At 71.8% G+C, this 113,787-nt stretch carries 100 protein-coding genes, 5 tRNA genes and 2 pseudogenes (2 of these 107 running past the window's edge); 35 read left to right on the plus strand and 72 right to left on the minus strand.

Features of this window, described 5'->3' with window-relative positions; translation table 11 throughout:
* Window positions 1-1,417, plus strand: the 3' end of a protein-coding gene (locus tag ACFPZJ_RS33915) for a tetratricopeptide repeat protein (RefSeq protein ID WP_381029814.1). It extends 1,556 nt beyond the left edge of the window; the window shows 1,417 of its 2,973 coding nt (coding positions 1,557-2,973); its start codon lies beyond the left edge, outside the window; its stop codon occupies window positions 1,415-1,417.
* A gap of 492 nt (window positions 1,418-1,909) precedes the next feature.
* Here the strand turns inward: ACFPZJ_RS33915 and ACFPZJ_RS33920 are convergent, their stop codons facing one another.
* Window positions 1,910-3,838 (minus strand): DAK2 domain-containing protein, encoded by a 1,929-nt coding sequence (locus tag ACFPZJ_RS33920; RefSeq protein WP_381029817.1) that lies wholly within the window; start codon window positions 3,836-3,838, stop codon window positions 1,910-1,912.
* Window positions 3,839-4,108: 270 nt separating this feature from the next.
* Between ACFPZJ_RS33920 and rpmB the strand changes: the two genes are divergently transcribed.
* Together rpmB and ACFPZJ_RS33930 are read left to right on the plus strand one after the other, a co-directional pair.
* Window positions 4,109-4,294 carry a 50S ribosomal protein L28 gene (gene rpmB, locus ACFPZJ_RS33925; RefSeq protein ID WP_003993230.1) on the plus strand — a complete coding sequence of 62 codons (186 nt, stop codon included), beginning with the start codon at window positions 4,109-4,111 and terminating at the stop codon, window positions 4,292-4,294.
* A gap of 353 nt (window positions 4,295-4,647) precedes the next feature.
* A complete protein-coding gene (locus tag ACFPZJ_RS33930) occupies window positions 4,648-4,905 on the plus strand; it encodes a hypothetical protein (RefSeq protein ID WP_381029820.1) in 258 nt (85 codons plus the stop codon).
* A gap of 56 nt (window positions 4,906-4,961) precedes the next feature.
* On the opposite strand, the gene thiD is transcribed toward ACFPZJ_RS33930, so the two are convergent.
* Window positions 4,962-5,780: a bifunctional hydroxymethylpyrimidine kinase/phosphomethylpyrimidine kinase gene (thiD, locus tag ACFPZJ_RS33935; RefSeq protein ID WP_381029822.1), complete on the minus strand. Its 819-nt coding sequence runs from the start codon at window positions 5,778-5,780 to the stop codon at window positions 4,962-4,964.
* On the minus strand, window positions 5,777-6,742 hold the full coding sequence (locus ACFPZJ_RS33940) for a thiamine-phosphate kinase (RefSeq protein ID WP_381029824.1): 966 nt from the start codon (window positions 6,740-6,742) through the stop codon (window positions 5,777-5,779). The genes thiD and ACFPZJ_RS33940 overlap by 4 nt, the downstream gene beginning before the upstream one ends.
* A 206-nt stretch (window positions 6,743-6,948) precedes the next feature.
* On the opposite strand from ACFPZJ_RS33940, the gene ACFPZJ_RS33945 reads away from it, so the two are divergent.
* Both ACFPZJ_RS33945 and ACFPZJ_RS33950 read left to right on the plus strand, forming a co-directional pair.
* A complete protein-coding gene (locus ACFPZJ_RS33945) occupies window positions 6,949-7,182 on the plus strand; it encodes an Lrp/AsnC family transcriptional regulator (RefSeq protein ID WP_003997603.1) in 234 nt (77 codons plus the stop codon).
* Window positions 7,183-7,202: 20 nt separating this feature from the next.
* Window positions 7,203-7,694 (plus strand): DUF3515 domain-containing protein, encoded by a 492-nt coding sequence (locus tag ACFPZJ_RS33950; protein ID WP_381029827.1) that lies wholly within the window; start codon window positions 7,203-7,205, stop codon window positions 7,692-7,694.
* Between the two features lie 75 nt (window positions 7,695-7,769).
* On the opposite strand, the gene ACFPZJ_RS33955 is transcribed toward ACFPZJ_RS33950, so the two are convergent.
* From ACFPZJ_RS33955 to ACFPZJ_RS33965, 3 genes are read right to left on the minus strand one after another with little or no spacing between them, the layout of a single operon-like run.
* Entirely contained in the window at window positions 7,770-8,927 is a 1,158-nt protein-coding gene (locus ACFPZJ_RS33955; protein ID WP_381029829.1) for a D-alanine--D-alanine ligase family protein, read from the minus strand.
* A gap of 59 nt (window positions 8,928-8,986) precedes the next feature.
* Window positions 8,987-9,997, minus strand: coding sequence for an NAD(P)H-dependent glycerol-3-phosphate dehydrogenase (locus tag ACFPZJ_RS33960; RefSeq protein ID WP_381029831.1), 1,011 nt, complete (start codon window positions 9,995-9,997; stop codon window positions 8,987-8,989).
* The gene (locus ACFPZJ_RS33965) at window positions 9,994-10,773 is read right to left on the minus strand and encodes a lysophospholipid acyltransferase family protein (RefSeq protein ID WP_381029833.1); all 780 of its coding nucleotides are present in this window, start codon (window positions 10,771-10,773) and stop codon (window positions 9,994-9,996) included. Before ACFPZJ_RS33965 ends, ACFPZJ_RS33960 begins: the two co-directional genes overlap by 4 nt.
* Window positions 10,774-10,931: 158 nt before the next feature.
* On the opposite strand from ACFPZJ_RS33965, the gene cofC reads away from it, so the two are divergent.
* Both cofC and ACFPZJ_RS33975 read left to right on the plus strand, forming a co-directional pair.
* Window positions 10,932-11,570 (plus strand): 2-phospho-L-lactate guanylyltransferase, encoded by a 639-nt coding sequence (cofC, locus tag ACFPZJ_RS33970; protein ID WP_381029836.1) that lies wholly within the window; start codon window positions 10,932-10,934, stop codon window positions 11,568-11,570.
* Window positions 11,571-11,580: 10 nt separating this feature from the next.
* Complete coding sequence (locus ACFPZJ_RS33975; protein WP_381029839.1) at window positions 11,581-11,784, plus strand: hypothetical protein; 204 nt, start codon at window positions 11,581-11,583, stop codon at window positions 11,782-11,784.
* A gap of 130 nt (window positions 11,785-11,914) precedes the next feature.
* Here the strand turns inward: ACFPZJ_RS33975 and ACFPZJ_RS33980 are convergent, their stop codons facing one another.
* The 4 genes from ACFPZJ_RS33980 to leuC form a co-directional block, all read right to left on the minus strand.
* A complete protein-coding gene (locus ACFPZJ_RS33980; protein WP_381029841.1) occupies window positions 11,915-12,562 on the minus strand; it encodes an HU family DNA-binding protein in 648 nt (215 codons plus the stop codon).
* Window positions 12,563-12,698: 136 nt separating this feature from the next.
* Complete coding sequence (locus ACFPZJ_RS33985; RefSeq protein WP_381029844.1) at window positions 12,699-12,929, minus strand: SCO5555 family protein; 231 nt, start codon at window positions 12,927-12,929, stop codon at window positions 12,699-12,701.
* Between the two features lie 265 nt (window positions 12,930-13,194).
* On the minus strand, window positions 13,195-13,788 hold the full coding sequence (gene leuD / locus ACFPZJ_RS33990; RefSeq protein ID WP_381029846.1) for a 3-isopropylmalate dehydratase small subunit: 594 nt from the start codon (window positions 13,786-13,788) through the stop codon (window positions 13,195-13,197).
* A 6-nt stretch (window positions 13,789-13,794) separates the two neighbouring features.
* Entirely contained in the window at window positions 13,795-15,225 is a 1,431-nt protein-coding gene (gene leuC, locus ACFPZJ_RS33995) for a 3-isopropylmalate dehydratase large subunit (protein ID WP_381029849.1), read from the minus strand.
* A 199-nt stretch (window positions 15,226-15,424) separates the two neighbouring features.
* Between leuC and ndgR the strand changes: the two genes are divergently transcribed.
* Entirely contained in the window at window positions 15,425-16,141 is a 717-nt protein-coding gene (ndgR, locus tag ACFPZJ_RS34000; RefSeq protein ID WP_189290238.1) for an IclR family transcriptional regulator NdgR, read from the plus strand.
* A gap of 164 nt (window positions 16,142-16,305) precedes the next feature.
* Here ndgR and ACFPZJ_RS34005 read toward each other — a convergent pair.
* From ACFPZJ_RS34005 to ACFPZJ_RS34045, 9 genes are all read right to left on the minus strand, one after another.
* A tRNA-Glu gene (locus tag ACFPZJ_RS34005) sits at window positions 16,306-16,378 on the minus strand.
* Window positions 16,379-16,406: 28 nt separating this feature from the next.
* Window positions 16,407-16,478: transfer RNA gene (locus ACFPZJ_RS34010), tRNA-Gln, on the minus strand.
* Between the two features lie 21 nt (window positions 16,479-16,499).
* Window positions 16,500-16,572 (minus strand) — tRNA-Glu (locus ACFPZJ_RS34015).
* A 40-nt stretch (window positions 16,573-16,612) separates the two neighbouring features.
* A tRNA-Glu gene (locus ACFPZJ_RS34020) sits at window positions 16,613-16,685 on the minus strand.
* A 40-nt stretch (window positions 16,686-16,725) separates the two neighbouring features.
* Window positions 16,726-16,797: transfer RNA gene (locus ACFPZJ_RS34025), tRNA-Gln, on the minus strand.
* 93 nt (window positions 16,798-16,890) lie between these two features.
* On the minus strand, window positions 16,891-17,622 hold the full coding sequence (locus ACFPZJ_RS34030) for an HAD family hydrolase (RefSeq protein ID WP_381029852.1): 732 nt from the start codon (window positions 17,620-17,622) through the stop codon (window positions 16,891-16,893).
* 97 nt (window positions 17,623-17,719) lie between these two features.
* On the minus strand, window positions 17,720-19,204 hold the full coding sequence (gene gltX, locus ACFPZJ_RS34035; protein WP_381029855.1) for a glutamate--tRNA ligase: 1,485 nt from the start codon (window positions 19,202-19,204) through the stop codon (window positions 17,720-17,722).
* Entirely contained in the window at window positions 19,197-19,973 is a 777-nt protein-coding gene (locus ACFPZJ_RS34040; RefSeq protein WP_381029858.1) for a fumarylacetoacetate hydrolase family protein, read from the minus strand. Before ACFPZJ_RS34040 ends, gltX begins: the two co-directional genes overlap by 8 nt.
* 172 nt (window positions 19,974-20,145) lie before the next feature.
* Window positions 20,146-20,334 (minus strand): hypothetical protein, encoded by a 189-nt coding sequence (locus ACFPZJ_RS34045; RefSeq protein ID WP_381030099.1) that lies wholly within the window; start codon window positions 20,332-20,334, stop codon window positions 20,146-20,148.
* Between the two features lie 604 nt (window positions 20,335-20,938).
* Between ACFPZJ_RS34045 and ACFPZJ_RS34050 the strand changes: the two genes are divergently transcribed.
* From ACFPZJ_RS34050 to ACFPZJ_RS34085, 8 genes are all read left to right on the plus strand, one after another.
* Window positions 20,939-24,589, plus strand: coding sequence for a nitrate- and nitrite sensing domain-containing protein (locus ACFPZJ_RS34050; RefSeq protein ID WP_381029861.1), 3,651 nt, complete (start codon window positions 20,939-20,941; stop codon window positions 24,587-24,589).
* Between the two features lie 9 nt (window positions 24,590-24,598).
* On the plus strand, window positions 24,599-25,012 hold the full coding sequence (locus tag ACFPZJ_RS34055; protein ID WP_023546525.1) for a roadblock/LC7 domain-containing protein: 414 nt from the start codon (window positions 24,599-24,601) through the stop codon (window positions 25,010-25,012).
* A 111-nt stretch (window positions 25,013-25,123) separates the two neighbouring features.
* Window positions 25,124-25,519, plus strand: coding sequence for a DUF742 domain-containing protein (locus tag ACFPZJ_RS34060; protein WP_159535968.1), 396 nt, complete (start codon window positions 25,124-25,126; stop codon window positions 25,517-25,519).
* Window positions 25,500-26,075, plus strand: a complete 576-nt coding sequence (locus ACFPZJ_RS34065; RefSeq protein ID WP_381029864.1) for a GTP-binding protein — start codon at window positions 25,500-25,502, stop codon at window positions 26,073-26,075. Before ACFPZJ_RS34060 ends, ACFPZJ_RS34065 begins: the two co-directional genes overlap by 20 nt.
* A 387-nt stretch (window positions 26,076-26,462) precedes the next feature.
* Window positions 26,463-29,741 carry a sensor histidine kinase gene (locus ACFPZJ_RS34070; protein WP_381029866.1) on the plus strand — a complete coding sequence of 1,093 codons (3,279 nt, stop codon included), beginning with the start codon at window positions 26,463-26,465 and terminating at the stop codon, window positions 29,739-29,741.
* 10 nt (window positions 29,742-29,751) lie between these two features.
* Window positions 29,752-30,165 carry a roadblock/LC7 domain-containing protein gene (locus tag ACFPZJ_RS34075; RefSeq protein ID WP_004983065.1) on the plus strand — a complete coding sequence of 138 codons (414 nt, stop codon included), beginning with the start codon at window positions 29,752-29,754 and terminating at the stop codon, window positions 30,163-30,165.
* A 93-nt stretch (window positions 30,166-30,258) separates the two neighbouring features.
* Complete coding sequence (locus tag ACFPZJ_RS34080) at window positions 30,259-30,831, plus strand: DUF742 domain-containing protein (RefSeq protein ID WP_381029867.1); 573 nt, start codon at window positions 30,259-30,261, stop codon at window positions 30,829-30,831.
* Window positions 30,812-31,393 carry a GTP-binding protein gene (locus ACFPZJ_RS34085; protein ID WP_044384251.1) on the plus strand — a complete coding sequence of 194 codons (582 nt, stop codon included), beginning with the start codon at window positions 30,812-30,814 and terminating at the stop codon, window positions 31,391-31,393. The genes ACFPZJ_RS34080 and ACFPZJ_RS34085 overlap by 20 nt, the downstream gene beginning before the upstream one ends.
* Before the next feature lie 206 nt (window positions 31,394-31,599).
* On the opposite strand, the gene ACFPZJ_RS34090 is transcribed toward ACFPZJ_RS34085, so the two are convergent.
* From ACFPZJ_RS34090 to ACFPZJ_RS34100, 3 genes and pseudogenes are all read right to left on the minus strand, one after another.
* Window positions 31,600-31,794, minus strand: a complete 195-nt coding sequence (locus tag ACFPZJ_RS34090; RefSeq protein WP_381029870.1) for an acyl-CoA carboxylase subunit epsilon — start codon at window positions 31,792-31,794, stop codon at window positions 31,600-31,602.
* A 57-nt stretch (window positions 31,795-31,851) separates the two neighbouring features.
* The gene (locus tag ACFPZJ_RS34095) at window positions 31,852-33,459 is read right to left on the minus strand and encodes an acyl-CoA carboxylase subunit beta (RefSeq protein ID WP_381029872.1); all 1,608 of its coding nucleotides are present in this window, start codon (window positions 33,457-33,459) and stop codon (window positions 31,852-31,854) included.
* Window positions 33,460-33,613: 154 nt separating this feature from the next.
* Window positions 33,614-34,009, minus strand: a pseudogene (locus ACFPZJ_RS34100) (polysaccharide lyase beta-sandwich domain-containing protein); the annotation flags it as partial.
* Between the two features lie 383 nt (window positions 34,010-34,392).
* Between ACFPZJ_RS34100 and ACFPZJ_RS34105 the strand changes: the two are divergent.
* Entirely contained in the window at window positions 34,393-34,950 is a 558-nt protein-coding gene (locus ACFPZJ_RS34105; RefSeq protein ID WP_381029874.1) for a YceI family protein, read from the plus strand.
* 233 nt (window positions 34,951-35,183) lie between these two features.
* On the opposite strand, the gene ACFPZJ_RS34110 is transcribed toward ACFPZJ_RS34105, so the two are convergent.
* From ACFPZJ_RS34110 to ureA, 7 genes are all read right to left on the minus strand, one after another.
* Window positions 35,184-36,539, minus strand: a complete 1,356-nt coding sequence (locus tag ACFPZJ_RS34110) for a hypothetical protein (RefSeq protein ID WP_381029877.1) — start codon at window positions 36,537-36,539, stop codon at window positions 35,184-35,186.
* A gap of 121 nt (window positions 36,540-36,660) precedes the next feature.
* Window positions 36,661-38,265, minus strand: coding sequence for a citramalate synthase (gene cimA, locus ACFPZJ_RS34115; RefSeq protein ID WP_381029879.1), 1,605 nt, complete (start codon window positions 38,263-38,265; stop codon window positions 36,661-36,663).
* A 356-nt stretch (window positions 38,266-38,621) separates the two neighbouring features.
* The gene (locus tag ACFPZJ_RS34120) at window positions 38,622-39,167 is read right to left on the minus strand and encodes a TetR/AcrR family transcriptional regulator (protein ID WP_381030083.1); all 546 of its coding nucleotides are present in this window, start codon (window positions 39,165-39,167) and stop codon (window positions 38,622-38,624) included.
* Between the two features lie 50 nt (window positions 39,168-39,217).
* Window positions 39,218-39,874 (minus strand): hypothetical protein, encoded by a 657-nt coding sequence (locus ACFPZJ_RS34125; protein ID WP_381029882.1) that lies wholly within the window; start codon window positions 39,872-39,874, stop codon window positions 39,218-39,220.
* A gap of 9 nt (window positions 39,875-39,883) precedes the next feature.
* Window positions 39,884-40,933, minus strand: a complete 1,050-nt coding sequence (locus tag ACFPZJ_RS34130) for an agmatine deiminase family protein (protein WP_381029883.1) — start codon at window positions 40,931-40,933, stop codon at window positions 39,884-39,886.
* A gap of 48 nt (window positions 40,934-40,981) precedes the next feature.
* The gene (locus ACFPZJ_RS34135; RefSeq protein WP_381029884.1) at window positions 40,982-42,652 is read right to left on the minus strand and encodes an urease subunit alpha; all 1,671 of its coding nucleotides are present in this window, start codon (window positions 42,650-42,652) and stop codon (window positions 40,982-40,984) included.
* A 1-nt stretch (window position 42,653) separates the two neighbouring features.
* A complete protein-coding gene (gene ureA, locus ACFPZJ_RS34140; protein ID WP_381029887.1) occupies window positions 42,654-43,328 on the minus strand; it encodes an urease subunit gamma in 675 nt (224 codons plus the stop codon).
* A 142-nt stretch (window positions 43,329-43,470) separates the two neighbouring features.
* On the opposite strand from ureA, the gene ACFPZJ_RS34145 reads away from it, so the two are divergent.
* Window positions 43,471-44,922: a cytosine permease gene (locus ACFPZJ_RS34145; RefSeq protein WP_381029889.1), complete on the plus strand. Its 1,452-nt coding sequence runs from the start codon at window positions 43,471-43,473 to the stop codon at window positions 44,920-44,922.
* 551 nt (window positions 44,923-45,473) lie between these two features.
* Here ACFPZJ_RS34145 and ACFPZJ_RS34150 read toward each other — a convergent pair.
* Together ACFPZJ_RS34150 and ACFPZJ_RS34155 are read right to left on the minus strand one after the other, a co-directional pair.
* Window positions 45,474-46,562: a branched-chain amino acid aminotransferase gene (locus ACFPZJ_RS34150; RefSeq protein ID WP_381029891.1), complete on the minus strand. Its 1,089-nt coding sequence runs from the start codon at window positions 46,560-46,562 to the stop codon at window positions 45,474-45,476.
* Window positions 46,563-46,812: 250 nt separating this feature from the next.
* Entirely contained in the window at window positions 46,813-47,856 is a 1,044-nt protein-coding gene (locus tag ACFPZJ_RS34155; RefSeq protein WP_381029893.1) for a 3-isopropylmalate dehydrogenase, read from the minus strand.
* A gap of 132 nt (window positions 47,857-47,988) precedes the next feature.
* Between ACFPZJ_RS34155 and ACFPZJ_RS34160 the strand changes: the two genes are divergently transcribed.
* Window positions 47,989-49,551, plus strand: a complete 1,563-nt coding sequence (locus ACFPZJ_RS34160) for a purple acid phosphatase family protein (RefSeq protein ID WP_381029895.1) — start codon at window positions 47,989-47,991, stop codon at window positions 49,549-49,551.
* A 52-nt stretch (window positions 49,552-49,603) separates the two neighbouring features.
* On the opposite strand, the gene ACFPZJ_RS34165 is transcribed toward ACFPZJ_RS34160, so the two are convergent.
* Window positions 49,604-49,735, minus strand: a complete 132-nt coding sequence (locus tag ACFPZJ_RS34165) for a hypothetical protein (RefSeq protein WP_010048656.1) — start codon at window positions 49,733-49,735, stop codon at window positions 49,604-49,606.
* Between the two features lie 250 nt (window positions 49,736-49,985).
* Window positions 49,986-50,543, minus strand: coding sequence for a GNAT family N-acetyltransferase (locus ACFPZJ_RS34170; RefSeq protein WP_381029898.1), 558 nt, complete (start codon window positions 50,541-50,543; stop codon window positions 49,986-49,988).
* A 52-nt stretch (window positions 50,544-50,595) separates the two neighbouring features.
* Between ACFPZJ_RS34170 and ACFPZJ_RS34175 the strand changes: the two genes are divergently transcribed.
* Both ACFPZJ_RS34175 and ACFPZJ_RS34180 read left to right on the plus strand, forming a co-directional pair.
* Window positions 50,596-51,543, plus strand: coding sequence for an NADP-dependent oxidoreductase (locus ACFPZJ_RS34175; protein ID WP_381029900.1), 948 nt, complete (start codon window positions 50,596-50,598; stop codon window positions 51,541-51,543).
* Window positions 51,544-51,637: 94 nt separating this feature from the next.
* Window positions 51,638-52,504 (plus strand): alpha/beta fold hydrolase, encoded by an 867-nt coding sequence (locus ACFPZJ_RS34180; protein WP_381029903.1) that lies wholly within the window; start codon window positions 51,638-51,640, stop codon window positions 52,502-52,504.
* Window positions 52,505-52,582: 78 nt separating this feature from the next.
* On the opposite strand, the gene pruA is transcribed toward ACFPZJ_RS34180, so the two are convergent.
* Both pruA and ACFPZJ_RS34190 read right to left on the minus strand, forming a co-directional pair.
* Complete coding sequence (gene pruA / locus ACFPZJ_RS34185) at window positions 52,583-54,214, minus strand: L-glutamate gamma-semialdehyde dehydrogenase (RefSeq protein WP_381029906.1); 1,632 nt, start codon at window positions 54,212-54,214, stop codon at window positions 52,583-52,585.
* A 48-nt stretch (window positions 54,215-54,262) separates the two neighbouring features.
* The gene (locus ACFPZJ_RS34190; protein ID WP_381029908.1) at window positions 54,263-55,189 is read right to left on the minus strand and encodes a proline dehydrogenase family protein; all 927 of its coding nucleotides are present in this window, start codon (window positions 55,187-55,189) and stop codon (window positions 54,263-54,265) included.
* A gap of 189 nt (window positions 55,190-55,378) precedes the next feature.
* Here ACFPZJ_RS34190 and ACFPZJ_RS34195 point away from each other — a divergent pair, with 189 nt between their 5' ends.
* From ACFPZJ_RS34195 to ACFPZJ_RS34215, 5 genes and pseudogenes are all read left to right on the plus strand, one after another.
* A complete protein-coding gene (locus tag ACFPZJ_RS34195; protein WP_381029911.1) occupies window positions 55,379-56,734 on the plus strand; it encodes a PucR family transcriptional regulator in 1,356 nt (451 codons plus the stop codon).
* A gap of 129 nt (window positions 56,735-56,863) precedes the next feature.
* Entirely contained in the window at window positions 56,864-58,360 is a 1,497-nt protein-coding gene (locus ACFPZJ_RS34200) for an ABC transporter substrate-binding protein (RefSeq protein WP_381029913.1), read from the plus strand.
* Window positions 58,357-60,106 (plus strand): annotated as a pseudogene (locus tag ACFPZJ_RS34205) (ABC transporter permease subunit). Before ACFPZJ_RS34200 ends, ACFPZJ_RS34205 begins: the two are co-directional and overlap by 4 nt.
* The gene (locus ACFPZJ_RS34210) at window positions 60,096-61,064 is read left to right on the plus strand and encodes an ABC transporter ATP-binding protein (RefSeq protein WP_381029916.1); all 969 of its coding nucleotides are present in this window, start codon (window positions 60,096-60,098) and stop codon (window positions 61,062-61,064) included. The pseudogene ACFPZJ_RS34205 and the gene ACFPZJ_RS34210 overlap by 11 nt, the downstream one beginning before the upstream one ends.
* Window positions 61,061-61,774 carry an ATP-binding cassette domain-containing protein gene (locus tag ACFPZJ_RS34215; RefSeq protein ID WP_381029917.1) on the plus strand — a complete coding sequence of 238 codons (714 nt, stop codon included), beginning with the start codon at window positions 61,061-61,063 and terminating at the stop codon, window positions 61,772-61,774. Before ACFPZJ_RS34210 ends, ACFPZJ_RS34215 begins: the two co-directional genes overlap by 4 nt.
* On the opposite strand, the gene ACFPZJ_RS34220 is transcribed toward ACFPZJ_RS34215, so the two are convergent.
* Window positions 61,728-62,306, minus strand: a complete 579-nt coding sequence (locus ACFPZJ_RS34220) for a TetR/AcrR family transcriptional regulator (RefSeq protein ID WP_381029920.1) — start codon at window positions 62,304-62,306, stop codon at window positions 61,728-61,730. The two genes, ACFPZJ_RS34215 and ACFPZJ_RS34220, sit on opposite strands and share 47 nt — an antisense overlap.
* A 96-nt stretch (window positions 62,307-62,402) precedes the next feature.
* On the opposite strand from ACFPZJ_RS34220, the gene ACFPZJ_RS34225 reads away from it, so the two are divergent.
* Window positions 62,403-63,950: an MFS transporter gene (locus ACFPZJ_RS34225; RefSeq protein WP_381029922.1), complete on the plus strand. Its 1,548-nt coding sequence runs from the start codon at window positions 62,403-62,405 to the stop codon at window positions 63,948-63,950.
* Window positions 63,951-64,004: 54 nt separating this feature from the next.
* Here the strand turns inward: ACFPZJ_RS34225 and serA are convergent, their stop codons facing one another.
* The 6 genes from serA to ACFPZJ_RS34255 form a co-directional block, all read right to left on the minus strand.
* Window positions 64,005-65,606: a phosphoglycerate dehydrogenase gene (gene serA / locus ACFPZJ_RS34230; protein WP_381029925.1), complete on the minus strand. Its 1,602-nt coding sequence runs from the start codon at window positions 65,604-65,606 to the stop codon at window positions 64,005-64,007.
* A 267-nt stretch (window positions 65,607-65,873) separates the two neighbouring features.
* Complete coding sequence (gene ilvC / locus ACFPZJ_RS34235; protein ID WP_289940041.1) at window positions 65,874-66,872, minus strand: ketol-acid reductoisomerase; 999 nt, start codon at window positions 66,870-66,872, stop codon at window positions 65,874-65,876.
* 121 nt (window positions 66,873-66,993) lie between these two features.
* Window positions 66,994-67,518 carry an acetolactate synthase small subunit gene (gene ilvN, locus ACFPZJ_RS34240; RefSeq protein ID WP_289940040.1) on the minus strand — a complete coding sequence of 175 codons (525 nt, stop codon included), beginning with the start codon at window positions 67,516-67,518 and terminating at the stop codon, window positions 66,994-66,996.
* 25 nt (window positions 67,519-67,543) lie between these two features.
* Window positions 67,544-69,391: an acetolactate synthase large subunit gene (locus ACFPZJ_RS34245; protein WP_381029927.1), complete on the minus strand. Its 1,848-nt coding sequence runs from the start codon at window positions 69,389-69,391 to the stop codon at window positions 67,544-67,546.
* A 218-nt stretch (window positions 69,392-69,609) separates the two neighbouring features.
* Entirely contained in the window at window positions 69,610-72,630 is a 3,021-nt protein-coding gene (locus ACFPZJ_RS34250) for a putative bifunctional diguanylate cyclase/phosphodiesterase (protein ID WP_381029929.1), read from the minus strand.
* 412 nt (window positions 72,631-73,042) lie between these two features.
* Window positions 73,043-73,993: a 2-hydroxyacid dehydrogenase gene (locus ACFPZJ_RS34255; protein ID WP_381029931.1), complete on the minus strand. Its 951-nt coding sequence runs from the start codon at window positions 73,991-73,993 to the stop codon at window positions 73,043-73,045.
* 76 nt (window positions 73,994-74,069) lie between these two features.
* Here ACFPZJ_RS34255 and ACFPZJ_RS34260 point away from each other — a divergent pair, with 76 nt between their 5' ends.
* Both ACFPZJ_RS34260 and ACFPZJ_RS34265 read left to right on the plus strand, forming a co-directional pair.
* Complete coding sequence (locus tag ACFPZJ_RS34260) at window positions 74,070-75,068, plus strand: aldo/keto reductase (protein WP_381029933.1); 999 nt, start codon at window positions 74,070-74,072, stop codon at window positions 75,066-75,068.
* A 118-nt stretch (window positions 75,069-75,186) separates the two neighbouring features.
* Window positions 75,187-76,335 (plus strand): PQQ-dependent sugar dehydrogenase, encoded by a 1,149-nt coding sequence (locus ACFPZJ_RS34265; protein WP_381029935.1) that lies wholly within the window; start codon window positions 75,187-75,189, stop codon window positions 76,333-76,335.
* An 8-nt stretch (window positions 76,336-76,343) separates the two neighbouring features.
* Here the strand turns inward: ACFPZJ_RS34265 and ACFPZJ_RS34270 are convergent, their stop codons facing one another.
* From ACFPZJ_RS34270 to ACFPZJ_RS34350, 17 genes are all read right to left on the minus strand, one after another.
* On the minus strand, window positions 76,344-76,589 hold the full coding sequence (locus ACFPZJ_RS34270; protein ID WP_381029938.1) for a DUF6191 domain-containing protein: 246 nt from the start codon (window positions 76,587-76,589) through the stop codon (window positions 76,344-76,346).
* A gap of 27 nt (window positions 76,590-76,616) precedes the next feature.
* The gene (locus ACFPZJ_RS34275; RefSeq protein ID WP_381030086.1) at window positions 76,617-79,748 is read right to left on the minus strand and encodes a helix-turn-helix transcriptional regulator; all 3,132 of its coding nucleotides are present in this window, start codon (window positions 79,746-79,748) and stop codon (window positions 76,617-76,619) included.
* A gap of 134 nt (window positions 79,749-79,882) precedes the next feature.
* Window positions 79,883-80,068, minus strand: a complete 186-nt coding sequence (locus ACFPZJ_RS34280) for a hypothetical protein (RefSeq protein ID WP_381029941.1) — start codon at window positions 80,066-80,068, stop codon at window positions 79,883-79,885.
* 196 nt (window positions 80,069-80,264) lie between these two features.
* Window positions 80,265-80,846, minus strand: coding sequence for a hypothetical protein (locus ACFPZJ_RS34285; RefSeq protein ID WP_381029944.1), 582 nt, complete (start codon window positions 80,844-80,846; stop codon window positions 80,265-80,267).
* 45 nt (window positions 80,847-80,891) lie between these two features.
* Window positions 80,892-81,467 (minus strand): GNAT family N-acetyltransferase, encoded by a 576-nt coding sequence (locus ACFPZJ_RS34290; RefSeq protein WP_381029947.1) that lies wholly within the window; start codon window positions 81,465-81,467, stop codon window positions 80,892-80,894.
* The gene (locus ACFPZJ_RS34295; protein ID WP_381029949.1) at window positions 81,445-83,694 is read right to left on the minus strand and encodes an MMPL family transporter; all 2,250 of its coding nucleotides are present in this window, start codon (window positions 83,692-83,694) and stop codon (window positions 81,445-81,447) included. Before ACFPZJ_RS34295 ends, ACFPZJ_RS34290 begins: the two co-directional genes overlap by 23 nt.
* A 192-nt stretch (window positions 83,695-83,886) precedes the next feature.
* Window positions 83,887-84,315 carry a hypothetical protein gene (locus ACFPZJ_RS34300; RefSeq protein ID WP_381029952.1) on the minus strand — a complete coding sequence of 143 codons (429 nt, stop codon included), beginning with the start codon at window positions 84,313-84,315 and terminating at the stop codon, window positions 83,887-83,889.
* Window positions 84,316-84,424: 109 nt separating this feature from the next.
* Window positions 84,425-85,939: an Asp-tRNA(Asn)/Glu-tRNA(Gln) amidotransferase subunit GatB gene (gene gatB, locus ACFPZJ_RS34305; RefSeq protein WP_381029955.1), complete on the minus strand. Its 1,515-nt coding sequence runs from the start codon at window positions 85,937-85,939 to the stop codon at window positions 84,425-84,427.
* A 16-nt stretch (window positions 85,940-85,955) separates the two neighbouring features.
* Window positions 85,956-86,195, minus strand: a complete 240-nt coding sequence (locus tag ACFPZJ_RS34310) for a hypothetical protein (RefSeq protein WP_381029957.1) — start codon at window positions 86,193-86,195, stop codon at window positions 85,956-85,958.
* Window positions 86,192-87,685, minus strand: coding sequence for an Asp-tRNA(Asn)/Glu-tRNA(Gln) amidotransferase subunit GatA (gene gatA, locus ACFPZJ_RS34315; protein ID WP_381029960.1), 1,494 nt, complete (start codon window positions 87,683-87,685; stop codon window positions 86,192-86,194). The genes ACFPZJ_RS34310 and gatA overlap by 4 nt, the downstream gene beginning before the upstream one ends.
* A gap of 5 nt (window positions 87,686-87,690) precedes the next feature.
* Window positions 87,691-87,987 (minus strand): Asp-tRNA(Asn)/Glu-tRNA(Gln) amidotransferase subunit GatC, encoded by a 297-nt coding sequence (gene gatC, locus ACFPZJ_RS34320; protein ID WP_006130840.1) that lies wholly within the window; start codon window positions 87,985-87,987, stop codon window positions 87,691-87,693.
* A gap of 642 nt (window positions 87,988-88,629) precedes the next feature.
* On the minus strand, window positions 88,630-90,927 hold the full coding sequence (locus tag ACFPZJ_RS34325; protein ID WP_381029962.1) for a putative bifunctional diguanylate cyclase/phosphodiesterase: 2,298 nt from the start codon (window positions 90,925-90,927) through the stop codon (window positions 88,630-88,632).
* A 259-nt stretch (window positions 90,928-91,186) separates the two neighbouring features.
* On the minus strand, window positions 91,187-93,382 hold the full coding sequence (gene ligA, locus ACFPZJ_RS34330; RefSeq protein ID WP_381029964.1) for an NAD-dependent DNA ligase LigA: 2,196 nt from the start codon (window positions 93,380-93,382) through the stop codon (window positions 91,187-91,189).
* Between the two features lie 15 nt (window positions 93,383-93,397).
* Window positions 93,398-94,405: a methionine synthase gene (locus ACFPZJ_RS34335; protein WP_381029966.1), complete on the minus strand. Its 1,008-nt coding sequence runs from the start codon at window positions 94,403-94,405 to the stop codon at window positions 93,398-93,400.
* A 31-nt stretch (window positions 94,406-94,436) separates the two neighbouring features.
* On the minus strand, window positions 94,437-95,135 hold the full coding sequence (locus ACFPZJ_RS34340) for an SDR family oxidoreductase (protein ID WP_381029968.1): 699 nt from the start codon (window positions 95,133-95,135) through the stop codon (window positions 94,437-94,439).
* 18 nt (window positions 95,136-95,153) lie between these two features.
* On the minus strand, window positions 95,154-95,693 hold the full coding sequence (locus ACFPZJ_RS34345; protein WP_381029970.1) for an LOG family protein: 540 nt from the start codon (window positions 95,691-95,693) through the stop codon (window positions 95,154-95,156).
* Entirely contained in the window at window positions 95,690-96,493 is an 804-nt protein-coding gene (locus tag ACFPZJ_RS34350) for a class I SAM-dependent methyltransferase (protein ID WP_381029973.1), read from the minus strand. Before ACFPZJ_RS34350 ends, ACFPZJ_RS34345 begins: the two co-directional genes overlap by 4 nt.
* Before the next feature lie 80 nt (window positions 96,494-96,573).
* Here ACFPZJ_RS34350 and ACFPZJ_RS34355 point away from each other — a divergent pair, with 80 nt between their 5' ends.
* Both ACFPZJ_RS34355 and ACFPZJ_RS34360 read left to right on the plus strand, forming a co-directional pair.
* A complete protein-coding gene (locus ACFPZJ_RS34355; protein WP_381029975.1) occupies window positions 96,574-96,897 on the plus strand; it encodes a DUF427 domain-containing protein in 324 nt (107 codons plus the stop codon).
* Between the two features lie 52 nt (window positions 96,898-96,949).
* Window positions 96,950-97,729: an alpha/beta fold hydrolase gene (locus tag ACFPZJ_RS34360; RefSeq protein ID WP_381029977.1), complete on the plus strand. Its 780-nt coding sequence runs from the start codon at window positions 96,950-96,952 to the stop codon at window positions 97,727-97,729.
* 135 nt (window positions 97,730-97,864) lie between these two features.
* On the opposite strand, the gene mnmA is transcribed toward ACFPZJ_RS34360, so the two are convergent.
* On the minus strand, window positions 97,865-98,998 hold the full coding sequence (gene mnmA, locus ACFPZJ_RS34365) for a tRNA 2-thiouridine(34) synthase MnmA (protein WP_381029978.1): 1,134 nt from the start codon (window positions 98,996-98,998) through the stop codon (window positions 97,865-97,867).
* Window positions 98,999-99,057: 59 nt separating this feature from the next.
* Here mnmA and ACFPZJ_RS34370 point away from each other — a divergent pair, with 59 nt between their 5' ends.
* Window positions 99,058-99,738 carry an N-acetylmuramoyl-L-alanine amidase gene (locus tag ACFPZJ_RS34370; protein WP_381029980.1) on the plus strand — a complete coding sequence of 227 codons (681 nt, stop codon included), beginning with the start codon at window positions 99,058-99,060 and terminating at the stop codon, window positions 99,736-99,738.
* A gap of 288 nt (window positions 99,739-100,026) precedes the next feature.
* Here ACFPZJ_RS34370 and ACFPZJ_RS34375 read toward each other — a convergent pair whose 3' ends face one another.
* The 3 genes from ACFPZJ_RS34375 to ACFPZJ_RS34385 all read right to left on the minus strand — a co-directional run bounded on the left by ACFPZJ_RS34375 (window position 100,027) and on the right by ACFPZJ_RS34385 (window position 101,763).
* Complete coding sequence (locus tag ACFPZJ_RS34375; RefSeq protein ID WP_381029982.1) at window positions 100,027-101,190, minus strand: cysteine desulfurase family protein; 1,164 nt, start codon at window positions 101,188-101,190, stop codon at window positions 100,027-100,029.
* A 98-nt stretch (window positions 101,191-101,288) separates the two neighbouring features.
* The gene (locus ACFPZJ_RS34380; protein WP_381029984.1) at window positions 101,289-101,555 is read right to left on the minus strand and encodes a DUF4190 domain-containing protein; all 267 of its coding nucleotides are present in this window, start codon (window positions 101,553-101,555) and stop codon (window positions 101,289-101,291) included.
* A gap of 40 nt (window positions 101,556-101,595) precedes the next feature.
* Window positions 101,596-101,763 (minus strand): hypothetical protein, encoded by a 168-nt coding sequence (locus ACFPZJ_RS34385; RefSeq protein ID WP_381029987.1) that lies wholly within the window; start codon window positions 101,761-101,763, stop codon window positions 101,596-101,598.
* A gap of 117 nt (window positions 101,764-101,880) precedes the next feature.
* Here ACFPZJ_RS34385 and ACFPZJ_RS34390 point away from each other — a divergent pair, with 117 nt between their 5' ends.
* Window positions 101,881-102,516 carry a TetR family transcriptional regulator gene (locus ACFPZJ_RS34390; RefSeq protein WP_381029989.1) on the plus strand — a complete coding sequence of 212 codons (636 nt, stop codon included), beginning with the start codon at window positions 101,881-101,883 and terminating at the stop codon, window positions 102,514-102,516.
* A 38-nt stretch (window positions 102,517-102,554) separates the two neighbouring features.
* Here the strand turns inward: ACFPZJ_RS34390 and ACFPZJ_RS34395 are convergent, their stop codons facing one another.
* A complete protein-coding gene (locus ACFPZJ_RS34395; RefSeq protein ID WP_381029991.1) occupies window positions 102,555-103,532 on the minus strand; it encodes a helix-turn-helix transcriptional regulator in 978 nt (325 codons plus the stop codon).
* Between the two features lie 101 nt (window positions 103,533-103,633).
* On the opposite strand from ACFPZJ_RS34395, the gene ACFPZJ_RS34400 reads away from it, so the two are divergent.
* Window positions 103,634-104,221 (plus strand): TIGR03086 family metal-binding protein, encoded by a 588-nt coding sequence (locus ACFPZJ_RS34400; protein ID WP_381029993.1) that lies wholly within the window; start codon window positions 103,634-103,636, stop codon window positions 104,219-104,221.
* Here the strand turns inward: ACFPZJ_RS34400 and ACFPZJ_RS34405 are convergent.
* Complete coding sequence (locus ACFPZJ_RS34405; RefSeq protein ID WP_381029995.1) at window positions 104,208-105,068, minus strand: thioesterase family protein; 861 nt, start codon at window positions 105,066-105,068, stop codon at window positions 104,208-104,210. The genes ACFPZJ_RS34400 and ACFPZJ_RS34405 overlap by 14 nt on opposite strands.
* 146 nt (window positions 105,069-105,214) lie before the next feature.
* Here ACFPZJ_RS34405 and ACFPZJ_RS34410 point away from each other — a divergent pair, with 146 nt between their 5' ends.
* Window positions 105,215-106,444, plus strand: a complete 1,230-nt coding sequence (locus tag ACFPZJ_RS34410) for an alpha/beta hydrolase (protein WP_381029996.1) — start codon at window positions 105,215-105,217, stop codon at window positions 106,442-106,444.
* On the opposite strand, the gene ACFPZJ_RS34415 is transcribed toward ACFPZJ_RS34410, so the two are convergent.
* The 7 genes from ACFPZJ_RS34415 to ACFPZJ_RS34445 all read right to left on the minus strand — a co-directional run.
* Window positions 106,353-107,009, minus strand: coding sequence for a trimeric intracellular cation channel family protein (locus ACFPZJ_RS34415; RefSeq protein ID WP_381029998.1), 657 nt, complete (start codon window positions 107,007-107,009; stop codon window positions 106,353-106,355). The genes ACFPZJ_RS34410 and ACFPZJ_RS34415 overlap by 92 nt on opposite strands.
* A 74-nt stretch (window positions 107,010-107,083) precedes the next feature.
* On the minus strand, window positions 107,084-108,196 hold the full coding sequence (locus ACFPZJ_RS34420; protein WP_381030000.1) for an ABC transporter ATP-binding protein: 1,113 nt from the start codon (window positions 108,194-108,196) through the stop codon (window positions 107,084-107,086).
* A gap of 14 nt (window positions 108,197-108,210) precedes the next feature.
* Entirely contained in the window at window positions 108,211-109,296 is a 1,086-nt protein-coding gene (locus ACFPZJ_RS34425; protein WP_381030003.1) for an ABC transporter ATP-binding protein, read from the minus strand.
* Window positions 109,293-110,303 carry an ABC transporter permease gene (locus ACFPZJ_RS34430; protein ID WP_381030005.1) on the minus strand — a complete coding sequence of 337 codons (1,011 nt, stop codon included), beginning with the start codon at window positions 110,301-110,303 and terminating at the stop codon, window positions 109,293-109,295. Before ACFPZJ_RS34430 ends, ACFPZJ_RS34425 begins: the two co-directional genes overlap by 4 nt.
* A 92-nt stretch (window positions 110,304-110,395) precedes the next feature.
* Complete coding sequence (locus tag ACFPZJ_RS34435) at window positions 110,396-112,165, minus strand: ABC transporter substrate-binding protein (RefSeq protein ID WP_381030007.1); 1,770 nt, start codon at window positions 112,163-112,165, stop codon at window positions 110,396-110,398.
* An 8-nt stretch (window positions 112,166-112,173) separates the two neighbouring features.
* Complete coding sequence (locus ACFPZJ_RS34440; protein ID WP_381030009.1) at window positions 112,174-113,172, minus strand: ABC transporter permease; 999 nt, start codon at window positions 113,170-113,172, stop codon at window positions 112,174-112,176.
* A 324-nt stretch (window positions 113,173-113,496) separates the two neighbouring features.
* A protein-coding gene (locus tag ACFPZJ_RS34445) for an enhanced serine sensitivity protein SseB C-terminal domain-containing protein (protein ID WP_381030089.1) crosses the window boundary here: on the minus strand, window positions 113,497-113,787 show its 3' end. Its footprint extends 468 nt past the window's final position; the window shows 291 of its 759 coding nt (coding positions 469-759); its start codon lies beyond the right edge, outside the window; its stop codon occupies window positions 113,497-113,499.

Raw genomic sequence — 113,787 nt, forward strand, 5'->3', positions numbered from 1 at the left:
GATGGCACGGGCGCGGATCCTGATGCGGCGGGTGCACGAGGCGGAGGGACCCGGGCAGGACCAGACCCAGGGCGCCGCCGAGGCCGCCGCACGGGAGGTCCTCGCGCTCGTCGAGGGCCGGACCGGACAGGACGTACGGCTCGCCGCACGGGCCGCGGAGGCGCAGGGCATGCTCGCGGAGCTGGCGGGGCGAGCCGGGGACCTGGAGACGGCCGCGGAGCTGTTCCGGCGGGCCGCGGCGGATCACGTCGCGGCGGGACTGCCGTGGTTCGCGGTGGAGTACGAGGCCCGGCTGGCCTCCCTCGCCCACCACCTCGGTGACACGGCCGAGGCCGAGCGGGCGCTGCGGGCGGCCCTGGAGCACGGCGGGCCGCACGTGGAGCCGACCGGCCGGGCACAGCTGCACCTCCAGCTCGCCGAGGTGCTCGGCGGACGGGGCGAGGCCGAGGAGGCCGCCGGGCACGCCCTGGAGGCGGCGCACTGGGCCGACGAGGCCGGGGAGAGCGCCACACTGGGCGCCTGGGCGCGGCACCAGCTCGGCGGGCTCCTGCTGCGGCAGGGGCGGTGGGCCGAGGCCGCGGAGATACTGGAGTCGGTGCTTCCCGACCTGACGGCCGAGACGCACGGCGACGGCGCGCTCGTCCAGACGCAGTGGTGGCTCGGCGACTGCCTGAGCGAGCTCGGCGAGCACCGGGCGGCCGCCGAGCGGCGTCTGCAGGCCGCCGAGATCGCCCGGCACTGGCCCGAGCAGCAGGACCACGCGACCCTCGCCCACCTCGCCGGGGAGTCCCTGGGCCAGGCGGGCCTGCCTGAGGAGGCGGAGCGGGCCTACGCGCGCGCGGGCGGCCTGTGGCACGAGCTCGGCGATGTCCACGGCCTGGTCCGCTCCCTGCGGGCCCGGGCGTGGCTGATGCTGCGCACGGAGGACGGAGGGCCCCGGGCACGCGAGCTGATGGCGGACGCCGTGCGCGCGTGCGAGGCGGCGCTGGAGACGGCGTCCGACGAGGAGCCCCGGCGCCGGCTCGTCGCCGACCTCGGCCACACCCACCGGCAGTTCGGTGACCTGCTCACCCGGTCCGTCGCCGAGAACGCCGAGGAGGCCCCGGACACGGCCGTGTACGAGGAGGCCCTGACGCAGCTGGTGCGGGCGGTCGAGCTGTTCTCCTCCCTCGGGGACGCCGCCCTGCACAGCCGCACCGGCGCCGAACTCGCCGCCGGCTGGCTGGAGGCCGATCTGGGCCGCCCGGCCCAGGCACGGGCACGCGCGCGTGCGGTACTGGCGGCGTACGAGACGCACCGGACGGACGCGACAGACGAGGCCGGGGCGGACGACGGTGCCGGCGTCGAGGAGGCGGTACGGGCGCGGCGCGCGGAGGCCGAGCAGATGCTCCGGCTCGTGGCGGAGCAGGAAGGCTGACGGAAGCGGATCCCGTCGGAGGATGCCTGGGCCGGGGGGCGGGGCGGAGGCCACAGCCGGCCTGGGGGCCGGAGCTGGGTCGACGCCGGACAGGAACCAGGGGCCGAGGCCCCAACTGGCGTCGAAGCCGGGCAGGGCCGGGGCCGAGGCCGAAAACTGGGGTGGAAACCAGGCAGGGACCAGGGCCGAGGCCGAAGCTGGGCCGCAGCCGGACCGGGCCACGGCCGGGTTGGGGCGTGGCTTGGCCGAGGCCGGAGCCGGGGTCGAAGCCGGGCAGGGACCGGGGAGGCGGGGCTGGGGGCTGGCCGCCGAAGCCGGGGCGGAACCGGGGCGAAGGCCGCAGCTGGGTCGGGCCGGGACCGGGCCACGACCGGGGCAGGGGGCAGGGGGCTGGGCTTGGGCCGGGACCGGGCCACGACCGGGCCCCGACCCGCGCCGAGGCCGCAGCTGGGTCGCTCCGGGGCCGGAACACCGCCAGGGCTGGACGAGGTCCTACTCGACCCCGATGAGCAGCAGCGTCCCCTGCCGTCCGCCCCGGTAGACCACCGTGTCGACGGCGAGGTATCCCTCACGCACCCGGGCCTCCAGGCGTTCGGCGACGGCCTCGGGCGCCTCGTCGCCCAGGACCAGCGTGACCATTTCGCCGCCCGCCGCGAGCATGCGGTCCAGGACCGTCTCAGCGGTGGCGATCACGTCGGAGCCGATGACGGCCACGTCGCCGTCGATGAGGCCGAGGACGTCGCCGGCCTGGCAAATGCCGGCCATGGTCCAGGACTGCCGCTCCGCGACGGTGACCTCGGCGTACCGGGTCGCGCCGGCCGCCGAGGTCATCGCCACCACGTCCTCGTCGAAGCGGCGCTCGGGCTCGTGCACGGCGAGCGCCGCGATGCCCTGCACCGCCGAGCGGGTCGGGATGAGAGCCACCCGGATGCCCTCCGCGCGGGCCTGCTCGGCCGCCGCGGCGGCGGTGTGGCGCAGCTCGGCATCGTTGGGCAGCAGCACGACCTCGCGCGCGTGAGCCCGTCGTACGGCCTGGACGAGCTCGCCGCTGGCGGGCGGCTCCCCGGGGCGGGCGAGCACGGTCGTCGCCCCGGCCTCGGTGTAGAGGCCGGCCAGGCCCTCACCGGGCACGACGGCCACGACGGCTCGCTGGGCGCGCTCCCTGGAGGGCTCGGCGCCGGTGGTGTGCACGTCACCGGCGCCGAAGTGCGTGATCCTGATCCGGTGGGGCCGGCCGGCCTCGACGCCCGCCTCCACGGCGGCGCCCGCGTCGTCGACGTGCACATGGACGTTCCACAGCCCGTCGCCGCCGACCACGACCAGCGAGTCGCCGAGGGCGTCGAGCCGCTCCCGCAGCCGGGCCACCGCCGCGTCCTCGGCCTCCAGGAGGTAGATCACCTCGAAGGCGGGGCCGCCCGGGTCGATCGCTGCCGGGGCGTCGGCGCATTCGCCGAGGTGCCCGAGCGCCGCCTCCGTGCCCGTGACGGACGCCACGCGCTTGTGCGCCACCGCCGGTGCATGGGCCCGCGCACCCGTACGTCCCTCCGTGCCTTCCCCACCCTGCCAGGGCGCCCCCGTCGCCCCCGCCTCCGTGTGTCCCACACGCGCGTGCGGCACGGTGGCGGCCGACTCGACCGCCCGGGGCCTCTCCCCCGTGAACGTCTCCACCAGCGCCGCGAGCACCGTCACCAGTCCCCGTCCGCCGGCGTCGACCACCCCGGCGCGCTTCAGCACCGCCAGCTGGCCCGGGGTCGCGGCGAGCGCCGCGCGCGCCCCGTCGTAGGCCGCCCGCGCCACCGTCCCGCAGTCGCCCTCGGCACCGCCGGCCGCGTCGGCGGCGGCCGTGGCGACCGTGAGGACCGTGCCCTCCACCGGATGGGCGACGGCCTGGCGGGCGGAGTCCGCCGCGTGGCGCAGGGCGAGCCGCAGCCCCTGGCCGTCGGCGCGGGCGGTCTTCTCGTCGGCCGCGAGCACCTGGGCCATGCCGCGCAGCAGCTGCGCCAGGATCGTTCCGGAGTTCCCGCGCGCGCCGATGAGCGCGCCGTGGGCCATCGCCCGCGCGGCGTCGGCGAGGGTCGGGCCTGCGCCCTCAGCCCCTTCGGCCCCTTCGAGCCCGGGTGCCCCGTCGAGCCCTCCGCCGCCCTCGGTCCCCGATCCTGCCCCGGCTCCCGAAGCGCCCGGGTCTCCCCGCTTCACCCCAGCCCCTCCGGCACCCGCCTCGTGCCCGGCGAACACCGCCTCGACGGCGGCGACCGCCGACTCCACCGTCAGATACAGGTTCGTGCCGGTGTCCCCGTCGGCCACGGGGTAGACGTTGATCGCGTCGATCTCCTCACGGGCCCGGCCCAGGGCCTGGAGGGCCAGCCCGCACCAGGTGCGCACCGCGGGAGCATCGAAGAACGTCTGCGGCACCTGCGCCACCTGCGCCTCCCTGAGCTGCTGGACGTGGCACGCAGCGTAGACCCCGGGTGGGTGCCGACCGGAAGAGGGCCGGGGGCGGGGCCCTGAGCTGCCATGGTAGTTTCGCCGTACGGGTGCAGCCGTTGTATGCTGCTCCGGTTGCCCGATCCTGATCGGGCCTTTCCCCCTGGCAGCGCCACTCAGATCTCGGACGGCTCCTGGAGCCTGAGGATCTCGATCCCGGCATGCCGGGATTAACCGTAAGTGCATCTGAAGTCTTTGGAGTGACCCGTGGCTGCCAACTGCGACGTCTGCGGCAAGGGGCCGGGCTTCGGCAACAACATCTCGCACTCGCACCGCCGTACGTCCCGTCGCTGGAACCCGAACATCCAGCGTGTGCGTACCGTGGTGGGCGGGACGCCGAAGCGCGTGAACGCTTGCACCTCGTGCATCAAGGCCGGCAAGGTCTCGCGCTGACGCTCAGCTAGCGCGCGGCCACCGCTTGGTTCGCTGCACTGAGCCGGTCCACCTCCTGGTGGGCCGGCTTTTTGCCGTGCCCCGCGGCACCCGAGCCGGCCAAGTGCCACCGCATACGCTTCGGCGTCCCGGGCCCCCGGACCTGCGCAACCCCGACGGCACTCCCGTCGACCCGGGCGGCCCCCACCCCCGCGCCCTGCTCACCCTCCTGCTCCTCGATGCGGGCCGTGCCGTGCCGGCGCAGCGGCTGATCGACGGCCTCCACGGCGCCGAGCCGCCCGCAGGAGCCGCGAACGGCCTCCAGTCGCGCATCCTGGCCCGCACAGGCGCCTGGCGCCGCACACGGCGGCCGCGTGGTGCTGCTGGGCGACGCGGCGTACGGCGCCACGAGGGGCGGCACGGGCGCCGGAGTGACGAGCGTCGGCGCGTACGTCCTGGCCGGGGAGCTCGCGCTGGCGGGCGGCGACCACCGCACCGCGTTCGCGAAGCACGAGACGCGGTTAGGGAGCCTCGCCGAAGGCTGCCGGCGCACTTCCGGCGACGCGGGCCCGTTCTTCGCCCTGCCGACCGGGCGGCGCGTCCGCGGCCCCGACCCATGTTCCGCCTGCTGACCCCCGCCCGATGGCCGGCTTCCTGAAGCGGCCGACCGGGAAGGCGGCCACCGGCGTCAAGCTCGGCGAGTTCCCCTGGTGAGGGCCCAGCCGTGGTCCACGGGCCCGATGCCCGCGCCGAGGGCGAACCCGGCCGCGATCGCGCCGGTGACGTACGCCTTGGCGGCGGCCACCGCCTCCGGCACGGTCCGCCCCCGCGCGAGACCGCAGGCGATGGCCGACGCGAGGGTGCACCCCGTGCCGTGGGTGTGCCGGTTGTCGTGCCGGGGCGCGCGCAGCCAGTGCTCCTCGGAGCCGTCGGTGAGCAGGTCGACGGCCTCCCCGGAGAGGTGGCCGCCCTTGATCACGACCCATCGCGGCCCGTACGCCAGCACGGCCTCGGCGGCGCGGCGCATCCCGGACTCCGACTCGACGCGTACACCCGTCAGTTGGGCCACCTCGTCGAGGTTCGGGGTGGCGACCGTCGCGACCGGCAGCAGGCGGGTGCGTACGGAGTCCAGGGCGGAGGCCGCGAGCAGCGGGTCGCCGTGCTTGGAGACGCCGACCGGGTCGACGACCGCCGGGGCGTCCGTGTCCGCGAGCAACTCCGCGACCACCTCCACCAGTTCGGCGGAGGCCAGCATCCCGGTCTTGACGGCCTGGACGCCGATGTCGTCGACGACGCTGCGGTACTGGGCCCGCACCCCCTCCACGGGAAGCTCCCAAGCCCCTTGCACGCCCAGGGAGTTCTGCGCGGTCACCGCCGTGACCACGCTCATGCCGTGCACGCCGAGGGCGAGCATCGTCTTCAGGTCGGCCTGGATCCCGGCCCCGCCCCCGGAATCGGAGCCCGCGACGGTCAGCACCCGTGGCGGCGGCGCGCTCACGACGCTCATGACTCGATGTCCCCGAAGTGGTCCCAGCCGCCCTGGCTCGTCCACGGCGCCCCGTCGACCGTCACCTGCGGCAGCGCCGAGGGGTTGAGGACCTCGCCGATGACCTTCCAGCGGGCGGGCAGCTTCACGTCCGGCGGGAAGGTCGCCACGATCGCGTGGTCCTCTCCCCCGGTCAGCACCCACTGCATCGGGTCGACACCGACGGCCTGCCCGATGTCGTTCATCTGGGACGGGATGTCGATCGCCCCGGAGCGGATGTCGATGCGCACCTTGCTGGCCTCGGCGATGTGCCCGAGGTCGGCGATCAGCCCGTCGCTCACGTCGCACATCGCGGTCGCCCCGAGCGCGGCGGCGGCCGGGCCCGCGTGGTACGGCGGCTCGGGCCGGCGGTGGGCCTCGACGAAGGCGCGCGGCGAGCGGAAGCCGCGCGAGAGCACCGCGTAGCCGGCCGCGGACCAGCCCAGCCAGCCCGTCACGGCGACGAGGTCGCCCGGCTGGGCGCCGGCCCGCGTCACGGGCTCCTGGTTGCGCAGGTCGCCGAGCGCGGTGATGGACACCGTGATGACGTCGCCGCGCACCACGTCCCCGCCCACCACGGCGGCACCGGCGACCTGGCACTCGTCGCGCAGGCCGTCCATCAGCTCGGTCGGCCAGGTCACCGGCAGTTCGGCGGGGACCACCAGGCCGAGCAGCAGCGCGGTCGGCACGGCGCCCATGGCGGCGATGTCGGCCAGGTTCTGCGCGGCCGCCTTGCGCCCCACGTCGTAGGCCGTGGACCAGTCGCGGCGGAAGTGCCGGCCCTCCACCAGGATGTCGGTGCTGGCCACCACCCTGCGGTCGGGCGCGGCGACCACCGCGGCGTCGTCGCCGGGGCCGACCCGGACCGCCGGGGTGGTGGTGAGACGGGAGGTGAGCTCCCTGATGAGCCCGAACTCCCCGAGCTCACCAACAGTGCCCTTCATTGCCCTTTCTCCCCTTCTGTCCCTGTCCATGCCCGGTCACGAGTCATCTCAGTCCTCGCTACGGTCGAAGTGACCGTCAACTTCTGTCCTGCCTGCACCCCGGCGCGCGACCGCCGGCCCCCACGGGTCTCCCCGTGGCGAGCGGCAACGCGATACCGTGGCGTTCCTTTTCCCCACATGATCCTCGTGGCCGCCCTGGAGGTTCCGTGGTACAGGCGTACATCCTGATCCAGACGGAGGTCGGCAAGGCGTCGACCGTCGCCGAGACGATCAGCAAGATCCCTGGAGTCATCCAGGCCGAGGACGTGACGGGACCGTACGACGTGATCGTCCGGGCCCAGGCCGACACCGTCGACGACCTGGGCCGCATGGTGGTCGCCAAGGTCCAGCAGGTGGACGGCATCACCCGCACCCTGACCTGCCCGGTCGTCCATCTGTAGCCCCCGTCTACCCTGTGCCGGTGAACTCTTTGCGTCACCGGCACCGCCCTGTCGCCGGCCTGCCCGCACTCGCCCTGCTGATCGCCGCCGCGGGCTGCTCCTCAGCAGACGACAGCGCGTCGGCGGCGGTTCCCAGCCCGGACGCGCGGGCCGCGGGACTGTGCCGGAACCTGGACAAGGTACTGCCGGCGAAGGTGGACGGTGAACGCCGTGTGGACCCCGAGCCCGCCTCCGCGCTGACCGCGGGCTGGGGCAGCCCGGCGATCATACTTCGCTGTGGTGTGCCGCGGCCCGCGGAGATGGACGATCCCGAGGCCGACGGCACCGAGGTGAACGGGGTGGGGTGGCTGCTGCAGAAGCGGGACGACGGTTCGTTCGTCTTCACGACGACGCTGCGGAATGCGTACGTGGAGGTGACCATCCCGAAGGACCGCACGGCCAGCGGCATGGCGCCGCTGGTCGACCTGGCCCCGGCCGTCAAGAAGGCGATCCCCGAGGGGATCGCCGACTGAGGGTGACCAGGGGCTGAGGGTGCGGCCGGCGGATGCGCGGGACCGGCGGGTGCGACGCACCGACGGGAACGACGGTCAGCGCAGGCCCGTCGACCGCCGCAGCGCCGCCTGCACCAGCCGGTCCACCAGCTCCGGGTAGCCGACGCCGCTCGCCTGCCACATCTGCGGGTACATCGAGATCGGCGTCATGCCGGGCATGGTGTTGATCTCGTTGATCACGAACTCGCCGTCCTCGGTGAGGAAGAAGTCCGCGCGGACCAGCCCCTCGCAGGAGGCCGCCTCGAACGCCTCGACCGCGAGCCGCTGCACCTCGGCGGTCTCCTCCTCGGTCAGCGGCGCGGGCACGATGCCGGGCGTGGAGTCGATGTACTTGGCCTCGAAGTCGTAGTACGCGTGCGTCTCGGCCGACGGGATCTCCGAGGGCACGGAGGCCCGCGGCCCGTCCTCGAACTCCAACACGCCGCACTCGATCTCGCGGCCCCGCAGCGCCGCCTCCACCAGGATCTTCGGGTCGTGCCGCCGGGCCTCGGCGATCGCCTCGTCGAGTCCGGAGAGGTCGTCGACCTTGGTGATGCCGATCGACGAGCCGGCGCGCGCGGGCTTCACGAACAGCGGCCAGCCGTGCTCCCCCGCGAAGTCGACGATCTTCTTACGGGCGGCGGACTCGTCGCGCTCCCACTCACGCGGCCGGATCACGACGTACGGGCCGACCTTGAGCCCGAACGAGGTGAACACGCGCTTCATGTACTCCTTGTCCTGGCCGACGGCCGAGGCGAGCACACCCGCGCCCACGTACGGCACGCCGGAGAGCTCCAGGAGGCCCTGGAGGGTGCCGTCCTCGCCGTACGGGCCGTGCAGCACCGGAAAGACCACGTCGACCTCGCCGAGCGCCTTGGGCACCGATCCCGGCTCGCTGTAGACGACTTCACGGGTCGAGGGGTCGACGGGGAGCACCACGCCGCCCTCCGCCGACTCGGCCAGCTCCTCGACACTGGGCTGCCTGCGGTCCACGATCGCCATGCGCTCCGGCTCGTCGGCGGTCAGCGCCCACCGGCCGTCCCGGGTGATGCCGATCGGCAGGACGTCGTACTTCGTCCGGTCGATGGCCCTGAGGACGGCGCCGGCGGTGACGACGGAGATCCCGTGTTCGGAGCTGCGGCCGCCGAACACGACGGCCACACGCGGCTTGCGAGGCGGCTGCCCGGGGCTCTGGGGGAGGTTCTCGGTGCTCATATCGCGATGAGAGTACCCGTTGGTAGAACGCCGAGACAGCGTCCGGGGGCGGGCGTGGCTCAGCGTCGCTCGGGTTTCGCGCTGCGCGACATCAGCTCCTTCAGCGCCACGACCGGCGGCTTGCCCTCGTGCACGATGCCGACGACCGTCTCCGTCAGGGGCATGTCGACGCCGTGCCGGCGGGCCAGATCCAGGACCGACTCGCAGGACTTGACGCCCTCGGCGGTCTGCCTGGTGACCGCGATGGTCTCCTCCAGGGTCATGCCCTTGCCGAGGTTGGTGCCGAAGGTGTGGTTGCGCGACAGCGGCGAGGAGCAGGTCGCGACCAGGTCGCCCAGGCCGGCGAGTCCGGCGAAGGTCAGCGGGTCGGCGCCCAGGGCGACCCCGAGCCGGGTGGTCTCGGCGAGGCCGCGGGTGATGAGCGAGCCCTTGGCATTGTCGCCGAGCCCCATGCCGTCCGCGATGCCGACGGCCAGCCCGATGACGTTCTTGACCGCTCCGCCGAGTTCGCAGCCCACCACGTCGGTGTTGGTGTACGGCCGGAAGTACGGCGTGTGGCAGGCGGCCTGGAGGCGCTGGGCGACGGCCTCGTCGGTGCAGGCGACCACGGCGGCGGCCGGCATGCGCGCGGCGATCTCCCGGGCCAGGTTGGGCCCGGTGACCACGGCGATCCGGTTCTGGCCGACCTTGGCGACGTCGTCCACGACCTCGCTCATCCGCATCGCGGAGCCGAGTTCGATGCCCTTCATCAGCGACACCAGGACCGTGTCGGGGGCGAGCAGCGGCGCCCAGTCGGCGAGGTTGCCGCGCAGGGTCTGCGAGGGGATCGCGAGGACGGTGAAGTCGGCGCCGGCCGCGGCCTCGGCGGCGTCCGTGGTGGCCCGCACGCTCTCCGGCAGTTCGACGCCGGGCAGGTAGTCCGGGTTGGTGCGGGTGGAGTTGACCGCCTCGGCGAGCTCCGGGCGCCGCCCCCACAGCACGACCTCGCAGCCCGCGTCGGCGAGGACCATGGCGAAGGCCGTGCCCCACGACCCGGTCCCGAAGACCGCCGCCTTGACCGGTTTGCTCACTTGCCCAGCCCCTCTTCCACGCGCCTGCCCTGCGTCTGCGTCTGCGCCTGGGTCCTGCGGCGCTGCTCGATCCGCTCCCGGCGCGGGTCGTACGGCGTCTCGGGCGCCTTCTCACCGCGGATCTGCTCCAGCTGGCGGGTGATGGCCGCCATGATGACCTCGGTCGCCTCCTTGAGCAGCTCCGGAGTCATCTCCTTGTCGTAGAAGCGCGCGAGGTCCACCGGCGGGCCCGCCAGGACGCGGTGGGTCTTGCGCGGGACGAGGTGCGGCTTCTTGGCGTACGGCGGCAGCAGTTCGTTGGCGCCCCACTGGGCGACGGGAATCACCGGGCACTTGGTCTGCAGGGCGACCCGGGCGGCACCGGTCTTGCCGGTCATGGGCCAGCCGTTGGGGTCGCGGGTGAGGGTGCCCTCCGGGTAGAAGGCGACGCACTCGCCGCGCTGCACCGCGTCGATCGCGGCGCGGAAGGCACTGAGCGCGTCCGTGCTCTCGCGGTAGACGGGGATCTGCCCGGTGCCGCGCATGGCGGCGCCGACGAATCCCTTTTTGAAAAGACCGCTCTTCGCGAGGAATCGCGGGACGCGCCCGGTGTTGTACTGAAAGTGCGCGTAGGCGAAGGGATCGATGTGGGAATTGTGGTTCACCACGGTGATAAATCCACCCTCGGCCGGAATGTGCTCCATTCCGCGCCAGTCCCGCTTGAGCAGAACCACCAGCGGCGGTTTGCAGATCACCGCGGCGAAGCGGTACCAGAAGCCGATTCTGCGGCGGGGCACGCGGACACCTTCCTCTAGGGCCTGGAACGGGGGGCCAGGGGGGCCGCACAAGTGTCGCCCCAGGCCGCCGGTCTGTCGAGAACACCGTACGCCCCGACACGCGGGCCACCAGATGCCCCGGGTGACAATGACCGCGACAAGAGAGGGACGGAACGCCTGTGCTGTGGACCCTGGTCGTACCCCTGAAGCCCCTGGAGCGGGCCAAGAGCCGACTCGCGGACACCGCGGACGACGGGCTGCGGCCGGGCCTGGCGCTCGCGTTCGCGCAGGACACGGTGGCCGCGGCGCTGGCGTGCCCGGCGGTGAAGGATGTGGCGGTCGTCACGGACGACGCGCTGGCCGGCCGGGAGCTGGCCGCGCTGGGCGCGCGGATCGTCCTGGACGAACCGGCCGCCGGCCTCAACGCCGCCCTCGCGCACGCGGCGGCGGTCGTACGGGCCACCCGCCCGGAAAGCCCGGTGGCGGCCCTGAACGCGGATCTTCCGGCCCTGCGTCCGCTGGATTTGTCCCGGGTCCTGGACACCGCCGCCGAATTCCCCCGCGCTTTTCTCCCGGACGCGGCCGCCGTCGGCACGACCCTGCTGGCCGCGACCCCGGGCCGGGAATTGCGCCCGGCTTTCGGCGTGGATTCCCGGGCCCGCCACCGCGCCTCGGGCGCCGAGGAACTGCTCCTGACCGGCGTGGACTCCGTACGGCAGGACGTGGACACCGGTGACGATCTGCGCGCCGCGCTCGCCCTGGGCGTGGGCCCCCACACGGCCGCGGCCGCCGCGCGCCTGCTGATTCCCGGGCAGTAGGCTGCCTGGCATGCAGGCGACCGCGTACACCTACGACCCCCACAGCCGCAGCGGGCAGGTGCTGCTGGACGACGGCACGCCGGTGCCCTTCGACGCGGCGGCCTTCGACGCGGGGGGTCTGCGCCTGTTGCGCCCGGGACAGCGGGTGCGCATCGAGACGGAGGGTGACGGCGAGGCGCGCCGCATCACCCTGGTGACGCTCCAGACCTTCTGATCCGCCCCGGACGGCGCCTTCCGACCAACTCCCCGGCCACTGCGGACACCCCCGACCCACCGGACACACCGCGGGCCGGACTCCGTCGTGGAGTCCGGCCCGGCGTGTGAGGTGCCCCTGCGGCCTGCCCTTACTTCTTGCGGGCGGTGGTGGCCTTCTTGGCGGTGGTCTTGCGCGCCGTCGACTTCTTGGCGGGCGCCTTCTTGGCCGTCGCCTTCTTCGCGGGGGCCTTCTTGGCGGTGGTCTTCTTCGCGGCGGTGGTCTTGGCGGTCGCCGTGGTCTTCTTGGCGGGCGCCTTCTTCGCCGTGGTCTTCTTGGCGGCCGCCGTGGTCTTGGCGGGCGCCTTCTTCGCCGTCGTCTTCTTCGCGGTGGTCTTCTTCGCGGCGGCCGTCTTGGTGGTGGCCTTCTTCGCGGCGGCCTTCTTCACCGTCGCGGAGGCACCGCCGGTCAGGCTGCCCTTGGGGGCCTTCTTGACGGCGACCTCGCCGCCCTTCGGCAGCTTCTTGGAGCCGCTCACCAGGTCCTTGAAGCCCTGACCTGCGCGGAAGCGCGGAACAGCGGTCTTCTTGACCCGAACCCGCTCGCCCGTCTGGGGGTTGCGGGCGTAGCGGGCCGGGCGGTCGACCTTCTCGAACGAACCGAAGCCGGTGACCGAGACCCGCTCCCCCGCGACGACCGCGCGGACGATGGCGTCCAGTACATGGTCGACAGCATCGGCGGCCTGCTGGCGGCCACCCATCTTGTCGGCAATCGCTTCTACGAGCTGCGCCTTGTTCACGTCTTCCCCTTCGGAGACATCGCCAGAACGAAAGTGTTCAAGCTTTTTCGCACGTTAGGCAGATATATACCGCAAATCAAACACGAAACGGGCTAATCACCCGTGCGCCGCAACGAACTCGACGGTCTCGACTGGTTCAGCGTTCCTCGTCGGGGAAACGTCCCTCGTCGAGGTCCGCCGTGAACCGCTCCAGACGCCTTGCCGCATCGGCGAGATCGTGCTTGGCCACGGCCGTAATGACCAGCAGCTTCCGGGCCAGCGCCATCCGTACGCCCTCCGGGACTTGCAGTGCGCGCACCCTGGCGTGCGCTTCCTTGAGCCGGACCGCGACCGCCGCATAGAGCTCGAGTTGGCCGTCGTGTTCCATGCACAGATTGTGCCATCTGGGGCGAGTTGTCGCCTGCGCAGGGTGCAACTGGCGCCTCGGACAGCGTTCCGGGCACCGGCGCGGGCCGGGGCCGTACACCTCGCGTACCCCCGCAACCACCTGCTTAACGTGGGAAGTTGGCGTCCCCCACCGCTCCGCGCACGGCCGCCCGGGCCCGGACATGGCTGTACCCCCGATCGGGCTGATCAGGGGTACAGAGGGGGTGCTGAAGTGGCCGAAACTCGCCTTGCCTACGCCCTGTGGATCACACCTGGAGGGTCTGCGGCTTGAACGACGGACGGCGCGCCTCGTAGGTGGCGATGTCCTCCTCGTTCCGCAGGGTGATCGAGATGTCGTCGAGACCGTTCAGCAGCCGCCAGCGGGAGTTCTCGTCCAGCTCGAAGGAGGCGGTGATGCCCTCGGCGCGCACCTCGCGGGCGACCAGGTCGACGGTGATCTCCGCCTGCGGGTCCCGCTCGGTGAGCTCCCACAGCGCGTCCACGATCTTCTGCTCCAGCACGACCGTGAGCAGGCCGTTCTTGAGCGAGTTGCCGCGGAAGATGTCGGCGAAGCGGGAGGAGATCACGGTCTTGAAGCCGTAGTTCTGCAGGGCCCAGACGGCGTGCTCGCGCGAGGAGCCGGTGCCGAAGTCGGGCCCGGCGACCAGGACGGTCGCCCCCTGCCGCTCGGGCCGGTTGAGCACGAACTCCGGGTCCTTGCGCCAGGCCTCGAACAGCCCGTCCTCGAACCCGTCGCGCGTGACCTTCTTGAGCCAGTGGGCCGGGATGATCTGGTCGGTGTCGACGTTGCTGCGGCGCAGCGGGACGGCCCGGCCGGTATGCGTGGTGAATGCTTCCATGACTGATCAGACTCCAGCGGGCGTGCGAACGTCGGCGTCGGACAGGTCGGCCGGGGAGGCCAGGTGGCCCAGCACGGCGGTGGCCGCCGCGACCTGCGGCGACACCAGGTGGGTGCGGCCCCCCTTGCCCTGCCGGCCCTCGAAGTTGCGGTTGGAGGTGGACGCGGAGCGCTCGCCCGGGGCCAGCTGGTCGGGGTTCATGCCCAGGCACATGGAGCAGCCCGCGTGCCGCCACTCGGCGCCGGCCTCCTTGAAGACCACGTCCAGGCCCTCGGAGACGGCCTGCAGCCCCACGCGCGCCGAGCCCGGGACCACCAGCATCCGTACGCCGTCGGCGACTTTGCGGCCCTTGAGGAGCTCGGCGGCGGCGCGCAGGTCCTCGATGCGGCCGTTGGTGCAGGAGCCTACGAAGACGGTGTCCACCTTGATGGAGCGCAGCGGCTGCCCGGCCTCCAACCCCATGTACTCCAGGGCCTTTTCGGCGGCGAGGCGCTCCGAAGCGTCTTCGTACGAAGCCGGGTCGGGGACCGAGGAGGAAAGCGGCGCGCCCTGGCCGGGGTTGGTGCCCCAGGTGACGAACGGGGACAGCTCGGCGGCCTCGATGACGACCTCGGCGTCGAACTCGGCGTCGTCGTCGGTCTTCAGCGTCTTCCAGTACGCGACCGCGGCGTCCCAGTCGGCGCCCTCGGGGGCGTGCGGGCGGCCCTTGAGGTACGCGAAGGTGGTCTCGTCGGGGGCGATCATGCCCGCGCGGGCGCCGGCCTCGATCGACATGTTGCAGATGGTCATCCGGGCCTCCATCGAGAGCTTTTCGATGGCCTCGCCGCGGTACTCCAGGACGTAGCCCTGGCCGCCACCCGTACCGATCTTCGCGATGATCGCCAGGATCAGGTCCTTGGCCGTGACGTCCTCGGGCAGTTCGCCGTTGACGGTGATCGCCATGGTCTTCGGGCGGGCCATCGGCAGCGTCTGGGTGGCCAGCACGTGCTCGACCTGGGAGGTGCCGATGCCGAAGGCCAGCGCGCCGAACGCGCCGTGCGTGGAGGTGTGCGAGTCGCCGCAGACGACGGTCATGCCGGGCTGGGTCAGACCCAGCTGCGGGCCGACGACGTGGACGACGCCCTGCTCGACGTCGCCCAGCGGGTGCAGCCGGACGCCGAACTCGGCGCAGTTCTTGCGCAGCGTCTCCAGCTGGGCCCGGGAGACCGGGTCGGCGATGGGCTTGTCGATGTCGAGGGTGGGGGTGTTGTGGTCCTCGGTGGCGATGGTCAGGTCGAGGCGGCGGACCTTCCGGCCGCTCTTGCGGAGGCCGTCGAAGGCCTGCGGGCTGGTCACCTCGTGCAGCAGGTGCAGATCGATGAAGAGGAGGTCGGGCTCGCCCTCGGCGCGCCGGACGACGTGGTCGTCCCAGACCTTCTCCGCGAGTGTCCTACCCATCGCTTTCCCTCCGGCCGGCGAAGACGTGCGCCGACCCAACTAGAGATCTTGAGGAGGCGGTGCCCGCGCCCCTTGTTCCCGGGCACCCCGCCGCCAGGCCCTTACGTCACGGGCCGCTGTGACTTCGTGCCATCCAGGGTGGCGCGTTCCACGGAAAATTGAACTTGCGTTTCACAGAGTGAGACGCAAGTATCGTTGCATGGACAACAGTAGCGGCGTCGGCGTTCTGGACAAGGCGGCCCTCGTCCTGAGCGCTCTGGAGTCCGGTCCGGCCACCCTCGCGGGCCTGGTCGGCGCCACCGGACTGGCACGACCCACGGCCCACCGCCTGGCCGTGGCCCTGGAACACCACCGCATGGTGGCGCGCGACATGCAGGGCCGGTTCATTCTCGGCCCCCGCCTGGCAGAACTGGCCGCGGCCGCGGGTGAGGACCGCCTCCTCGCCACCGCGGGCCCGGTGCTCACCCACCTCCGGGACGTCACGGGCGAGAGCGCGCAGCTCTACCGCAGGCAGGGCGACATGCGCATCTGCGTCGCCGCGGCGGAGCGCCTGTCCGGCCTGCGGGACACCGTCCCGGTCGGCTCGACGCTCACGATGAAGGCCGGCTCCTCGGCGCAGATCCTGCTGGCCTGGGAGGAGCCGGAGCGGCTGCACCGGGGTCTGCAGGGCGCCCGCTTCACGGCGACGGCCCTGTCGGGCGTCCGGCGCCGGGGCTGGGCCCAGTCCATCGGCGAGCGCGAGCCGGGCGTCGCCTCCGTCTCGGCGCCCGTGCGCGGCCCCTCCAACCGTGTGGTGGCCGCCGTCTCGGTCTCCGGCCCCATCGAGCGCCTGACCCGCCACCCGGGCCGTATGCACGCCCAGGCGGTCATCGACGCCGCCGCCCGCCTGTCGGAGGCCCTGCGCCGCACCGGCTGACCTCGGCCGTACGCCCCCGGGACGGGCCCGCCTCAACGCCGCGGCAGGCCCGCCCGCCGGACCGGAGGGGAAGTGATGTCACTCCGCACCCACTTGGCCACGGCAACGGCAGCACCCCCACATGCGAAGGGCCCTCCACCGAGGTGGAGGGCCCTTCTGTCGCGTACCCCCGACCGGATTCGAACCGGCGCTACCGCCTTGAGAGGGCGGCGTGCTAGGCCGCTACACAACGGGGGCGTGGACCATGCGTTTCCGCAGGTCCGAGCTGGTCTACCTGGACTCGAACCAAGACTAACTGAACCAGAATCAGTCGTGCTGCCAATTACACCATAGACCAAAGGTGGTTTAGACCTCTGAGTACCCCCGACCGGATTCGAACCGGCGCTACCGCCTTGAGAGGGCGGCGTGCTAGGCCGCTACACAACGGGGGCCCTTGCAGCCCCGAAAAGATCGTCGATCTTCCGGAACCAGTACCCCCGACCGGATTCGAACCGGCGCTACTGCCTTGAGAGGGCAGCGTGCTAGGCCGCTACACAACGGGGGCTTGCGGATGGGATCCGCGGGTTGCAGATGAGCTCTGCGAGCTGGCCTACCTGGACTCGAACCAAGACTAACTGAACCAGAATCAGTCGTGCTGCCAATTACACCATAGGCCACTGGAACGCAAGCCCCGGAGGGGATCTTGTTCTAGTTCTGCGCCTGAGGGGCTCCGACCTTCCGGCCCGCTCCCCGGCGGCGCAGGAAGAACATTACCCGAAGGTGGACGCGGCTCCAAAACGAGTATCCGAGCCGAGCAGGGAGGGCAGTTCGGCCAGGGACACGATCCGATGCCGGCCGACGGGCGGCTCACCGTCGATGTGCACACCCGCGCGGTCGATCCAGACCGACAGCAGTCCCGCGTCGGCGGCGCCGCGGCCGTCGATCTCCGGATGGTCGCCGACGTACGCGACCTCGTGCGGCGGCAGTTCCAGGGCCTCGCAGGCCGCCAGGAACGCCCCGGCCTCCGGTTTGGAGACGCCGAGCTCGGCCGCGCACAGGATGGCCTCGAAACGGTCGTGCACGCCCAGGGCGCGCAGCTTGCGGTCCTGGACGTGGATGCTGGAGTTGGACAGCACCGCGTGGCGGTGGCTGGCCGCGAGGGCGTCCAGGACGGGCAGGACGTCCGGGAAGAGGGCCCAGACGGCCTCGTAGTGCGCGACGTACCGCTCGAACCAGGCGTCGGCCTCGGCGTCGGTGAGCTCCTCGCCCAGGAACGCCCGTACGCGCTCGCGCCGCTGGTCCTGGAAGGAGATCTCCCCGGCCGAGAAGCGGGCCCACTGCCGGGCGGTGGCCTGCCGCCAGTGCGCGATGGCCTGCTCGACGCTGTCGTACCCGTCCAGCAGGCCCTCGGCCACCAGGTGGGCCCGCATGCCGAGACGGTCCGCGGTGGTGTAGTCGAAGAGGGTGTCGTCCACGTCCCAGACAACGGCTCTGATCGCCATGACACCGACGGTAACGCCCGGGCCGGGGCCGCGTACGGGGAACGGCGAAGGGGCGGCACCCGATGTCCCGGTGCCGCCCCTCACACGCGCGTGTGCGTCACGCCGCCAGCTTCGCCAGCGCCGCGTCGATGCGGGCCAGGGTCTTCTCCTTGCCGAGGATCTCCAGGGACTCGAAGAGCGGCAGGCCGACCGTGCGGCCGGTGACGGCGACGCGGACCGGGGCCTGGGCCTTGCCGAGCTTGAGGCCGTGGGCCTCGCCGGCGGCCAGGACGGCCTCCTTCAGGGACTCGGCGGAGGTCCAGTCGGCCGCCTCGAGCTTCTCCCGCGCGGTGCGCAGCAGGGCGTCCGAGCCCTCCTTCATCGCCTTGTTCCAGGACGGCTCGTCGAAGACCGGCTCCGGCAGGAACAGGAAGTCGACGTTGTCCGTGATCTCCGACAGCACCTTCAGACGGGTCTGGGCGTGCGGGGCGATCGCCTGCCACTTCGCCTCGTCGAAGGCCTCCGGGGCCCACGGGGCGAACGGGGCCCGCAGCCACGGGCGGCAGCGCTCCGTGAAGTCCTTCACGTCCAGCAGGCGGATGTGGTCGGCGTTGATCGCCTCGCACTTCTTCAGGTCGAAGCGGGCCGGGTTGGGGTTCACGTCCGCGATGTCGAAGGCGGCGACCATCTCGTCCATCGTGAAGACGTCCTGGTCGGCCGAGAGCGACCAGCCGAGCAGGGACAGGTAGTTGAGCAGGCCCTCGGGCAGGAAGCCGCGCTCGCGGTAGAGGTTGAGCGAAGACTGCGGGTCGCGCTTGGAGAGCTTCTTGTTGCCCTCGCCCATGACGTAGGGCAGGTGGCCGAACTCCGGGATCCGCTGGGCGATGCCGAGCTCCATCAGCGCCTTGTACAGGGCGATCTGACGGGGCGTCGAGGACAGCAGGTCCTCGCCGCGCAGGACGTGGGTGATCTCCATCAGGGCGTCGTCGACCGGGTTCACCAGCGTGTACAGCGGGGCGCCGTTGGCGCGGACGATGCCGTAGTCCGGGACGTTCTCCGGCGTGAAGGTCAGCTCGCCGCGGACCAGGTCCGTGAAGGTGATCGTCTCGTCGGGCATGCGGAAGCGGACGATCGGCTCACGGCCCTCGGCCCGGTACCGCTCGACCTGCTCGGCGCTCAGGTCGCGGCAGTGGCCGTCGTAGCCGGAGGGCTTCCCGGCGGCGCGGGCGGCCTCACGGCGGGTGTCCAGCTCCTCCTGGGAGCAGTAGCAGTGGTAGGCCCAGCCGCCGTCGAGGAGCCTGGCCGCGACGTCCTTGTAGAGGTCCATGCGCTGCGACTGGCGGTACGGCGCGTGCGGGCCGCCGATCTCGGGGCCCTCGTCCCAGTCGAAGCCCAGCCAGCGCATCGAGTCGAGCAGCTGCTGGTACGACTCCTCCGAGTCGCGCGCCGCGTCGGTGTCCTCGATGCGGAAGACCAGGGTGCCCTGGTGGTGCCGGGCGAACGCCCAGTTGAACAGGGCGGTGCGGACCAGGCCCACATGGGGGTTGCCGGTCGGCGAGGGACAGAAACGGACGCGTACGGGAGTGCCTGGTGCGCTAGCCACGCTTGACAACCTTGTTGGTGAGAGTGCCGATGCCTTCGATGGTGACGGCGACCTCGTCGCCGACGTTGAGGGGGCCGACCCCCGCCGGGGTGCCCGTGAGGATCACGTCCCCGGGGAGCAGCGTCATGGCCTCGGAGATGTTGACGATCAGGTCCTCGATGGAGTGGATCATCTCCGTGGTGCGGCCCAGCTGGCGCTGCTGGCCGTTGACCGTGAGCTGGATGGTGAGGTCCGAGGGGTCCAGCTCCGTCTCCACCCAGGGGCCGAGCGGGCAGGAGGTGTCGAAGCCCTTGGCCCTCGCCCACTGCTTCTCGCGCTTCTGGACGTCACGGGCGGTGATGTCGTTGGCGCAGGTGTAGCCGAAGATCACGTCCTTGACGCGCTCGCGCGGGACCTCGCGGCACATCCGGCCGATGACCACGGCCAGCTCGGCCTCGTGGTGCAGGTCCTGGGAGAAGGACGGGTACTGGATCTCGTCGCCGGGGCCGATCACGGAGGTGGCGGGCTTGAAGAAGGCGAACGGGGCGTCGGGCACCTCGTTGCCCAGCTCCTTGGCGTGCTCGGCGTAGTTGCGGCCGAAGGCGACGACCTTGTTCGGGAGCACCGGCGGCAGCAGCCTCACCTTGCTCACCGGCACCTTCGTACCGGAGAGCTCGAAGTCCGCGAACGGGATGCCCTTGATGATGTCCAGGACGAGCTCGTCCTGCTTGTCGCCCTCGACCGCGCCGAAGGCTACGTTCCCGTCGATGGAGAACCTGGCGATGCGCACGGGATGCTTGGCCCCTTGACTGAGCTGGCTGGAGTCTGACGCTCCAGGCTAACGCGGGAAAGGGGACGTATCTCGCGCATAATGAGGGGCGCCCCGCCGCCGGGTGCGCCCCTCGCAGTCCGTGTGCGGCCGGCTTGAGCGTTCGGCGGCCGCCGTGCGTACTCCCCCGTGACTACTGCGCGGCGGAGGCCGCGACGGGGACCTCCTGGAGGACGGTGCGCTTGGGGTTGGCGGTCTGGGCGGGGAGCTCGACGGCGTGCTCCGGCTGCTCCGGCGTCTGCAGTTCGTCGGCGTCCTTCAGGTGCGCCAGCGTCGTGCGCCGCGGGTTGGCGATCTTGTGGAACATCGTCGTCGTCTTCACGGTTGTACGAGACCCTGTCGTGTCCGGGCGCCTGGAGGGTCCGCAGACCCCCGCACAGCGCGGGTTGGCAGAAGCATCCTTTTTGTAAAGCGTCAGGCTAAACATGCGATTCCCCGTCAACAGGCGGGAGAGACCATGATCAGCGTGTGAGTTTGCTCACGAGGCAGCGGGCAATTCGGCCAATCCGGACTCCCACTCCACCCCAACGAAACGGACATTGGGCCCCTGAAGCCACCATTCCGCTCCTGATCATGGCGACTGGGACACCTCCCGCGTGCGGGCGACTCGCGGCCATACGTCCGATATGGACGGGATCACTTTCTACGCCTCGTGACTCACCCCTCACGAGGTGTCACGTATGTCACGGCCTGGCGTACGGGCCTTGTTGGAGATCCTGTGCTGTGCTGGAATTCCACGGACCGCCGCAGGATCGAGCCGGCGCACAGGGGGCGCACAAGAGCGCCGAGTGGCGGCGAGAAGGGGGAACCAGCGCCGGTCACCCACGACCAACACCACGGGGGCGTATTCAGGGCGCCCCTATGACGCCGACACCGTGCCCCACCGTTCACGCGGAGGGGTGCCTGGTCCAGAGGTTGCGACGCTAGTGCAGGGACGTTTCAAGAGGGATGGCAGCGCTTCGGCGGAGCCGGAGCCGCACGGCGGGACCGACCGAGGTCCCTCACCCCAGCACGCCCAGAACCCGGGCCCGGCGGCCGCCGGCGACGGCGGTGACCGCTCCGGACGCCCCGGCACGTCGGCCCCCACCGGCTCCGCGACCCCGGTACCGCCCGTCAAGCCGCCGAAGGGCCCCTCCGGCCCCGGCTCGCGAATAGCCCTGCGCAACTGGCGTATCTCCACCCGTCTGGTCTCGCTGCTCGCGCTCCCGGTGGTCGCGGCCACCTCGCTGGGCGCGCTGCGCATCAACCAGTCCATGGACGACATCCAGCAGCTCGACAACATGAAGCTGCTGACGGACATGACCAAGCAGGCCACCGAACTGGCCGCCGCGCTCCAGGAGGAGCGCGACCAGTCGGCCGGTCCGCTGGCGCACGGCTCCAAGGGGACCAACTTCACGGTCAAGGGCTACCGGGAGAAGACCGACCGGGCCCTGGACAACTTCCGCGACGCCTCCGAAGAGGTCGACGACGCGGCCAAGGACGGCAACCTCCGCGGCGTCCGGGACAGCATCGTCGGTCTGATGCGGGACCTGAACGACCTGAACGAGATCCGCAGCGACGCCTACGAGTCCAAGGACAACTCGACCCAGTCGGTCGAGGCCTACCACCGCCTGATCACCAACCTGCTGGACCTCTCGCAGGACATGGCCGAGGCCACCAGCAACCCGGACATGATCCAGCGCACGCGCGCCCTGGCGGCCTTCTCCGCCGCCAAGGAGTACGCGTCGGTCCAGCGCGCGGTCCTGGCGGCGGCGCTGCCCGCCAACAACACCACCTCCGGAGCGCTCTCCGAGAACGACCGGCTCTACGCCGAGTCCGCCCTGGAGAGCCAGAAGTCCGAGATCAACAGCTTCACCAGCATCTACGGCGACGGCTCCGAGGAACTCCTCAAGCCCATCCGGCAGGGCAACCCGATCATCGAGGCGACCGACAAGTACGCCACCCGCGTGCTCGCCAAGCAGGGCGCCCTGCAGGACCTGCAGAAGATCTCGTACCAGGACTGGCTGGACGACAGCTCCACCAAGATCCAGCAGATGAAGAACATCGAGCTGAGGCTGCTGGAGGACATGGAGCAGCAGGCCCGTGAGCTGCGCAGCGCCACCGAGCGCGACGCGATCATCTCCGGTGCGCTGATCCTGCTCGTGCTCGGTGTCTCGCTGGTGGGCGCCTTCGTCGTGGCCCGCTCCATGATCCGCTCGCTGCGCCGCCTGGAGGAGACCGCGACCAAGGTCGCCTCCGACCGGCTGCCCGAGCTGGTCAAGCAGCTGTCGGAGTCGGACCCGCAGGACGTCGACACCTCCGTCGAGTCGGTCGGTGTGCACTCCCGGGACGAGATCGGCCGGGTGGCCGCGGCCTTCGACGACGTGCACCGCGAGGCGGTCCGCCTCGCCGCCGAGCAGGCCCTGCTGCGGGGCAACGTCAACGCGATGTTCACCAACCTCTCGCGCCGCTCCCAGGGTCTGATCCAGCGCCAGCTGTCGCTGATCTCCGAGCTGGAGTCCCGCGAGGCCGACCCGGACCAGCTGTCCTCGCTGTTCAAGCTGGACCACCTGGCGACGCGTATGCGCCGTAACGGTGAGAACCTGCTGGTTCTCGCGGGTGAGGAGCCCGGCCGCCGGTGGACCCGCCCGGTCCCGCTGGTCGACGTCCTGCGTGCCGCCGCCTCCGAGGTGGAGCAGTACGAGCGCATCGAGCTGGCCGCCGTACCGACGACCGAGGTCGCCGGCCGGGTCGTCAACGACCTCGTGCACCTGCTCGCCGAGCTGCTGGAGAACGCGACCTCGTTCTCCTCGCCGCAGACCAAGGTCAAGGTCACCGGTCACGCGCTGCCCGACGGCCGTGTGCTGATCGAGATCCACGACACCGGTATCGGTCTGTCGCCGGAGGACCTGGCGGCGATCAACGAGCGGCTCGCCTCGCCGCCTACCGTCGACGTCTCGGTCTCCCGCCGCATGGGTCTGTTCGTGGTCGGCCGTCTGTCGCAGCGCCACGGCATCCGCATCCAGCTGCGCCCGTCCGACTCCGGTGGTACGACCGCGCTGGTCATGCTGCCCGTCGATGTCGCCCAGGGCGGCAAGAAGCCCCAGCCCAAGCCCGGTCAGGGACCGGTCGCGGGCGGCGGTCCGGCCGCCGCGCAGGCCGCTGCCGGTGCCGCCGCGGCCCGCCGTCAGGCCCAGGCCGGTGGCGGCCCTGCGGGCGGCGGCGCGCTCGGCGCCGATGCGACCGGTGGTGGCCGGCTCGGCGCCGGCCAGGGTCCGCGGGCCGCGCTGCCCGGTACGGGCGGTCGTCCGGGTGCGCCGGGTGGTGCGCGCGGGCCGCAGGGTCCGTCGGGCCCGCCGTCCCCGTCGTTCGATCAGGGCGCGCCCGCCGGGCCGCCGCAGGGCCGTACGGCTCCGGCCGGCCCGGGTGCCGGCTTCGGTCAGGCGCCGGGTGCCCCGCAGGGTCTGCAGGCCGCGAACCCCAACGTGCCGGAGGGCCAGGACGCCTTCGGCGGTGGCCGTGGCAACGCCGAGCAGGGTCGCCGTCCGCGGCAGCCGCAGCTGCCGCCGCGCGATGGTCCGCGGGCCGAGCTGCCGGGCGGCAACCAGCAGCCGCGTGTGCCCAGCTGGAGCGACGAGAACGCCCAGCCGCCGGTGCCGCGCCCCTCGCTGCCCGACGCCCCACGCGGTCACGAGGAGCCGGACGTCTCCCAGACGGCCCCGATGCCGCGGATCGACGAGCGCCAGGGTCCCGCAGACTTCGGTGCCCCGCAGAACACGGGCCAGTACGGCCATCCCGGCGCGAACAGCGCCCAGGGCACCGGCCAGTTCGTCCGCCCGGACGTCTTCGGCGCCCCGGCCGGCCAGAACGACAACGCCGCGACGGGCCAGTTCCCGGCCCCGTCGGCGTACGACAACGGCTCCACGGGCCAGTTCCCGGCGCCGGGCCAGGACAGCGGCTCCACGGGCCGGCACTCCCTGCCCAGCCGTCCGGAGCCGGCCGACCCGGCCGTCCCCGGCCAGTTCGACCGTCAGCAGGTCAACGGCGCGCGCGGCGGGGGCGACTTCGGCGCCCCGCGTCCGCCCGCTCCGCGGCAGCGGCCCGCCCGCCAGGAGCCGGAGGCCCTGCCGCCGGCCTCCGGGCCCGGTGACGGCCGCACCCCGCTGTACGACACGCTGGAGACCAACTGGTTCCACGGCGAGGGACGGCAGGGTGGTCAGGACCGGCAGCAGGGCAACGGCGCGTCCGCCGCGGCCCCCCAGCAGCCGCAGGCCCCCACCGGCCCGCAGCGGTCCGCCTCTTCCTCCCCCTGGCGCAGCTCGCCCAACGACGAGCTCGTCCGGCAGGCCGAGCGCGTCCGGCAGCCGGCCGCGGGCGGCGTCACCACCTCCGGCCTGCCGCGCCGGGTGCCGCGGGCGAACCTCGTCCCGGGCACGGCTCAGCAGCAAACCCACCAGAGCGGTCCTCAGGTCTCGCGCGCGCCCGACGACGTGCGCGGCCGGCTGACCAATCTCCGTCGGGGTATCGCACAGGGTCGTCAGGCCGGGTCCACCCAGACCGGCAGCTTCCCGCGGCCCACTCACCAGCAGGAGCGTTAGTTGAGCCCGATGAGCCAGGCGGCACAGAACCTCAACTGGTTGATCACCAACTTCGTGGACAACACCCCCGGGGTGTCCCACACCGTCGTCGTGTCCGCCGACGGACTCCTTCTGGCGATGTCCGAAGGCTTCCCCCGCGACCGCGCCGACCAGCTCGCCGCCGTCGCGTCGGGGCTGACCTCGCTGACGGCCGGGGCCTCCCGGATCTTCGAGGGCGGCACGGTGGCGCAGACGGTCGTCGAGATGGAGCGCGGATTCCTCTTCCTGATGTCCGTCTCGGACGGCTCGTCGCTGGCCGTCCTGGCACACCCCGAGTGCGACATCGGCCTCGTCGGCTACGAGATGGCGCTCCTGGTCGACCGCGCGGGCGCGGTGCTCACGCCCGACCTGCGCGCCGAGCTCCAGGGCAGTCTGCTTCACTGAGCGTTCCCGGCACCACCCGTCTCACCAAATCACCGTCCGGCCGCCACAATCCCCCCACCGGCCTCGTCAGACGGCTTGACTGACCGACTTGCTGTCCCGCCCGGAGGATTCATGACCCCGCCCACCGCCTCTCATGATCCGTACGCGGAGCCGTACGAGGACGAGGGCGACCAGCCGCTGGTACGGCCGTACGCGATGACGGGCGGCCGGACGAGGCCGCGTTATCAGCTGGCCATCGAGGCACTGATCAGTACGACGGCAGACCCCGCAGCGCTCATGGGGCTGCTCCCGGAGCACCAGCGCATCTGCCACCTGTGCCGCGAGGTGAAGTCGGTGGCCGAGGTGTCGGCGCTGCTCAACATGCCGCTGGGCGTGGCCCGGATCCTGGTCGCGGACCTCGCGGAGGCCGGCCTGGTCGCCATCCACCAGCCGGGCGGCGACGAAACCACCGGTGCGCCGGACGTGACACTGCTCGAGAGGGTGCTCAGTGGACTTCGCAAGCTCTGAAGCGGGCCGCGCCACCACGTCCGCGAAGATCGTGGTGGCGGGTGGCTTCGGCGTGGGCAAGACGACGTTCGTCGGTGCCGTCTCGGAGATCAACCCGCTCCGTACCGAGGCCGTGATGACGTCCGCCAGCGCGGGCATCGACGACCTCACCCACACCGGGGACAAGACCACCACCACGGTGGCCATGGACTTCGGCCGCATCACGCTCGACCAGGACCTGATCCTGTATCTGTTCGGTACGCCCGGCCAGGACCGCTTCTGGTTCATGTGGGACGACCTGGTGCGTGGCGCCATCGGCGCGGTGGTCCTGGTGGACACCCGTCGTCTCGCCGACTGCTTCCCGGCCGTCGACTACTTCGAGAACAGCGGCCTGCCCTTCGTGGTCGCCCTCAACGGCTTCGACGGCCAGCAGCCCTACGCTCCCGAAGAGGTGCGCGAGGCGCTGCAGATCGGACCGGACACCCCGATCATCACCACCGACGCCCGGCACCGGTCCGAGGCCAAGAGTGCGCTGATCACGCTGGTCGAGCACGCCCTGATGGCACGGCTGAGATAGCACCCAAATCAGAAGCGCCATACGGCAGTTGTCGTAGATGCACCGGAGCCGGCTGTGTCCTTTGACACGGTCGGCCGCGGCGTTCATAACGTTTCGGCAGAGGAATCGGGTGGTACGGCCACGCGTCGCGGTCGGCCGGTCTCGCTGCGCGCACAAACGCCCCGCCTTTTGGCGGGGCTCGCTCTTTATGACCGTTTTATCTGGGGCTTACAAGTGCGTGCTTCGGAGGTTTCCACTGTTTGGAAGAGCGCAGGTCGACATGCTGGAATGCCTGAACTGCCCCATAGTCAAAGACGTACTCAGCAGTAGCGCGTACTCGATGACGACATGGGCTCTGAGACACTGCGGCACAACGTTGGTGCCGACCGCCGAGAGGTTGTTGGTCGAGTGAGGCGAAGCAAGAACAGTCCCGAGCCGTCGGCCCGGGGCAACTTCACCCCGCCGCCGCGCACAGCGGCGCCCGCCCCCGTGCCCGGTTCGGAGCCAACGGCCGCGCCCGCCCCGAGCGGCGGCCGTCTCTCCCCGCGCAACTGGCGGGTGGCGACCAGACTCAACGCGATCCTCCTCATACCCGTGGTGGTCGGCCTCGTCATGGGCGGCTTCCAGGTGAAGAGCTCGATCGACACCTGGCAGGAGGCCGAGGACGCCGAGAACACCGCGCGTCTGGTGCGGGCCTCCTTGCTGTACGCCAACGCCCTCTACAACGAGCGCGACGTCACCGCGGCCCCCCTGCTGAAGGGCAGCGCCCAGACGGCGCAGGACAAGGCGACCGTCACCGAGGCCCGCAAGGCCACCGACGAGGCCGCCGACGCCTTCGACGAGGCGGCCCAGAGCATGCCGGGCAAACCCGGCCTGGAGCGCCGCCTGAAGCTGTTCCGCAAGGCCGAGCCGACACTGACGCAGCTGCGCGAGGACGCCTACACCCCCAACCTCAAGGGCGTGGAGACCGAAGAGGGCTACGTCGAGGTCGCCCATCCCCTGACGGAGTTCGCCAACGAGCTCGGCCTGGGCACCGGCAACATCACCAGCTACGGCCGGACCGTGTACGCCATCGAGCTCACCAAGGCGGCCCTGTCGCTCCAGCGCTCGATCGGCATGCACATGCTGATCAAGCCCGGTCCGGAGAGCCAGGACCTGGCCAGGCAGCGCGTCGCCCTCTCCTCGTACGCGTACCTCGAGGGCATCGCCATCGAGGAGTACAAGGGCGGCGGAACCGAGCAGGACGCCGCCAAGCTGGTGACGGCCGAGGCGCAGATCAGGGCGGAAGGCGCCAAGATGGCCGCGGAGGCCAGGGCCAAGAACCCGGACTACGTCCCGCCGCCGTCCAAGCCGACCGCGATGGTCTCCGCCCTCGCGACTCTGCGGAGCACGGACCCGAGCGAGCGCCTCGCGCTGGCCCAGAAGGGCATCACCCCCGAGAACTGGTGGGCCGTCAACACCCTCAGGTTCAACGCGTACCAGAAGATCGAGTCGGAGATGGCCGACAAGGCGGTGAACGAGGCCTCCCAGATCGCCGACGACGCCCAGCGCGACGCCTACATCACCGGTGCCGCCGTCGTGGTCGCCCTGCTCGCCGCGTTCATCCTGGCCGGCATGGTGGCCCGCCAGATGAGCCGCTCCATGCGCCAGCTGCGCAACGCCGCCTTCGGCATCGCCGAGCAGCGCCTGCCGATGCTGGTCGACCAGCTCTCCCGCACCGACCCCGGCCGTGTCGACACCCGCGTCGCCCCGATCCCGATCAACACCACCGACGAGATCGGCGAGGTCGCCCGCGCCTTCGACCAGGTCCACCGCGAGGCCGTCCGGCTCGCCTCCGAGCAGGCCCTGCTGCGGGGCAACATCAACGCGATCTTCACCAACCTCTCGCGCCGCAACCAGTCGCTGATCGAGGGCCAGCTGACCCTGATCACCGACCTGGAGAACAACGAGGCCGACCCGGACCAGCTGGAGAACCTCTTCAAGCTGGACCACCTGGCGACCCGTATGCGCCGCAACGGCGAGAACCTCCTCGTCCTCGCGGGCGAGGAGCCCGGCCGCCGCTGGGACCAGCCGGTGCCGCTGATCGACGTGCTGCGCGCCGCCTCCTCCGAGGTGGAACAGTACGAGCGCATCGAGCTGCAGGGCGTCCCGGAGGCCGAGATCCACGGCCGGGCCGTGACCGACCTCGTGCACCTGCTCGCCGAGCTGCTGGAGAACGCCACCACGTTCTCCTCCCCGCAGACCAAGGTCCGCGTCACCGCCACCCGTCTCCCCGACGGCCGCGTGATGATCGAGATCCACGACAAGGGCATCGGTCTCACGGCCGAGGACTTCGCGGACATCAACCACAAGCTGGCCAACCCGCCGACCGTGGACGCCGCGATCTCCCAGCGCATGGGCCTGTTCGTGGTCGGTCGCCTGTCCGACCGGCACGGCATCCGCGTCCAGCTGCGCCCCTCGGGCGAGCAGGCCGGCACCACCTCGCTGGTCATGCTGCCGGACGCCATCACGCACGGCGGCGGCGGCGAGCAGCACGTCGACCGCGACGAGTTCACCGTCTCGCAGATCATCCCCGAGCAGAACTTCGGCGGGGAGAACTTCGACCAGCCGATGCGCACCGCCGCCGAGCTCGGCTTCGACGACAGCCGCTACGCGGACGTCCCGGACGACATACGCGAGCTCGACCCCGTCGGCCGCTCCCTGATGCGCGAGGAGCGCCGCGCGGCCCTGGAGGCCCAGACGCAGGGCCAGCAGCCGCAGCAGCACCCGCAGGAGTCCGTCGAGGCGCCCGACTACGGCGACCAGTTCGCCGGCGGGCAGGGTTACGGCGACGGCCGGAACGGCTACGACAACGGCCAGGGCGGCTACCAGGAGCAGTCCTCCTCCTACGACGGCCGGCCGGCGTACGAGGAGCAGCAGACGTCGTACGACGCACCGCAGGGGACGTCGTACGAGGATCAGTACTACGCGCCGGGCGGCGGGCTGCCGCAGAACGACCCCTTCTCCTCCAACGGCGGTTACCCCGAGCCCTCCTATGCGGAGCCGGCTCAGGAGGAGCACGCGTCGGCGGGCAGCGCGACCCAGGAGACCTTCCCGGCCTTCGAGCAGCGCCGCCACCAGGACGACTGGCCTCAGCAGGACGGCTACCGCAACGGCTACCCGGCCCAGTACCCTGCGGATGCTCCGGAAACGGAATCCGCGCAGGCCGCTGACGCGAGTGAGCAGGACCGCGTAGGCTTCGACCGTCCGGGACCGGCTCCCTCCGCAGGCCACGCGTTGACCGACGCCGGGCTGCCCCGCCGCGGATCCACCGCGAGCGGCGTGAACGGCACGGGCGGCGCGCGGCACGGGCGCCAGGAGCCGCCGGCCTCCACGCCGGAGAGCAACGGCGACAGCGGCTGGCGTTCGGCGAACGACGAGCGCTGGCAGCAGGCCGCGCAGCTCCGGAAGCCCAAGGCGGGCGGGGTCACCTCCTCCGGCCTGCCGCGGCGGGTGCCCAAGGCCAACCTGATCGAGGGCGCCGCCGAGAGCACCCCCCAGGGAGGCCCACAGGTCTCCCGCGCCCCGGAGGACGTCCGGGGCAGGCTGAGCAACCTGCGGCGCGGCGTCCAGCGAGGCCGCAACGCAGGCAGTGAAACGAACGGCCAGGGCTTCGGTCCTGACAGCACCTACAACCAGGAGCGTTAGTGTGAGCCCGATGAGCCAGGCGGCACAGAACCTGAACTGGTTGATCACCAACTTCGTGGACAACACCCCGGGGGTGTCCCACACGGTGGTGGTCTCCGCCGACGGACTCCTTCTGGCGATGTCCGAAGGCTTCCCCCGCGACCGCGCCGACCAGCTCGCGGCCGTCGCCTCCGGTCTGACGTCTCTGACGGCAGGCGCCTCCCGGATCTTCGAGGGCGGGAGCGTCAATCAGACGGTTGTGGAGATGGAGCGGGGCTTCCTCTTCATCATGTCCATCTCCGACGGTTCCTCGCTCGCGGTTCTCGCACATCCGGAGGCCGACATCGGTCTCATCGGGTACGAGATGGCGCTTCTCGTGGACCGAGCCGGTACGGTCCTGACGCCGGACCTTCGTGCGGAGCTCCAAGGGAGCCTTCTCAACTAACGGGCGTACGGTGCGTTTTGGCGTCCCGGCACCGTAAGGTTTCGGGACGCGGCTCCACATGATGGGCGCCAGGCACAGTCGGAGGAGGAGAAAGTGGCAACACCCCCAGGCGGTTCGTCCTCGGGCAACTGGTCGTACGGCCCTGCCCAGGGCCCGAACGACGGTTCCCAGAACCGGTACAACTTCCCCTCCACACCGAGCCACCGGCAGCCGTACGCGCCGCAGGGCCCCGGCCCGTCGCCGTACGACCAGCCGCCGGCACCGCGCATCCAGCCCGTGCAGCCGCAGCGCCGCACCCCCGAGCCGGCGCCCGCCGGGGCGTCGAACAACCCCCTGGTGCGCCCGTACGCCATGACGGGCGGTCGTACCAGGCCGCGCTACCAGCTCGCCATCGAGGCACTGGTGCACACCACCGCGCAGCCGCACCAGATGCAGGGCCAGTTGCCCGAGCATCAGCGGATCTGCAACCTCTGCCGTGAGATCAAGTCGGTGGCCGAGATCTCGGCTCTCCTGACGATCCCTCTCGGCGTGGCCAGGATCCTCGTCGCCGACTTGGCGGAGGCGGGACTGGTCGCCATCCATCAGCCCGGCGGCGACGAGAACGCCGGTGGCCAGCCAGACGTGACACTGCTCGAAAGGGTGCTCAGTGGACTTCGCAAGCTCTAGCGGCGGTCCTTCCCGCTCCACCACCTCCGCGAAGATCGTGGTGGCGGGCGGCTTCGGCGTGGGCAAGACCACGTTCGTCGGCGCCGTCTCGGAGATCAACCCGCTGCGCACGGAGGCCGTCATGACGTCTGCTTCGGCGGGCATCGACGACCTCACCCACACCGGGGACAAGACGACCACGACGGTCGCCATGGACTTCGGCCGTATCACCCTGGACCAGGACCTGATCCTGTACCTGTTCGGTACGCCCGGCCAGGACCGCTTCTGGTTCATGTGGGACGACCTGGTGCGCGGCGCCATCGGCGCGGTGGTCCTGGTCGACACGAGGAGGCTCGCCGACTGCTTCCCCGCCGTCGACTACTTCGAGAACAGCGGCCTGCCGTTCGTCATCGCCCTGAACGGCTTTGACGGCCAGCAGCCGTACTCGCCGGACGAGGTGCGGGAAGCGCTGCAGATCGGACCGGACACGCCCATCATCACGACGGACGCGCGGCATCGGGCCGACGCGAAGTCGACGCTGATCACGCTGGTGGAGCATGCGTTGATGGCGCGGCTGCGGTAGGCGTTCTCCGGGTGCTGCGGGACAGCCCCTGGCGGCCACTGGCCTGCCGGGGGCTGTCGCGTTGCCGGGTGCGGCCGGTGGGTGGTCGCTCGTGCCCACGCGGCGGAGCCGCAGCGGTACGGCCCCACGCCCGTTGAGGCACTGCCCTCGGGCAGACGAAAAGGCCCCTCCACTGTGGGAGGGGCCTTTCCTCGTGTCGCTGTGGGTCAGCGCCAGCTGTGCGGGGCGCGGAAGCCCGGCTCGCGCTCCAGCCGGCGCCAGCCGGCGCGGCGGCGGCCACGGTGGGCCGGGGGGGTGTCGGCGGGGCGGGCTGCCGCGCGGGCCAGGAGGATGGCCGTGATCGCGGCGACTTCCTCCGGCTCTGCGTGGCCCTTCTCGACGCGAATGTCTGGGGTGTCCATGGGTGTCAGTCTCCGTGAGAGAGAGGTCCGCGGGGTTGCCGCGATGGGTCCACCGGGTTACTGGGGCGGGTTGCCGTGCTTGCGGGAGGGCAGGTCGGCGTGCTTGGTCTGCAGCATGGCGAGGGACCTGATGAGGACCTCGCGGGTCTCGGCCGGGTCGATGACGTCGTCCACGAGGCCGCGCTCGGCCGCGTAGTACGGGTGCATCAGCTCGGACTTGTACTCCTTGACCATCCGCGCCCGCATCGCGTCGGGGTCCTCGGCCTCGGCGATCTGGCGGCGGAAGATGACGTTGGCCGCGCCCTCCGCGCCCATGACGGCGATCTCGTTGGTGGGCCAGGCGTAGGTGAGGTCGGCGCCGATGGACTGGCTGTCCATGACGATGTAGGCGCCGCCGTAGGCCTTGCGCAGGATCAGCGAGATCCGCGGCACGGTCGCGTTGCAGTAGGCGTACAGCAGCTTCGCTCCGTGGCGGATGATGCCGCCGTGCTCCTGGTCGACGCCCGGGAGGAAGCCGGGGACGTCCAGGAACGTGACGATCGGGATGTTGAAGGCGTCGCACATCTGGACGAAGCGTGCGGCCTTCTCGGACGCCTCGATGTCCAGCACGCCGGCCAGCACCTGCGGCTGGTTGGCGACGATGCCGACGACCTGTCCGTCCATCCGGGCCAGTGCGCAGATGATGTTGCGCGCCCAGCGCTCGTGGACCTCCAGGTACTCGCCGTCGTCGACGAGCTCCTCGATGACCTTGGCCATGTCGTACGGACGGTTGCCGTCCGCCGGAACCAGGTCCAGCAGGGTGTCCGAGCGGCGGTCCACGGGGTCGGTGGACTCCACCCGCGGCGGGTTCTCGCGGTTGTTCTGCGGGAGGAGGGAGAGGAGGTAGCGGACCTCCGCGATGCAGGTCTCCTCGTCGTCGTAGGCGAAGTGGCAGACGCCCGAGGTCTCGGCGTGCACGTCCGCGCCACCCAGGCCGTTCTGGGTGATCTCCTCACCCGTCACCGCCTTGACCACGTCGGGGCCGGTGATGAACATCTGGGAGGTCTCGCGGACCATGAAGACGAAGTCCGTCAGGGCGGGGCTGTACGCCGCGCCGCCCGCGCACGGGCCGAGCATCACCGAGATCTGCGGGATCACCCCGGAGGCCTTGGTGTTGCGCTGGAAGATGCCGCCGTAGCCGGCGAGGGCGACGACGCCCTCCTGGATGCGGGCGCCCGCGCCGTCGTTCAGCGACACGAGCGGGGCACCGGCCGCGATGGCCATGTCCATGATCTTGTGGATCTTCTTGGCGTGGGCCTCGCCCAGCGCGCCGCCGAAGATCCGGAAGTCGTGGGCGTAGACGAAGACCGTGCGGCCCTCCACGGTGCCCCAGCCGGTGATCACACCGTCGGTGTACGGCTTCTTGGCCTCCAGGCCGAAGCCGCTGGCCCGGTGCCGGCGCAGCTGCTCGACCTCCCGGAAGGAGTCCGGGTCGAGGAGGAGCTCGATGCGCTCCCGCGCGGTCAGCTTGCCCTTGGCGTGCTGCGCCTGGGTCGCCTTCTCGCTCGGGCCGGCCAGTGCCTGCGCACGGATCTCGTGCAGTTCGGCCACACGTCCGCGCGCGTCGGTCGGCTCGCCCGGGGCCTCGCCCTGTGCCTCACCCGGCGCCTCATCCAAAACGGTCATGTAGCGACCTTACGAAGCCCGGCAAGGAATGCGAGCCGTCGACTCCTCACAGTCTCCGGCGTGTTTTCCTGGTACACCTGAACAGAACCTGGGCCGCATGCAGCCGTTCCGACTGCTCAGGGGGGCTTTGCCTTGTAGGGGTCACACAAAGGCGTCAGCTGAGAGTCACCTCACATCGGTGGGTGGCACATACCTCCCCCGGAGTGACACGCACGCGCAGCCGGGCGCCTGTCGCCAGGACCTCGACCGTCCCGTCGGCCCGGACGAAGGCCCGGACGGGGCAGCCCTAAGTGATCTCCAGCGGTTCGCCCGTTCGGGGTGGTTCGCTCACGCAGAGGGTAGCGGTACGGCCCCGGCGGCGGATCAGCACGCTCGCCGCGGCGGACGCGGCCAGCGGGCCGGCCGTACCCGGTCGCCAGAAGCCGGCGGCCGTCAGACCGAGGGAGGGGACGGCGACCGCCTGGCGTGCGCTGTCGTTGGCGAGCACCGACAGCCCAGCGCGGTCGGCGGCACGGCGGGCAACCGCTGCGAGGGAGGCGCCCGGCATGAGGCGGGGCCGGCGCCGCCGGTCGCTGCCAGGGCCGTCGCGGCGAGCAGGAGGGCGCGGCGGGGCAGGCTCCGGGCCCGGCGCCGGGAGGTCACGCCCTGCCTCTGCCAGGAGCGCGGGCGCCTGTCAGCCGGAAGGGTCCAGCAGCCGCCGGAACGGCCGAGGGGGATTCCGCGGGGGCCCGGCAGGGTGAGCCAGCCGGGCACGTCCGCGACGTCCCGGGTGTGCCGTACGGCGTCCCGGACCGCGCAGGCGACTGGGCGGGGGCATGAGGTGATCCATGCGCGCCACACCCGCAAGAACTGTTGAACATTGAACGGAATAGGACTACGGTGGGTCGTGTTGAAGTAGTTGAAACTTAAACGGACCATCAGGAGGAGGACACCATGAGCACCAACGCCAACCTCGCCACGCTGACCGGCGACTACACGATCGACCCCGCACACACCACGATCGGCTTCACGGCCCGCCACGCCATGGTCACCAACGTCAAGGGCAAGTTCCTCGACTTCGCCGGATCGCTGCACCTGGACGGCACCGATCCGTCCCTGTCCAGCGCGTCCATCGACGTCAAGATGGACAGCATCGACACCGGCAACGCCGACCGCGACGGGCACCTGAAGAGCGCGGACTTCTTCAGGACGGACGAGTTCCCGACGATGACCTTCCGCTCCACCAAGGCGGAGGCCCTCGGCGGCGACGACTACCGCATCACCGGCGACCTGTCCATCCTCGGCGTCACCCGGCCGGTCACGATCGACCTCGAGTTCAACGGCGCCGCGAAGGACCCCTTCGGCAACGAGCGCGTCGGCTTCGAGGGCAAGGCCACGATCCTGCGCTCCGAGTGGGGCCTGACCTGGAACGCCGCACTGGAGACGGGCGGCTTCCTGGTATCCGACAAGATCAAGCTGAACTTCGACATCTCGGCGATCAGGAACGCGTGACGGCGCCGCGCCCGAGCACGTGACGCCGCCGCGCCCGGTCCCCACCGCGAATACGCCCGCCTTCCACTCCCCGCGCCGGAGGGCGGGCGTTCGCCTGTCCGCTGGGGCGGTGGCCAACCGGTCCGCGGGGGCGGCGGCTCACCTGTCCGCGAGAGCGGCGGACCCATTCGCGCGGGGCCGCCGAGCTGCGCCGGGACCAGCCTTCGGGTCGGGCCGTGAGGGCGGTGATCCGCTCAGAATCCGCCGCCGAAGTCACCGCCCCCGCCGAAGTCACCGCCCCCGAAGTCGCCACCGCCGAAGCCGCCCGAGAAGTCGTCGGTGTTGAAGTCGGCTCCGGACAGGTCACCGCCCTCGTAGCCGCCGAAGTCGCCGTAACCGGCGCCGTAGTCGGCGGCGTAGGACGGCGTGGCCATCATGCTGCCGAGCATCGTGCCGATGAGGAGGCCGGGCAGGATGCCGCCGCCGAAGTAACCGCCGGCCCAGGGGCCGTAGGCCGGGCCCGCGTCCCAGTAGGGGCGGCGGCCGTACTCGGTGTCCACCTCTCGGATGACCGGGTCGCGGCCGTCGGCGAGGCGGGTGGCGTCGGCGGCGCACACCGGCACCTCGCGCGTCGCGCCGCCCGGCGGGGTCCAGGTGGCGTCGACGACCGAGGGTCCGTGACGCGGGTCGAAGAAGCAGGGCGGGCGGCGCTCGGGCAGCGGGCGGCCCTCGCGGCGGGCGGCGAGGGTGGCCAGGGCGAAGCGGCCGTCCTCGACGGCCTGGGTGACGGCCCGGACGTCCTCGGGTTTCGTGGCGGCCGCCATCAGCGACTTCGCCTGCTCGTAGGCGTCGAGGGCGTGCTCGTAGTCCGCGCGCATCGCGTCGTCGGCGCCGGGTTCGCCGGGATGGAAGTCGAGGCGGTCGAGCTCCTCGCCGAAGGCGGTGATGTCCTCGTCGACCACCACCCGCAGCCTCTCCAGGGCCGCGCGCTGCTCCTCGGCGTGGCGCCGCCGGTTGCGCCGTGCGAGGGCGTACGCGCCCGCGCCGCCGGCCGCCAGCACGGCGCCGGTGGTGATCAGCGCAGCGGTGGGCACGCCGTCGCCGCCGGAACCGTCGGTCCAGGTGCTCGGCGCCGAACCGCCGACGTTGCGCAGCGCGTCGTCGACGAAGTCGTTCAGCTGGGCCTTGGCGTCACCCGCGCCCCGCACGGCCGTGACCAGGTTGTCCACCGCCTGGCGGCTCAGCACGCTGCTGTCGGCGCGCGCGTCGAACTCGTCGCCGAGCCGGATGCCGTACAGGCCGGTGACGCCGGTCTCGGTGCGCAGGTTCTGGAAGAGGTTCTCGGTCGGGTAGTCCGCCGGGAGGACCGCCACGAAGACGGGTTTGTCAGCGTCCTCGATCTTGTCGGCGAGCGCTTCCGCGTCCGCCTCGGACAGCTGCGCGGTGGCCTCCGGGTCCACATACACGGGACTCTCGCGCAGCGCTTCGGCGACTCGGGAGAGGTCCGTGGCCGCGTGCGCCCCGGGCGCACCGACCATCAGCGCCGCCAGTACGGCGGCGACCGGCACGATCAACAGGCGTACGAGGGTACGCACCAGCGCGGCCTTCATATGTTCGAAGCTACCCGAATCGGCAAAGAAACGGCATAGAAAAGCAGATCGGTCCTGGTGGGGCTTTTCCCACCAGGACCGACACCACGGACGGACCCCCTCGGGAACGCGCCCGCGCGCCTCATTCCGCCGGCGTCACCCCGGCGCGCAGCAGCCCGTACGTGTACGCGTCCTCCAGCGCCTGCCACGACGCGGCGATGACGTTTTCGGCGACACCCACCGTGGACCACTCCCCCGCGCCGTCGGTGGTGGAGATCAGGACACGGGTCGTGGACTGGGTGCCGTGCACGCCCTCCAGGATGCGGACCTTGTAGTCGACGAGGTCGAGCTTGGCGAGCTGCGGGTAGATCTTCTCCAGCGCCACGCGCAGGGCGCGGTCGAGGGCGTTGACCGGGCCGTTGCCCTCGGCGGTGGCGACGATGCGCTCGCCCTTGGCCCACAGCTTGACGGTGGCCTCGTTGGCGTGGCTGCCGTCGGGGCGGTCCTCGACGATGGCGCGCCAGGACTCGACCTCGAAGTAGCGCAGCGGCCTGCCCTGCACCTCGGTGCGCAGCAGCAGCTCGAAGGAGGCGTCGGCGGCCTCGTAGGTGTAACCCTTCAGCTCGCGTTCCTTCACGCGCTCCACCACGCGGCCGACCAGCTCCCGGTCGCCGCCGAGGTCGATGCCGAGCTCCTTGCCCTTGAGTTCGACCGAGGCGCGGCCCGCCATGTCGGAGACCAGCATCCGCATGGTGTTGCCGACCAGCTCGGGGTCGATGTGCTGGTAGAGGTCCGGGTCGACCTTGATCGCGGAGGCGTGCAGGCCGGCCTTGTGCGCGAAGGCGGAGACGCCGACGTAGGGCTGGTGGGTGGAGGGGGTGAGGTTGACGACCTCGGCGATGGCGTGCGAGATGCGGGTCATCTCGCGCAGGTGGCCCTCGGGCAGGACCTTCTTGCCGTACTTCAGCTCCAGGGCGGCGACGACGGGGAACAGGTTGGCGTTGCCGACGCGCTCGCCGTAGCCGTTGGCGGTGCATTGCACATGGGTGGCGCCCGCGTCGACGGCGGCGAGGGTGTTGGCGACCGCGCAGCCGGTGTCGTCCTGGGCGTGGATGCCGAGGCGGGCGCCTGTGTCGGCCAGGACGGTCGAGACCACGGCGTGGACCTGGGCCGGGAGCATGCCGCCGTTGGTGTCGCACAGGATCACCACGTCGGCGCCGGCCTCGGCCGCCGTGCGCACCACGGACTTGGCGTACTCGGGGTTGGCGCGGTAGCCGTCGAAGAAGTGCTCGCAGTCGACGAACACGCGGCGCCCCTGGGAACGCAGGTGGGAGACGGTGTCGCGGACCATCTCCAGGTTCTCGTCGAGGGTGGTGCGCAGGGCCAGTTCGACATGGCGGTCGTGGGACTTGGCGACCAGGGTGACGACCGGGGCGCCCGAGTCGAGCAGAGCCTTGACCTGCGGGTCCTCCGCCGCCTTCGCGCCCGCCCGGCGTGTGGCGCCGAACGCCACCAGCTGCGCGTGCCGGAACTCGATCTCCTTCTGGGCGCGGGCGAAGAACTCGGTGTCCCGGGGGTTGGCGCCCGGCCAGCCCCCCTCGATGAAGCCCACGCCGAAGTCGTCCAGGTGCCGTGCGATGGCCAGCTTGTCCGCGACCGTGAGGTTGATGCCCTCGCGCTGGGCGCCGTCGCGCAGGGTGGTGTCGAAGACGTGGAACGAGTCGTCGAGCTCGCTGGTTTCCGTCATGGTCTGAAGGCTCCTGTATTGGATCTCGGTCTACCGGAATGACCGGTTCCACCGTCCCCCCATGGTCCCTCGCGCTCGCCTCCCGGCTGTGGGTGGGCCAGGAAACAGAAAAACCCCTCGCGGGTGCGAGAGGTCTGCGCGCGGGTCGAGGACGACGGTGTCCGCCCGTACGTGGTCGTTACTGGGCGGTCACTGCGGACCGGCGCGCCTGCTGCCAATAATCGTGGCGAACGAGAGCACGGAGGCAGTTTGGCACACCCCACCCCCGTGCTCACCCTCCGTCTCAGGATGCGAGCAGTTGCGTGATCACCGCAGGCGGCGGACGAAGCCGTCGGTGACCTCGTCGGTGTTGGCGCTCAGGAGTCCGCGAGGAGGCCGTCCGCCACGAACTCCCGTACGTGGCGCAGGACTTGGGCTCGGTCCGTGCCGCGCAGCCCGATGGCGACGTGGATGGAGAAGCCGTCCAGCAGGGCGCGCAGGCGGGCCGCGAACCGGTCGGGGTCCACGGGCCGGAACTCGCCCCGGGAGATGCCCTCGGCCAGCAGGGCGACCAGGTCGCGGTGCCAGGCGCCCTCGATGGCGGCCTGCCGGTCGCGGGCGTCGCCGTCGGCGCCCTTCGAGCGGTTCCAGACCTCCAGCCACAGCGTCCAGTGCGGGTCTCCGTGCCCGTCGGGCACGTACAGGTCCACGTAGGCGTCCAGGCGTTCGCGGGCCGGTGCGGGGCGGGTGAGGAGCCGGCCGCGTGCGGCGCCGAGGCGGCCCTCGCTCCACTCCAGGGTGCGCAGCAGCAGTTCGTCCTTGGAGCGGAAGTAGTAGAGGAGGTGACCGCTGCTCATACCGACCTCACGGCCCAGCGCCGCCATGGTGAGCTGCTCCAGCCCGCGCTCGGCGATCATCGCCATGGCGGCGGCGAGCACGTCCTCGCGCGGCGGGGCGGGGGTACGGCGTCGGGTCACCGGCCGGCCTCCGGGGACCTGGCGGCCGGGGCGGTCCCCGTGGCCCGTACGGGGTGTGCCGTGGGCGTGGCCGGTACGTCCGGCGCGGCTGGCGGGGTCGGCTCGGCCGGCGGGGTCGGCTCGGCCGGCGGGGTCGGCTCGGCCGGCGCGCCCTGCGCGCCCTGCGCGGCCACCACCCGCACGGCCCCCGCGACGAGGCGGGTCTCGTAGCCGCTCGTGCAGTCGGCGGCGACGATCGCGACCTCCGCCCCGCAGCCGCACACGTGGCTGACCCCCTGCGTGCCGTCCGGGCCGCAGCACCCGATGAGGCGGGAGCCGTCGGCGTGCGGTTCGACGCCGACGACGCCGAGCGGGTGCAGGACGTACGTGCCGCGCGGCCCCGCGGAGACCAGCGGGCCGCGCTCGTCGGACCGCCACCCCCCGCCCGGGACCACCCCGTCGTACTCGTCGAGGGGTCCCTCGAACGGCACGTACGGCGCTCCGTGCGGCAGCGGATCGACGACGTACGTGCCGCGCGGGACGCTCGCCGGAGGGCGTCGCCGGCCGTCGGGGCCGGGCAGTCCGTCCCAGCCCGGGTGCCGGGGCGGCGCGTCGAGGAGCCGGACGGGCTCGGTCAGGCCGCGACCGCAGGCCGCGCAGAGCAGTACGTTCACCCGTACGTTCTACCTGACGCCGGCCCTCGGCTGCTGCTGGGTGATGCAGTGGATGCCGCCCCCGCCGGCGAAGATCGGGCGGGCGTCCACCAGGGTCACGGTCCGCTCGGGGAACAGGCGGCGGAAGACGCCGGCCGCGAGTTCGTCGCGCGGGTCGTCGAAACCGCACAGCACCACTCCGCCGTTGCAGACGTAGTGGTTGATGTAGGAGTAGTCGGCCCAGTGGCCGTCGGCCTCCAGCACGGTCGGGGCGGGCACCTCCACGACCTCCAGGCGGCGGCCCCGCGCGTCCGTCTGCGCCCTGAGCAGGCCGATGACCTCCTTGGTCACCTCGTGATCGGGGTGCGCCGGGTCGGGCTGGGAGTGCGCCACCACGACGCCCGGGCGGGCGAAGGCGGCGACGATGTCGACGTGGCCGAGGGTGCCGAAGCCGTACGGGGGGTAGTCGCCGGTCAGACCGCGCGGCAGCCAGATCGCCTTGCGGGTGCCGAGGTGGCCGTGGATCTCCGCCTCGACCTGCTCCTTCGTCCAGCCGGGGTTGCGCTCCGGGCCGAGCTGCACGGTCTCGGTGAGCAGGACGGTTCCCTCGCCGTCGACGTGGATGCCGCCGCCCTCGTTGACGAGCCTGGAGGTGTACGTGCGTGCGCCCGCGAGGTCCGAGACGTACGCGGCGATCTTCGCGTCGTGCTCCCAGCTGGCCCAGTCCTGGGCGCCCCAGCCGTTGAACGTCCAGTCCACGGCGGCCAGTTCGCCGGTGCCGCTGGTGAGGAAGGTGGGTCCGATGTCGCGCATCCAGGCGTCGTCGAGGTCGCGTTCCACCGTCTCGACGCCCTCCCCCAGCAGGGCCCGGGCCTCGGCCGACCCGCCGGGCCCGCACACCACCGTCACCGGCTCGAAACGGCGCACCGCCCGGGCGACCGCGGCCCAGGCGATCCGGGCGGCGGCCAGTTCCTCGGCATCGTCGAACGTCGCGTTGGCTCCCGGCCACGCCATCCAGGTGCGCTCGTGCGGGGCCCACTCGGCGGGCATGCGGAAGCCGTCGGCGGCAGGCGTGTTCATGGAGGCGGTCCTTAGCGGAATCGGAACTGAGCGGAAGGGGAGTGGAGGTCAGAGGAAGTAGAGCCGGTTGAGGGAGACCGAGTCGGCGGGCTCGGAGTGCAGGGGTTCGCCGTCGAGGGTGACCAGGCCGGTGCGCTGGTCCACGTCGACGGAACCGGTACGGGAGTTGCGGCGCAGGTCGGCCGGGCCGATGCCGCGCGTGCCGCGCACCGCGACCCTGCGCCGCCGGGTCGGCATCGTGTCGTTGCCCTGGTCGAGGGCCGCCCGCGCGACGAAGGCGACGGAGATGTCGGCCGGGGTCGCGCCGTGTGCGCCGAACAGCGGCCCCAGAACGAGGGGTTCGCAGGTGTCGGTGGCCGCGTTGGGATCGCCGACGACACCGTACGCCGGAAAGCCGGCCTTGAGGACGAGCTGCGGCTTGGCGCCGAAGTACTCCGGGCGCCACAGCACGATGTCGGCGAGCTTGCCGACCTCGATCGAGCCGACCTCGTGGGACAGACCGTGCGCGAGGGCGGGGTTGATGGTGAGCTTGGCGATGTAGCGCAGGACGCGTTCGTTGTCGTGGTCGTCGGGCGCGCCGAGTTCGGCCTTCATCTTCCCGGCCATGGCGAACGTACGGCGGACCGTCTCGCCGGCCCGGCCCATGCCCTGCGCGTCCGACGAGGTGATGCCGATCGCGCCCAGGTCGTGCAGTACGTCCTCGGCGCCCATGGTTCCGGCGCGGATCCGGTCGCGGGCCAGGGCGGCGTCGCCGGGCAGGTCGGTCTTCAGGTCATGGACGGAGACGATCATGCCGTGGTGCTCGGCGACGGCGTCCCGGCCGAAGGGCAGGGTGGGGTTGGTGGACGAGCCGATGACGTTCGCGACGCCCGCCATCTTCAGGACGTTGGGCACGTGCCCGCCGCCGCAGCCCTCGATGTGGAAGGCGTGGATCGTGCGGCCCTCCAGCACCCGCAGGGTGTCCTCGACGGACAGGCACTCGTTCAGCCCGTCGCTGTGCAGGGCGACCTGGACGTCGTGCTCCTCGGCGACCCGCAGCGCCGTGTCCAGGGCGCGGGTGTGCGCCCCCATGTCCTCGTGGACCTTGAAGCCGGACGCGCCGCCCTCGGCCAGCGCCTCGATCAGGGGTGCCGCATGAGACGACGAACCCCGGCCCAGGAAGCCGATGTTGACCGGCCAGGCGTCGAACGCGCCGAACGCGTGCCGCAGCGCCCAGGGCGAGTTGACGCCGACGCCCCACACGGGACCGAACTCCTGCCCGATGATCGTGGTCACGCCGGAGGCGAGCGAGGCCTCCATGATCCGCGGTGACAGCAGGTGGACGTGGGTGTCGACGGCCCCGGCGGTGGCGATGAGGCCCTCGCCGGACACGATCGAGGTGCCCGTGCCGACCACGACGTCGACGCCGTCGAGCGTGTCGGGGTTCCCGGCCCGCCCGATCCCGCTGATGCGGCCCTCCCGGATGCCGATGGACACCTTCCGCACGCCCTGCACGGCGTCGATCACGACGACGTTGCTGACGACGACGTCACAGGTCTCCCGGACGGCCGCCGCCTTCAGGTGCAGCCCGTCGCGGGCGGTCTTGCCGAACCCGGCGAGGAACTCGTCGCCGTGGCGCTGGGCGTCGGACTCGACGCGGATCACCAGTCCCGAGTCGCCGAGCCGGACGCGGTCACCGGCCCGGGGGCCGTGCACCGAGGCGTACGCGTAGGGGTTCATCTCACGCTCCCAGATATCCGCAGGCCGCGGCCCTGCGCAGGGCCTCCTCCTTCGCCCCCGGCGCGTCCAGCGGCCCGTCGACGAGCCCGGCGAAGCCGATGGCGATCCGGTCACCTCCGATCGGGACGAGCCCGACCTCTACGCACTCGCCGGGCCCGAAGCGCACGGACGACCCGGCGGGCACGGCCGGCCGCATCCCGTAGGCCGCCGAGCGGTCGAAGTCGAGCCGCGGGTTGGCCTCGAAGAAGTGGAAGTGGGAGGTGACGGAGACGGGCACGGTGGCGGTGTTGGTGACCGTCAGCCGCACCGTCGCCTCGGGGTCGGCGTGCTCGGGCCCCGGCAGCAGCGCGCCCGGGGCCCGGTCTCCGAGCCCGCCCCCGATCGGGTCGGAGACGACCGCGAGCCGGGAACCGTCGTCGAAGACCGCCTCGACGTGCACCTCGGTGACCACGTCCGCGACGCCCGGCAGCACGTCGTCGGGGCCGAGCACCGACCGGGCGCGCTCGATCGCCCCGGCGAGCCGGGCGCCGTCGCGGGCCGCCTCGCACACGGCGTCGGCGATCAGCGCGGTCGCCTCCGGCACATTGAGCCTCAGTCCGCGCGCCCGGCGGGCCCGGGCCAGCTCGGCCGCCGAGAACAGCAGCAGCCGGTCACGCTCCGTGGGCGTCAGTCTCACGTCCCGGCACCTCCTTGCTTCCAGATTTTAGAGCAGCACTCTAAACGCGAGATTCTCGGATGCCAACCATTGACGGAACAGCACATCCACGACACATTGAGCGCCATTCAAACACCAGCGCGGCCGTCTGAGGAGACCAGCCATGCCGACAGAACAGCGCGGAGTCGACACCATCCCGGAAGAGGAGCGCACCAGCGGGCCGCGCGATCTCGTCTCGATCCTGCTCGGCTCCAACCTCTGCCTGGGCGTGATCGTCTTCGGCTGGCTGCCGCCGTCCTTCGGCCTGGACTGGTGGGCGTCGGTCAGCTCCGTCGTGGTCGGCACGCTCGTCGGCACGGCCCTCACGGCGCCGCTGGCCCTGATCTCGCTGCGCACGGCGACCAACCTGTCCACGCCCTCCGGCGCCCACTTCGGGGTGCGCGGCCGGCTCGTCGGCTCGGTGGTCGGCCTGCTGCTCGCCCTCGGCTACACCACGCTGACCGTGTGGATCGGCGGGGACGTGACGGCGAGCGTGCTCGGGCGCCTGACCGGGCTGCCCGCGAACGACGTGTCGTACGGCGTCGTCTACGGTCTGCTCGCCGCGGCGACGGTCGTCGGCGCCGTGTACGGCTACCGGGTGCTGCTCGCGATGTCCCGCGTGCTGGCCTTGGGGATGACGGCCCTGCTGGTGCTGGGGTTGGTCGCCTACGCCCCGACGTTCACGACGTCCGCCCTGCCCGAGGCGGGCGGCTACCTCCTCGGCGGTTTCTGGCCCACCTGGCTCCTGGCGACGGTGGCCGCCGGCCTGTCGGGCCCGATCGCCTTCATCACCCTCCTCGGGGACTACACCCGCTACATCTCCCCCGCCCGCCACTCCTGCCGCCGCGTCCTGCACGCGACCTGGCTGGGCCTGGGGCTGGGCCTGCTGGTGCCCCAGCTGTTCGGCACGTTCACGGCGTACGCGGCCCGTGCCGCCCTCGACTACGCGGGCCCGCTGGTCGACGCCGCCCCCGTCTGGTACCTGGTCCCGCTTATGCTCACCGCCTCCGCGGGCTCGGTCGGCAACGCGGGGCTGATGCTGTACTCGATGGGCCTGGACCTGGACGCCATCCTGCCCCGCGCCTCGCGCGCCACGGCCACCTGCACGGTCGCGGTGATCGCCACGGCCTGCGTCTTCGCCGGCCACTACGCTTCGACCGCGCAGGACGCGATGACGTCCTTCGTCCTGCTCCTGACCGCGATCGGCACGCCGTGGGCGGTCATCACCCTCATCGGCTTCGCCCGCTGCCGCGGGGTGTACGACGCGGACGCCCTGCAGGTCTTCAACCGCCGTTCCCGGGGCGGCGTCTACTGGTACACGGCGGGCTGGAACCTCCCGGCCACCGTGTCCTGGGCGCTGGGCGCCGTGGTGGGCCTGCTGTCGGTGTCGCTGCCGCAGTACGAGGGACCGCTGCTGTCCCTCACGGGCGGGGTGGACTGCAGCTTCCTGCTGTCGGGGCTGGTCGGCGGTGCCGTCCATCTCGGACTGACCGCGCTGGGCACGCCCCCGGCCGCGGCGCCGGCCGCCGACCCGGCCCGGACGACGGCCTCGGCCGCCGAGCCCGCCGAGCGCTGACCCCCGTTCCCGCACAAGCCGCCCGGGCCGGACGGGGACGGCCGTCCGGCCCGGGCTTCGCCCCGACCGGGGCCGGGTGGGCTGCGGTGGGTGACGGCGACGAGGTCGCTGCGTGGTCGGCGGCCCGGTACCCCTCGCCCGGCACGGCACCGGCGGCGCGCCACGGCCCGGCGGCGCATGGGCGGCGCACCACCCCGCGGTCACGGCGGCGCACCCGCCGCGCTCCTCCGACCGGGCCGCCGGCGTCGGGCGCGACAGGGCCGTGCCGACGCGGGCGGGCGGCTCCGCGGGACCGACAGGAGCCGGTAGCCGCCGAGGCCCACGCGCGCGGCCGTCGTCCGCCGCGAGACGGCCCGCGCTCCGGGCGAGGTCGGCGTGCACAGACAGGGAGGTCAGGGAACAGGCCGTCCTCGCGTGCACCGCGAGACGCCCGCCGGCAGATCGGTGCGCTCGGCACGGTCGTCAGCACGCCGCCCTCGCCCGTGAACGCCATGCAGCGCCGCCCCCGCCGGAAGACCGGCGGGGGCGGACTCGCGAAGGGCGGGGCCGGTTCAGCCGAGACGGTGCATCCAGCCGTGCTTGTCCTCGGCGGTGCCGCGCTGGATGTCGAGGAGGGCCTGGCGGAGGCGGAGGGTGACCTCGCCGGGCTCGCCGCCCGACTGCTGCCACTCGGCGCCGGCCCGCTTGACCGTGCCGACCGGCGTGATGACGGCCGCCGTGCCGCAGGCGAAGACCTCGGTGAGGGTGCCGTTCTCCGAGTCGCGCTGCCACTGGTCGGCGGAGACACGGCCCTCCTCGGCCTCGTAGCCGAGGTCGCGGGCGACGGTCAGCAGCGAGTCACGCGTGACCCCCTCCAGGATGGAGCCGGTCAACGAGGGCGTGACGATCCTGTCGCCGTACACGAAGTACAGGTTCATGCCGCCGAGCTCCTCGACCCAGGTGTGCTCCACGGCGTCGAGGTAGCAGACCTGGTCGCAGCCCTTGGTGGCGGCCTCGGCCTGGGCGAGCAGGGAGGCCGCGTAGTTGCCGCCCGTCTTGGCGTCGCCCATGCCGCCGGGGACGGCGCGGACGCGGTCCTCGGAGACCCAGATGGAGACCGGCTTGACGCCGCCGGGGAAGTAGGCGCCGGCCGGGGAGGCGATGACCAGGAACAGGTACTCGTTGGCGGGCTTCACGCCCAGGCCGACCTCGGTGGCGATCATGAACGGGCGCAGGTAGAGGGACTCCTCACCGCCGTGCGCGGGCACCCACGCCTTGTCCTGCTTCACCAGGGCGTCGCACGCCTCGATGAACGTCTCGACCGGCAGCTCGGGCATGGCGAGGCGGCGGGCGGAGCGCTGGAAGCGCTCGGCGTTCTTCTCGGGGCGGAAGGTGGCCACCGAGCCGTCGGGCTGGCGGTAGGCCTTCAGGCCCTCGAAGATCTCCTGGGCGTAGTGCAGGACCGTGGTGGCCGGGTCGAGGGAGATCGGCGCGTACGGGACGAGCTGGCCGTCGTGCCAGCCCCGGCCTTCCGTCCACTTGATCGTCACCATGTGGTCGGTGAAGTGGCGGCCGAACCCGGGGTTGGTCAGGATCGCCTCGCGCTCGGCGTCGGCGAGGGGGCTGGCGGAGGGCTTGAGCTCGATCGTGGGCGTCGTCATGGGTTGTTGTCCTTCACCGTTGTGTGTGACGGGCCGCGCTCACGCCCGTACTGCCAGTGGCCAGTGCTAGGACGTCCGAGCATTCCCTCATTCGGCGGCTCCGCGTTCGATTATCGCAAGCGGAGTCCGCGGAAGAAATCGGCGTGAATGCGGTCCGGATGGTAGATGGTGACACCCGGCGGGGACATGGGGAAGCCGCCGGGCGCTCGATGACCCGGCGGCTTCGTGTGTGTCGAGGAGCGCGGCGGGGTCAGCCGGCTACGCGTACGGCCAGCGCGTCGCCGATCTCCGACGTGCTGCGGGCGGGCTTGCCGGTGCGCTCGGCGAGGTCGGCGGAGACCGCGTCCTCGATACGGGCGGCCTCGGCCTCGTAGCCGAGGTGGCGCAGCAGCAGGGCGACGGACAGCACCGTGGCGGTGGGGTCGGCCTTGCCCTGGCCGGCGATGTCGGGCGCGGAGCCGTGCACGGGCTCGAACATCGAGGGGAACTCGCCGGAGGGGTTGATGTTGCCGCTCGCGGCGACGCCGATGCCGCCGGAGACGGCCGCGGCGAGGTCGGTGATGATGTCGCCGAAGAGGTTGTCGGTGACGATCACGTCGAAGCGCTCGGGCTGCGTGACGAGGTAGATCGTCGCCGCGTCCACGTGCATGTACTCGGTGGTGACCTCGGGGTACTCCTCGGCCACCCTGTTGAAGACGTCCGTCCACAGGTGACCGGCGAAGGTCAGCACGTTGTTCTTGTGGATCAGCGCCAGCTTCTTGCGCGGGCGGGCCTGGGCGCGGGCGAAGGCGTCGCGGACCACGCGCTCGACACCGAAGGCCGTGTTGACGGAGACCTCGGTGGCGACCTCGTGCGGCGTGCCCTTGCGGATGGTGCCGCCGTTGCCGGTGTACGGGCCCTCGGTGCCCTCGCGGACCACGACGAAGTCGATCTGCGGCTCGCCGGCCAGCGGCGTGGCCACGCCCGGCAGCAGCTTGCTCGGGCGCAGGTTGACGTGGTGGTCGAAGGCGAAGCGGAGCTTGAGCAGGAAGCCGCGCTCCAGGACGCCGGACGGCACCGACGGGTCGCCGATCGCGCCGAGCAGGATGGCGTCGTGCCGCTTGAGGGCGTCGAGGTCGGCGTCGGTGAGGGTCTCACCGGTGGCGTGGTAGCGCCGGGCGCCGAAGTCGTACTCCTTGGTCTCCAGCTTCACATCCTGCGGGAGGACGGCGGAGAGGACCTTGAGGCCTTCGGCCACGACTTCCTGGCCGATGCCGTCACCGGGGATCACTGCGAGATTGATGCTGCGAGACATGCGGGCACCCTACTCCTCGTCCCATGGGATGACACGCGCTGTCCGCGATACGGACATGCCGCGCCAGGGTGTCGGCTGCCGTTCACCCGCATGTGGGGCGGGCGTTGGCGTTCGCTGGGAAGTTCTCCAGCCATGGAGATCCCCGACTTCGGTGTCCCGCCCCGGCTCGCGGGCCGGATGAGCATGGCGGAACAGCACGAGTACCTGCGCACCCGGCTGTCCCGGCGCCGCACGCTGGCGACGGCCGGCGCGGTGGCGGGCGGACTGCTGACCGGCTGTTCGAGCCCGGGAAGCGGTGCGGCGACCAGGAGCCCGTCCCCGGCCACCTCCAGGGCCCCGGGCTCCTACGTCACGCCCTTCGGCCGCCATCTCGCCTTCGGGGCCGACCCGAGGACGCAGATGCGGATCTCCTGGCAGGTGCCGCTCGCGGTGCGCAAGCCGTACGTCAGGGTGGGCCTGCGCCCCGACGAGCTGGGCGACAAGGTCGAGGCGGAGCTGCGCGACCTGCGCACCCCGGAACTGAGGGGCGTACGGCCGGCGGTGGAGCAGTACTACCTGCACACGGCCCTGGACGGTCTGCGGCCGGGCACGACGTACTACTACGGCGTCGGCCACGAGGGCTTCGACCCGGCCTCGCCGCCGCACCGGTCGACCATCCACTCCTTCCGCACGGCACCGGCGCGTCCGCCGGAGCGGTTCGTGTTCACCGCCTTCGGCGACCAGGGCGTCGGCAGGGACGCCGCGGCCAACAACCCCCTTCTGCTGCGTCAGAACCCGGCCTTCCACCTGCACGCCGGGGACATCTGCTACGCCGACCCGACGGGCAAGGGCAAGGAGTCGGACGTCTTCGACGCCACGCGGTGGGACCTGTTCCTGAAGCAGACCGAGCCGGTGGCGCGGTCCGTGCCGTGGATGGTGACGACCGGCAACCACGACATGGAGGCCTGGTACTCCCCGGACGGCTACGGCGGCCAACTCGCCCGCTTCTCCCTGCCGGACAGCGGCTTCGACCCGCGCACCGCGCCGGGGGTGTACGCGTTCAGGTACGGCAACGTCGGCGTGGTCGCGCTGGACGCGAACGACGTGTCCTACGAGATCCCCGCCAACCTCGGCTACACGGAGGGCCGGCAGACGAGCTGGCTGGACCGGACGCTCGGCGAGCTGCGGGCGGACCGGGACGTCGACTTCGTGGTCGTCTTCTTCCACCACTGTGCGTACTCGACGTCGACGCACGCCTCCGACGGCGGGGTGCGCGCCGAGTGGCTGCCGCTGTTCGCCAGGCACCAGGTGGACCTGGTGATCAACGGACACAACCACGTGTACGAGCGGACCGACGCGATCCGGGACGGTGAGGTCGGCAGGCCGGTGCCGGTCGGCGGGTCGACGGACCCCCGCCGGGACGGGACCGTGTACGTCACCGCGGGCGGCGGCGGCAAGGACCTGTACGGCTTTCCGGCGGGCGTGGCGGAGAGCTACGAGGGCAACGTCGCCGACCGCGAGTCGGTGGACACCTTCCGGTGGACGAAGTCACGGCTCGCCAGGAAGGAGAGCGTGACCTGGTCCCGGGTGCGGTACCGGGGCTTCTCGTTCCTCACGGTGGAGGCGGTGAGCGGTGCGGCCCCGAGACTGACGGTGTCGGCGCTGGCGCAGAGCGGCGAGCGGATCGACCACTTCGAGGTGCGGCGCGGCCGGTGAGACCGTGCCGCACCCGAAGCGCGGGTGCGGCTCCCGGGTTCTCGGGCGCGGCTCAGTGGCCGGTCGAGCCGCCGTTGTCGCGGCGGTCGAGGGCGCGCTGGAGCGCGGCGGCGGCGTTCTTGCGGTCGGACTCGCTCGTACGGGAGACGTGACGGACTCGGCGGCGGACGGTCGTCTCGGCCATGGGAGATCGACTCCTTCGACAGCACGTGGAGTACGGGAAAGGGGGTGCGAGACGCCGGATGGGGCGGGGAGCGGTGCCGCAGGGGTTGCCTGCACGGGGCCCGGCTCACGACCGCCATTCGCTTGATCGAGCGAGACGTTCGGCTCCTACAAACGTAAGGCAGGCCGGGGCGGCTGTCTCCACAATTACTCGGACTTCCTACTATCTGAGACAGTGCAGTGGCTCACACCCCTCTGACCTGCGGTGACGCCTAGAGCACGTCGCCGTCCCGCCAGTCGAAGAGCAGCTCGTGGGCGGGGTCGGGCGATCCGGCGAGGGCGGGGCGGACATAGGTGCTGTCCTCCTCCTCGGGCAGGCGCACGATGCCGTCCTCGGGGCTGAGGGCGCACACCCTGCCGGTCCACAACCGCCAGCCCCGGGAGGCGTACAGCCCGGCGCCGTCGTCGCTCGCGGACAGGGCGCCGAGGTCGTAGGCATGGTCGATGACGCGCTCCAGCTCCGCCATGACCCGGCCGCCGAGTCCGGCGCGGCGGACGTCGGCCCGTACGGCGACGTTCTCGACGTACCCGACCCGCAGCCAGCGTCCCCGGTGCCTCACCCGGCGCATGACGACGGCGCCGTGCGCGGCGAGCCCGGTGCCGTCGTGGACGAGGGCGTGCATGCCGCCGAGTCCGTGGTCCCAGTCGTCGTCGCCGAAGTCGCCGTCGAAGGCGTCGGTCAGCAGGGCGCGCACGGCGCGGAGTTCGGCGGGCGCCAGGTCGGCGGTGTGAGCGGTGCGCGACCGGCCGCTCGTCGGTCGGGTGGTCACCGTCCCAGTATGCGAGCACGATGGAAGGGTCCGGCTTCGGGAGGGAGACCCGATGACCACGGAACGTCCCCGCGCCCAGGTCCTGACCCAGCACCGCTTCGGCGGGCCGGACGTCCTGGAGGTCGAGGAACGCCCGCGTCCCGAGCCCGCCCCCGGCGAGGTCCTGATCGGCGTCCGCGCGGCCGGCGTCAACCCGGTGGACTGGCTGGCGCGTTCGGGGATCGCCCCGCTCTACGGACAGCCGCCGTTCACGCCCGGGCAGGACGTGTCCGGGGTGGTGGAGACGGTGGGGGCGGACGTCACCCGGTTCCGGCCGGGCGACGAGGTGTTCGGCCATCTGCACGGCGGCGGGCACGCCACGCACGTCACGGCGCCCGCCGCGTACTTCGCCGCCAAGCCCGCCGCGCTGGACCACGTGCACGCGGCGGCCGCGCCGACGGCGACGCTGCTGGCCTGGCAGGCGCTCATCGGCACCGCCCGGATCGGCCCGGGCAGCCGTGTGCTGATCCACGCGGCGGCGCACGGGCCCGGGCACGCGGCGGTGCAGCTGGCCAAGGCAGAGGGCGCGTACGTCATCGGCACCGCCCGCGCCGAGGACCACGGCTTCCTCCGCGACCTGGGCGCCGACGAACTCGTCGACGAGGCGGGCACCGACTTCGCGGAGGCCGTGCACGACGTCGACGCCGCGCTCGACCTGGTCGGCGGCGACCACGGCCCCCGCACCCTGAACACCCTGCACCCGAACGGCATCCTGCTCTGCGCCGTGCCCGCCGACCTGGGCCTGTCCCCCGAGGACGCGGAGGGCCGCGGCCTGCGGTTCGCGCTCGTCCAGGCGGACCCTTCCGGCGAGCGCCTGACCAAGATCGCCTCTCTTCTCGCCGACGGGCGGATCCGCCTCCACGTGGCGGCGGCGCTCCCGTTCGCGCAGGCCGCGAAGGCGCACGAGCTGGGCGAGACGGGACGGGTCAGGGGCGGCCTCGTCCTCACCATCCCCGACTAACCACTAAAACACCCTTGACTGGTTACGGCAGGGCGTGATGCACTCCCTCTCATAACCAGTCAGGCCGCCTTCACAGGTTAAAAGGGACGCCGTCATGCCCACCCGCCACCGCACCGTCACCGTCCGCGGCCACGAGGTGTACTACCGGGAGGCGGGCCCCGCCGACGCCCCGGTCCTGCTGCTCCTGCACGGTTTCCCCAGCAGCTCACACATGTTCCGCGACCTGCTCCCCCTCCTCGCCGGCAGCTACCGTCTCATCGCCCCCGACCACATCGGCTTCGGCCGCTCGGCGACGCCCGCGCCGGAGGAGTTCTCCTACACCTTCGACGAACTGGCCACGATCACCGGGGAGTTCACCGAGCGCCTGGGACTGACGGAGTACGCCCTGTACGTCCAGGACTACGGCGCCCCCATCGGCCTGCGCCTCGCACTCGCCCACCCGGAGCGCGTGACCGCGATCGTCACGCAGAACGGCAACGCCTACGAGGAGGGACTGGGCAAGGAGGCCTGGGCCCCGGTGCTCGCACTGATCGCCGAGCGCACGCCCGGGACCGAGGCGCCGGTGCGGGAGATCTACACGATCGACGGCATCAAGTGGCAGTACCTGCACGGCGTCGTCGACCCGAGCCTGGTCAGTCCGGACGCCTACGAGCACGACGCGGCGCTGCTCGCCCGGCCCGGCCAGGCGGAGATCCAGCTGGCCCTGATCTCCGACTACGGCTCAAACCTCGCGCTCTACCCGGCCTTCCAGGAGTACTTCCGCGGCAGTCAGGTCCCGCTCCTGGCCGCGTGGGGCGCCCACGACGAGATCTTCGTCCCGGCCGGTGCGCTCGCCTTCCAGCGCGATCTTCCGAAGGCGGAGGTGCACCTGCTGCCGACGGGCCACTTCGCGCTGGAGACGCACGCGGACCGGATCGCGGGGCTGATCGGCGACTTCCTGGGCCGCCACGTCACGCCCTGACGGTCCGCCCGCGCGCGGCCGACCGGGCATGCGGACGGGCCGGGTCGAAGGACCCGGCCCGTCGTGCGCGCCTGGGGCTCAGCCCATGTGCGGGTAGGTGTAGTCGGTCGGCGGGACCAGCGTCTCCTTGATGGCGCGGGTCAGGGTCCAGCGCAGCAGGTTCTGCGGGGCGCCGGCCTTGTCGTTGGTGCCGGAGGCACGGCCGCCGCCGAAGGGCTGCTGGCCGACGACGGCGCCGGTCGACTTGTCGTTGATGTAGAAGTTGCCGGCGGCGTACCGCAGCCTGTCGGCCGTGTAGGCGGCGGCCGCGCGGTCGTTGGCGATGACCGAGCCGGTGAGGGCGTAGTCGGAGACCGACTCCATCTGGGTCAGCATCTCGTCGTACTTGTCGTCCTCGTAGACGTGCACGGCGAGGATCGGGCCGAAGTACTCGGTGCGGAACACCTCGTTCTCCGGGTCGGTGCACTCGATGACGGTCGGGCGGACGAACCAGCCGACCGAGTCGTCGTAGGAGCCGCCCGCGACGATCGTGCAGGCCGGGTCCTGCTTGGCCCGGTCGATGGCGGCCTTGTTCTTGGCGAAGGCGCGCTCGTCGATGACGGCGCCGATGAAGTTCGACAGGTCGGTGACGTCACCCATCGCGATGCCGTCGACCTCGGCGGCGAACTCCTCCTTGAAGCCGGAGTTCCAGATCGAGGCGGGGATGTACGCCCGGGAGGTCGCCGAGCACTTCTGACCCTGGTACTCGAAGGCACCGCGGGTCAGCGCCGTCTTCAGCACGGCCCGGTCGGCGCTCGGGTGCGCGACCACGAAGTCCTTGCCACCCGTCTCGCCGACCAGGCGCGGGTAGGCGCGGTACTTCTCGATGTTGGCGCCGACCGTCTTCCACAGGTACTGGAAGGTCCTGGTCGACCCGGTGAAGTGGATGCCGGCGAGGTCGCGGTGGTGCAGGGCGACCTCGGAGACCTCGATGCCGTCACCGGTGAGGAGGTTGATGACGCCCTTGGGCAGACCGGCCTCCTCCAGCAGCCGCATGAGCAGCACGGCCGCGTGGGTCTGCGTCGGCGAGGGCTTCCACACCACGACGTTGCCCATCAGCGCGGGCGCGGTCGGCAGGTTGCCGGCGATCGCGGTGAAGTTGAACGGCGTGATCGCGTAGACGAAGCCCTCCAGCGGGCGGTGGTCGAGGCGGTTCCAGACGCCCGGGGAGTTGGCCGGGGGCTGCTCGGCCAGGATCTGGCGGGCGTAGTGGACGTTGAAGCGCCAGAAGTCGATCAGCTCGCAGGGCGTGTCGATCTCGGCCTGCTGGGCGGTCTTGGACTGGCCGAGCATGGTGGAGGCGGCCAGCGTCTCGCGCCACGGGCCGGACAGCAGCTCGGCAGCGCGCAGGAAGATCGCCGCACGGTCGTCGAAGGACAGCGCGCGCCAGGCCGGCGCGGCGGCCAGAGCCGCGTCGACGGCGTCCTGGGCGTCCTGCCGGGTGGCGTTGCGGTACGTGCCGAGCACGGCCTGGTGGTTGTGCGGCTGGACGACGTCGAACGCCTCGCCGCCGCCCATCCGCTTCTCGCCGCCGATCGTGCAGGGCAGGTCGACCGGGTTGTCGGCCAGCTCCTTGAGCCTGGCCTCCAGCCGGGCCCGCTCGGGCGAGCCGGGGGCGTAGCCGTGCACCGGCTCGTTGACGGGGGTGGGGACCTGGGTCACAGCGTCCATGTTTTCCGTAACTCCTTGAGTAGCGGTGTTGCGGGCTCGGCCCTTGGTTCAGTCCTTGGTGACGATCGAGCGGGCGAAGAAGCGCAGGTTCGCCGGCTTCTCCGCGAGACGGCGCATGAAGTAGCCGTACCAGTCGGTGCCGTAGGCGGTGTACACGCGGACGCGGTGGCCCTCGGCGGCCAGCCGCAGCTGCTCGTCGGTGCGGATGCCGTACAGCATCTGGAACTCGTACTCGTCGGGCTTTCGCCCGGCGCGGTGGGCGAGCTCCTGGGCGATGGAGATCAGGCGCGGGTCGTGGGACCCGATCATCGGGTACCCCTCTCCCTGCATCAACGTCCGCAGGACCCGGACGTATGCCCGGTCGGTCTCGTGCTTGTCCTGGTGGGCGACGGAGGCGGGCTCCTTGTAGGCGCCCTTGACCAGCCGGACCCGGCTGCCGTTCGCGGCGAGGCGGCGGGCGTCGGCCTCCGTGCGGAACAGGTAGGCCTGGATGACGCAGCCGGTCTGCGGGAACTCCTCCCGCAGGTCCTCGTGGATGGCGAACATCGAGTCGAGGGTGGTGTGGTCCTCGGCGTCCAGGGTGACCGTGGTGCCGATCTCCGCGGCGGCCTCGACGACCGGGCGGACGTTGGCCAGGGCCAGCTCGTGGCCGCCGGGCAGCGCCTGCCCGAACATCGACAGCTTCACCGACATCTCGGCGCGGGTGCCGAGGTCCAGCGGCTTCAGCCGGTCGATCAGCTCCAGGTAGGCGTCGCGGGCGGCGACGGCCTGCTCGGGAGTGGTGATGTCCTCGCCGACGACGTCCATCGTCAGCTCCAGGCCCCGGTCGGTGAGCTCCTGGATGATCGGCAGGACCTCGTCGACCGTCTCACCGGGGATGAAGCGGTCGACGACCTGCCGGGTCCCCGGGGCCGCCGAGATCAGACGTCGCATCCGGTCGCTGCGCGACGCGGCGAGAATCACGGGACCCAGCACGGGGCACCTCCAGAAGACAAGCACCAGAAGGCCGACACCCGGACGGTGACGGTCCGGGTACGGCACGGAGAACCACCGTGAAACCTAAGGATCCCTCCGATCGTCGGCCATCGACAGCTGTCACGCATCCGTGCCGCGGATCTCAGACAGATGTATGACGGCGGTCGGCGCATGGGTGACAATGCCGGGGTGACGTCGGACCACAGGGGTGACTACCAGGAGCTGGTGGACGAGATCTCGGAGCTGCTCGGCGCGCCGGCGACGCTGGAGAACCGCGACTTCGAGCTGATCGCCTTCGGCGCGTACGACAGCGAGGGCGACCTCGATCCGTCGGCGCTGGACCCGGTGCGCACCCGCTCGATCCTCACCCGGCGCTCGACGCCGGCCGTCCGCGCCTGGTTCGAGGGCTTCGGCATCACCCGGGCCACCGGCCCGGTCCGCATCCCTCCGTCGCAGGAGGCCGGGGTGTACCGGGGCCGCGTCTGCCTCCCGGTACGTCATCGGGGTGTCGTCCTCGGCTACGTCTGGCTGCTGGACGACGACCCGGGGCCGAGCGAGCGGCAGCTGGACGCCGCCATGCGGGTCACGGCCCGGATCGGCGCGCTGCTGGCCGACGAGGCCCAGCACGGTGCGGACCTCAGCAGGGAGCTGCGGGCGGTCCTCACGGCGGATCGCGACTGGCAGCGGGACATGGCGATCGCCGAGCTGCGCACGGCGCTGGGCCCGCGCGCCGAGGGCCTCCACACGGTGGTGTGCGTGGCCCCCTGGCCCTCGGCCGACCCCGACGACGCCCCGTCGGTCCGTGCGGTGCCGGGGGCCACGGCGCTGTGCACGATGCCGTGGGGCACGACGGGCCAGTGCCTGGCGCTGCTGCTGCGGCTGCGGTCGGCGTCCGCCCCGGCCCCGGCGGTCTCGGCGGCTTCGCGGCTGCTGGAGCGGGCCGGCACCGGCATCCCGGCGGGCCCGGCCACCACGGCCGCCCGGTCCGCGGGGAACGCGGGCCCGTCCGGCGGACACGCCGCCACGGCCGGCGGGAGCACCGCCGCGCCACCCGCGACATCCGCCGCACCACGCGCGCGTACCGGCGCATCCCCCGCGAGTACCGCAGCCGCGCAAGGTGCCACCGCGGCCGCGGGGATCGCCGCTGCGCGCACCGGTCTCGCGGAGCTCGGCACGGCCTGGCGGGAGGCGTCGGCCGCGGCCCGCGCCGCGCTCGCCGAACCCCGCTTCGGGCCGGTCGCCGAGTGGGCGTCGATCGGCCCCTTCCGCCTGCTCACGGCGCTGCCCCCGGAAGCCGCCCACGACCCCGCCGTACGCCCCCTGCTCTCCCCCGCCCACCGCGAACTGGCCCGCACCGCCGAGGTGTTCCTGGACTGCGCCGGGCAGGCCGGCCGTACCGCCGCCGAACTGGGCATCCACCGCCAGACGTTGTACTACCGCCTCTCCCGCGTCGAGAAGCTGACGGGCCTGGACCTGGACGACGGGGAGGACCGGCTGCTGCTGCACATGGCGCTGAAGGGGGCGCGGCTGTCAGGGGGCGGGTGAGGGTCCGGCCATGACGGGCCGTCCATGAACGGACCGGGTGTGATCCGGACAGCACTTCTGAAAACGATTGTCATCATGCTACGGTCATGCTGGCTTCAACCTTTGACCACGCCTTGACCGGAGTGTCCCGTGCGCCTCCCCGCCCGACTCGTCCCCCTCGCCGCGGTCACCGCGGCCTCCGCCCTGCTCACCGGCTGCTTCTCCGCCTCCGGTTCGGACGGCGACTCCGCCTCCGGGGAGGGCCGGCGCATCCGGGTCGCGATGATGCAGCCCCCGCGTTCCGGCCTGTCCCCGCTCTCCGACGACGCGTTCAAACTGTCCCGCTGGTCGACCGCCGAGACCCTGGTCAAGCTGGACGCAGAGGGCGACGCGCAGCCCGCGCTCGCCACCGAGTGGAGGCAGTCCGGCAAGAGCTGGACCTTCACCCTGCGCGACGGCGTCACCTTCCACGACGGCACCGAACTCACCGCCGAGGCCGTCGTCAACTCCCTCACCAAGGCCGCCGCCGCCTCCCCCAAGCCCCGCATCCTCGACGGCGTGGACCTGACCGCGAAGGCCGACGGCGACAAGGTCACCGTGACCACCGCCGCCGAGGACCCCCTGGTCCCGCAGCGGCTGAGCTCCCCGCAGCTGTCGATCCTGGCCCCCAAGGCCTACCGGGGGAAGACCGTCGATCCGGTCGGCGCCGGCACCGGCCCGTTCGAGCTGACGAAGGTCAACGGCACCTCCTCGGCCGGCCTCGACCGCTACGACGACTACTGGGGCACGAAGGCCAAGGCCCCCGGCATCGACGTGCGGTTCGTGCCGGACGGCACCGCCCGCGCCGCCGCCCTGCGCAGCGGCGAGGCCGACATCGTCGAGGCGGTGCCGGTGTCGCAGGCCGCCGTGCTCGACCAGGACCTCATCACCGAGGTCCCCATGCCGCGCACCAACACCCTCTACCTCAACACCGAGAAGGGCGTCTTCAAGGACCCCGCGCTGCGGGCGGCGGCCCGTGAGGCGATCGACGCCGAGTCGATCGTCAAGGGCGTGTACGAGGGCCGCGCCGACGTCGCCGAGGGGCTGCTCGGGCCGGCGCTCCCGTGGGCGGCCGGGCTGCGCGAGCCGGTACGGCGCAAGACCTCGGCCGCCGACCCGGCCGGGAAGACCATCACCATCGGCACCTTCACCGACCGCGCCGAACTGCCCGAGGTCGCCGCCGCGCTCCAGCAGCAGCTCCAGAAGGCCGGGTTCGAGGTGAAGCTGGACATCCGCGAGTACGCCAACATCGAGGCCGACGCCCTGTCCGGCGCGTTCGACGCGTTCATCCTCTCCCGCGCCACCGTCCTGGACTCCGGCGACCCGGCCGCCTACCTCTACAGCGACTTCGCCTCCGACGGCTCCTTCAACATCTCCCAGCTCGCCAACGCCACCGTGGACAAGGCACTGAAGAAGGCCGGCGAGACACGGACCGGTGACACGCGCCGTGCGGCGGTCATCGCCGCCGAGGCGGCCGTGCTGGCCACCGACGCCGCCGTCCCGATGCTCCACGAGCGCGTGATCCAGGGTGACGCCGCCGGCGTGGTCGGCGCCGCCCACGACCCGCGCGAGCGGGAGCTGGTCACGGCGGCCACCTACGTCAAGTGAGGGCCCGCGTACGCCGGCCGGCCGGCGCGGCCGGGCCGACCCGCCTCCTCTGCCTGGTCGCCGTCCTGGCCGCCGTCGGCCTGCTGCCCTGGCTCTCCGGCCGGGACCCGGCGCTGACCGTGCTGCGGGCCCGCTCCGCCGAGCAGGAACCGACCCGGGAGGCCCTGGACTCCGTACGCCGGGACCTCGGTCTCGACGCGGGACCGCTGTCCCTGCTGGGGAACTGGGCCTCCGGCGTGCTGCGCGGCGACCTCGGCACCTCGTGGGTGTCGGGGACCGACGTCCTGCCCTCGGTGGTCTCCGGGCTCCAGGTGTCGCTGGCGCTGATGGGCGCCGCGTTCGGCGTGGCGGTGCTGCTGGCGTGCGCGCTGGTGGCGCCCGTGCTGGTGCGGGGACGGGCCACGACCGGGGCGTTCGCCGCGATGCTGGCCGCCGTACCGGAGTTCCTGCTGGCCACCGTGGTGCTGCTGGCCTTCGGGGTGTGGCTGGGATGGCTGCCGACGTCCGGCTGGGCGGGGCCGCAGAACATGGTGCTGCCCGCCGTCGCCCTGGCCGTCCCCGCGGGCGGCCTGCTCGGCCGACTGGTCGCGGACGCGCTGCCCGCCGTGCTGGACGAGCGGTGGGTGGAGCTGTGGCGGGGCGCCGGAGTCAGCCGTACGCGGGTCTCGGCAGCCGCCCTGCGCCGCGTTCTGCCGCCCGGTCCCGCAGTTCGGGATGGCCGCCGTCGGGCTGACGGGCGGCGCGGTCGCGGTGGAGACCGTGTTCGCCGTGCCCGGCATCGGGCGTACGGCGCTCGGCGCCGCCAAGTCGCAGGACCTGCCGCTGCTGCAGGGCTCGGTGCTCGCGCTGCTCGCGCTGGGCCTGGTGGCCGGCGCCCTGGCCGCGCTGGTCCGGCGCCGGCTGCTGGGTCCGGCCCTGCGCGACGCCGGGCTCGCGCTGCCGCCGGTCCGCCCGGTCCGCGCCCACCCGGCGATCCCGCTGGCCTTGTTCACGACCCTCCTCGTGACCATCGGCTGGGGCCTTGTGCGCGACCCGTACACCGTGAACACCACGGCCCGGCTCGCCCCGCCCTCCTGGGCGCATCCGCTCGGCACCGACGGCCTCGGCCGGGACGTGCTCGCCCGGCTCGGACACGGCGCGGCCTCGACGGTCGGTACGGCCGTTGCCGTCTGTCTGCTCAGCCTGCTGGTCGGCCTGGCGCTGGGTTTCCTGCCGGGCGTCGCGGCGGGCGCCGCGGACATCGCCAACGCACTGCCCCCGGTGATCGTGGGCATCCTGGTCGCTGCGGCGGCCGGGCCCGGCACCGGCGGCGCGGCCCTCGCGGTGGCGCTGATCTCCTGGCCGCCGCTGGCCGCGCACGCGGCGGCGCTGGTGCAGGAGGTGCGGGCGTCGGCGTTCCTGACCGCCCAACGGGCCATCGGCGCGAGCCCGTCGTGGATCCTCACCCGGCACGTCCTGCCGTCCGTGGCCGCGCCGGTGGCCCGCCACGCCCTGCTGCGCCTGCCCGGCATCGCGCTGGCCCTGGCGTCCCTGGGCTTCCTGGGCCTGGGCGCCCAGCCGCCCGCCCCCGAGTGGGGTCTGCTCCTCGACGAGTCCCGCGCCTATGTCGAGCGCGCTCCGTGGGCCGCCCTTGCCCCGGCGGTGGCGCTGGCCCTGCTGGCCGGTCTGGCGGTGTCGGGCGCGACGTTCGCCCAGGGGCGCAAGGCCGTGCGCGTCACGAAGAAGGAGGCCCTCGTTGGAGTCTGAGGCACTGCTGTCGGTGCGCGACCTGCGCATCGCCTTCGACGGAGCCGAAGCCGTGCGCGGTCTGTCCTTCGACGTCCGCCCGCGTGAGGCGCTCGCGATCGTCGGCGAGTCCGGCGCGGGCAAGTCCCTCACGGCCCGGGCTCTGCTCGGCATGCTGCCGCGGGGCGCGGCCACGAGCGGGACGATCCGGCCCGACCTCTCGGCCCACCGCGGCCGCCGGATCTCCCTCGTCCCCCAGGACGCCCTGTCCGCCCTCTCCCCCGTGCACCCGGTGGGCGACCAACTCGCCGCGGCCGTACGGTCGGTGGCGGGCGTCTCCCGCGCCGAGGCCCGGGCCCGGGCGGTCGCGGCCCTGGATCGTGTCGGCATCCCGGACGCGGCCCGCAAGGCGCGGGCGTATCCGCACGAGTACTCCGGCGGCATGCGGCAGCGGGCGGTGATCGCCATGGCCACGATCAACGAGCCGGAGATCGTCGTCGCCGACGAACCCACCACCGCGCTGGACGAGGAGCGCCGCGACCAGGTGCTTCGGGTCCTCGCCGAGCGGCGCGAGGCGGTCGGCGCGGCACTGGTCCTGGTCACGCACGACATGGACGCCGTACGAAACCACGCGGACCGTGTGCTGGTCATGTACGCCGGGCGCCTCACCGAACTCGGCCCCGTGGAGCGGGTGCTGGGCCGCCCCCGGGCCCCCTACACGGCGGGCCTGCTCGCCTCCCTCCCGCAGCACGCCTCCGCCGGCCGCCGTCTGCCCGCCCTGCGCGGCACCCCGCCCGCGCCGGGTGCCGTCCCGCAGGGCTGCGCGTTCGCCCGGCGCTGCCCGCTGGCCGTGGACACCTGCCACCGGACGGAACCGGAGCCGCGGCAGGCCGACGGACGGCTGGTGGCGTGCCACCGCTGGGAGGAACTGCCTCATCCGGCCACCCAGTTGTTCCTTCAGGAGCGGCAGCCCGCATGACCGATCCCCTGCTCGACGTCCGCGACCTCGTCGTCCGCTACGGCGAGGTCACCGCCGTGGACCACGTCTCGTTCACCCTGGCGGCCGGTGAGACGCTCGCCCTGAACGGCCCGTCCGGCTGCGGAAAGTCCTCCACCGCCTCGGCGGTGCTCCTGCTGCGCCGGCCGGAGGCGGGGCGAGTCCGCTTCGAGGGCCGGGAGTTGACGGCGCTCACCGAGCGCGAGCTGCGCCCGCTGCGCCCGCGCATGCAGCCCGTCTTCCAGGACCCGTACGGCTCCCTCAGCCCCCGCCACCGCATCCGCGACGCCGTGGCGGAACCGCTGAAGGTGCAGGGCCGCTGGGACCCAGCCGACGGCCCGGCCCGTGTCGCCGAACTCCTCGACCGGGTCGGCCTGGACCCGTCGTACGGCGACCGCCGTCCGCACGAGCTCTCTGGCGGCCAGTGCCAGCGCGCCGGAATCGCCCGGGCGCTGGCGTCGGATCCGCGCCTGCTCGTCCTGGACGAACCGGTCTCCTCCCTCGACCCGTCGGTCCGGGCCGGCGTGCTCAACCTACTCGCCGACCTCCAGGACGACCTCGGCCTCGGCTACCTGTTCATCTGTCACGACCGGGCGCTCGTAGGGCACTTCGCGGACCGGGTGGTCGAGATGCGCGAGGGGCGCGTCACCTCCGAGTGGCGGCCTCGATCACCTGACGCAGCCCTTCGGTGAGCCGGTCCGCGCCGGGCGCGCTGTTGGGGTCGAAGGTCCACTGCGCGATGAGGCCCGTCATCAAGGTCACGTAGAACGCGCCGAGGGTGTCGGCGGTCGCGTCGGAGACGTCCTCCTCCCGGCCGCCCATCAGCAGCGGAACCAGACCGCGCCCGGCCTCGCGCTGGGCCCGGGCCAAGTGGTCGCGCACCTCGGGCAGTTGGTCGCCCATCACCAGGATCTCCACGCTCAGACGCCACATGGGGTCCCCCAGCGTGCCGATGATGTTCCCCCAGACCTCCTGGAACCGCTCGACCGAGCCGGGCGGGGTGGCGCTCTGCGCCGTTCCGTCCCCCTCAAAGGCGTCGCCCATCCCCTCGACCAGCGCGACGTACGCCTGCGCCAGCAGCGCGTCCTTCGAGCCGTAGTGGTAGCCGATCGACGCCAGATTGGTCCCCGACTCCTTGACGATGTCGCGCGCCGTCGTCCGCGCGAAGCCTTTGGCCAGCAGACAGCGCTTGGCCCCTTCGAGCAGATCCTCACGATGTCCCATGCGCAGACTCTACCCGCGCTCCATACGACCGTCCTAGACGAGCGATTTATACGCTCGTACTAGACAAGCGTTTAAGACGCTCGTACTGTCTCCGGCATGACGACGAACCCGACAAGCGCCACCCCGCCCGCCCGGGCCGGCCGCCGCGAATGGACCGCGCTCGGCGTCCTGATGCTTCCGCTGCTGCTGGTCTCCATGGACGTCTCCGTCCTCTACTTCGCGATTCCCGAGATCAGCGCGGACCTCGAGCCGACCGGCACCCAGCAGCTGTGGATCTTCGACATCTACGGCTTCGTCCTGGCGGGTCTGCTGATGACCATGGGCTCGCTCGGGGACCGCATCGGCCGCCGCCGCCTGCTGCTGATCGGGGCCGCCGCCTTCGGCGCGGCCTCGGCCACCGCCGCGTACGCGACCAGCGCCGAAACCCTGATCGCCGCCCGCGCGGTCCTCGGCATCGGCGGCGCGACCCTGATGCCGTCGACCATGGCGCTGGTCCGCACGATGTTCACCGACCCGGGCCAGCGCGCGAAGGCCATCGGCCTGTGGTCCGGGGTCATGACGGCCGGCATCGCGCTCGGCTCGGTGATGAGCGGCGTGCTGGTGGAGCACTTCTGGTGGGGCTCGGTCTTCCTGGTCAACCTGCCCGCGATGGCCCTGCTGCTGGTCCTCGGCCCCGTGCTGCTGCCCGAGGCGAGGAACCCGGCTCCCGGGCGTTTCGACTGGCTGAGCGTCCCGCTGTCGATGGCGGCCGTCCTGCCCGTGATCTACGGCCTGAAGGAGACCGCGACGGAGGGCTGGAACGTCCGGTACACGGTGTCGGTGACGGTCGGCGTCCTCTTCGCCGCGCTCTTCGTCCACCGTCAGCGCGCGACGGCCGCCCCGCTGATCTCACCGGCGCTCTTCCGCGGCCCCGGCTTCGGCCCGGCCGTCCTCCTCAACCTGGCCGCCGCCTTCGGCATGATGGGCTCGGCCTACTTCACGACCCAGTACATCCAGTCGGTCCTCGACAAGAGTCCCCTGGAGGCCGCGCTGTGGAGCCTGCTGCCGTCGGTGCCCATCGGCCTCGCCGGCCCGCTCTCGGCGCAACTCGTGCAGCGGGGCGTGCCCCGCGGGTACGTGGTGGCCGGCGGCTTCGCGGTCACCACGGGCGGCTACGTCATGCTGTCCCTGACCGGCACGGACTCCCTCTGGCTGCTGCTGGCCGCCTGCGCCGTCCTGGCCTGCGGGATCGTCGCCGTCATGTCCCAGCTGGCCGACCTGGTCATGAGCAGCGCACCGGTGGAGAAGGCGGGTGCGGCCTCGTCCCTGCTGGAGACCGGCACGGAGTTCGGCGGGGCGCTGAGCATGGCGTTCCTCGGCTCCATCGGGACGGCGGTCTACCGCCACGAGATGCCGGGGTCGGCCCCGGAGGCGGCACGGGAGACACTGGGCGGCGCGCTGGCGGTCGCCGGGCGGCTGCCGGGCCGCGCGGGCGAGGCCCTGGCGGCTGCGGCCCGGGAGGCGTTCACCAGCGGAATGCACACGGCGGCGGTCGCGGGAGCGGTGCTGCTGGCGGGGGCGTCGGTGCTGGCGGCGGTGAGTCTGCGCCGTGTCCGGACGCGGGAGGCGGCCGAGGAGCAGGAGCCCGACAAGGCGCTGGTATGACACAGGCCGGGTGGGCGGAGGTCGCTCCGCCCACCCGGCCCTGCGCGCGCGGCCTCAGACCAGGTTCACCGACCGGGCCGACGTCGCCCCGATCTCCGCGGCGACCTCGGACAGCACGTTCTGCGGCACCGTGTCGTCGACCGTGAGCACCGCCAGCGCCTCGCCACCGGCCACCGCCCGCGACACCTGCATCCCGGCGATGTTGATGCCCGACTCGCCGAGGATGCGGCCGACGGCGCCGACGACACCCGGCCGGTCCTCGTACTTCAGCACCAGCATGTGGTCGGCGAGCGCCAGGTCGACGTCGTAGTCGCCGACCGCGACGATCTTCTGCAGGTGCTTCGGGCCGGCCAGCGTGCCGGACACCGACACCTCCTCGCCGTCCGCGAGGGTGCCGCGCACGGTGACCACGTTGCGGTGGTCGGGCGACTCGGAGCTGGTGGTCAGCCGCACCTCGACACCGCGCTCCTGGGCGAACAGCGGGGCGTTGACGTAACTCACCGTCTCGTCGACGACGTCCTCGAAGACACCCTTGAGGGCGGACAGTTCCAGCACCTTCACGTCGTGCTGGGTGATCTCGCCGTACACCTCGACGTCGAGGCGGACCGCGACCTCACCGGCGAGCGCGGTGAAGATCCGGCCCAGGCGCTCGGCGAGCGGCAGGCCCGGCTTGACGTCCTCGGCGATGACACCGCCCTGGACGTTCACGGCGTCCGGGACCAGCTCACCGGCGAGCGCGAGCCGCACCGACCGGGCGACGGCGATACCGGCCTTCTCCTGCGCCTCGTCGGTCGAGGCGCCGAGGTGCGGGGTGCACACGACCTGGTCGAACTCGAACAGCGGCGAGTCCGTGCACGGCTCCTTGGCGTACACGTCGAGACCGGCACCGGCGACCCGGCCCTCCTTGAGGGCGGAGTACAGCGCCTCCTCGTCGACGATGCCGCCGCGCGCGGCGTTGATGACGCGCACGCTCGGCTTGACCTTGCGCAGCGCCTCCTCACCGATCAGACCCAGCGTCTCGGGGGTCTTCGGCAGGTGCACGGTGATGAAGTCGGAGACCTCCAGCAGCTCGTCGAGCGACAGCACCTTCACGCCCATCTGCGCGGCCCGGGCGGGCTGCACATAGGGGTCGTAGGCGACGACCTTCATGCCGAAGGCCGACATGCGCTGCGCGACGAGGGCGCCGATCCGGCCCAGACCCACGACGCCCAGGGTCTTCTCGGCCAGCTCGACGCCCGTGTACTTGCTGCGCTTCCACTCGCCGTTCTTCAGCGCCGCGTTGGCCTGCGGGATGTTGCGGGCCGTGGCGAGGATCAGACCACAGGCGAGCTCGGCAGCGGTCACGATGTTCGAGGTCGGGGCGTTGACGACCATCACGCCGGCCTTGGTGGCGGCGGAGACGTCCACGTTGTCCAGGCCGACGCCGGCTCGTGCGACGACCTTGAGCTTGTTCGCGGCGGCGATCGCCTCGGCGTCGACCTTGGTGGCCGAGCGGATCAGGATCGCGTCCACGTCGGCGATGGCCGGGAGCAGTTCGGCCCGGTCCGCGCCGTTGCAGTGGCGGATCTCGAAGTCCGGCCCGAGTGCGTCGACGGTGGCGGGCGACAGCTCTTCAGCGATGAGTACCACGGGTTTGTGACTGGGGTACGAGCTCACGTGAGTCCTCACAAGTCCAATGCTGCGGACGGCCGTCCCGACGGCCGCAGGCGGTGGAGGGGTGCTAGCCGCGTGGAAGACGCACGACGCTGTGGGCCTGACGCGTATTAGTGCAGCAGTGTAGTGGCGCCGAGGGCGTCGTCTTACGCCGCTACGGAAGGATCACCCGTCCGTGGCTGGACGGGATGGACAACGCCCTCCTACGACGTTACCCGGGGTTCGCCGAAGGGGCCGGAGCGAGCTGCTCCGGCCCCTCGGGCAGTCGGCTTACGCCTCCTCGTTGACCCAGCTCATGAGCTTGCGCAGCTCCTTGCCGGTGGTCTCCAGCAGGTGCTCGGAGTCCTGCTGCTTGTACTCGTTGTACTTCTTCAGACCGCCGTGGTACTCGTCCATCCAGTTCTGGGCGAACGAGCCGTCCTGGATCTCGGCGAGGACCTTCTTCATCTCGGCCTTGGTGGCGTCGGTGATGATGCGCGGGCCGGTGACGTAGTCGCCCCACTCGGCGGTCTCGGAGATCGACCAGCGCATCTTCTCCAGGCCGCCCTCGTACATCAGGTCCACGATCAGCTTCAGCTCGTGCAGGCACTCGAAGTAGGCGATCTCCGGCTGGTAGCCCGCCTCGGTGAGCGTCTCGAAGCCGGCCTTGACCAGCGCGGCCGTACCACCGCAGAGGACGGCCTGCTCACCGAACAGGTCGGTCTCGGTCTCCTCGGTGAAGGTCGTCTTGATGACGCCGGCGCGGGTGCCGCCGATGCCCTTGGCGTACGACAGGGCCAGCGCGAAGGCGTTGCCGGTGGCGTCCTGCTCGACGGCGGCGATGCACGGAACGCCGCGGCCCTCCTCGTACTGGCGGCGCACCAGGTGGCCCGGGCCCTTCGGGGCGACCATGCAGACGTCCACGCCGGCCGGGGGCTTGATGAAGCCGAAGCGGATGTTGAAGCCGTGGCCGAAGAACAGGGCGTCGCCGTCGTTCAGGTTCGGGGCGATGTGCTCCTCGTAGACCTGGGCCTGGATCGGGTCCGGGACGAGGATCATGATGACGTCGGCCTCGGCGGCGGCCTCCGACGGCGTCACCACGCGCAGGCCCTGCTCCTCGGCCTTGGCCTTGGACTTGGAGCCCTCGTGCAGACCGACGCGCACGTCGACACCCGAGTCACGGAGCGACAGCGCGTGGGCGTGGCCCTGGCTGCCGTACCCGATGACCGCGACCTTGCGGCCCTGGATGATGGACAGGTCGGCGTCGGCGTCGTAGAACAGCTCGGCCACTTTGGGTTCTCTCCTCGGGAGTGCAGGTGTTGCGTCCCACCGTATGACGGGGGGCGGACGGGAAGTCCGATGGTCTCGGAATACGGGCGGCCGGACGTGGACCGGCCGCCCGTTCGGGGGCTTACGCCGACCGGTCCAGGGCGCGCAGCGACCGGTCCGTGATCGAGCGGGCGCCGCGGCCGATCGCGATCGTGCCGGACTGCACGAGCTCCTTGATGCCGTACGGTTCCAGCATCTTGAGCATCGCGGACAGCTTGTCGCTGCTGCCGGTGGCCTCGATGGTGACGGCCTCCGGGGAGACGTCCACGGTCTTGGCGCGGAACAGCTGGACGATCTCGACGATCTGGGAGCGCGTCTCGTTGTCGGCGCGCACCTTCACCAGAACGAGTTCGCGCTGCACGGCCTGCGATGGGTCCAGCTCGACGATCTTGAGCACGTTGACGAGCTTGTTGAGCTGCTTGGTCACCTGCTCCAGCGGCAGGTCCTCGACGTTCACCACGATGGTGATGCGGGAGATGTCGGGGTGCTCGGTGACACCGACGGCGAGCGAGTCGATGTTGAAGCCGCGGCGGGAGAACAGCGCGGCGATGCGGGCCAGGATGCCCGGCGTGTTCTCCACCAGGACGGAGAGCGTGTGCTTGGACATGATCTGCTTCCTTTACCTACGGCTCTCAGTCGTCTTCGTTGTCGCCGAAGTCGGGGCGGACGTCCCGGGCGGCCATGATCTCGTCGTTGGAGGTGCCGGCGGCGACCATCGGCCAGACCATCGCGTCCTCGTGGACGACGAAGTCGACGACGACCGGGCGGTCGTTGATGGAGTTCGCCTCCTCGATGACCTTGTCGAGGTCGGCCGGGTCCTCGCAGCGGATGGCGTAGCAGCCCATCGCCTCCGACAGCTTGACGAAGTCGGGGACGCGGGTGCCGCGGGCCTGCGGGTTGACGTCGTCCGGCCCGGAGTGCAGCACGGTGTTGGAGTAGCGCTGGTTGTAGAACAGGGTCTGCCACTGGCGGACCATCCCGAGGGCGCCGTTGTTGATGACGGCGACCTTGATGGGGATGTTGTTCAGGGCGCAGGTGGTGAGCTCCTGGTTGGTCATCTGGAAGCAGCCGTCGCCGTCGATCGCCCAGACCGTGCGGTCCGGCGCGCCGGCCTTGGCGCCCATCGCGGCCGGGACCGCGTAGCCCATCGTCCCCGCGCCGCCGGAGTTCAGCCAGGTGGCGGGCTTGTCGTACTCGATGAAGTGCGCGGCCCACATCTGGTGCTGACCGACGCCTGCCGCGAAGATCGTGCCCTCCGGAGCGAGCTGCCCGATCCGCTCGATGACCTGCTGCGGGGAGAGCGAGCCGTCCTCGGGCTGGTCGTAGCCGAGCGGGTAGGTCTCGCGCCAGCGGTTGAGGTCGTTCCACCAGGCGGTGTAGTCGCCCTGGTGGCCCTCGCTGTGCTCCTTCTGGACGGCCTGGATCAGGTCGGCGATGACTTCGCGGGCGTCTCCGACGATCGGCACGTCGGCGGCGCGGTTCTTGCCGATCTCCGCCGGGTCGATGTCGGCGTGGACGATCTTGGCGTACGGGGCGAAGCTGTCCAGCTTGCCGGTGACGCGGTCGTCGAAGCGGGCGCCGAGGGCGACGATCAGGTCGGCCTTCTGCAGTCCGGTGACGGCGGCCACCGAGCCGTGCATGCCCGGCATGCCCAGGTGCTGCGGGTGGGTGTCGGGGAACGCGCCGAGCGCCATCAAGGTGGTGGTGACGGGCGCGCCGGTCAGCTCGGCGAGGACCTTCAGCTCGGCGGTCGCGCGGGCCTTGAGGACACCGCCGCCGACGTACAGGACGGGGCGCTTCGCCTGGGTGATCAGCTTGGCGGCCTCGCGGATCTGCTTGGCGTGCGGCTTGGTCACCGGGCGGTAGCCGGGCAGGTCCATGGTGGGCGGCCAGGAGAAGGTGGTCTGCGCCTGGAGGGCGTCCTTGGCGATGTCGACCAGGACCGGGCCCGGGCGGCCGGTGGAGGCGATGTGGAACGCCTGCGCGATCACCCGTGGGATGTCCTCGGCCTTGGTGACCAGGAAGTTGTGCTTGGTGATCGGCATGGTGATGCCGACGATGTCCGCCTCCTGGAAGGCGTCCGTGCCGATCGCCTTGGAGGCGACCTGACCGGTGATCGCGACCAGCGGCACGGAGTCCATGTGGGCGTCCGCGATCGGGGTGACGAGGTTCGTCGCGCCGGGGCCGGACGTCGCCATGCAGACGCCGACCTTGCCGGTGGCCTGCGCGTAGCCGGTGGCCGCGTGGCCGGCGCCCTGCTCGTGGCGGACCAGGACGTGGCGCACCCGGGTCGAGTCCATCAGCGGGTCGTAGGCCGGAAGGATCGCACCGCCGGGAATGCCGAATACCGTGTCGGCGCCGACCTCCTCGAGAGAGCGGATGAGGGACTGCGCGCCCGTGACGTGCTCGGAGGCGGAGTGCTGTCCTGAGGATCGGGGCCGCGGCTGCGGGTGATGGGCCCCGGTGGCCTGCTCGGTCATCGGCATTCTCTTCTCGATGCTGAGGGTTTTTGCGAAGTTTGGGCGAAGTGCGGCTGCTGCCTGTGCAACAAAAAACCCCTCGTGCCGTAAGGCAAGCGAGGGGAGCGCGCCGGGTGGGGTCGCTGAGCGGTCGTGGCTCAGCGTCAGCCGACGCGCTTTCCAAGTACGAGAATTCGGGTGCGCATGGCACTGACCCTCCCCCCGGCACGCACTCACTGTCAAGTGGGTGGGACAGGGGTCTCATTATGTGAACGCAGGGTCGTGCCACCGCCGAGGACCGCGGAGACACCCGTGGTGTACACCCTCGGCGAGGCGCCACCCGCGAACGCGGGCGTGGCGGGCCCGTGCGGCACCGGGCAGTGACCGGCAGCGAGCGCCCGGCGCAGCCGGTACTCGTCGACCGGCCCGGAGAACGCCATGCCCTGCCCGTGCGTGCAGCCCATCGCGCGCAGGGCGACGACCTGCTCCGGCAGGTCCACCCCGTCGGCCACGGACTGCAGTCCGAGGTCGGCGGCGATGCGCAGCAGCCCGCTGGTGATCTTGTGCAGGCGCGCGGACTCGACGACGCTCTCGACCAGGCTGCGGTCGAGTTTCAGTACGTCGACGGGCAGCCTTCTCAGGGCCGTGATCGCCGCGCAGCCGCTGCCGAACCCGTCGAGCGCGATACGGACGCCGACCCTCTTGAGGGCGTTCAGGCGGCGCTCCAGCTCGTCGAGGCCGACCTGGGGGTCGACGTCGGACAGTTCGATGATCAGTGCCCCGGACGGCAGGCCGTGCCGGGTGAGCAGTGCCTCGATCGAGCCGAGCGGCATCGACCGGTCCAGCAGCCGGCGGGCGCTGGTGCGGACCGTCACGGGCACGGGCAGGCCCGTCGCGTGCCGCTCGGCGGCCTGCTCGACGGCCTCCTGGAGCATCCACCGCCCCAGTTCGGCGGTCTTGTCGCTGTCCTCGGACACCCGCAGGAACTCCGCGGGGGTGAAGAGCACCCCTTGCGAGGAGCGCCAGCGCGCCTGCGCGTGCACCGACGTGATCCGGCCGTCCGCCAGGCGCACCACCGGCTGGTGCAGCAGCGTGAACTCGCCGTCGTGCAGCGCGGTACGCAGTCGCGTGGCCAGCTCCGCCTTGCGTACGACGTCCTGCTGCATCTGCGGCTTGTACAGCTCGACGCGGCCCTTGCCGCCCGCCTTGGCGCGGTACATGGCGAGGTCGGCGTTGCGCAGCAGCTCACCCGCGCCGAGGCCCGGCTCGGCGAAGGCCACGCCGATGGAGGCGTTGACACGGACATCGTTGCCGTCGATGAGGTACGGCTGCGACAGGGTCACCCTGAGGCGGTCGGCGAGTTCCACGATGTGCCGTTCACGGGCGGCGCGGTCCCGGGTGTTGTCCCCAACGATCAGCGCCGCGAACTCGTCGCCGCCCAGCCGGGAGGCGGTGTCGCCCTGCCGGACCGCGTCCTGGAGTCTGCGGGCGGCCTGGACGAGCAGTTCGTCCCCGGCCTGGTGCCCGATCGTGTCGTTGACGGCCTTGAAGCCGTCCAGATCGATGAAGAGCACGGCCGTGTTGCGCAGGGCGAGGCCCCGGTCGGAGGCACGGCGGCCGGAGAGCGCCTGCTGGACGCGCTTGGTGAACAGGGCGCGGTTGGGCAGGTCGGTGAGCGGGTCGTGCTCGGCGTTGTGCTGCAACTGCGCCTGCAGCCGCACCCGTTCGGTCACGTCCCGGCTGTTGAAGATGAGGCCGCCGTGGTGGCGGTTGACGGTGGACTCGACGTTCAGCCAGCCGCCGTCGCCGGACCGGAAGCGGCACTCGATGCGCGTGGTGGGTTCCTCGGCGGGGTCGGCGGCGAGGAAACGGCGCACCTCGTGCACGACGCAGCCCAGGTCCTCCGGGTGGATGAGGTGGGCCAGTTCCGTCCCCACCAGCTCCTCCGCGGGGCGGCCGTAGACACCGGCGGCGGCCGGGGAGACGTAGCGGAGGATGCCGTTGGGTGCGGCGATCATGATGACGTCGCTGGAGCCCTGCACCAGGGAGCGGAAGTGGTTCTCCTTCTGCGCCAGTTCCTGAGTGAGGGTGATGTTGTCGAGCAGCATGATGCCCTGCCGTACGACCAGGGCGAGCACCACCGTGCCGCCCGTGATCAGTACGACGCGGTCCACGCTGCGGCCGTTGAGGACGTTGTAGAGGATCCCCAGCGTGCACACGGCGGCCGCGAGGTACGGCGTCAGCGCGGCCAGGGAGCCGGCGATGGGCCGGGCGGCCGGATAACGGCCCTGCTCACCGTCCGGCACGGGCGGGTGGTGCGGTCCGCTGCGCTGCCCGGGCACGTGCTCGTGCACCACGCGCGTGTGCCCCGCCGAGCTCTGCCGGTCGCCGCCGTGGCGTTCCGCGTCCGGCTGCCCGCCGCGGGGCGCGGCCCACGGCGCGTACGCCAGGAGCACCGAACCGGCGAACCAGCCCGCGTCGAGGAGCTGGCCGGAACGGTAACTGTCGTGCATGAGCGGAGAGGTGAACAGAGCGTCGCACATCACGGTCAGCGCGAGGGCGCCGATGGCGGTGTTGACGGCGGAGCGGTTCACCGCCGAGCGCCTGAAGTGCAGCGCCAGTCCCATGCTGACCAGGGCGATGTCGAGCAGTGGGTACGCCAGCGACAGCGCGGTGTGCGCCACGCTCGGCCCTTCCGACTTCGCGGCCTGGGCGAGCGCGAGGCTCCACGCCAGGGTGAGCAGCGAGCCGCCGATCAGCCAGGCGTCGAGCCCGAGGCAGACCCAGCCCGCCTTGGTCACCGGCCGCTTGGCGAGCACCAGCAGTCCCACGATGGCGGGCGGCGGGAAGCACAGGAAGAACAGGTCGGCGTAGCTGGGACTGGGCACGGGCTGGCCGAGAACGACCTCGTACCACCCCCAGACCAGGTTGCCCAGGGCCGCCATCGCCGAGGAGAGGCCGAACAGCAGCCAGGCGGATCGAAAACGGGTCCGACGGTTACGGGCGTAGAGGACACAGGACACGGCGGCGGCGCCCGCCGCCGCGCTCAGCCCGAAGTCGCCCATGATCAGCGCCAGCTGCTGCGAGCCCCAGCCGAGCGCGGAACCGACGCCGTAGGCCGCGCAGACCAGGGCCAGGAGGAGCTGGAGGGCCGGCCCCGGCCGGGGGCCGGGGGCCGGCGGACGGGACAGCGGCGTCCCCGGGGAGGCCTGCGCCCGCAGCGCTCCGTCGAGGGTGGGGGTGGGGGAGGGCGCGCTCACCGGGGCCTCCCGCTCCGCGCCGCTCCCGGGCCCCGCGGGTCCCGGTGCGCTGGGTGGGCATGCCGCCTGCGGCTGCCGTGCCCGTGGTGATGACTGTGGTTGCCGTGGTGGCCGCTGCGATGGGTGTGATGGCCGCCGTGGTGACCGCGTCTGCGCGCGGCCGTCCACCAGGGTCGCAGCCCGCGGCTCCGCCGCGTCGGATCGCTCGTCCATAGGCCGTGCATCGCCCGTCGCCCCCCTCACAGTCCGAAGTGCTCCATCCCCGGCGCCGAACGGTGCGCGGCGCAGCCCCTGTCGGGACGATACACCAGTCTCGTCACTCAGGGACATAGGTTCTCTACTCTCCGTGACGGTCGGCTGATATGCGAGTACCCACCGCTTCCGAAGGATCGCGGACGGTACTCGAAGTGGATTAGGTGCTTGTCGCGCCCGTCGTCAGGATCACGTTCCGCAGCGGCTCCCGGTTCACGAAACGCCTCAATTGGTCCACCAGAAGCCGCTTGGCGCGCGGCAGGAAGGCGGATGTGGGCCCGCCGACGTGCGGGCTGATGAGCACGCCGGGCGCACGCCACAAGGGGTGTTCCGCGGGCAGCGGTTCGGGGTCGGTGACGTCCAGGGCCGCGGTGATGCGGCCGCTCTCCACCTCTGCGAGCAGGGACTTCGTGTCGACGACGGGCCCCCGGGCTACGTTCACGAGGAGCGCTCCGTCCTTCATCCGCGCCAGGAAGTCGGCCCCCACCAGACCGCGGGTGGTCTCGGTGAGCGGGGTGGAGACGATGACGACGTCCGCTTCCGGAAGCAGGGAGGGCAGTTCGGTGAGCGGGTGCACCGGACCGCGCGCCGTGGTGCGCTCCGAGCGCGCGACGCGCGCCACCCGCGCCACCTCGAACGGCACGAGCCGGTCCTCGATCGCGGCGCCGATCGATCCGTACCCCACGATGAGGACGTTCTTGTCGGCCAGCGCGGGCCGGAACCCGCCGAGCCACTCCCCCCTGTCCTGCGCCCGGACGAAGTCCGGGATGCCGCGCAGCGACGCCAGGATCAGGCCGAGCGTGAGCTCCGCGGTGCTGGCCTCGTGCACCCCGCGCGCGTTGCACAGCCGCACCCCCGCGGACAGGTGCCGCAGCCCCGGCTCCACATGGTCGATACCGGCCGACAGCGTCTGCACGACCCGGACCGAGGTCATGTCCGGCAGGGGGCGTACGCACAGCGGGCTGGGCTTCATGTAGGGGACGGCGTAGAAGGCGCAGTCGGCCGGGTCGGCGGGAAAGTCCTCGGCACCGTCCCAGAAGCGGTAGCCGGGCCCCTCAGGGAGCCCCTCGATCTCGTCCGGCGGGATGGGCAGCCATACGTCAGCAGTCATGCTTCGGAGGCTATGTCAGGAGCGTGTGACGGCAGAGGTTAGGTTGGGGTGGCCGAAGAGGGAGGGTCACGACCAGGTGGAGCGCAGGACGATCGGGGCGGCGGCACTCGCGGTGGGGGCCGTCGGACTCGGGTGCATGCCGATGAGCTGGGCGTACAGCACGTCACGGCAGCGCGGCGAGGAGTCGCTCAGGGCGGTGCACCGGGCGCTCGATCTGGGCTCGACGCTGCTGGACACGGCCGACATGTACGGCCCGTTCACCAACGAGCTGTTGCTGGGGCGGGTGTTGAAGGAACGGCGGGCCGACGCCTTCGTGTCGACGAAGGTGGGTCTGCTCGTGGGCGACCAGCACATCGTGGCCAACGGCCGTCCCGGGTACGTCAAGCGGGCCTGTGACGCGTCCCTGCGCCGGCTCCAGACGGACGTCATCGACCTGTACCAGCTGCACCGCGCGGACCCGGAGGTTCCCGTCGAGGAGACCTGGGGGGCGATGGCGGAGCTCGTCCAGGCCGGAAAGGTACGGGCGCTGGGGTTGTGCGCGGTGGGCGCGCGGTCGGCGCGGCGGCCGGGGGCGCGGCTGCACGACGCGACGGTCCGGCAGCTGGAGCGGGTGCAGCAGGTCTTCCCGGTGAGCGCGGTGGAGGCGGAGCTGTCGGTGTGGTCGCCGGAGGCGCTCGAGGCGCTGCTGCCGTGGTGCGAGGCGCGCGGCGTCGGCTTCCTCGCCGCGATGCCGCTCGGCAACGGTTTCCTGACCGGGACCCTGACCCCCGGCGAGGGCTTCGAGGCGGACGACGTACGGGCCCGGCACCCGCGCTTCACGGCCGAGATGATGGCCGCGAACCAGCCGATCGTGGCGGGCTTGCGCCGGATCGCGTCCCGGCACGGCGGGGCCGTCACCCCGGCCCACGTCGCGCTGGCGTGGGTGCTGGCCCAGGGGCGGCACGTGGTCCCCGTACCGGGCGCCAAGCAGGAACGCTGGGTCACGCAGAACGCCGCCGCGGCGGACCTGCGCCTGACGGCCCAGGACCTGGCGGAGGTGGCCCAGCTGCCGACGGCGCAGGGGTCGTGGGACTGAGGCCCCGGACCTGCCGACGGTTCGGGTTTCCGGTGATCGGGAACTTGTGGGGCGCGAGCGGTGTAAGACAAGAAGAACCCGCCGCGTCGAAGGGACCAAGATCGTGCAACGTCGAGCAGTGACGGCCGTGTTGGCCGCCGCCACGCTCCTGCTGACGGCCGGCTGCTCCTCCGGCGACGGGGGATCGTCGGGCGGCGCCGGGAACGCGCCCACGAGCCGGACGACCGGGCAGCCGGAACCCTCGCAACGGGCCGGCGAGGACGCCCCGCCCGCCAAGGGCTCGGTGCAGGTGCTCCGCACCGTCGCCACGGGCCTGAGCACCCCCTGGGGCCTGGCCCCGCTGCCGGACGGCGACCTGCTCGTCTCCTCCCGGGACGACGGGACGATCGTCCGGGTCGACGACAGGACGGGCAGGAAGACCGAGCTGGGCGAGGTGCCGGGGGTCTCCCCGGCCGGCGAGGGCGGCCTGCTCGGCGTCGCGCTCTCCCCGGACTACGCCTCGGACCACATGGTCTACGCGTACTTCACCTCGGCCTCCGACAACCGCGTCGTGCGGATGCTGTACGACGAGAAGAAACCCTCCGGTGAGCAGCTGGGCGCGCCGGACACGATCTTCCGGGGCATCCCGAAGGGCGTGATCCACAACGGCGGCCGCATCGCGTTCGGCCCCGACAAGATGCTGTACGTGGGCACGGGCGAGAGCGGCGACACGGGCCTGTCCCAGGACCGGCGGTCCCCGGGCGGCAAGATCCTGCGCCTGACGCCGGAGGGTGAACCGGCGCCCGGCAACCCCTTCCCCGACTCCCCCGTCTACTCCTACGGCCACCGCAATGTGCAGGGTCTGGCCTGGGACACCCGGCAGCGTCTGTTCGCCTCCGAGTTCGGGCAGAACACCTGGGACGAGCTGAACGCGATCAAGCCGGGCGACAACTACGGCTGGCCGCAGGCCGAGGGCCGGTCCGACGAGTCGGACTTCCACAACCCGATAGCCCAGTGGACGACGGAGGAGGCCTCGCCCAGCGGGATCGCCTATGCCGAGGGCTCGGTCTGGATGGCGGGCCTGCGCGGCCAGCGCCTGTGGCGCGTCCCGCTGAAGGGCACGGAGGCCTCGGCGGAACCGCAGGCCTTCCTGGAGGGCGAGTACGGCCGGCTGCGCACGGTGGTCCCGGCGGGCGGCGACAGGCTGTGGCTGACGACCAGCAACACCGACGGCCGGGGCAACCCCGAGGACGGCGACGACCGGATCCTGGAGGTGCGGGTGAAGTAGCCCGGCGCTCAGTCCTCGCCTGGCCCGGCCTCCCCCGGATCGGCCGTCGCCGGCTGCGCTGTCGCGTTTCCGTCGGCCTCATGCTCCGGCTCCTGGGCGGGCGGACGTACGACGACCTTGCCGGACGACAGGTCTATCGGACCGCGTCCCGGGTCGCCGTCCCCGACGTCCTCCCGGGTCAGCTCCAGCCGGTTCTGCTCGTCGCGGGTGTGTCTGCGGCCGGGTGCGAACAGTTCCTCGAAAGCGTTGAACACGAAGGCCTCCCTCGGCCGCGGCATCCCTTACAGCGTAAGCCTCTGGCCTGCGATCCGGGGGGTGAGCGTCTCGGCCGAAAACAGCCCCACCCGGTGCGCCACCGCAGCCGCCTCGCCGCGGCCCGAGACACCGAGCTTGGCGAGGATGTGGGAGACGTGGACGCTGGCGGTCTTCGGGGAGATGAAGAGTTCCTCGGCGATCTGCCGGTTGGTGCGGCCGGCGGCGACCAGGCGCAGGACGTCGTGTTCCCGGCTGGTCAGACCGAGGGCCTCGCCGGGGTGGGCCGGGCTGAGGGCCGGCTCCTCCTCCGGGCCCCGGCCCAGGGGGAGGCGGCCCCGTTGGGCCAGTCGTGCGGCGGCGTCGGCGAGCGGGCGGGCACCGAGGTGCTCGGCGGCGGCCCGGGCCAGGCGGAGCAGTTCCGTGGCGCGGGCCCGTTCGTCCTCGCCCCCACCGGAGGCCAGCAGCGCCTCGGCGAGCCGGAACCGGACGCGCGCGAGATCGTAGGGCCGCTCCAGGGGCTCCGCGGCGGTGACGGCCTCGGACCACTCCTCCACCGAGGATCGGCCCTGCGCCCGCAGCAGTTCGGCGCGCAGCCACTGGTCGTACGCGCACCACACGGGCGCTCCGGTCGCCAGCGTCTTCGCGGCCTCCCGGATCCCGTCGAGGATCTCCGGGCGCTCGTGTTCGGTGGCCGGGTGGCCCAGGGCGTCGGCCTCGGCGGTCGCGGCGGTGACCAGCAGCGGCCAGGCGTAGCGCTGGACGCCGGGCGGGAAACCGGCGGCCAGGACGGTGCGCAGCTCGGCGCGGGCGTCGCCGAGGCGGCCCTCGGCCGCGGACAGGCCGATGGCGACGCAGCTCATCGGCAGGGTGTACTGCGGCATGGGGTCGTGGGTGCCGAAGCAGGACCGGGCGGCGTTCAGATGGCGGCCGGCCTCGGCCAGGTCGCCCCGGTCGAAGGCGAGGTGGGCCAGGCGCATCAGACCGCCGGTGCGCGGCTTGGCGCTCTGTTCCGTGCGCTGGGCGTTGGCGGCGGCCTCGGCGGCCTCCTGCCAGCGGCCGAGCGAGTGCAGCGACTCGGCGAGGTTGCCCCACACCCAGCCGTCGGAGTCCAGCCGGCCGAACCTGCGGGTGAGCCGGACACCCTCCTGGAGGATGCCGACCGCCTCCTTGGACCGGCCGACGCCCTCCAGTGCCGAGGGCAGGTTGATGTAGCTGCGGCTGAGCACTCCCGTCGCGCCGAGTCGCGCCGCCCGGTCCTTGACCTCGTGCATCTCGGCGAGGCCGGTCTCGACGGCGCCCGCGTCGACCATGAGGCCGCCGAGGGTGAGACGAGCGTTCAGCTCGATGTCGTGGGCACCGACCATGCGCGCGTACTCGACGGCGCGTTCGGCGGCGGCCATCGCCTCGGGGCCCGGCCTGTGCAGCATCGACCAGCCCGCGACCATGGCGAGGACCTCGGCGTGCACCGCGGACGGCGGCAGGCCGCGCACCAGGTCCTGCGCGGTGCCGAGTTCGGCCCAGCCGTCGCCGCGGGACAGGGCCTGGGTGAGCCGGGAGCGCTGCACCCAGAACCAGGCCGCGCGCACCGGGTCCGGTTCCTCGTCCAGCAGGCGCAGGGCCCGCTTGGTGATCTTCAGGGCGCGTTCGCGTTCCCCGCACAGCCGTCCGGCGACGGCGGCCTCGGCCATCAGGTCGAGGTAGCGCAGCGGGGTGGTGGACGGGTCGCGGTCGCCGGAGGTCCCCCCACGCCGTTCAGGCCGGGTGGGAGGGCAGACCTCGGTGTAGTCGGCCGGGCGCAGGGTCTGCCGGACGTCGGCGGGGACGGCGTCCCACAGCTCCATAGCCCGTTCCAGCAGCCGCAGTTGCTCGGAGTAGGCGTGGCGGCGGCGGGCCTCGACGGAGGCGTCCAGGACGGCGGGCAGGGCCTTGGCGGCGTCGTGGGCGTGGTACCAGTAGCTGGCCAGGCGCATGACCCGCTCGTCGGCCGGCACCAGCGTCGGGTCGGCCTCCAGCGCCTCGGCGTAGCGGCGGTTGAGGCGGGAGCGCTCGCCGGGCAGCAGGTCGTCGCTGACGGCCTCGCGGACCAGGGAGTGGCGGAAGCGGTAGCCGTCGCCGCCGGGTGCTGCGAGGAGGATGTTGGCGTTCACGGCGGCCCGCAGCGCCTCGATGAGGTCGTCCTCGGCGAGCCGGGCGGCGGCGGCCAGCAGCCGGTACTCCACGGTGGAGCCGCCCTCGGCGACGATCCGGGCGATCCGCTGGGCGCTCTCCGGCAGGGCCTCGACGCGTACCAGCAGCAGGTCGCGCAGGGTGTCGGTGAGGCCGGTGCGGCAGCCCTGGTGGGCGGCGACGGCGAGTTCCTCGACGAAGAAGGCGTTGCCGTCGGAGCGTTCGAAGATCTCGTCGACCTGGTCCGGGTGGGGTTCCCGGGCGAGGATGCCGGCGATCTGGAGGCCGACTTCCTCGCGGGTGAAACGGGCCAGTTCCAATCGGCGGACCGTGCGCAGCCGGTCGAGTTCGGCGAGCAGGGGCCGCAGGGGGTGGCGGCGGTGGATGTCGTCGGAGCGGTAGGTCGCGAGGACGACGAGGCGGCCGGTGCGCAGCGTGCGGACGAGGTAGGCGAGCAGGTGGCGGGTGGAGGCGTCCGCCCAGTGCAGGTCCTCCAGCACGAGGACGACGGTGCGGTCGGCGGCGACGCGCTCCAGCAGACGGGCGGTGAGCTCGAAGAGGCGGGCCATGCCCTCCTCGTCGTCGCGGGCCGCGTCGCGGGCCGCGGTCGTGCCGAACTCGGGCAGCAGCCGGGCGAGTTCGTCCTCCTGGCCGGCGGCCGCGGCGGCGAGTTCGCCGGGCAGTTCGCGGCGCAGGGCCCGCAGCGCGGTGGAGAACGGGGCGAAGGGCAGCCCGTCCGCGCCGATCTCGACGCAGCCGCCGAGCGCGACGAGAGCGCCCCGGTGGCGGGCCGCGGCGGCGAACTCCTCGACGAGGCGGGTCTTTCCGACGCCGGCCTCGCCGCCGATCAGCAACGCCTGCGGCTCCCCGCCGGCGCCGGGCGCCCGGGAGGTGCCCCCGGCGCGGGCGAGCGCCTCGTGCAAGGCGTCCAACTCGTCGCCGCGGCCGACGAACACGGGACTGACGGACCTGGTCTCCACGGTCCCGAGCATGGCACGCGGCACCGGCACGACGGCACCGGATTTCCGGGGGAGACCCGACGGGACGACGGCGAGGGCGGGCGCCCCGCCGGTGCGTCCGGCGGGACGACCGCCCCCCGTGCGGCCGTCCTCCCCCGCCCGGGCGGTCACGCCGTCCGGGCGAACCGGTCCCGGCGGAAGCGGCGGGTATGGCTCTCGGCCTCGGGGGCGCGTCGAGCCGCTTCACGGCGGGCGGCACGCCGGGCCCGGACGGCCTCGCGGACCAGCCGCTCGTGCTCGGCGCGGCGGATGAGGTCGGCGGAACGGGACTGCTGGAGCTCGTACTCGTACACGGCGTCTCCTGGTGAGAGGTGGATGTGCGGCTTCACCGGCCGCGATGCCTCCACCTTCCTCCGCCGGGCGGGTCCCCCACATCGGGAGAGTTCCGCATCTTCGGCGGCGGCCGGGGCCTTAGACGCGTGTGAGGGGCCTCAGGGGCTCCGTAAGGTGCTCACGAAGACCCTAAGGCCCCTCGGCACCTGCGGTGATTCAGCTCGTGGAGGGCAGCCCGAGCAGGACGTCGGTGTACTTCAGGACGGCCAGGAGCAGGCCGATGACGCCGAGCGAGACGCCCGCCCAGGCGACGGACCTGATCCACGGGGCCTGTGGCCGGCCGGGCGCCCCGAACGCGGGCCGGACGAGCACCACGACGCCGGCGATCAGCGCGCTGAGCGCGAACAGGCCGGCCCACAGCGCGCTCGTGTGCCAGGCGTCGCCGTACACCTCTTTGATCTGCTTGCCGACACCCGCGTTCGACGCCGTCTGCAGCTGGCCGATGAGGGTCTCGCGGGCGGCGGCCACGGTGCCGACCCAGCCACCGGTGAGCGAGACGAGGCCGAGCGCCACGGAGACGACGGCCCCGGCGCCCTGTCCGACACCGGAGGGATGCTCCTCGCCTACCGCGGGCTCGGTCCCGGCCGTCCCGGTGGTCCCCGTGCTCGCGGTGGGCTCCGTCGTGCCGTCGGTGGTCTCGGTGCTCTCGGTGGTCTTGCCGGACGCGGTGGTGTCCACCGCCTTCTCGTCGGTCCCGGCCTCGGCGGCCCCGGTCTCGTCCACTGTCCTGGTTCCCATGCCCGGCACCGTACGGACGCTCTCTGAGAGGTTCCTTAATGATCGTCAACGAGCGTCATGAGCCGCACGCTCCCGTGCGGCGCGCCACTCGGGAGCGAGCACCGACCACACCTCGATGTCGTGACGGACGCCCCGGTGGGGGAAACTCTGCCGCAGCACCCCGTCACGGGTCATACCGAGCCGGCGTGCCACGTTGAGGCTCGGTCCGTTGCCGGATGCGGCCTGCCACTCCACCCGGTGGATGCCGCGCTCGTCGACCGCCCAGTCGATGAGGACGCGCATGGCCCGCGTGACCAGTCCCCGCCCCGCGGCGGCCGGTTCCAGCCAGCAGCCGACCTCGCAGGTGCCGCGCTCGGCACTGAAGTTGAGGAACAGCACGCCGCCGACGAGCTTGCCCCGCAGCCACAGGCCGTGCAGCGACCCGGTGTCGGCGGCGCGCAGGTCCGCGTAACGCTGAAGCACCTCGCGGGCACCGGCCACGTCCTTGGCCTGGGAGCCGAAGGGGACGTACTGGTTGATGAACTCCCTCCCCCGGTCCAGGTGCGCGAGGAACTCCTCGGCGTGCCAGGGCTCCAGGGGCCTGAGCTCGGCGCCGTCGTCACCCAGTGGTATCGCGTACATCCCGCCTGCGCTCCTCCTCCGCCAGGACGTCCGCCACCTCGGCGTCCGTCGCGGCGGCCAGCCTCTCATGGCCGGCACGGGACTCGGGCGGCTCGATGCTGATGCGCGGCAGACGCTGGTCGAGCCAGCGGGGCAGCCACCAGTTGGCGCCGCCGAGCAGGTGCATCAGGGCGGGCACGAGGAGCGTACGCAGGACGAAGGCGTCCAGGGCGACGGCGGAGGCGAGCGCGATGCCGAACATGGCGATCACGCGGTCGCCGCTGAGCACGAAGGCGAGGAAGACCGAGATCATGATCACGGCGGCGGAGTTGATGACCCGGCTGGTCTCGGCGACGCCGACCCGGACGGCCCGCCGGTTGTCGCCGGTCGCCAGCCACTCCTCGTACATCCGGCTGACCAGGAACACCTGGTAGTCCATGGAGAGCCCGAAGAGCACCGACACCATGATCACGGGCAGGAAGGGTTCGATGGGGCCGGCGCTGCCGAGGCCGAGCGGTTCGCTGCCCCAGCCCCACTGGAAGATCGCGACGACCACGCCGAAGGCGGCGGCGACGGCGGCGACGTTCATCGCGGCGGCCTTCAACGGTATGCCGATGGACCGGAAGGCCAGCAGGAGCAGCAGACAGCCCAGGCCGATGACGACGCCGACGAAGACGGGCAGCTTACCGACGATGACGTCGGCGAAGTCGTCGTAGCCGGCCGTCACGCCACCGACCTGCACGTCCAGCGAGGTGCCCGCCTCGGCGCGCGGCAGCACCTCGGAGCGCAGCCGGTCGACGAGGTCGCTGGTCCGCTGCGACTGCGGCGAGGACTCCGGTACGACGGTGAGGTACGCGGTGTCGCCCCCGGAGCCGAACGTGACCGGCGTGACCGACGCGACGCCCTCGGTGGAGCGGAGGGCCGCGTCGAGGTTGTCCAGGACCAGCCGGTCCTCGGCGCCCCGCACCTCGGTGACGAGGGTGAGGGGCCCGTTCACACCCGGGCCGAAGCCGTCGGCGAGCAGGTCGTAGGCCTGGCGGGTGGTGGCCGTCTCGGGGTCGTTGCCCTGGTCGGAGGTGCCCAGGCGCAGGGAGAACGTGGGCAGCGCGAGGACGGCCATGACGACCAGGGCGACGGCACCGAGCACCTTGGGGTGGCGCTCCACGAAGGCCGACCAGCGGGCGGCGAACCCGGTGGGCAGCTCCGGCTCCGGCCCGTGCGCGGCCAGGCGGCGCCGCTCGCGGCGGCTCAGGGCGCGCATGCCGATGAGGGACAGCAGGGCGGGCAACAGGGTCACGGAGGCCCCGACCGACAGCACCACGGTGAGCGACGCGGCGACGGCGACGCCGTTGAGGAAGCCGAGCCGCAGGATCAGCATGCCCAGCAGGGCTATGCACACCGTCGCACCGGCGAAGACGACCGCGCGTCCCGTGGTGGCGACGGCGTTCGTGGCGGCCTCGGTGACGGACAGGCCGCGTTTCAGGCCGCGTCGGTGTCGGGTGACGATGAACAGCGCGTAGTCGATGCCGACGCCGAGCCCGATGAGCATGCCGAGCATGGGCGCGAAGTCGGCGACGGTCATGGCATGGCCGAGCAGCACGATCCCGGCGTAGGCGGTGCCGACGCCGACCAGCGCGGTGGCGATGGGCAGCAGCGAGGCCGCGAGGGAGCCGAAGGCGAGGAAGAGCACGACCGCGGCGACGACCACGCCGACGACCTCGGCGAGGTGTCCGCCGGATGATTCGGTGAGCCCTATGGCGCTGCCGCCGAGCTCCACCCGCAGTCCGTCGCCCTCGGCGGCCTTGGCGGTGTCGACGACGGCCTCGGCCTCGGCCCTGTCGATGTCCTGGGCCTGGTCCTCGAAGGTGACCGTGGCGTACGCCGTGCGGCCGTCCCCGCTGATCCGGCCCGCGCCGTGGGCGTCTTCGTAGGGGCTGGTCACGGCGGCCACGCCGGGCAGGTGCTCGATCCGGTCCAGGGTGCGCGTCATCGTCTGCTCGACGTCGGCGGCGCGGACGGTGCCGGACGCGGTGTGCCAGACGACGGTGTCGCTGTCGCCGCCGAGGCCGGGGAAGCCGTCGTGCAGCAGCTGGGTGGCGCGGCCGGACTCGGTGCCGGGGATCTTGTAGTCGTTGGAGTACGCGGAGCCCGCGACGGACGCGGCGGCGGTGACCCCGGCGAACACCAGGAGCCAGAGCAGTACGGCGACCAGACGGCGTTGGACACACCAGCGTGCGAGGGCTGCCACGAACGAGCTCCCAGTGGTACCGATTGTGGATCTTTTGCCGGGAACAGTCGTCCATGAGCTGAACGGCCCGCAAAGAACGCATGAGCGATGCTCGGCCACTCTTGCAGGCGAACGTGATCGTTTGTCGTGTTCGTGGGCTTGTTCACACCAGGTGGGAGGAACCTCACTGGACAGAAAGGCCCACTGTGTCGCTCAGTCGAACTGGTCGCCCAGCGCCATCACCATCACCCCGGCGATCAGCAGCCACAGCGCCCGCCGGGTGCGGCCCCGGGAACCCAGGACGGCGGCGAGGGCGCAGACGGCGGCCCCGCAGGCGTAGGCGACGGGGACCAGGGCGGGAGCGGAGCCGGTCAGACGCAGCAGCGCGGCGGCCAGGCCCGCGAGGGCCAGGAGCACACCGCTCCCGGCCGCCGTCCAGCGGGCCTGCCGGGCGTCCTGCGCCGGGTCCGCGTCGTCCCGCAGATCCTCCGCCTCAGCGTCCTTGGCCTCGGTGGCCTGGGTGGCTTCTGCAGCCTCCGGGTCCGCGACCTCGGTGGCCTTCGCGTCCGCGATCTCGGTGGTCTCTGAGTCCGTGACCTCGGCTCTCTTCGGGTGCGTGTCGGAATCAGAACGTCCACTCATGGCGCGGGAGCGTAGCGCCTCCTGCGGGGAGAGCGGAGACGCGGGGGGTACGCGCGGGAACACCGAGGGGGATGCACCGGACGGTGCATCCCCCTGACAGAGGCGAGGGTCAGCCCTCGCTGACGCCGAGCTTCTCCAGGATCAGTTCCTTGACGCGCGCCGCGTCGGCCTGCCCGCGGGTCGCCTTCATGACCGCGCCGACCAGGGCGCCCGCCGCGGCCACCTTGCCGCCGCGGATCTTGTCCGCGACGGCCGGGTTGCCGGCGATGGCCTCGTCGACGGCGGCGGTGAGCGCGCCCTCGTCGGAGACGACCTTCAGGCCGCGCTTGTCGACGACCTCGTCCGGGGTGCCCTCGCCCGCGAGGACGCCCTCGATGACCTGGCGGGCCAGCTTGTCGTTCAGGTCGCCGGAGGCCACCAGCTCGGTGACCCGGGCGACCTGCTGCGGTGTGATGGCCAGCTCGTCGAGCGCCTTGCCCGACTCGTTGGCGCTGCGGGCGAGCTCGCCCATCCACCACTTGCGGGCGGACGCCGCGTCGGCGCCGGCGTCGATCGTGGCGACGATCAGCTCCAGCGCGCCGGCGTTGAGGATCGCCTGCATATCAGTACCGGACACGCCCCACTCCTCGCGCAGCCGGTTGCGGCGCACCAGCGGCAGCTCGGGCAGGCCGGCGCGCAGTTCCTCGACCCACTCGCGGGACGGGGCGACCGGGACGAGGTCGGGCTCCGGGAAGTACCGGTAGTCCTCGGCTTCTTCCTTCGTCCGGCCGGACGTCGTGGTGCCGGTGTCCTCGTGGAAGTGGCGGGTCTCCTGGATCACCGAGCCACCGCCGTTCAGCACGGCGGCGTGGCGCTGGATCTCGTAACGGCAGGCGCGCTCGACGGACCGCAGCGAGTTGACGTTCTTGGTCTCGCTGCGGGTGCCGAACTTGTCGGCGCCCTTCGGCATCAGCGACAGGTTGACGTCGCAGCGCATCTGGCCCATCTCCATGCGGGCCTCGGAGACGCCGAGCGCCTTGATGAGCTCGCGCAGCTCACGGACGTACGCCTTCGCCACCTCGGGAGCACGCTCCCCGGCACCGACGATCGGCTTGGTGACGATCTCGATGAGCGGGATGCCGGCGCGGTTGTAGTCCAGCAGGGAGTGGGACGCGCCGTGGATACGGCCCGTGGCGCCGCCGACGTGCGTCGACTTGCCGGTGTCCTCCTCCATGTGGGCGCGCTCGATCTCCACGCGGAAGGTCTCGCCGTCCTCCAGCTGTACGTCGAGGTAGCCGTTGAAGGCGATCGGCTCGTCGTACTGGGAGGTCTGGAAGTTCTTCGGCATGTCCGGATAGAAGTAGTTTTTCCGGGCGAAGCGGCACCACTCGGCGATCTCGCAGTTCAGCGCGAGACCGATCTTGATCGCGGACTCGACGCCGGTCGCGTTGACGACCGGCAGCGAGCCGGGCAGGCCGAGGCAGGTGGGGCAGGTCTGGGTGTTCGGCTCGGCGCCCAGCGCGGTCGAACAGCCGCAGAACATCTTGGTCTTGGTGCCGAGTTCGACATGGACCTCGAGGCCCATGACGGGGTCGTAGGTCGCGAGCGCGTCCTCGTACGACACCAGGTCGGTCGTGGTGGTCACGGTGAAAACTTCCCTCTCAGCCCAGCAGGACGTCGTCGTCGCCGAGGCGCTTCACCTCGCGGTAGAGGATGGCGAGGTTGGTGACGACCGCGGCGCCGGTGACGATGGCGTCGACCAGCCGCAGCGTGTCGCTCTCGCTACGCGCCCTCTTGATCTGCTTGACCACGCCGATCACGCCGAACGCGGACGTGGCCATCGACACGTACAGGCCGGACTTGGACTTCTTGAAGCCCTTGGCCTTGGTCAGTGCACTCACAGCGACGGAGCCTCCTCGAGCAGCGGGTGGCCCCACTTTTGCACGAAGGCGGCCTCGACGGCGGCACCCACCTTGTAGAGGCGGTCGTCCTTCATGACCGGGGCGATGATCTGCAGGCCGACCGGCAGGTTGTCCTCCGGCGCGAGACCGCAGGGCAGCGACATGGCCGCGTTGCCGGCCAGGTTGGTCGGGATGGTGCACAGGTCGGCGAGGTACATCGCCATCGGGTCGTCGGCGCGCTCGCCGATCGGGAAGGCGGTGGTCGGGGTCGTCGGGGAGACGATCACGTCCACCTGCTCGAACGCCTTGTCGAAGTCCTGCTTGATGAGCGTGCGGACCTTCTGGGCGCTTCCGTAGTACGCGTCGTAGTAGCCGGAGCTGAGCGCGTACGTGCCGAGCATGATGCGGCGCTTGACCTCGGGGCCGAAGCCGGCCTCGCGGGTGATCGAGGTGACCTCCTCCGCCGAGTGGCCGCCGTCGTCGCCGACGCGCAGGCCGTAGCGCAGACCGTCGAAGCGGGCGAGGTTGGAGGAGCACTCGGACGGTGCGATCAGGTAGTACGCCGACAGCGCCAGGTCGAAGGACGGGCAGTCCAGCTCGACGATCTCGGCGCCCAGTTCCCTGAGCAGCGCGACGGACTCGTCGAACCGCTGGATGACGCCGGCCTGGTAGCCCTCGCCGCGGAACTGCTTGACGACGCCGACGCGCATGCCCTCGACGCTGCCGTTGCGGGCGGCCTCGACGACCGGCGGGACCGGGGCGTCGATGGAGGTGGAGTCGAGCGGGTCGTGCCCGGCGATCACCTCGTGCAGCAGGGCCGCGTCCAGGACCGTACGGGCGCAGGGCCCGCCCTGGTCGAGGGAGGAGGAGAACGCCACCATGCCGTAGCGGGACACCCCGCCGTACGTCGGCTTCACACCGACCGTGCCGGTGACGGCGGCGGGCTGCCGGATGGAGCCGCCGGTGTCGGTGCCGATGGCGAGGGGCGCCTGGAAGGAGGCGAGCGCGGCGGAGGAACCGCCACCCGAGCCGCCGGGGATCTTCGTCAGGTCCCAGGGGTTGCCGGTCGGCCCGAAGGCGCTGTTCTCGGTCGAGGACCCCATGGCGAACTCGTCCATGTTGGTCTTGCCGAGGATGACGACGTCGGCGGCCTTGAGCTTCTTGGTGACCGTCGCGTCGTACGGCGGGATCCAGCCCTCCAGGATCTTCGAACCGACGGTCGTGGGCACGCCCTCGGTGGTGAAGATGTCCTTGAGGGCGAGGGGCACGCCGGCCAGCGGGCCGAGCTTCTCGCCGCGCTCGCGCTTGGCGTCCACGGCGCGGGCCTGGGCGAGAGCGCCCTCGCGGTCGACGTGGAGGAAGGCGTGCACCTTCTCGTCGACGGCCTCGATGCGGGCGAGGTGGGCCTCGGTGACCTCGACGGCCGTGAGCTCGCCGGAGGCGATCTTCTCGGCGGTCTCGGCGGCCGTGAGCTTGATGATGTCCGTCATGGCGGTCACTCCTCCCCCAGGATCTGCGGCACCTTGAAACGCTGCTGCTCCTGGGCCGGGGCGCCGGACAGCGCCTGCTCGGGGGTGAGCGACGGACGGACCTCGTCCGCGCGCATGACGTTCGTCAGCGGCAGCGGGTGGGAGGTCGGCGGTACGTCTTGGTCGGCGACCTCACTGACGCGGGCCACCGCGCCGATGATGTCGTCCAGCTGGCCGGCGAAGTGGTCGAGCTCTTCGGGCTTCAGCTCCAGACGCGCCAGCCGGGCGAGGTGGGCGACCTCCTCGCGCGTGATGCCAGGCATGCAGCGATCCTCTGGGGTGAGAGTGTGTGGTTTGGCCCAATCCTATGGGGCACGGGGTCGTGCCCGTGAAACGGTTTGCCGCAGACCGCCGCCATGCACCGGCGAGCGCCCCACACGGCACCGCGATCTCCACGGTCCCCTCACCGACCGAACCCGCTGCGCGCCCGCCCGGTGGGGCGGGGGACCGAACGGTGTGGTGGGGTTCGGCCTGACGGTGGGCGGGGGGCTCGGCCCGGCCGCGGGCTCGGCCCGGCCGGGGGCCCGGCCCGGCCTAACGGTGGCGCCGACCCCCGCCCGACGGCGAGGCGCGGCTCGACCCGACAGCAGGACGGGGACTCGACCAAGGTGGGACGCGGACTCGCCCCGGCGGTGGGGCTGGGCTCGGCCCAACGGTGGGACGCGGACTCGACCAACGGCAGGACGCCGACTCGCCCCAGCGACGGGACGCCGACTCCGCCCGACGGCAAGGCGCGGACTCGATCCGATGGCGGGGCGCCGGCTCGACCCAACAGTGGGACACGGACTCGACCCGACAGCGAGACCGGACTCGAACTCGGCAGTGGCGCGCGGACCCGCCCTGCGGCGCGGCGGCGCTTGGTCGACGTTGGACGGGGACCGACCGGCCCCGCGCACGACGTGCCGCTAGCCCACCCGCCCCGGGTCGTCCGCCGCGGCCGCGGGCAGGGCCGCGGCCGGGCGCTGCCAGCCGCGGGAGCCGCGGGCCCGCAGCCACGCCGTGGTCTCGTCGGCGGGCATCGCGGCCGCGACGAGCCAGCCCTGTACGGCGTCGCAACCGAGGTCCCGCAGGCGTTCCCAGGTCTCGTCGTCCTCGACGCCCTCGGCGACGACGAGCAGGCCGAGTGAGTGGGCGAGGTCGACGGTGCAGCGCACGATCTCGGCGTCCTCGGCGTCGATCGCGAGCCGGGCCACGAAGGAACGGTCGATCTTCAGCTCGCTCACCGGGAGCCTGCGCAGGTGCACGAGCGAGGAGTAGCCGGTGCCGAAGTCGTCCAGGGACATCTTCACGCCGTGGCCGGTGAGGGCGTTGAGCGTGTCGGCGGCGCGCTGCGGGTCCTCCAGCAGGACGTGCTCGGTGATCTCCAGCTGGAGCGAGCCGGCCGGGACACCGTGGCGGGCCAGACGCGCGGCGACGGAACCGGCGAAACCGGGGGTGTGGACGTCGCGCGGGGAGACGTTGACGGCGACCGGTACGTACAGTCCCTGGGACCGCCACTGGGCGACCTGCGCGAGCGCGGTCTCCAGGACGTACTCGGTGAGGTGGGGCATCAGCCCCGAGGACTCGGCGATCGCTATGAACTCGTCCGGCGGCACCTTGCCCCGCTCCGGGTGCACCCACCGCACCAGGGCCTCCAGGCCCGCGACCTGCCCGTCGAATTGGACCTTGGGCTGGTAGTGCAGGGAGACCTCGTGGGCGTCCAGGGCCCTGCGCAGATCCCCGAGCAGTCCGAGCCGGTCGGGGGTGTTGGAGTCGCGCTTGGACTCGTACACCTCGACGCCCGTACGGTCCCGCTTCGCCTGGTACATCGCGACGTCCGCGCGGCGCAGCAGCCCTTCGGCGTCCAGCGCGTGGTCCGGGAAGACGGCGACTCCCGCGCTGGCCTCCAGGACCAGGGTGAGCCCGTCGAGGTCGAGCGGGGAGCTGAGCGCGGCGACCAGGCTGCGGGCGATGCGGGTCGCGGAGGTCGTGGAGTCGGCGACCGGGAGTAAGACGGCGAACTCGTCGCCGCCGAGCCGTGCGGCCTCGGCGCCCCGCGGCAGCGCCAGCCGCAGCCGGTCCGCTATCTGGAGGAGCAGCCGGTCCCCGGCGAGATGACCGAGGGTGTCGTTGACCGATCGGAACCGGTCGAGGTCGATCAGCATGAGGGCGGCGCGGGCGTCGATGCGCTCGGCGTCGTCCAGCGCGGTCCAGATGCGCTCCAGCAGCCACTGCCGGTTGGGAAGCCCGGTCAGCGGGTCGCGCAGCTGCTCCTCCGCCCGGGCCCGGGCTATCCACAGGGTGGAGTCCAGGGCGATCAGCGGGATGGAGAACAGCGGCAGCAGCACCGGCTGGGCGAAGGCGACCACGCAGACCAGCGGGGCGATGCCGAGCAGGGCGACCGCCACCAGGCCCTGTCTGACCAGGGCGGTGCGGGCGACCGTGGGCAGGCCGGCGCGCGGGGCGTTCAGGTACCAGAGCAGGACGCGGGTGACCGTGAGGTAGGCGGCGGCGACCAGGACGACCTGGAAGGCGGTGGAGAGCGCCCAGGTGTCCGGTGGCGAGGGGCTCTCCACGGACGGTACGGAGCCGAAGGCGCCCAGCACCAGGGCGCCGGCGCCGATGCCGAGCAGGTCGACGGCGCCGTGCAGCACGCCCTGCCGCCAGCGGCCCCGCCGGGCTATGCCGACCAGGACGACGACGGTGAGGCTGACCATGCCGGCCGGCACCCAGCCGTACATCAGCAGCACGGCGAGGGTGAGGGCGGCGCCGGAGCCCGTGCCGCCCCACCAGCGGGCGCGGCCGAGCATGACCAGATGGCCGACGATGATGCCGGTCAGCACGGCCAGGGACCAGCCGACGGTGCCGGACGGGAACAGCGCGTGGCCGCCGGTGAAGGCCCGGTGGAACCCGGCGCCCAGGACGAGCGCGGCGGCCGCCACGACCGCCGTGGGCAGCGGGCGCCAGGGCAGGTGCCGTTCGGTGTCCGCACCGGGCAGGCCGACGGTGTGCTCGGCGGACTGCTGCGGATGCACAGCGGCGCGGCCGTCCGGTGCGGCGCGCTGACCGGCGGCTCGCCCGTCCCCGGGATGCCGTCCGGCGGCGCGCCCCTCCGCGCCCGGACGCCCCGGGGGCCGCCCTGCCCCACGGACTGCGCGCCATGCGACCGCCACGCGGCGCAGACGCAGCCGTGAGCCCGGAGCGGCGCTCTCGGTCGGTTCCATTCCCGTCCCTCTCACAGCCGGCGGTGCCCACGCCACGCGGCCCGGTGCCCGACAACCATCAACGGCTCCGCGTCGGAAAACCCTTCCCGCTGCTCCCTCGACAGCAGGGGGTGCCCCAACCGCAGCTGGGCACGGCAGGCGCACATCTCAACAGTAGGCCGCAGAAGGCTTCCACGGGCAGCGGTCGCCGACGGTTGCCCGAATGCGCCCTGGCCACCCGTATGCATCTGGTATGCGCCGATCGGGTGGCCTTCAACCGCTATTCCTCAGCCGAAAGGGCGAGTTCCGCAGCGGCCTCAGGTCCTTGTTCGAGCAGGACGTTGAAGCCCTCCTCGTTCAGGACGGGCACCTTGAGCTGCATCGCCTTGTCGTATTTCGACCCGGGGTTGTCACCCACAACGACGAACGAGGTCTTCTTCGAAACCGAACCGGTGACTTTCGCGCCCCGGCTCTGCAGCGCCTCCTTCGCGCCGTCCCGGGTGAAGTGGTCGAGGGTGCCCGTGACGACGACGGTAAGCCCTTCCAGCGGGCGGGGGGCCTCATCCTCACCGGTGCTCTCGTCCGCCATGCGGACCCCGGCGGCCTTCCACTTGCGGATGATCTCCCGGTGCCAGTCCTCGGCGAACCACTCCTTGACCGAGCGCGCCACGATCTCGCCCACCCCGTCGGTGTTCCTCAGCTCCTCCTCGCTCGCCTCGTCGATGCGGTCGATGGAGCGGAAGGCGCGGGCGAGGGCCTCGGCGGCGACCGGGCCGACATGACGGATCGACAGGCCCGTGAGGACGCGGGCCAGCGGGCGTTCCTTGGCGGCCTGGATGTTCTCCAGCATCGCGAGGGCGTTCTTCCTGGGCTTGCCCTCCTGGTTGGCGAAGACCGTGGCGACCTTCTCCTCGCCGGTCTTCGGATCGCGCTTGGGCAGCCCGCTGTCCTGGTCGAGGACGTACGCCTTGATGGGCAGCAGCTGCTCGACGGTGAGGTCGAACAGGTCGCTCTCGTCCTTCAGCGGCGGATCCTCCGGCTCCAGCGGCTTGGTCAGGGCGGCCGCGGCGACATAGCCGAAGTGCTCGATGTCCAGGGCCTTGCGGCCCGCCAGATAGAACAGACGTTCGCGCAACTGGGCGGGGCAGGTCCGGGCGTTGGGGCAGCGCAGGTCGACGTCGCCCTCCTTGGCCGGTGCGAGCGGGGTGCCGCACTCGGGGCACTCGCTCGGCATCACGAACTCGCGCTCGGTGCCGTCGCGCAGGTCGACGACCGGGCCGAGGATCTCCGGGATGACGTCACCGGCCTTGCGCAGCACCACCGTGTCCCCGATGAGGACGCCCTTGGCCTTGACGACGTCCTGGTTGTGCAGCGTGGCGAACTCGACCTCGGAGCCCGCGACCGTGACCGGCTCGACCTGGGCGTACGGCGTGACCCGGCCCGTACGTCCCACGCCCACCCGGATGTTGACGAGCTTGGTGTTGACCTCCTCCGGCGCGTACTTGTAGGCGATCGCCCAGCGCGGCGCGCGGGCCGTGGAGCCGAGGCGGCCCTGGAGGCGGATCTCGTCGAGCTTGACCACGACTCCGTCGATCTCGTGCTCCACCGAGTGGCGGTTCTCGCCGTAGTACGCGATGAACTCCCGTACCCCTGCGAGGTCGTCGACCACCTTGTTGTGCCGGGAGGTCGGCAGGCCCCAGGTCTTCAGCAGGTCGTACGCCTCGGACAGGCGGGTGAGCCCCTCGAAGCCCTCCAGGGCGCCGATGCCGTGCACGACCATGTGCAGCGGGCGGGTGGCGGTGACACGCGGGTCCTTCTGGCGCAGCGAACCGGCCGCCGCGTTGCGGGGGTTGGCGAAGGGCTTGTCACCGGCCTCGACGAGGCGGCGGTTGAGCTCCTCGAACTTCTCCATCGGGAAGTAGACCTCGCCGCGGATCTCCACGAGGTCGGGGACGCGGTCACCCTTGAGGCGGTCCGGGATCTCGGCGATGGTGCGGACGTTGGGCGTGATGTCCTCGCCGGTGCGGCCGTCGCCGCGGGTCGCCGCGCGGGTGAGCCGGCCGTGCTCGTAGGTGAGGTTGACGGCGAGGCCGTCGACCTTCAGCTCGCACAGGAAGTGGTACTCCTGGTCGCCCAGTTCCCTGGCGACGCGGTCGGCCCAGGCGGCGAGTTCGTCGTCGTTGAAGGTGTTGTCCAGGGAGAGCATGCGCTGTCGGTGCTCGACGGCGGTGAAGTCCGTCTCGTAGGAACCCGCGACCTTCTGGGTCGGCGAGTCCGGCGTGCGCAGCTCCGGGTACTCCTCCTCCAGCGCCTCCAGGGAGCGCAGGAGCCGGTCGAACTCCGAGTCGCTGATGACGGGAGCGTCCTTGACGTAGTACCGGAAGCGGTGCTCCTCGACCTGTTCGGCGAGCTGCCGGTGCTGCTCCCGCGCCTCGGCGGGCACGTTCGTCGTCTCCGCTTGCTTGTCGCCGGCCACCGTGTCGTCCTCCCGTTACTCTGGGTTGTCCGCGAGTGATCTCGCCGCCCGGACACAGTGGGCGAGCGCCTTGCGCGCGTACTCGGGGGAGGCCCCCGCGAGTCCGCACGACGGAGTGACCGTGACCGCCTCCGCGAGCAGACCCGGTTGCAGCCCCAGCCTGCGCCACAGCGTCCTGACACCCATGACGCTACCGGCAGGCTCTGACAATGGGCCGTCCGTGCCCGGGACGACACCGGCGAAGAGCCGGGTGCCGCCCTCCACCGCCTCACCGATCGCCTCGTCGTCACGCTCGGTGAGGAGGGAGAGGTCGAAGGAGACCGCCGCCGCGCCCGCCCGGCGCAGCAGGGCGAACGGGACGTCCGGCGCGCACGAGTGGACCACGACCGGTCCGTCCCCGTGCACGCCGACGACGTGCCGGAGCGTGCCCTCGACGATCTGCCGGTCGACGGCCCGGTGGGTGCGGTAGCCGCTGGCGGTCCTCACCTGGCCGCGCAGGACGGCGGTGAGGGACGGCTCGTCGAGCTGGAGCACGAGCTGTGCGCGGGGGACGCGGCGCCGCACCTCGGCCAGGTGGAGCCGGAGCCCCTCGGCGAGCGAGGCGGCGAGGTCGCGGCAGGCCCCGGCGTCGGAGAGGGCGGCCTCGCCGTTCCTCAGCTCCAGCGCGGCGGCCAGCGTCCAGGGGCCGACGGCCTGCACCTTCAGCGGCCCCTCGTACCCCTGCGTGTACTCCTCCAGCGCGTCGAGGTCCTCGCCGAGCCAGGAGCGGGCCCGCTTGGTGTCCCGCCCCGGCCGGTCCCCGATCCGCCATCCGCTGGGCTCCACACGCGCGTACAGCTCGACGAGCATGCCGGCGGTCCGTCCGATCATGTCCGCGCCGGGCCCCCGGGCGGGCAGCTCGGGCAGGAACGGGAAGTCCTCGAAGGTCCCGGTGACGGTCTTGACGGCCTCGCGGGCGTCACCGCCGGGCATCGAGCCGACGCCCGTGGCGGCACCGAACCTGAACTGGCTGTTTTCACTCACCAGAGCAGCCTACGGAACCGCTCGGGCGGGGTCAGCGCCCCGGCCGCACCGTCAGGTCGTTGACCTCGGCGTCCCTCGGCAGGTCCAGGGACATCAGGATGGTGGTGGCCACCGACTCGGGGTCGATCCACTTGCCGGGGTCGTACTCCTTGCCCTCCTGCTGGTGCACCTTGGCCTGCATGGGGCTGGCGGTGCGGCCCGGGTAGACCGAGGTGACGCGGACGCCGTGGGCGTGCTCCTCGTGGCGCAGGGAGTCGGCGAGGGCCTTCAGGCCGTGCTTGGAGGCGGCGTACGCGGACCAGTCGGCGTGGGCGTTGAGCCCGGACCCGGAGTTGACGAAGATCACATGGCCCTGGCTCACCCGGAGCTGGGGCAGGAAGAGGCGGGTCAGCTCGGCGGGGGCGATCAGATTGACGTTGAGCTGGTGGCGCCAGGACTTGGTGGTCAGCTCGCCGACCGGGCCGAGGTCGACCACGCCCGCGATGTGCAGCAGGGAGTCCACCCGGTCGGGAAGCTGCTGGTGGGAGAAGGCCCAGGACAGCTTGTCCGGGTCGGCGAGGTCGCCGACCAGGGTGCGGGCGCCGGGGTACTCGGCGGCCAGTTCCTTCGCGCGGGCCGCGTCGCGCGCGTGCAGCACGAGCTCGTCGCCGCGCGCGTGCAGTCGGCGGGCCACGGCCGCGCCGATGCCGGAGCCCGCTCCGGTGATCACATGTGTAGCCATGCCCGCCATGCTCGCATCACCCCGGGGTCACTCCACGCCCTGGCTCTCCTCCAGGTACGCCAGCGCCCCCACCGGCTCCTCCGCGAAGAACACCAGGTCGGTCAGCGGCCGGGGCAGGAAGCCCTCGTCCTCCATGCGCCGGAACTGCTCCTTCAGGCCGTCGTAGAAGCCCGCGGTGTTGAGCAGGACCACCGGCTTGTCCGTGTGCCCGTGCTTCTTCAGCTCCAGGATCTCGGTCGCCTCGTCGAGCGTGCCGGTGCCGCCCACCATGATCACCACCGCGTCGGCCTTCTCCAGGAGCAGCTTCTTGCGCTCGGCGAGGTCCCGCGCGATCACCATCTCGTCGACGCCCGGGCGCGCCTTGGCCGCCAGGAACTGGACGGAGACGCCCACGAGACTCCCGCCCGCCTCCTGCACGCCGTCGGCGACGACCTTCATCAGGCCGACGTCCGAGCCGCCCCACACGAGGGTGTGCCCGCCCCTGCCGAGCAGCTCGGCGAACTCCCGCGCGGGGCGGGTGTAGCGCTCGTCGAGGTCGGCGGCGGAGAGGAAGACGCAGATGTTCATGGGCCCACACTACGGGCCGGCGCCGACATCACGGTCAGCCTCATCTTGGACTGGCGGTGCGGGAGTTCCTCCCAGTCGTCCATGAACCGGGCGGACAGACCGTGCTTCGCGGCCAGTTCGGTCAGCGTCACGGTCCGGTAGTAGAAGTCCTCGTGCAGGATCTGGTGCTCCTCGCCCTCGGTGCGGTCGAAGGTGAAGTCGAAGAACCCGCCGGGCGCGAGCACCCTGCCGACGTGGGCGAAGCACTCCTCGATGACGTGCCGGGGCGAGTGCGAGAAGACGCTGTGCGCGTGCACGACGTCGAAGTGCCCGTCGGGCAGGAAGGCGAAGGTGAGGTCGTCGGCGAGCGTCAGGTAGGGCAGCTTGGACTGCAGGCCCTCCCGTACGAGGGTGTCCTGGGCGGCGAGCAGGATGTGCGGGGAGATGTCGATGCCGTAGTAGTGGCCGGTGTCGAGGTAGTCGATGAACAGCCGGCCGGCGCGCAGGTTGCCGCAGCCGATCTCCAGCATCCGGTGGTGCGGCCGCAGTCCGTGCCGGACCAGGTAGTCGAACTGCATCCGCCCGATGCGCACCCACGTCTCACGCGAGGGGTTGTGGCCCACCGCCGCCTCGGCGCTGCGTGCCGCGTCGGAGGCCATCACGGCCCGGTAGTAGGCGATGTGGTCGCGGTACCGCAGCCGCAGCCAGGCGTCGCGCACGGCGCGGCGGACGTGGGCGGGCACGCGCTCCGGGTGGCGCAGGGCGTAGCGGACCCGGTGGGCGAGGCTGCTGCGGTTCCTCGCCGATTCCCTGGCTTGCACGGGACCTCCTGCGGCAGGGGAAGAACTTCGCTTCAGCCTGCGCTGTAACCGCCGAGTCGGCTACCCCGGGGAGGACGATCGTGACCGCAGGACACCAGATCACCGTCGAGCGGACCAACCGGCACGTGCGCGTGGTGCACGGCGGCCGGGTGCTGGCCGAGAGCGACCGGCCGCTCCTGCTGCGCGAGACGGGCTGTCCGGACCGGTACTACATCCCGGCGGAGGACGTCCGCCTGGACCTGCTGACACCGTCCGACACGCACACCTACTGCCCGTTCAAGGGCACGGCGTCCTACTGGTCGTTGCCGGACGCGGCGGACCTGGTCTGGGCGTACCCGGATCCGAAGCCGGAGGTGGCGCGGATCAAGGACCACCTGTGCTTCTACGACACCGAAGTGGGCTGAGTGGATGTGTCGTGAGCGATGAACGGCGTGCCGTGCGGCAGTCTGCACAGGCATGGACAAGAAGACTGTTTCCCGGGACGGCACGTCCCTGGCGTACCAGCGCACCGGGCAGGGGCCGGCGGTCATCCTGGTGAGCGGCGCCATGTCGACGGGAGCGACGGTGGCACCGCTGGCCGGACCGCTCTCCCGGCGTTTCGACGTGATCGTCCACGACCGCCGGGGCCGCGGCGAGAGCGGTGACACGGCGCCGTACGCGGTGGAGCGCGAGGTGGAGGACCTGGCGGCGCTGATCGACGCGGCGGGCGGCGAGGCGTCGCTGTACGGCATCTCGTCGGGCGGCGCGCTGGTGCTCCGAGCGGCGGCGAGCGGGCTGCCGGTGCGCCGGGTCGCGGTGTACGAGGTGCCGTACGCCGTGGACGAGGCCGACCTCCAGCGGCGCCGGGAGTACACCGAGCGGCTGACCCGGGCGCTGGCGGAGGACCGGCGGGGGGACGCGGTGGAGCTCTTCCTGCGGGAGACGGGCCTCGCGGAGGAGATGATCCGGGGCGCCCGCCAGTCCCCCATGTGGTCCGACATGGAGACGATCGCACCGACCCTCGCCTACGACGACGCCTGCATGGGCGACAGCGGTGTCCCTCGTGACCTGCTGGCCTCGGTCACCGTGCCGGTCCTGTCCGTCGCAGGCGGCGCGAGCCCGGAGTGGATGCGTCAGGCGGCCCGGGCGGTCGCCGAGGCCGCCCCCAACGGCACGTACCGCACCCTGGAGGACCAGACCCACATGGTCGATCCGAACGTGCTGGCGCCGGTGCTGGCGGAGTTCTTCGCGCGATGAGCGGCGCGCCCGGCGGGGCTGCGGGGACCGGGTGAGCACGCGCACGTGGGGCTGCCTTCCGGGCCGTGCGGTGTCGGCGGCCCGGCGCCGTCCGGCCCCGCCGGGCGAGGTGCCCCGGCGCCGTCGCCGTCCGGCTCAGACCACTCCCGCCGTGGCCCGTGTCGTCGAGGCGATCGTCGCGGAGCCCACCACGCGCGTGCCGTCGTACAGGACGATCGCCTGCCCGGGGGCGACGCCGCGGACCGGCTCGGTGAAGCGGACGTGGAGCTCGCCGTCGACCTGTTCGGCGGTCACCGCGGTCTCGTCGCCGTGGGCGCGGAGCTGGGCCGTGTAGGTGCCGGGACCGGTGGGGGCCGTGCCGCACCAGCGGGGCTTGATCGCCGTCAGGGCGCCGACGTCGAGGGAGGACGCCGGGCCGACCGTGACGGTGTTGTCCACCGGGGAGATGTCGAGGACGTAGCGCGGCTTGCCGTCGGGGGCGGGGGTGCCGATGCGCAGTCCCTTGCGCTGGCCGATGGTGAAGCCGTAGGCGCCCTCGTGGGTGCCCAGCTTGGTGCCGGACTCGTCGACGATGTCGCCCTCGGCCTTGCCCAGCCGCCGCGCCAGGAAGCCCTGGGTGTCGCCGTCGGCGATGAAGCAGATGTCGTGGGAGTCCGGCTTCTTGGCGACGGCGAGACCCCTGCGTTCGGCCTCCGCGCGGATCTCCTCCTTGGTGGTGACCGTGTCGCCGAGGGGGAACATCGCGTGCGCGAGCTGCTTCTCGTCCAGCACGCCCAGCACGTACGACTGGTCCTTGGCCATGTCGGAGGCGCGGTGCAGTTCGCGCGAGCCGTCCGGGAGGGTCACGATCTTCGCGTAGTGGCCCGTGCAGACGGCGTCGAAGCCGAGGGCGAGCGCCTTGTCGAGCAGTGCGGCGAACTTGATCTTCTCGTTGCAGCGCAGGCAGGGGTTGGGCGTGCGGCCGGCCTCGTACTCGGCGACGAAGTCCTCGACCACGTCCTCGCGGAAGCGGTCGGCGAGGTCCCACACGTAGAAGGGGATGCCGATGACGTCCGCGGCACGGCGGGCGTCCCGCGAGTCCTCGATCGTGCAGCACCCCCGCGCGCCCGTGCGGAACGACTGCGGGTTCGCGGAGAGCGCGAGGTGGACGCCGGTCACGTCGTGGCCGGCCTCGGCCGCGCGGGCGGCCGCGACGGCGGAGTCCACTCCGCCGGACATGGCGGCCAGGACGCGGAGGGGAGGACGGGAGCGCTGCGGGGTGTCAGTCATAGCCCTTCCAGGGTACGGGGCGCGGGAACCACGGCGGCCGGGTGTCCGTTCACGATCACATGGGGGCGAGACGAGCATCCAGGAACGGGGCATCCGGCGACGGGGACCGGCGTATCGGGCGACGGGCCCTGATCCTCGGCGGGACGGCGGTCGCGGCGGGGTCGGCCGTGCTGGCGCGCGACGAGCTGGCGCGTCTGTGGTGGCGTGCGCCCGGCGTCGAGAAGCCGCGCAAGGAGGGGGAGGTCGACTACGCGGGCGCGCGGTGGGTGGCGGCGTCGGAGGCGAACTGGCGGCGCGCGGACCGGCCCGACGACTACGGCATCGACATGGTGGTCGTCCATGTGACGCAGGGAAGTTTCGACAGCGCCGTGGAGGTCTTCCAGGACCCGGGGCACGGGGCGGCCTCGCACTACATCGTCCGTCAGGACGGGCACATCGCGCAGATGATCCGCGAGCTGGACGTCGCGTTCCACGCGGGCAACCGCGCGTACAACGAGCGCAGCGTCGGCATCGAGCACGAGGGGTTCGTGGACCGGCCGGAGGACCTCACGGACGAGATGTACGAGGCGTCGGCGCGGCTGACGGCCCGGATATGCGCGCGCTACGACATACCCGTCGACCGGGAGCACATCATCGGCCATGTCGAGGTGCCGGGCACGGACCACACGGATCCGGGCCCGCACTGGGACTGGGACCGGTACATGCGGCTCGTACGGCGTGCTCGCACGGCACCGGCGTGAGCGCCGCACGACGGACCCACACACCGGAAAAATCCTGTTTTTCGGACTTTTCATCCCTCATCGGGCGTCTTATTCTGGTTTCAGGCCTACGGGACGAGTGAGGGAGTTCGACCGGAGTAGCCGACTTTGGTGGGAAGCTTCGGCTTCCACTGGGGCCGACGTCGACGGTCGGGCTGAGAGGCCGGAAGGTCGAGAGACCGGAAGGCGACCCCCAATACCTGATCCGGACAATACCGGCGAAGGGAACCCGTCTCGTAGGTCCCTTTCGTGCGTCCAGGTGTCGTGCGTCTAGGTGAGCCCAGCCGCCCGGGCCCGTTCCACCGCCGGGCCGATCGCCTTCGCCAGCGCTGCCACGTCCGCCTCCGTCGAGGTGTGGCCGAGCGAAAAACGCAGGGTGCCGCGGGCCAGGTCCGGGTCGGTGCCGGTGGCGAGCAGGACGTGGCTGGGCTGGGCGACGCCGGCGGTGCAGGCGGAGCCGGTGGAGCACTCGATGCCCTGGGCGTCCAGCAGGAGCAGCAGGGAGTCGCCCTCGCAGCCGGGGAACGTGAAGTGGGCGTTGGCGGGGAGGCGGTCCACCGGATCGCCTCCCAGGATCGCGTCCGGCACCGCCGTACGCACCGCCTCGATCAGGGCGTCGCGCAGTGCGCCGATCTCCCGTGCGAACCACTCGCGTTGCTCGGCCGCGAGCCGGCCCGCGACCGCGAAGGAGGCGATCGCCGGGATGTCGAGGGTGCCCGAGCGCACGTGCCGCTCCTGGCCACCGCCGTGCAGGACGGGGACGGGTGCGTGCTCGCGGCCCAGGATCAGCGCGCCGATGCCGTACGGACCGCCGATCTTGTGGCCGGACACGGTCATCGCGGCCAGACCGGAGGCGGCGAAGTCGACGGGGACCTGGCCGAAGGCCTGGACGGCGTCGGAGTGCAGGGGAACGCCGAACTCGCGTGCGACGTCCGCCAGTTCACGGATCGGCAGGACCGTGCCGATCTCGTTGTTGGCCCACATGACCGTGGCCAGGGCCACGTCGGCGGGGTTGCGGGCGATCGCCTCGCGCAGCGCCTCGGGGTGGACACGGCCGTACGGGTCGACCGGGAGGTACTCGACGGTGGCGCCCTCGTGTTCGCCGAGCCAGTGGACGGCGTCCAGGACCGCGTGGTGTTCGACGGGGCTGGCCAGCACCCGGGTGCGGGCCGGATCGGCGTCGCGGCGCGACCAGTACAGGCCCTTGACGGCGAGGTTGTCGGCCTCGGTGCCGCCGGAGGTGAAGACGACCTCACTGGGGCGGGCGCCGAGGGCTTCGGCGAGGGTTTCGCGGGCCTCCTCGACCGTGCGGCGGGCGCGGCGGCCGGACGCGTGCAGGGAGGAGGCGTTGCCGGTGGCGCTCAGGTGCGCGGTGAGTGCCTCGACTGCCTCGGGAAGCATCGGGGTGGTCGCGGCGTGGTCGAGGTAAGCCATGGTGAGGCCGATTCTACGGGGCCTCGGCGGCGTACCTCAGGCCAAGGTCGGCCGATCCCGCCGGGCCGCCGGCCGGTCCCCGGCGCCCGTCACGGTCCCTAGAAGCTCCACGAGACCGTGTGGTCCGCCTGCATGAAGGCCACCAGGACCAGCAGGTCGGCGACGCCCAGCGCGAGCCCCAGCCAGGCTCGGCCACGGCGCCGGGTCCCCCGCCACAGAGCGACGCTCGCCAGCGCGATGGCGGTCGGTCCGAGGAAGACGTTGAGAACCAGCAGGCCGAGCAGGCCCAGGACGAAGGACGCGACGGCCATGCCGTCGGTGTCGCGAACACCGGTACGGCGGTTCGCCGGTGCGGTGAGGTGCATGGTGATCAGCTCCCGACGGTCGGGTCAGTGCGGTCGGTGGTCAGTGGGCCTGAGGGTGGCGCCGACGGCCGTGGCGCTCGCGCAGGGCGAAGACGCCGAGCCAGACGACGATGACGGCCCCCGCGACGAGGGAGAAGCCGAGCGGCGCGTGCGCCACGGTGCCCACCAGCGTGCCGAGCAGCAGGAGTGCGGCGACGAGGAACAGCATGGGTCAAGACCCCTTAAAATCTCGGTGAACGGTTGTGGTTACACTTGTTCACTGACTTCCCAGTCTAGCGCTCCGCATGGCTTTCCAATTCCGGAGAACAGTTGTTAACTGCATGGTATGAGTCACACTCTCGGCATCCGGCAGGCCCAGAAGCAGAAGACGCGGAAGGCGCTCCTGGACGCGGCGCTCGGGCTGCTGGAGGAGCAGAGCCTGAGCAGCCTGGGCCTGCGTGAGGTCACCCGCGCCGTCGGGGTCGCGCCGACCGCCTTCTACCGGCACTTCCGGTCCACGGCCGACCTGGGCGTGGCGCTGGTCGAGGAGGCGCTGGGCAGCCTGCACCCGATGATCCGGACCACGGTGTCCTCGGCGGGCGACAGCGAGGAACGCATCACGCGCGCCATCGAACTGATCGCCCGTCATGTGGACGCGTACCCCGCACACGTCCGGTTCATCGCCCGTGAGCGACATGGCGGAGTCCAGCCGGTGCGCGAGGCCATACGGGCCCAGCTGACCCGCTTCGCCGAGGAGGTCAGGGACGAGCTGGCCAAGGACCACCTGTCGGCGGGCTGGACCGACGAGGACCTGCTGATGCTCGCGCACCTCTACGTCGACCAGATGCTCATCACGGCCTCGCTGTTCCTGGAGGCGCAGCAGGCACCGGACGCCTCCGAGCGGGAGCGGGAACGCGTCACCCAGGTCGCGACCCGCCGGCTACGGCTGATCAGCATCGGGCGCCGTCACTGGCTGGATTGAGCCGGTCAGCCGGCCAGGAGGGGAGGACGAGCGCGGCTTCACTCCGGCCCCCGGCCCGCCCGCCCGTACAGCTGCGCCACGGAGGCCACCGCCCGGGCCAGTTCCTCGCGTGCCTCGGGTGGCGAGACGACCTCCACCTGGTCGCCGAACATCAGCAGTTGGCGGGTCTCGCGGACGGAGCCGAAGGTCAGGCGCGCGGTCACCCGGTCGCTCACGCAGTCGTCGTCCGGCAGCGCCGCCAGCGCGGGGGCGAGCAGGCGCTGGAACATGTCGAGGCGCTCGCGCCGTACCCGTACCGTGACGTCCAGGCCGCCGGGGCGTTCCTCGACCTGGCGGCGCAGCACCTCCCAGACGTCGGCGAGTTCGACGCCCGGCCGCCGCCGCACCGGGTCGTCGAGCACAGCGGCCGACCGCACCCGGTCGGCCCGGAAGAGCCGGGGCGTACCCCGCCGGTCGGCGACGAGGTACCACACGCCCGCCTTGGCGACGAGCCCGTAGGGGTCGACGGTGTACGTCCGGGCCTCGGACGTGCCGCTGTGCCGGTAGCGCAGGCGCAGCCGGCGGTCGGCGAAGACCGCGTCCTTGAGAATGTCCAGGTCGACGGCGGGCCGGGGACCGCCCTTCCAGCGGGTGGCGTCGACCAGGATGCGGCGCGAGGCGACCTCGGCGGCCGGCCGGTGCGGGGCCGGTAGCGCGGCCATCACCTTGCGCAACGCCGACCCGAGCGCCGCGTCGAGGCCGAGCGCGGTGTGTGCGCCCTGCGCGGCCAGGATGAACAGCGCGCGGGACTCGTCGGCGGTCAGTCCCGTGACGTCCGTACGGAACCCGGCGAGCAGGGCGATGCCGCCGTGCCGCCCGCGTTCGGCGTACACCGGGACGCCCGCGGCCGACAGGGCCTCGACGTCACGGTAGATGGTGCGCACCGACACCTCCAGCCGCTCGGCGAGTTGGCGTGCGGGGACCCGGCCGCGGGTCTGCAGGAGCAGCAGGATCGACAGCAGGCGGTCGGACTTCACGGCACCAGAATTCCGGCGGGCGGGGATCTCTGGCAAATGATGACGGCGGCTGTCAGGTTATCCGGCCAGCCTCGGGGCGACGACTCACAGAGAGGCCGACCATGGACACCACCGACCCCCGCCCGCTGTTCGCTCGCGCCACCGAGCAGGCCGCCACGCTGATCAGGACCGTCCGCGCGGACCGGCTCGACGGGCCCACGCCCTGCGCCGAGTTCGACGTGCGCACCCTGCTGAGCCATCTGACCGGCGCCACCGTCCGCGTCGCCGTCGTCGCCGAGGGCGGGGACGCGCTCGCCGTGCGGCCGTTCGCCGACGGTGTGCCGGACGACGGCTGGGCGACCGCGTACGACGAGGCCCGCACGCGTGCCGCCAGGGCCTGGGCGCCCGACAGCCGTCTGGACACGCCGATGCGCCTGCCGTTCGGCGAGCTGCCCGGCCGCGCGGCCCTGTCGGCCTACGTTCTGGAGACGGTGACCCACACCTGGGACCTGTCCGAGGCGCTGGGCCACCCCCTCGAACTCGACCCGGAACTGGCCCTGTTCGCGCTGCCCGTCGCCCGCCGCATGCTGCCGGAGGAGCGGCGCGGCGAGGACGTGCCGTTCGCCACGGCCCGCCCCGCCCCCGAAGGAGCCGACGCCTACGGCGCGTTGGCGGCCTGGCTGGGCCGCGAGCCGCTCAGCCGAGCCTGACGCGCGCCAGCTGCCGGGACTGGGCCACGAGCCGGTCGGCGCTGTCCCAGACCTCGGCGTCCTCCTCCAGGAAGCCGCCGGCGAGGTTGCGCGTGGTGATCGACACGCGCAGGGGACCCGGCGCCGGGCGGCACCGCACGTGCGCGGTCAGCTCGACGGTGGGCACCCAGCCGGACAGGCCGATCTCGAAGGCGGTGGGCGGCAGCGCGTCCACCGCCAGGAGGAGGGACAGCGGGTCGGCGTCCCGGCCGTCCGCGAGGCCGAACCAGGCGCGCATCTCGCCCTTGCCGGAGGGCTGCCCCAGGGCCCAGCCGAGGGTGGCGGGGTCGAGCTTGAGCATCAGGCGGTCGGCGATGGCCGAACTGCCGGAGATCGGGGCGGGGCCGTCCTCCGGGCCGAAGCACTGGCCCATCGGCGGGATCGCGGGCGGCTTGGCGGTGGTACGGACGTCGTCGGGGAGGGCGTCCAGGTCCCCGTAGGCGGCGAGGACGCGCATGCGTTCCACCTCGCGGCCCTCCTCGTCGTACTGGAAGAGGGAGGCCTGGCCGGTCGACAACGTCCGGCCGGTGCGCACGGTCTCGGTGCGCACGACCGCGGGACCCGGCTGGGAGGCGGTCAGGTAGTGCGCCGAGATGGTGAAGGGGTCGGGGTGCGGCAGGCTGTCCGCGAGGGCCCGGCCCAGGACGGCCAGGAGGTACCCGCCGTTGACGGCGCTGATGATCGTCCAGCCGGCGGAGAGGTCGATGTCGTACACGCCGGGCGCGCGCCGGGTGACCGCGGTGTCGCGGTCGAACTCACTGTCGCCGATCGCGGCCCGCGTGGCCGCTGCGGAAGCTGCTTCTGGCATGGCTGAACAGTACAAGAACTAACTACTAAGCGGTAGCTTTGGGCTGGAATTGAGCTGGCTCGGGTTTGAGTGAGACGCGGGCAATGTCCTGGTAAGGGTCCGTCTCGTCCGTCAACCCACACCCCGCCCCCCGCCTCTGTAGGGACATGAGCCTCACCGGGACTCCGTTCCTCTACACGCTGATCGTGCTGGCCGTCGTCGCGCTCGCGCTGCCGCTGCTGCTGTGGTCGCGGGTCCGGGGACCCCGGGCGCTGCGCGCCGCCGCCCGGACGCTGATGCTGCTGTTCGCGCAGGGCACGGCCGTGGCCCTGGTCTTCGTGCTGGTGAACAACGCCAACAACCTGTACGACAACTGGGCCGACCTGCTCGGCACCGGCGACCATGTGCAGCAGGCGGCCGACCTGGGCGCCGACGGCACCGGCGGGATCTCGCTGAAACGGCTGCCCAGGGTCCGGCAGACCTTCGAGCCGGCCACCGGCCCGGGCATGCGCGCGGCCGGCGGGGTGGAGGTCACCCAGCTCAAGGGCCGGGTGTCGGGCGTGAACGCCGAGGTGTACGTCTGGCTGCCGCCGCAGTACGACGAGCCCGCCTACCGCCACCACAGGTTCCCGGTCGTGGAGCTGCTGCCCGGCTATCCCGGTTCGGCGAAGGCGTGGTTCGGGTCGCTGCGCGCGCACGAGCAGCTGTTTGCGCTGATGCGCGGCGGCCAGGTCGCCCCGTTCATCCTGGTGGCGCCGCGTACCACGCTGCTGGCAGGGGTGGACACCGGCTGCGCCAACATCCCGGGCACGGTGAACGCCGACAGCTGGCTGAGCGTCGACGTGCCGAGGATGGTCATGGACAACTTCCGCGCCGAGCCGGCACCGCGGGGCTGGGCGGTCGCCGGGTACTCGGCGGGCGCGCACTGCGCGGTCAAGCTCGCCGTGGCCCACCCCGACCGCTACCGGGCCGCCGTCAGCCTGTCCGGCTACAACGACCCGATCGGCGAACGCGACTCCCTCGCCGCGCAGAACCCGGCCCTGCGCGCCGAGAACAACCCGTTCCTGCTGCTGCGCGGGGCGCCGGCACCGCCCCGGATCTCCCTCTACCTCTCCGGCCAGCCGCACGACGGCTACGAGGCGGCGGTGGCGCTCGAACAGATCGCCAAGGCGCCGACCAACGTGCACGTGGTGTATCTCCCGAAGAGCGCCGGCGGCCACAACATGGCCCTGTGGCGACCCCAGGTGGTCCCGGCGTTCCGCTGGCTGACGATGGTGATGGGCCACGCGAGGACGACGACCGGCGCTACTCCTCCGACACCGTCGACCGCCGGTGCCAGGCCCGCGGAGCTCGCCAGTGGAACCGCATCGCGAGCAGACGCAGCACGAAGGCGGTGAGCACCGCCAGGGCGCTGGTGTACGGGGTCAGGGCCTCGTAGCGGATGCAGAGGGCGACCATCGCGGCGCCGACCATCGCGGGGACCGCGTACAGGTCGCGGTCCCAGCGCAGCAGTGAGGGCACCTCGTTGGCGAGGACGTCCCGGAGCACGCCGCCGCCGACCGCGGTGGTCAGGCCCAGGCCGGCCGAGGCGGTCAGGCCGAGCCCGTACTCGTACGCCTTGATCGTGCCGGCGACGCAGAACAGGCCGAGGCCGGCCGCGTCGAAGACGTACACGGCGGTCTGGATGCGCTCCACCTGCGGGTGGAGGAAGAAGACCAGGAGCGTGGCGAGGAGCGGGGTGAGGAAGTAGCCGAGGTCCGTGAAGGCGGCGGGCGGTACCGCCCCGATGACCAGGTCGCGGAACAGCCCGCCGCCCAGCGCGGTGACCTCGGCGAGGACGGCCATGCCGAACACGTCGAAGTTCTTGCGGACGGCCAGCAGGGCGCCGGAGATCGCGAAGACGAAGATGCCGATCAGGTCGAGCGTGTGCTGGACGGACGGGCTGAACAGTTGCTGGAGCACCCGAACATTCTCACCCAGCGGCAGGCCCCCGCCTTGCAAAGCAAGGCGGGGGCCCGACCACGACTGTTACGCGGCTACTCGCTGGTCTCCTTGGAGACGGCCTCCTCGGTCTCCTTCGCCGTGGTCAGCAGCTTGGTGTCCTGCGGCTGCTGGTCCTCGAAGTTCTCCGGGTGGTGGCAGGCGACACGCTGGCCCGGCTTCAGCTCGGCCAGCGGCGGCTCGGTGGTCCGGCAGATCTCCGTCGCCTTCCAGCACCGGGTGTGGAACCGGCAGCCGCTCGGCGGCGCGATCGGCGAGGGAACGTCGCCCTTGAGCAGGATGCGCTCGCTCTTGACCGCCTTCCGCTTCGGGTCCGGGATCGGCACCGCCGACAGCAGGGCCTTGGTGTACGGGTGCATCGGCGCCTTGTACAGCGCCTCCCGGTCGGCGAGCTCGACGATCTTGCCGAGGTACATCACCGCGATCCGGTCCGAGACGTGCCGGACCACCGACAGGTCGTGCGCGATGATCACGTAGGTCAGGCCGAGCTCCTCCTGGAGGTCGTCCAGCAGGTTCACCACCTGCGCCTGGATCGACACGTCCAGCGCCGAGACCGGCTCGTCGGCCACCACCAGCTTGGGGTTGAGCGCGAGCGCGCGGGCGATGCCGATGCGCTGGCGCTGACCGCCGGAGAACTCGTGCGGGTAGCGGTTGTAGTGCTCGGGGTTGAGACCGACCACTGACAGCAGCCGCTGGACCTCCTTCTTCACCCCGCCCTCGGGCGTCACGCCCTGGAGCCGGAACGGCGCGCTGACGATGGTGCCGATGGTGTGCCGGGGGTTCAGCGAGGAGTACGGGTCCTGGAAGATCATCTGCACGTCGCGGCGCATCGGGCGCAGCTCGCCCGTGCTCAGGTGCGTGATGTCCTTCCCCTCGAACTCGACGTTGCCGCCGGTCGGTTCGAGCAGCCGGGTGATCAGCCGGCCCATCGTCGACTTGCCGCAGCCCGACTCGCCCACGACGCCCAGCGTCTCGCCCTTGCGGACCTCGAAGTCGACGCCGTCGACGGCGCGCACCGCGCCGGTCTGCCGCTGGAGCAGGCCCTTGCGGATCGGGAAGTGCTTCTGCAGGCCGGTCACCTTCAGCAGGATCTCGCCGTCGGCGGTGTCCTGGGTGAGGGTGCTGCCGCTCTGCTCCGGGTTGCTCACCGCTTTTTCGTCGCTCACAGCTTCGGCGCAATCTCTTCGGTCCAGATACGCTCCCGCTGCTCCTGGCTCATGTGGCAGGCGGCCCAGTGGGAGCTGCCGACCTCGGTCAGCTCGGGGCGGACCGTGCGGGTGACGTCGTCCTTGGGTACGTCCGCGTACGGGCAGCGCGGGTGGAAGGCGCAGCCGGACGGGAGGTTGATCAGGGAGGGCGGCGCGCCCTTGATCGGGATGAGCCGGTCGGTCTCCTCGCGGTCGAGGCGCGGCATCGAGCCGAGCAGGCCCCAGGTGTAGGGGTGGCGGGGCTCGGAGAAGACCGCCTCGGCGGGGCCGCGCTCCACGCACCGGCCGCCGTACATCACCAGCAGGTCGTCGGCCATCTCGGCGACGACCCCGAGGTCGTGGGTGATCATGATGACCGCGGAGCCGAACTCCTTCTGCAGGTCCCGGATCAGGTCGAGGATCTGCGCCTGGACGGTGACGTCCAGGGCGGTGGTCGGCTCGTCGGCGATGAGCAGCTCGGGGTTGTTCACCAGCGCCATGGCGATCATGGCGCGCTGGCGCATACCGCCGGAGAACTCGTGCGGATAGCTGTCCACGCGCTTGGCGGGCTCGGGGATGCCGACCCGGTCGAGCATCTCGATCGCCCGCTGCCTGGCGGCCTTCTTGGTGACGTCGTGGTGGACGCGGTACGCCTCCACGATCTGGTGCCCGACCGTGTAGTACGGGTGCATCGCCGACAGCGGGTCCTGGAAGATCATGGCCATCTTCCGGCCGCGCAGCCGCCGTACGGCGTCCGGGTCGGCGCCGATCAGTTCCTGGCCGTCCAGCCACACCTCGCCGGAGACCCGGGCGTTCTTCGCCGAGCGGTGCAGGCCCATCAGGCCGAGCGAGGTGACGGACTTGCCGGAACCCGACTCGCCGACGATGCCCAGGGTCTTGCCGCGGCGCACGTCGAAGCTGACGCCGTCCACGGACTTGACCAGGCCGTCGTCCGTGTTGAAGTGGACGCGCAGGTCGCGCACGGACAGGAACACGTCGTCCGGGACGGACGGGGGCACGGTGTCCGGTTCGCCGAGCGCGGCTTTGTCGAGCTTGCTCACGAGTACCTCACCCGGGGGTCGATGGCGGCGTACACCAGGTCGACGATCAGATTGCAGAAGACGATGAAGAACGCGGCGACCAGGGTCACGCCCATCACGATGGGCAGGTCGTTGTCCTTGATGGCCTGGACGGAGTACGCGCCGATGCCCTGCAGGGAGAAGACGGTCTCGGTGAGCACCGCGGTGCCGACGAGGGTGCCGAAGTCCATTCCGAAGATGGTGACGATCGGGGTCAGTGCCGAGCGGAGACCGTGCTTGGCCACCACGGTGGACTCCTTGAGCCCTTTGGCACGAGCGGTCCGGATGTAGTCCTCGCTCATGGTCTCCAGCATGCCCGCCCGGGTGAGCCGGGCGTACAGCGCGGAGAACAGGAAGGCGAGGCTGATCCAGGGCAGCAGCAGGTGCCAGGCCCATTCGGCCGGGTTCTCGGTGAACGGCACGTAGTCGATGCTGTCCCAGATGGGGATCTCGTAGACGAACAGCGCGTTCAGCACCTGGCCGGTGAAGAAGATCGGCAGCGAGACGCCGGCGAGCGCGATGAACATGGAGATGCGGTCGACCGGCTTGCCCTTGCGCAGTGCCGAGATGACGCCGATGGTCACACCGCCGATCACCCAGATCACCGCCGCGCCGACGGCCAGCGAGAAGGAGACCGGGATGCGCTGCTCCAGCTGCGGCCACACCTCGATGTGGCTCTTGAAGGAGTACCCGAAGCAGGGGGCGCTGCAGTGCGTCGCGTCGGGACCGAACTTGTAGTCGGCGCCCGCCACGAGACCCTTGATGAACTCCCAGTACTGGACGTAGACGGGCTGGTCCAGGCCCAGGTTCTTCTTGATCGCGGCGACGGACTCGGGGTTCGCGTCCTTGCCGACGTACTGGGTGGCCAACTGGTCGGCCGTCTGGCCCCCGAGGCGGGGCACCAGGAAGAAGATGGCGAAGGTGACTGCGCTGACCACCAGCAGCAACAGCACCGCGCCCATGACGCGTCGGAGGATGTACGCAGCCACAGCTGTACGGCCCCGGGTGGCCGCGGCGGGGTCTGTCCGCCGCGGCCACCCGGTGCCTTCACCTGCCTTTCAGAGGTTCCGGCCTGCTGGTGTCACTTCGTGGAGCTCATCAGCAGGTAGTCGTACATGCCGAGGTACGCCTGCGTGACCGTGACGTTGGCGGCGGACGCCGGCCTCAGCAGCAGGTTCTTGCGGTAGACCAGCGGGACGACCGAGGCGTTGTCGAGCACCATCTTGTCGATGTCGCCCCAGGCCTTGGTGCGGGCGGCGTCGTCGGTGTTGGCGATGGCGTCCGTCAGGGCCTTGTTGATCTTCGGGTCGTCGAGCTCCATCAGGTTGTTGCCGCCCGAGGGCTTGATGGCCGCACCGTTGATGATCTGGTCGAGGAAGCCGAAGCCGGTCGGCCAGTCGGCGCCCCAGGCCATCGAGAGCATGCCGAGCTTGTTCTGGTGGACGTAGCTCGGGACACCGGCGAAGTTGGAGAAGTACTTGCCGGAGGGGAACTGCTTGATCTCGATGTTGACGCCGATCTTCTTCAGCGACGCCTGGATCGCCGTGGCGGCCGCCACCTCGGCCGGGCGGTCGGAGCGGGCCGTCAGGATCGTGTTGAAGCCGTTCGGCTTGCCGCACGCCTTCAGCTCTTCCTTGGCCTTGGCCACGTCACCCTTGTGCCCCGCGCTCGGGTAGGTGTCGAACTTGGTGTAGCCGTTCACCGACGGCGGCAGCAGCGTGGTCGCCACGTCACCCTTGGGCGAGCCGCCCATCGCGTCGAGCACGGACTGCTTGTCCAGGCCCCACTGCACGGCCTTGCGGCAGTGGACGTTGTCGAACGGCTTCACGTTCACGTTCAGCGCGATGTACTGCGTGGCGCCGGCGTACGAGGAGTCCGTCTGGTTCGCGTACTTGCCGCGCAGCACCTTCGGCTGGGTCTGCGGCTGCACACCCGTGCCGGCGGCGTCGGCCGTGATCTTGTCGGCCAGCAGGTTGTTGTCGACGGTGACCGGGTTGACCTTGAACTTGATCGTGATCTTGTCCGGCAGGGCCTTGCGGATCGGGTCCGTCTTCGGGTCCCACTGCGGGTTGCGCACGAGAGTGGCGCTGCGGCCCTCCTCGTAGGACTGGAACTGGTACGGGCCGGAGGACACGATGTGCTGGACGTACTTCGCGCCGTCGTCCTTCGCCCGCGGCACCGGTGCCGTCTGGGAGAACGTCGCCAGGTAGTCGAAGTCGGCGAAGGGCTGCTTCAGCTTGAAGACGATCGTCTGGTCGTCCGGCGTCTCGATGGACTTGATGCCCTCCGGCGACTTGTCCTTGTACGGGCCTTTGTACTTGTCGCCGCCCACCAGGTACGACTTGAAGTACGTCGGGCCGTTGGACAGCGCCTCGGGCGAGAAGTTGGAGCGCTCGATGGCGTACTTGACGTCCTTGGACGTCACCGGCGTGCCGTCCTGGAACTTCACGCCCTTGCGCAGCTTGTACGCCCAGGTCTTGGCGTCGTCACTGGGCTGGCCCAGGGACTCGGCCAGGTCCGGGACGACCTCCAGGCCTTCCTTGCCCGCCGCCGGCTTGAACGAGGTGAGCGTCCGGCCGTAGAGGCGGGAGAAGTTCTGCACCCAGCCGTAGTAGGTGTTCCCCGGGTCCAGGGAGTCCGGCACGTCCGAGTGCTCGTACGTGACGGTTCCGCCCTTCTTGCTGGACGCGTTGACGATCGAGGTCAGAGCGGCGTCCTTCTTGCCGTTGCCTCCGCTGCCGTCGTTGTCGTCACCGCCGCCGCCACACGCACTGGCACCCAGCGACAGCGCCAGGACCGACGCCACGCCGGCGGTCACCCTTCTCGTCTTCACCTGAGGAAGCCCCCTCATTCGATGGATCACTTGCTGCGAGGGTCGAGGGCGTCACGCAGCCCGTCACCCAGCAGGTTGAAGGCCAGGACGGTGATGAAGATCGCCAGTCCGGGCACGAACATGTACTGCGGATCCGCCGTGTAGAGATCCACGGCGTTGCTGAGCATGCCTCCCCAGGAGGCCTGCGGCGGAGCGATACCGACACCGAGGAAGCTCAGCGCGGCCTCGAACAGGATGTTCGTCGGGATGATCAGCGTCGAGTAGACGAGGATCGGCGCGACGAGGTTCGGCAGCAGCTCCCGGAACAGCACGTACGGGCCGCGCGCTCCCAGGCTCGTGGCCGCCTCGATGAACTCACGCTTGCGCAGCGTCATGGTCTGCGCGCGCACGATGCGGCCGATGTACGGCCAGCTGAAGAAGCCGATCACGAAGATCAGCACGCAGATGCGCAGCGGGAGACCGTCGAGCCCGAAGAAGCCGTCCTGCACCGAGGCGGAGATCGAGATGGCGAACAGCAGCAGCGGGAAGGCGAGGAAGGTGTCCATCAGCCGGCTGATGACACTGTCGATCCAGCCGCCGTAGTACCCGGCGACGACGCCGAGCACGGTGCCGATGCACACGGACAGCAGCGTGGCACCGCCCGCGACCAGCAGGGAGACCCACGAGCCGTCGATGATGCGGGCGAGCATGTCACGGCCGTACTGGGGGTCGACGCCGAGCGGGTGCTCCCAACTCATACCGCCCCAGCCGCCCTTGGGGGCGAGCAGCGCCGGGTCGATCAGGTCCTGGTTGAACTTGTTGGGATCGAGTCCGAAGATCCACTGGATCGGCTTGGAGAAGACCGCCATCAGGACCAGCAGGGCGACGATGACGCCTCCCGCCATCGCCACCTTGTCCCGCTTGAAGCGCATCCAGGCGATCTGGGTGAGCGAACGCCCTTCGATCTGGCTCTTCTTGACCCCGGAGAGCACGGCCTCGGGCTGTGCTCCGGCTTCCGCCCCCGTGGTCTCGATCGGTGCGGTCACGGTGCGATTGACCCCTCTCGGCCGGCGATCGCCGACCCCCTGGCTGCCGCTGTAGCGGTTGCTTGTCTCGTACACAGGACCGACCGGCCTGTGCCTTGCCGGGAGTCTTCAACGCTTCGGCGATCAGTCGCCAGAGTTGACGGTGAAAGGATGCGTAAACGTGATGCTGTCTGGGGGGTTCCGTTATCCGGACAGCGGGTAACGCGGGCCGGACACAGACGAGTTGGGACATCGCGGACGGGATGGGTCCTTCCGCCCCGTTTCTACGCGCGCAGACCGGCTCTCGCCGCGCGACAGGCGGCTCGCAGGATGCCCTCCCGCGGGTCAGTACCCGCCCGGGGCCGGCGGGTAGCCGTAGCCGGTCGCCGGGGCCTGGGCGGGGGCGGCGGCGTGGGCCTCGCGGTCGTAGAAGGGGCGGGCGTTGGCCCGCAGCCACATCGCGACCGGATCGTGCGCGTCGGACATCGCGACGGTCGACACGGGCAGGCCGTCCGGGACCGCGCCGATGGACTGCCGCATCATCGCGCGCACGGAGTCGACGGCGGGCGGGGAGGTGTCGTACACGTCCAGACCGATGGCCAGGTACGGCGCGCCGAGCGCGGGCTGCACCCAGGC

It is taken from the genome of Streptomyces bullii (assembly GCF_042657145.1).
Classification (GTDB): Bacteria; Actinomycetota; Actinomycetes; order Streptomycetales; family Streptomycetaceae; genus Streptomyces; species Streptomyces bullii.

Coding starts and splice junctions, on each gene's coding strand:
- gatA (WP_381029960.1), bottom strand. CDS start 87,685: ATGACGGACATCATCAAGCTCACGGCCGCCGAGACCGCCGAGAAGATC.
- ACFPZJ_RS34055 (WP_023546525.1), top strand. CDS start 24,599: ATGAGCCAGGCGGCACAGAACCTCAACTGGTTGATCACCAACTTCGTG.
- ACFPZJ_RS34380 (WP_381029984.1), bottom strand. CDS start 101,555: ATGCACCTCACCGCACCGGCGAACCGCCGTACCGGTGTTCGCGACACC.
- leuC (WP_381029849.1), bottom strand. CDS start 15,225: ATGGGTAGGACACTCGCGGAGAAGGTCTGGGACGACCACGTCGTCCGG.
- thiD (WP_381029822.1), bottom strand. CDS start 5,780: ATGAGCGTCGTGAGCGCGCCGCCGCCACGGGTGCTGACCGTCGCGGGC.
- ACFPZJ_RS34275 (WP_381030086.1), bottom strand. CDS start 79,748: ATGCTCGGGACCGTGGAGACCAGGTCCGTCAGTCCCGTGTTCGTCGGC.
- ACFPZJ_RS34325 (WP_381029962.1), bottom strand. CDS start 90,927: ATGGAACCGACCGAGAGCGCCGCTCCGGGCTCACGGCTGCGTCTGCGC.
- ACFPZJ_RS34220 (WP_381029920.1), bottom strand. CDS start 62,306: ATGGGACATCGTGAGGATCTGCTCGAAGGGGCCAAGCGCTGTCTGCTG.
- ACFPZJ_RS34165 (WP_010048656.1), bottom strand. CDS start 49,735: ATGGCCGAGACGACCGTCCGCCGCCGAGTCCGTCACGTCTCCCGTACG.
- pruA (WP_381029906.1), bottom strand. CDS start 54,214: ATGGACGCTGTGACCCAGGTCCCCACCCCCGTCAACGAGCCGGTGCAC.
- leuD (WP_381029846.1), bottom strand. CDS start 13,788: ATGGAAGCATTCACCACGCATACCGGCCGGGCCGTCCCGCTGCGCCGC.
- ACFPZJ_RS34180 (WP_381029903.1), top strand. CDS start 51,638: ATGCCCACCCGCCACCGCACCGTCACCGTCCGCGGCCACGAGGTGTAC.
- ACFPZJ_RS34150 (WP_381029891.1), bottom strand. CDS start 46,562: ATGACGACGCCCACGATCGAGCTCAAGCCCTCCGCCAGCCCCCTCGCC.
- ACFPZJ_RS34370 (WP_381029980.1), top strand. CDS start 99,058: ATGGGGGCGAGACGAGCATCCAGGAACGGGGCATCCGGCGACGGGGAC.
- ACFPZJ_RS34345 (WP_381029970.1), bottom strand. CDS start 95,693: ATGAACATCTGCGTCTTCCTCTCCGCCGCCGACCTCGACGAGCGCTAC.
- ACFPZJ_RS34300 (WP_381029952.1), bottom strand. CDS start 84,315: ATGAGTGGACGTTCTGATTCCGACACGCACCCGAAGAGAGCCGAGGTC.
- ACFPZJ_RS34340 (WP_381029968.1), bottom strand. CDS start 95,135: ATGGCGGGCATGGCTACACATGTGATCACCGGAGCGGGCTCCGGCATC.
- ACFPZJ_RS34390 (WP_381029989.1), top strand. CDS start 101,881: ATGAGTCACACTCTCGGCATCCGGCAGGCCCAGAAGCAGAAGACGCGG.
- ACFPZJ_RS34095 (WP_381029872.1), bottom strand. CDS start 33,459: ATGACCGTTTTGGATGAGGCGCCGGGTGAGGCACAGGGCGAGGCCCCG.
- ACFPZJ_RS34435 (WP_381030007.1), bottom strand. CDS start 112,165: ATGAGGGGGCTTCCTCAGGTGAAGACGAGAAGGGTGACCGCCGGCGTG.
- cimA (WP_381029879.1), bottom strand. CDS start 38,265: ATGACGGAAACCAGCGAGCTCGACGACTCGTTCCACGTCTTCGACACC.
- ACFPZJ_RS34360 (WP_381029977.1), top strand. CDS start 96,950: ATGGACAAGAAGACTGTTTCCCGGGACGGCACGTCCCTGGCGTACCAG.
- ACFPZJ_RS34060 (WP_159535968.1), top strand. CDS start 25,124: ATGACCCCGCCCACCGCCTCTCATGATCCGTACGCGGAGCCGTACGAG.
- ACFPZJ_RS34090 (WP_381029870.1), bottom strand. CDS start 31,794: ATGGACACCCCAGACATTCGCGTCGAGAAGGGCCACGCAGAGCCGGAG.
- ACFPZJ_RS33985 (WP_381029844.1), bottom strand. CDS start 12,929: ATGGAACACGACGGCCAACTCGAGCTCTATGCGGCGGTCGCGGTCCGG.
- ACFPZJ_RS34225 (WP_381029922.1), top strand. CDS start 62,403: ATGACGACGAACCCGACAAGCGCCACCCCGCCCGCCCGGGCCGGCCGC.
- ACFPZJ_RS34385 (WP_381029987.1), bottom strand. CDS start 101,763: ATGCTGTTCCTCGTCGCCGCACTCCTGCTGCTCGGCACGCTGGTGGGC.
- ACFPZJ_RS34285 (WP_381029944.1), bottom strand. CDS start 80,846: ATGGGAACCAGGACAGTGGACGAGACCGGGGCCGCCGAGGCCGGGACC.
- ACFPZJ_RS34075 (WP_004983065.1), top strand. CDS start 29,752: ATGAGCCAGGCGGCACAGAACCTGAACTGGTTGATCACCAACTTCGTG.
- ACFPZJ_RS34030 (WP_381029852.1), bottom strand. CDS start 17,622: ATGGCGATCAGAGCCGTTGTCTGGGACGTGGACGACACCCTCTTCGAC.
- ACFPZJ_RS34400 (WP_381029993.1), top strand. CDS start 103,634: ATGGACACCACCGACCCCCGCCCGCTGTTCGCTCGCGCCACCGAGCAG.
- ACFPZJ_RS34255 (WP_381029931.1), bottom strand. CDS start 73,993: ATGACTGCTGACGTATGGCTGCCCATCCCGCCGGACGAGATCGAGGGG.
- ACFPZJ_RS34110 (WP_381029877.1), bottom strand. CDS start 36,539: ATGAAGGCCGCGCTGGTGCGTACCCTCGTACGCCTGTTGATCGTGCCG.
- ilvN (WP_289940040.1), bottom strand. CDS start 67,518: ATGTCCAAGCACACGCTCTCCGTCCTGGTGGAGAACACGCCGGGCATC.
- mnmA (WP_381029978.1), bottom strand. CDS start 98,998: ATGACTGACACCCCGCAGCGCTCCCGTCCTCCCCTCCGCGTCCTGGCC.
- ACFPZJ_RS33940 (WP_381029824.1), bottom strand. CDS start 6,742: ATGAAGGGCACTGTTGGTGAGCTCGGGGAGTTCGGGCTCATCAGGGAG.
- ACFPZJ_RS34130 (WP_381029883.1), bottom strand. CDS start 40,933: ATGAACACGCCTGCCGCCGACGGCTTCCGCATGCCCGCCGAGTGGGCC.
- ACFPZJ_RS34120 (WP_381030083.1), bottom strand. CDS start 39,167: ATGGCGATGATCGCCGAGCGCGGGCTGGAGCAGCTCACCATGGCGGCG.
- ACFPZJ_RS33955 (WP_381029829.1), bottom strand. CDS start 8,927: ATGAGCACCGAGAACCTCCCCCAGAGCCCCGGGCAGCCGCCTCGCAAG.
- ndgR (WP_189290238.1), top strand. CDS start 15,425: ATGGACAACAGTAGCGGCGTCGGCGTTCTGGACAAGGCGGCCCTCGTC.
- ACFPZJ_RS34410 (WP_381029996.1), top strand. CDS start 105,215: ATGAGCCTCACCGGGACTCCGTTCCTCTACACGCTGATCGTGCTGGCC.
- gatC (WP_006130840.1), bottom strand. CDS start 87,987: ATGCCTGGCATCACGCGCGAGGAGGTCGCCCACCTCGCCCGGCTGGCG.
- ACFPZJ_RS34145 (WP_381029889.1), top strand. CDS start 43,471: ATGCCGACAGAACAGCGCGGAGTCGACACCATCCCGGAAGAGGAGCGC.
- ACFPZJ_RS34215 (WP_381029917.1), top strand. CDS start 61,061: ATGACCGATCCCCTGCTCGACGTCCGCGACCTCGTCGTCCGCTACGGC.
- ACFPZJ_RS34375 (WP_381029982.1), bottom strand. CDS start 101,190: ATGGCTTACCTCGACCACGCCGCGACCACCCCGATGCTTCCCGAGGCA.
- ACFPZJ_RS34135 (WP_381029884.1), bottom strand. CDS start 42,652: ATGAACCCCTACGCGTACGCCTCGGTGCACGGCCCCCGGGCCGGTGAC.
- ACFPZJ_RS34155 (WP_381029893.1), bottom strand. CDS start 47,856: ATGTCTCGCAGCATCAATCTCGCAGTGATCCCCGGTGACGGCATCGGC.
- ACFPZJ_RS34290 (WP_381029947.1), bottom strand. CDS start 81,467: ATGTACGCGATACCACTGGGTGACGACGGCGCCGAGCTCAGGCCCCTG.
- ACFPZJ_RS34160 (WP_381029895.1), top strand. CDS start 47,989: ATGGAGATCCCCGACTTCGGTGTCCCGCCCCGGCTCGCGGGCCGGATG.
- ACFPZJ_RS34105 (WP_381029874.1), top strand. CDS start 34,393: ATGAGCACCAACGCCAACCTCGCCACGCTGACCGGCGACTACACGATC.
- ACFPZJ_RS33975 (WP_381029839.1), top strand. CDS start 11,581: ATGCAGGCGACCGCGTACACCTACGACCCCCACAGCCGCAGCGGGCAG.
- ACFPZJ_RS34175 (WP_381029900.1), top strand. CDS start 50,596: ATGACCACGGAACGTCCCCGCGCCCAGGTCCTGACCCAGCACCGCTTC.
- ACFPZJ_RS34405 (WP_381029995.1), bottom strand. CDS start 105,068: ATGCCAGAAGCAGCTTCCGCAGCGGCCACGCGGGCCGCGATCGGCGAC.
- ACFPZJ_RS34245 (WP_381029927.1), bottom strand. CDS start 69,391: ATGACCGAGCAGGCCACCGGGGCCCATCACCCGCAGCCGCGGCCCCGA.